The sequence below is a fragment of the Paenibacillus sp. 32352 genome (assembly GCF_002042965.1).
GTDB lineage: Bacteria > Bacillota > Bacilli > Paenibacillales > NBRC-103111 > Paenibacillus_S > Paenibacillus_S vulneris.
In genome coordinates this window covers 230,686-324,502 of sequence record NZ_MZNT01000011.1, presented here as the reverse complement: position 1 = coordinate 324,502, position 93,817 = coordinate 230,686, and the positions used below count along the sequence as shown (strand labels likewise).

Here is a 93,817-nt window from a genome sequence, read left to right as displayed (position 1 = left end):
GACTTGCATGTATTAGGCACGCCGCCAGCGTTCGTCCTGAGCCAGGATCAAACTCTCCATTAAAGTGATCACCGAAGCGATCTATAATAGAGCTTGTCTTAAGCTCAAAATTCAATGCTAGCGAGAATTTTCATTCTCTGTTCAAACATTCACTCGTTGTTCAGTTTTCAAAGGACAATATTGCATGCGCCTTTTGTTTCGTTAGGCGGATATTTAATTTAACATACATCTAATCACTTTGCAAGAACAATTATTTCCATGCTTGTTGTCACCTGCAAGCATTGAACTGTTCTTCCATTCTTGCCCTAGTATTGATAAGGACAATGGAAGAGATAATATATCACGGATACTTTTTCAAAAGCAAGAACAGTTTTTTCCACACTTGGATAACCCCAAGCGCAGACTCGCTCTCTCACTCTCATCTTTCCCCAGGTCATCCGTGCTGACCGTCGGGATAAGTAATATATCATAGTCACTATTTTGAAAACAAGTACAATTTTTTCCATGCCAGAATAAAACCGCCTCATAGCCGCGTTACCCAAACCAATGTCTACCCGCCTAGTGCACCCCTGTGTCCCAACGAGTTCCGCCTGTGCGTCGCCAGCCCTGGTCGGCTGACGGGTGCTTGCCGTCCAGCCGGTCCGGTGCAGCTTATAAGCTGACTTCTACCAGAGAAGTATAAGTCGCAACTATTGTACACGCAAATCATGCGATACGAGCCCCACCGCCGTTTTGGCCTTATGCGTTTAAGAAGAAGCACTTGTCCTGCTTTCAATTATTTAATGTTTTGTTTTTCATTTCTGCACTTAAAAATAGCATCCCCGGTTGATTATGCAACCGGGGATGCCTTTGAGCTGAATGAACCATACTAAGATACAGTCGTTACCTTTTAACTTAAGCACGGCCTCCATCAAATAGTAGTCTCATTCTTTTTAGTGGTCCGTAACAATGTGTTTCCCTATGACTTCTTCTAGTTTGATTATTGATGGTGAGGAACTGTAACAGTTGCGGAAGCAATAGATGAATTGCCTGCATAATCGGTGACCTTGTAGGTGATCGAGTATACGCGGCCATTACCGCTGCCCGATCTCTCGGCCCGAAGGTCGAATGTGGTATCTTCTGTACCGAGCTCGGCATTTTGAATATCATCTGGTGAGCTGCCGTCTCCTCTTCCGTCATCCTTTTCGCTGCTTGTGATAGAAGTAAGCACAATGGAGGCAATTCCGGACATTGGATCGTTTGAAGCGATCGTGGCGTTCACCGTAATCATCTTGTGATTTGCCGGCCAAAGGGTCGTTTTGTCCAGCTTCACATCGATAACCGGAGGTGTTTTGTCGATTCTCAGGTTAACCGATCGGACCTGCTCCTCATTTCCCGCATAATCCAAGCTGCGAAATTCCAGGTCGTAAATCCCTTCAGAGAAAGTGAGCGGTTCCCGATACGTTGTCCATTCCCCACCATTGACCCGCACTTTCGTGTCGGCCAAGCCGGATTGCCCGTCCGAAGCCGATAGCGTTACCGTCACATCGGAATGGTACCAGCCATTCACTCCGTCAGGATTCTGCGGATTGAGCGTCGCTACCGTCACAGGAGGAGCGACATCCTCCGGCGGATACATGACAATGAATCTTCCATCGTCAGCCGTTACACTGTCCGCATCGGCTTCCAATTGCTTCGTACCCGAGTTTAAGGTGATGAATTTGTTATTCGCCATTGCCTTAATCGTAAACAGACCGTTCGTCTGCTCATCGATCTCGAACAGCTGCTCGTTCCCCGCACTGGAACGGTCAGCCTGCAGCGGACTTGCTCCGCCATTGCCGGCAGACACATAGCTGCCATTCGCCATCGATTTCAGCGTATACTTCTTGTTCCCCTGAAACGCAAGCTCAAATGTCTCCTCCGGCCCAATATTCAATGAGCCGTCAGCCTTATACCGGTCACGATCGGCTGTCAGCGGATTTGCACCTGACTGTCCGGCAGAGATGTATTTATTGATGGTGTTCCTGGGGATTAAGGCGATTTTGGGCAGCAGCGACGATGTTCTTTGTTCCTTCGCATGCAGGAGGCCTCCGTAGGACGGGTGGTCGATATGGAAGCTTTCAAGCTTGACCCTATCGATAACTTGTTTCGTATATTGGATCTCGGAATCCGGGACCCCGATCCGATTCTTATAGAAGCTATAGATTTGCTCATACATGGGGCGGAATTCCCCGCGGTTTGCCGACGAAACATTCCGTTCATACCGGATTTCGCCATTGACATCCGGCAGCGTCGTCCAGGAAACGGAATAGCCCAGGTTGTACCTTGCAGTGTACTCAATGCCTTTAAGCAGTTTAAAGGCATTGTTCGGATAAGCATATAGGTCGGCTCCGTTTGCATTCGCTGTTCGTTGGTTATACCCGACCTCCGCGGCCAATGATAGAAGTCCTAATCCCAATTGGGCATGAGCCTGATCCCGGCCGCTCTCCTGGGTTTGGCCGTCCTCCGTCTGGACGTAATGCTCGATGGAGCCGTTGCCTGGGCCGGTTTTCATGAAATGAACAGCATCGTTGTAAGCGGTATCATCATTGTTCCATATGCCATAGCACATATTAAAAAGTATGGCGGCTGCGTCCCAGTTCCCGTTAGCCCACGCTCCGGTCCGGGTGATGAAGGCGTAGTTTTTCGTCTGCGAATAAAAAACATTGGTCATCATGGAGGAAAACTTCTCGATATCGGGTTGTCCCCAGCCTGCATTGGAATAACGGATAAGCTCGGCTGCATTCAATAATTTGTAGCCGATTAAGCTGGCTCCCAGGATCGCATCGTTGCCTTGAAGCCCAGTCAATTGATGGGACCAGCGGTTTAATATGTCTATTGCTTTATTTGCATAAGCCGGGTCTCCCGTAATATGCCACCCCAACGCATTAAAGTAAGCTGCCGTCGCGCTGTCGGCTAATGCGCCTTTGCCCGTATCCTTCATGAGAGGGTCGTTCAAATATACCGTACTGTACACGGTAGCCGTAAATTTGGGAGAAGCCAGCTTATTGACCCTAACCTTATCCCATTCCGGCGCCCACGGACTTTCTCCCGCGGCTGTCTTTGCCTTCATCAGATCCAAATCCGCTTGGGTATGAAGCATACCGGGGTGTACGAACGCGGGCGATGCAGACGCCTTACCCGGCTCAGACAGTGTCAGCGCTGCGACAGATGTCACCATGCTTATTAGCAGGGCCAAAGCAATATACACGATTCCTCTGGCTTGTAACAATAGAACTGCCTCCTTTTATCGTTTGGTACCCAAATCATAAGGGGAATGTCCCCGGAGTGAAACGATAAAAAGTAACGATTCCTTCGTTTTTTAAACACCTTGCGTCATTGGATCATGAATATCAGCAAAAAAACACATCGTTAAACACGATAACCGAACAGGCAATCCTATAACAGCGAGACCACGTGGATAACCAATTTCCTATTCGGCAACCATTAACGGCGGCTATGCGTTTGTAGTCAGCAGAAAGAGGCGTCTTCAGCTATGCTGCAGATCGCCTCTTTTCAGTATGGCTATGTTAAATTCTAATGTCGATAATAAACTATAAGAAAACCACCTTGCTGAAAAGGCGGTTCATTGAGCTATCGTGCCCTTTAGTTTAAAGTCGCAATCTTAAAATCATTAAGTCTTCATCGAAATACTGTTCACTAAACTTTAATGCATGTGGTTCTACACCGTAAACTTCAAACCCTAGCGAGACATATAAGCGTTTTGCTGATTTGTTATCAGACACAACCGTCAAATGAATCTGTTCCAACCCTTCACATTCTTTTGTTGCTCTTTCAATCAAGGCTATTAGAAGGGCTTTACCTAACCCCCGTCCTCGAAATTTAGGCTCTACGTACATGCCGTAAATATTTCCTTTATGTGCCGTTTTAAGTCTGTTTTCACGTGAAAAATTGACAATGCCAACTAATGTGTTATTGTCGTCAAAACATCCCAATGCAAATTGATCTTTTGTACGGTGTAACCTTTTAATAAAGTGCCCCAGAGGTTTAGTTTCTTCTTGCTCGTACGTTGATCCAAATGCATCAGGATCATTTTTCAATGCACGCAACCTTACTTCTTTGTACTCTTGGGCATCAGAGTCATTCAACAGACGAATGTTCATTAGTCACTTCCGTTCATTTATCTAATTGTTCTAAATAAAACTTGCGGATTGAAGTAAAACTTTTAACCTCTCCAGTACGTGTTTTTACAACGTAGTTTCCAAATCGCACGACAGAATGGTTTTTACAATTCTGTCAAATAAGCCCATTTTTATGCTCTTGAATTTCATCAATCACTCAAACTGGAACCGCAACTCCCTGGGTAAATCATCTCTGAACAGTGATATTAAAAATATCTACCGTTACGTTTTCGGTTCCAGCTTCGACTTGTACTCCTGAGGCAGCTTCCCGTAATGCTTCTTGAACATGTCGCTGAATTGACGGGCATTGTTATAGCCGACCTTATCGGCAATCTCATAAATCATCAAATCCGTATTCAACAGCAGCTTGACGGCCTGCTTCATTCGAACCTCCGTTACATACTGCTTGAAATTCATCTGGGTATGCTTTTTGAAAAAGCTGCTGAAATAATAAGGATTCATGTACACTTTGGACGCCACCCCTTCCAGGGTGAGGTTCTCCATATAATGGCTCTCGATAAATTCCTTTGCTATCAAGAGTTGCTGTGCCTCTTTACCGAGCCCTCCTCTTGTAAGCCGCTCCAGCAATCCTAACACGACTTCACGGATATATTCGGCTAATTCTCCAAAACGATTAAAGCCTTGCATAACGACAAGATGCCCCTGCAGCTCGGCTCCTGTTGCTTCCAGTGTGATGCCGACATCCTCCAAGCCTTCCCCGCATTCGGTAATCGTAGTGTAACAGGCCATCACCGCCTTCTCCCTGCTGCCGCCGGAATATTGGACAACAAGCTCCAGCAGATTCTCCAGCTTCCCGCTCAAACGCTCGGAATCTTTGGCTAATAACGCCTGGAGCAAATCGTATCTGGCTTCACCTAGCTCCCGTTCGGAAACTCGGCTCTCTTGCTCCTCCGCCTTCCTGGAGATAGCACATACGCTTTCTGCAAAATAGGCCTGCTCAAGAGCCTCGGATGCAGCCCGATAGGATATTTTGATCTCCTGAAGCTTAGAAACCCGTCCGCCAATCCCAATGGATAAGTTCATCTTCAAGTAAGCAACCGCATTGGAAATGATTTCCTCAGCCAGTGCCTCCATTGAAGCGTCCTCTTTATGGTTCACGACGGCACAGAGCAGATCGCCTTTGCGTAAAAGAATGCCCATCGAATTACGCCTCACCAGCTCCTCCGCCATATTTCCAATCGCGAATAACAGAAGCCGCTTCTCGTGCTCCCCCCATCTGCTGACACCTACCGGCTGTACTGTTTCCAGCAGCATGACGGTATAATGATCATAGACATAGCCCGCATCCAGAATCCGCAGCTTCTCCTCGGCTTCCTCCTGGCGGATATCGCCGTCCAGCAGGCGGTCAAACACTTCCTCCAGCTGAGTTTTTTTATCCTTGTGCTCATAGTGGGCCAGTTTGCTCTTAAACTGCTGCTCCTCCGATTCTTCCCTTACCTCCGCTATGGCCCTCTGGACGGCTTCGAGAAGAGTCCCCTTTTCGACCGGTTTGACCAGGTAATCCACGGCCCCCAGAGCCAGAGCGTCCTTGGCATACGAAAATTCCTGATAAGCGCTGATAAAAATAACCTTAGTCCGCAATCCCGCTTGATTGATCTCTTTAATGACGTCGATCCCGGAACCGCCTGGCATACTAATATCGGTGATTACAAGCGAAGGGTGCTCCTTTTCGATCAGCTCCATTAATCCCTGACCGGTCCAAGCCTCTCCAGCGATCCGAATGCCGAGTTCCTCCCACGGAAGCAGCTTTTTCAAGCCTTTAATAATCATCGGTTCATCGTCGGCCAGGACCACTGTGATCATGCATCTTTCACCTCTTTCTGATAGGGAAGTAGTAACCGGACGGAAGTGCCTATATGCAGCGTGCTGTTGATTTCGATGCCGTATTCAGGCCCGTATAATCTTGTCATTCGGTCGTGTACGTTCTTGACTCCGATTCCACCGCTGCCTCCTTGCTCGGATGGCACGGCACCCGCCAGCTTCCCCCTCAGCTGTCCGAGCTTTGTCTCGTCCATACCGATCCCGTCATCATCGACGGTAACGACCAGCCGGTGCTCCTCTTTCTGAGCCGTAATCCGGATGGTACCTTTACCAGACTTAGGAATGATCCCGTGATATATTGCATTTTCTACCAAGGGTTGAATAGATAGCTTTGGCAGCATGCAGCCAAGAAGCTCCCGGTCAATCCTAAGATCCATCGCCAGCCGATGCTCCCCATACCGCAGCGCCATTAAGCGGTAATACTGCTCGATATTCATTTTCTCTTCCAGGAGGGTGACGGTTTCATGTCCGTAATCGAGTACATATTTCAATTGATGGGACAAGGAAAGGATCATATCCGCTACTTCCTCATCATCATTGCTCACCGCACTCATCCGGATCACCTCTAAGGTATTGTATAAATAATGAGGGCGAATCTGATTCTTGAGCGCAGTCAGCTCGGCCTGCTTCTGTTTAATCTGAGCCACGTACACCTCATCGATATAGCTCTCCAAACGATAGACCATCTTGTTAAACCCGTTTGCCAGCATGCCGATCTCATCTGTGCTCCGAACGGGTACCTGCTGATTGAAGTTGCCGGATTCCACGCGAGACATGTGTCTGATAATGCTTCGGATGGGGGTGGACAGGTTGTTCGAGAACCATACTGCCACGATGATGAGAGACACGATGCACATGCCAATGACGACGGCGATGGTGCTCTTGATTTGGTTGATCTTGCTGAACAATTCGTTTTTGTTCACTTCCCCATATACGATCCACCCCGAGTTCGGCATCCCTTGCTGCACATAATGATACTCCTCCGATTGGGAGAGCTGGAGAGGATGGCCGATCTGCTCCCGCTTGTTGCTATATAGAATGAGGCCTGCCGGGTTCGTTACGTACATACCGTCCTCAGGGTTGATATTCAGTTGTTGGAAAATCTCATCGAACGCACTTAGCGAAATATCCATATACATGCTGCCGACGATAGTTTCATTCAGCAGCGGGCTGCCTAACACGTCAATCAAATTGCGGGAGAACGTGAGCACCTGTTCATTGGAATTCGGATAGTAGTCTTGGGCATGAGTAGGGAATACCGTCAGCTGCTTCGGGTTTTCCGAAACCACCTTTTGCCATTGCGGAGGCGGGAATATAGACCGGAAGTCAATCCGGCTCCCTTCCCGGCTGAGATCCTGGTAGCTGCCGGAGGAAAATACGAATGCGGCGCTTCGGATATGAACATCGGTTGCCACTACGGTCTTAAGAAAATCATCTACAGTAGCGGAAACCCGGAGATTCCCTTCCGCCGACGCACTCGCTATCGCCTCTCCCAGCTGGCCGTAATGGCCCTGCTGTCCATAAGAATACATCAATTTGGAAATATTATTGTATTTCGTATAGAGATCATCGACGTTCTTGCCCGCATACATCACCATTTGCTCGAAATTATTGATGGTGTATTTTTCCATGTAATTTCCGAAGGTATTTAAGGCAAAAAAGCTTAATATAAGGAGCGGAATCAAGCCCACAATGATAAACGAAAAAGCGAATTTAACGAAAATACTTTGGCGCAGCCGAAAGAGCCGAAACATGTATTCAGGGGCTCCTTTCCTTGGTATGGACAGGGTTTTACTTGTATCATAGCAGTTTTTGCCTTTTGTCCCAACCGGAACCTGCAGGAAAAAAGCTGTTGGCCCGCCTCTCAGTTTGAAGCGATTATTCCGTAAAAGAAAGTTCTTGCGCAAACTCGTTAACCTCGATATGTCCTTGCTCCGGGTTCAAAATCAGCTCTCCATTAATTTGAAGTCCTTGGAAGCGAATCCCGGTTACGGGACGGTCGGCATCATATCCGAAGATTTGACTGGCCATCCGATTTGCCCCGTTATAGGTGATGTTCTCGAATCGGATATTCTCTATCCGGTTTCCCGGTACCGGGTTGTAATCCTTGTTCCATACCACACGGAGATCGATCAACCGGCCCAGCTCGAAATCCTCCACCCGGATATCCCGGTAGGTTACATTCTTGACGGAATTTCGATCGCCGGCATTGATGGCCATAGCTCCCATATAGCCTGGCTGCGGCTCATGATGCTCCAAAATATCGATATTCTCGAATAAAATATCCTCAATAAGATCCCCATTGCGGTGATGGTCACCATGCGTTCCGATAATTAACGGATGTGCTACATCTGCCCATAATATGACGTTACGAACGGTAATATGGCGGGAATCCCCATAGAAATCCCAGCGTGAGCCGTAGATCGCAATGCAATCGTCGGACGTACGGAGGAACACGTCTTCAATCTCAATATGCGAGCACGACATCATATCGATTCCGTCCGACCACCCCCGGGTGCTGAAGGTCTTGAAATTGGTTATGCTCACATGCCGCGACTGGCCCAGATAGATACTGTAATGAGGCGGATCCACAGTTATGATTCCTTCAACGGTAACACGCTCCGAGAAGACAATGCGGACCCCGCGGAAAGCGGAAAACCGATGAAAATCGGATAAGACGAGCATTCCTCTCCCCCGGATAGCAACATCCTGAACATGCTCGCAGATCAGGGAACCAACTACAATCGCCCCTCCGGCTAAGTACACGGTCGTTCCCGATGGTATTCGAAGCACTGTCTCTTCCAAGTAGTGGATTCCCGGTGCAAAATAAATCGTATCCGGCGTTATGCCATCCGCCGTCTTGGGAGTCCGCGCCATACGATATATATCCTCCGTTCGATGAATGGCCGGCTTGAGAGACAGTACGTTATTCGCCTCCGGACTAGGAGCATCGTGCTCCATAGGATTGGCAAATAAATGAAGATTGGAGAAACGATCCCCGTTAATCTCAATCGATAGCTTTTGAGGGCGTTCCAGTGTAAACAGGACAGCCCTTTCGTCATGGTTGTAATTCATCTTAGCGGAAAGCGGCCGGATCGCAGCGCTTCGAATCATCTGATGCTTGCTTTCCACACGGACCTCCACGGTACCCTCCATATCAAAATAGACCATCGATCCGCGACGAACATGGTGCATATCCACTTTGATCTCATAAACGAATACTTCCTGCCATTCCCCATCCAGAGTACGTACACTTACCCTAAAATCATCATTAGAGGCCGCTCCTTGGGGGGCTTCATACACCAATACCCGGTTCATATTATCGGACAACCTTTCGATCGAAATTGTACAATAAGATAACCCCACAAAGTGGGGCCTTGGCTTCGAAGCTGATTCAGGTACTTTGCGGGGAGCCCCGAAATTATAAAGTCTATTATGGTAAAAAATGCCGCCCCTGTAGGAACCAGAAGCGGCTTTAAGGGCATCACCCTTTGGTTGCGCCTGCAGCAATGCCTTTCACGAAATACTTTTGAAGCGCGATAAAGGCAATCAGTACAGGGACGATAGACATGGTCGTGCCGGCGAACACCATATCCCACTGCGAAGCCAGCTCGCCTACAAATTTGAATAGTTCCACGATCATCGTTCTCTTGGACGATTGGAGCACCAGACTTGGCATCAGGAAGTCGTTCCAGATACCGAGCCCTTGCAGCACAACCATGCTGGCCGTACAAGGTCCCAGCAGCGGGAACACGATCTGCCAAAATATCCGGACTTTGGAGCAGCCGTCAATCGCCGCCGCTTCCTCGATTTCAACCGGAATGCCCCGGATGAAGCTGGTGAACAGCAGCACGCCCATGCCGACCGAGCCGGATATATAAATGAGAATGGGAGCGGTTAATGTTCCGTATAGCCCCAAGGTTTTCATTTCTTTGAACAGGGGAATCATGTAGACCTGAAACGGAACCATCATTCCTGCCAAATAGTAAACATATACGGCACGGGTCCACTTTTTCCCCGTTCTCTCGATCGCATAGGCGGCCATCGGGATGAGCAGAATCATGAATGCGACGGAGGTCACTGTCAGGATCAGGCTGTTTAACATCGCGGATGGGAATCGGGTCTTCGTCAGCAAATATTGGAAGCTGTCCAAATACAAGCTGCTTGGCATCGCTATGGCGTCCCGCAATATCTCCCCGTTGGTTTTGAACGCAGATATCAGGCTGAAATACACCGGGAAAAAGAACAGAACCGCTAGCACTGCCGTGATGGCAAACAAGATCAGATCGACATACCTTTTTGACTTGAACATCTACATCTGCACCTCCCGTTTCCTCAGCAGCTTGATCTGGATCAAGGAGACCATGAGAATCAGAATGAACAACACAAGGGAAAGTGCCGTTCCATAGCCTTGGCGAAGCTCCCCGAAGCCTACTTTATACACAATGTAGGTTAACGTTTCCGTGGCGAAGCCCGGGCCTCCATCGGTCATGACCGCAATTTGGTCAAAGATTTTGAGAGCACCGATCATCGAGAGCATTACGCTGACGGTCATTGCCCCCGCTAAGAGCGGGAATGTAATATGCCGGAATTGCTGCCATCGGCCCGCTCCGTCAATGGCCGCCGCTTCATGAAGCTCCGCTGGAATCCCTTGCAGACCTGCTAAATAAATGATCATATAGTACCCGGAGCCCTTCCAGACGGTAGTGATGACTATCGCGATCATTGCAAAGTCAGGATTGCCCAGCCAGTCGATCTTAAGCGCACCGAGTCCTATCTTGTCAAGCAACTGCGAAACGACTCCAAAGTTATAGTTGAAAATAATAGCCCAAACAAAGCCCATGACAATACCGCTGAGCAAAACGGGAAAATAAAAAATGCTGCGAAATAAATTTTTGAACCAGCGAACCTGGTCCACCAGCATGGCCAGCAGAAGCGCAGCCGCATTCTCGAGAACAACGAGAGATACGGACAAGATCAGCGTATTTTTCAAAGCGTTGTAGAACCGGTCGCTGCTGAACATTTCTTTGAAGTTGTCCAGCCCGATGTAATGGATCTCGCTGCTTACGCCGTCCCAGTTCGTAAAGCTTAGATTAAAGCTGTTTAACGTTGGATAAATGACAAATAGCGTATAAAGCAAGAAAGAAGGAAGAATAAACCAAAAGGAATAGGTCAACCACTTTTTCTTTTTGGGTACTGAATGTATACCGGTCATCGCCCGTATAGGCTCCGAATTCGCCATGCTCTCACTCTCCTAGATGACCGCTTTTTTAGCGAAATTGTGCCTCTGCCGCAGCAGAGGCATGTTTTACCATAATAGAATTTATAAAACTCCGAGGTCATCGAATGTGAAAATTCTATTTGGCGATAAAACCTACCTTTAAACGCGGTCGCACGTCTCTGAAAGGCCTCGATAGAGGTTTTCTCATCTTTTCAAGCTGCCGTTTATTTGCCGGCCGCATTCGCTTTCACGTTAGCGTCCCATTCGGCATCGGCCTTTTTCATATAATCTGCACTGAAATCGCCCTTGGTCAGCCAATCCTGGATCAGCTTGTAATACCAATTCCGCCATTGCGGAGGCATTTGATTCTCGCCCCAAAACGAGTTGATCTGAAGCGTCTTAATCGTGTTCGGATCGCTCATGACCTCGAGCACACGCTTCATTTGCGGAGCCGAATCGTAAGTGATAGGTTCCTTGGTTGTCGGCAAGCCGTTGACCGCCTTCAGGAATTTGGAATATTGCTCCTTGGAGAAGAAGAACTTGATAAATTCCGAAATCGCCGCTTTTTTATCGGCATCCTGATTGGCCTTGGTCGAAATAGACCAGCCCTGCAGGCTGTTAAGGCCATTGACCACGATACGGCCTTTCCGGTCAGGTACCGGATACCAGCCAAAATCGAATTTCGGATCGGCTTGTGCGATCTGTGCAAACATCCACGGGCCAGAGAACAGCTGCGCTGCTTTTCCTGTAACGAGCATCGACGCGGTTTGATTGTCGGCCGTGCTCAGGTAGCCTTTATCCACATACCCTTTGGTAAACAGTTCATTAAAATCCTTCATCGCCTGCATCGGGCCCGCATCGGTGAAGCTGACCTGCCCTTTGGTTCGCTTGGAGTTCCAGTTCGGGTCATCCGCTAACACATCATCCATGAGGAATTTGTTCACCCAGAAGCCCCAGTGGAAAATATCCTTGCCCCCGAAGGTCAGCGGTGTGATCCCTTTCGCTTTCAGCTTCTCCTGGATGGCCAGGAACTCGTCATAGGTTTTCGGTTCGGTAGTGATTCCTGCGTCTGCATAAGCTTTTTTGCTGTAGATGATCCCTTGCGGAGCTGTTCCGACAATCGGAGCGGTCCAGATTTTACCGTTCAGCTTTGGCGCGTCTGCAAACAATCCAACCCATTCCGCAGGGAGCTCAGCGATTTTGCCGGCTTCGGAGAAGAGCTGGGTATCTCTCATTTCGACTAAGTCCGGGAATTCGCCTACTGCATCCTTCGTCTTCAACCAATCCAGATAGGAGGCCATGCCGCCTTCAGACAGGTCGTTGATCTTGATGTTCGGATTGGCCTTCGTGAACGCCGCAATGGAATCCGCCATCGCTTGCTTCGTTGCCGGGTCGCCGGTAGCATACCCGATAGTGAACGTGACGGTTTTTTTGGATGCTGAAGCACCTGCTCCTGTACTTGAGGCCCCTGTGTCCGTGCCGGAATTCGAGGGACCGCCGCAGGCGGTTAATGCAACCGATAAGGCAATTGCACTTGCGAATGCCGCTGTCATTTTTCTAGTCTTAACCATTTCTAGTTACCCTCCCCTTTATTGAACCCTTCTAGCCTCAGAAACCGGTAGATGGCTGCTTTCCCGTTTCTGATTTCGTGATTTAAGACTATCACACGCCGAAAATGGTTAGTATGCTGTTTTTTAACTTCGAAGTGATGAAATTTAAGATGTTTAACGCCTTGTTCTCGAAAAACGGTATTGTAGCGGAGTGGCTCCGACGACTCTCTTGAAAAGCTGGATAAAATACGAATGGTTGTCAAAGCCAACCTCATATCCGATTTGCTCTACCGGGCGATTCGTCGTCTCCAGTAGGCGGCATGCCTGCTTGATACGCCGGGCCGTCAAATAATCCTTGATCCCGCTGCCCGTCTCCTGCCGGAACACTCTGGAAATATAATTCGGCGACAGGTGGAGCTCCTCGGCCAGAAGCTCGAGGCTAACCTCCTCGTGATAATGCTCTTCTATCCAGCGCATGATCGTTTCCGAGTAGCGGCCTGCTCCGCCGTTCTTAAGCATCGGCTGCTTGCCGTCATTTGGCACATCGGACAGCGGAAGCAGGTTTATTATTTGCAAAAATAGCAATGTAATTTCTTCCAGCTCCTCTCCTCTGCCGCAGCGATATGCCTGGTCATATTGCTCGAAAATCCGTTCCATTTCCTGCGCCTTGTCTTTTAGATCAAACCCAAGTGATGGAGCCGCGCCTTTCCATAAGTCTGTAAACCTTGTCTGACGCCTTGGAAAAGAACTTAGCTGCTTCTCTATCAATAAGGGGTCTGCATAAAAAATAGACCGCAAATAAGGATGACTCACAGAGACATCCGCGTAAACCTGATGAAGCTGATAGGGCGGAAAAAAGAAAAACATCCCGCGCTTTATATCGTAGGCTTGCTGATTGACCACAATGGTTCCCTGCCCCTCATGCACCAGCACGAATTCGCATATTTGATGCCAATGATAATATCCTTTATAGCCATGCTCAATGCGGATCCGGTAATCCCAGAATAAGGATGATTGATCCAAATAAACGGGTTCAAACAGCTTGTTCATGCTTCCTCCCCAGTTGGATAAAAATCTAACATTTTCTCGTAGTTTATCATAACTTTAGACATAATCGGAGCGGTATAATGGGGGAAATATTGTTATTTTAACATCTTCATGAGAGAGGGATTATTATGGAACAAATCGCAAACGGAATTTGGCGGCTTCGTTTCGGCCAGCCGGAAGCACACACTCCCGTGCAGCTTCGTGAAACGAAAATGCAAACAGAGCAGCTCAGCAAGCTGGAATGCCCGGGTATTCCGCCCATGGCGGCACAAGAAATCAGCATTAAACAGACGGCAAGAGGTATTCATATCGAGCTGCCGCTTTCGGCTGAAGAGCATATTTACGGTTTCGGCCTGCAGCTGCACCGCCTCGATCATACCGGCAGGAAGAAGGTCATCCGGGTGAACAGCGATCCAGTGGCAGATACCGGCGACAGCCATGCACCGGTTCCTTTTTATGTTTCCACCGCGGGCTACGGCGTCTATGTGGATACGGCACGGTATGCGACGTTCTATTGTGGAACGAATCTTCGCAAAGGCGATTCCGAGCACAAGAAGCATGTGGCAAAAACGGTTGGCACTTCGGAGATTGAATTGTACGGTTATCAGGTGTCGGAGGGAAATCGGACGGTTGTCGTGGATGTCCCGGCTGCCAGGGGAATGGATGTGTATGTATTTGAAGGCCCTGAATTGGCGACGGCCGTTCAGCGCTACAATCTGTTCTCCGGCGGCGGCTGTCTGCCTCCGGCTTGGGGGCTCGGCATGTGGTACCGCGCGTACAGTGCCGCCAAGAAGGAGGATGTGATGAGGCTGGCTCATACCTTCCGGGAAGATCGCATGCCCGTGGATGTGTTTGGCTTCGAGCCCGGATGGCAAACCAAAGCCTACTCCTGCTCGTTTGTTTGGGATGAAGGACGCTTCCCCGAACATGAGAACATGCTGGATGAATTGTATGACCTGAATTACCGGGTCAATCTGTGGGAGCATCTCTTCGTGCACCCTACATCCCCTATATATTCTGCATTAAAGCCCCATTCCGGGGATTACGAGGTTTGGGAAGGGCTGGTTCCTGATTTATCGATTCCGGAGGCGAGGGAAATTTTTGCGAAGCATCATGAGAAAGAGTTTGTGAGCAAAGGGATTGCTGGCTTCAAGCTGGACGAGTGCGACAGCTCGGACTTCGTTCATTCCAACTGGTCGTTCCCGGATACTTCTTTGTTTCCTTCAGGTATGGACGGAGAGCAAATGCACAATATGCTGGGAACGCTCTATCAGGAGACCCTGCTGGCTCCTTTCGAACAAGCGGGCAGACGAACATTATCCCAGGTTCGCGCCTCCGGCGCATTGGCATCGCCATATCCTTTTGTCCTTTACAGTGACTTGTATAATCATAAAGTGTTCATCCGCGGCGTCGCCAATTGCGGGTTCTCGGGACTGCTATGGTCACCGGAGGTGCGCCAAGCCGAATCGCCGGAGGACTTGATTCGCAGAATCCAGACCGCTGTCTTCTCGCCGCTGGCGCTTCTGAATTGCTGGAGAATCCCGAATCCGCCTTGGATGCAAGTGGATCGGGACAAGAACATCCAAGGCGAGTTCTTGGACAATTATGAGCAAATCCGGGATATTTGCCGCACGCTCTTTGAAACCCGCATGGCTCTGATCCCTTATCTGTACACCGCTTATGCCAGGTACAGCATGGAAGGCAGGCCTCCGTTCCGCGCTCTCGTGATGGATTATCCGGATGATTGGAATACGTACGGGATCGATGATGCCTATATGATGGGGGAATCGATGCTGGTGGCACCACTTATCGCGGGAACTTCAGAGCGAAGCGTCTATCTCCCTCAAGGAACCTGGCACTGCTTCTGGACGAACGAAACCTATGAAGGCGGACAGTCCTATACCATGGCTCCGGGGCTTGAACGGATTCCGGTATTCGTTAAGGATGGCACACTCCTTCCTCTCGCTGAACCTGTGCCTTATGTGGGTGACGACACCGTGTTCGACGTTAGCTTTCAAGCCTATGGGGCAAGTGCAGTTAGCTGTACTTTATATGAGGACGACGGGAGCTCGTTTGCATACCGTGATGGACAGTACAATTGGGTTACGGTTACATTAAACCCTGATGGCAGCCTTCATGCAGAGCGGAGCGGGGACTTCGATGGCAGGCGGTATAACGTGTAACGATCGATGGCTGGCTGGGTGCACCATGTAAAGCGCCTGAATCAGCTTCGAAGCCGTGGCATCGATAACCACGCAGCTTCCGCTTTCCGAAAAAACAAACTGCAGGGAGCCTAGGCTCCCTGCAGTTTGTTGAAAAACCTATATCATACAGAAAAATGTGAAGGGTGATAGGTGGGGTGTCCCCTGGAAGAGCGATAGCGTTCGCCTTTGTTCTCGGGAAATCACCGCTATAGCAAATATGATCAACATTTCCCGAGAACAACAGCGACTGGAAGGGGACACCCCACCGGGGTACCAGAGTAATTTTTCAGATTCTCAGGTTTATTAACAATCTCGGGAGCCTACGGCTCCCTGTAAATCAATGCATAGAACTCATCGCCGCGCGGCTGACGACGACACGCCGGATAAAGAACGCTGCAGCCAGACCGATGATTGTGACAACCATCGCAAAAAAGAACACATTCTGCGAGCCGAAGGTCATCGCGTTTGCCATCTCGATCGGCTCACTAGGCGCAGGGGATTCATGCAAATACTTTTCCGTGCCGTTGGTCAGGATGCTAATAGCTACGGCTGTACCGATTGCGCCAGCAACCTGCTGCAGTGTATTCATGACGGCGGTGCCGTGCGGATACAGCTCCGGAGGCAGCTGATTCAGACCGTTGGTCTGAGCAGGCATCCAGACCATAGAGATGCCGACCATTAGACCGATATGCAGGGCAACGATCAATGCGACCGAAGAAGCCAGCGTAATGCCGGAGAAGAACCACAGCATAGCTGCTACAATAATGAGGCCGGGAATGACCAGCCACTTTGGACCATACTTGTCAAACAAGCGTCCCATACGGGGCGAGAGGATACCATTTAGCGCGCTGCCGGGCAGCAACATTAGTCCGGCAGTAAATGCGGACAGCTTCATGCCGCTTTGCAGATACATCGGCAGAATGATCATGCTGGATAGGATAATCATCATACAGGACAAGACCATCAGCAGCCCTACTATGAACATAGGGTACTTGAATACACGCAAGTTCATAATCGGCTCGCGCATAAATATTTGACGCAGCACGAATAACAAAAGCGCAATCATCCCAATAACGATGGATGCGACCACAATCGGGCTGCTCCACCCTTCTTCCCCTTCACCGGCCTTACTGAAGCCGAATACGACGCCACCGAAGCCGATCGTGGATAATAGTATGGACAATAGATCGATGTGAGGCTTCGTAGGTTCGGTTACATTTTCCAAATATTTGAGCCCCACCAACAGACCAACTACCAAAAACGGCAGAGACAGCCAGAAGATGTAGTGCCACGATAAATATTCAATCAGGAGACCCGCCACTGTGGGACCGGTCGCCGGCGCAAACATAATGACGAGACCGACAAAGCCCATTGCAGCCCCGCGCTTCTCTGGCGGATAAACGACGAGGATCGTGTTGAACATGAGCGGAATTAACAAGCCCATACCAATGGCTTGCAAGACTCGGGCGACCATTAACAATTCGAAATTATATGCCAGCGCCGCGATGAGTGTGCCCATAATTGAACTCACAAGGGAGACGATAAACAATTGCCTTGTTGTAAACCACTGCAGCAGCAGCCCCGTCATCGGCATTAATATGCCGAGCGTCAACAGAAAGCCTGTTGTTAGCCATTGCGCTGTCGCGGCCGTTATGTGAAACACGTTCATTAAATTACTTATCGCGATGTTGAGCGCCGTTTCACTGAACATGCCGACGAAACCGCAGATAAGCAACGACGCCATGATGGCTCGCGTATTATATTGCTTCATTGTAGACTCCACTTCCTTCTCCTATAAAATCTCTATTTTTATAAGCGATACGGTAATCGCTCGCTAACTGTTACAATAATGGTAACAGTTCTATATGTCAATACCAGAAACGTATTTTATTTGTAAATATAAAATGACTGGTAATATTTTCATTTCCTGCTGCACGGCTACAGCTTGATGGCCCGTTACTTATATCGCTGTATTAGTACTAATACATACAAAATATATACCAGTATATAAACCAAATCGGTTTCTGACAATGGAAAGTTTTCTTCTAAATTATTTCTTATTGATTTCCGACGGTGCCCACAGTATCCCTTATTTTTTTCGTAGTTATCCCTTAGAAAATAAAGCGGTCCAGTGGAAGAATATCAACTAATTTAATTTCCGCAATCTCATAATTGTTAATTCATAAAGTTCGTTAACTCTTACAAAGAATATCATTCCATAACTGCCGTTCATCAAGTATACTGCGAACGGAGTTCCCTCTTACCACAAGACAGCTCCCGGCACAAAGATGGGCTTGTTTGACCGCATTGCAAAACGCATTCTGTCGTTCGTTATGGGAAGTACGCCGAAAAACACGTGCTGGGAAGGTTAAACGTCAACGTTACCGTTGTAAATCCTGACGCCAAACCTTTAATGACCTTACAAACAAACTGCTTCAACGAACGAGAAGACCTCATATGAGGGTTCGTTGTTGGTCAAATCGTGCCTGTTTACTGTCACACGACACGAACACAAAGCTTCGGCTTACTGCTTATAGGCAGGTTTGGGATTAGCAATCCATAAGAAACAATCCAAGTTGAATTATGCTAAAATGAAGTTAATATATGAGTAGTTATCCCTCATGAACAAAGGAGTAGTAAAAATGAGAAAACTCGTTCTATTTTTGCACGCATCGCTTGACGGTTTTGTAGAAGGGCCGAATGGTGAAATGGACATTGGCTGGATTTCCTACGATGCTGATTTGGAGAAACATGCGAAAAATATTCTGAGTACTGCCGACACTGTCATTTGGGGGCGTAAGACTTATCAGATGATGCATAATTACTGGCCATCTGTGCCTTCGAACCCATCAGCTTCGCAGCATGAACGAGATCATGCCGAGTGGATCGAAAAGACAGCCAAAATCGTTTTTTCCACGACGCTGGAGAAAGTCGAATGGAATAATTCCAGACTCGTGAAAGAAGATATCGAGGAAGAGATCAATAACCTCAAACAGCAGCCAGGCAAGGATATGGTCATTCTAGGCAGTCCTAGGTTCGCGCACCACCTTATGCAGCTTGATTTAATTGATGAGTATAAAATTACGGTGTCTCCCGTCCTGATCGGTAAGGGATTGCCGCTATTCCAAGGTCTCAAGGAGAAGATCAATCTTAAGCTAATCGAGAACAAGACCTTTGATTCTGGAGCCATAGGTCTCGTTTACCAGACCGTAAGATGACCTTGTCACTTAAGGTGATTACACTGACGAGGGACGATAACTCAATTTACCGCCTTTTCACAAGGCGGTTTTCTTATGGTCACAAATCAACATTAGAATTTAACATAGCCTTTTACTTATTGTGCGAAAGCTTTCGTGTGAATCTTAATGACGTAATGTTAGTCCCAATTATAGAACGCATGTTCTTATTTGTCAAATATCAACAACATGGGTCAAACATAGCCTAATACAAAAAAAGAGAGCGCAGCCCGCAATGGCGAGCCACTCTCTCTCCTCTCCCTTAAATCTCGATTAATTCGTTGTAGTCTCGTTAGAATCAACCTTGCCGCTCTGAGCATCCTTGGCAGGAATGTCAAACGGTTTAGTATGCTTGGACTCGACAAACTGCTTCAAGGAATCTGTCAAGCCATCCTTAATTTTGCTGATCAGATCGTCTTCGCTAATGCCTTTGGCTGCTGCTATCTCGGCTATGGATTTGCCGGCATCAAGCTCCGTGCGGAGTTCATCTTGGGTAAGGCCGAGAATATTCGTCAGCAATTCGGAATTGCCCATCAGACCCATATGCATATCACCGCGTCCGCCGGGGCCATTCGGGCCTTTGCCGCCTTGACCTTGCGGTCTGGTGTTCTCAATTTGCTGCTTCAAACGGTCGGACAGGCCGGATACGATCTTATCCGCTTGCTCCTGGGTGAGGGTTCCAGCCGTGACTTGTGCGGCAATTGCCGTTTTCTCGGATTCTACGAGCTTGTCCAGGAATGTATCCTCAGATGTACCGGCTGCAGCTGCAATCTCCGCTAATGTTTTGCCTGCTTTCACCGACTCTTGAATCGAGCTCTCATCAGCGCCGAGAACCGCCGCGGCTTCCTTCACGATATTGTTGCCGCGGAACCCATGTCCCGGTCCCTTCTGCTGTGTAGTTGCGGTGATATCTGTCGAGCCGCCTGTCGTTTCAGCAAAAGCCTGATTCTGGGAGACGCCGAGATAGCCTAAACCGCCGAGTAAGAAGGAAGCTGCGATTGTACCTGTGATTACTTTTTTGCTAATGTTTTTCATGGTTATTCCACCTCTACGTTAGTTTTGTTTTAAGAAAGTTGTATGTTCTTACTGCTTACAAGACCAAGTATAGGCTTCTTTCCTGAATCTCCCCCTGAGCTTCCACTTAACAAGCACTGAGAATTCCCTTTATATTTGCTGAAAAAAACGCCTGCATGCCAAAAACACTTGAAGGCCGCGGACAGGCTTCGGCAGCTTTCAAGTGCTTCTACGCTAATCTATGATACCCTTCAGTACGGTTACACCCTCTGGTGCTTCAATCTCTGAGTGTATCGTACCATCCGCTTTTTTACTATGCTTCAATCTGACGATGCCATGAGGTGTCGGAAAGGTACCCTCCGCCCACTCCAGATCTCCCAGCTGCGGAATAACGCGAATCGTACGGCATCCCGGCTCTGCTACACGAACGCCCAGCACATATTCACTCAGCCATGCCGTCGGACCGGAAGCCCAGCCATGGCATAGACTATGCCGGTAGCCCTGATAGCAGTAGCCTCCATACGTACCGTGCACGTCGATCTTGCCCTCCGGCGTCAGCTCATCGATTCGTGCCGCATTGTCCAGCCAGTTGATGTCGAAATCTTCCCAGAACGTAGTTGCTCCAAGCGACAGCATGCCGCCCCAGTAAGCCTTAATACTGTCCAGGCTGCCCTGGATATCTCCCGCTTCCCCGCGTGCCTTAAGAATATAGTAGCCGTAGAAAGTCGAATAGCCCTTGGGCGAATCCAGTGCGATGACCTCTTCGTTGGCCTTTAGCGGATCGAGCAGTCCGACAAGCGCCAACAAGGAAGCCGCCTGCTTGCTATTATTATGATCCGGCGTTACCTCCCGAAGCTTGGCCTCGGTCCGGCGGCAAAACTCGGCTGTTTCTTCATCAGACATAAATTTGCAAAGCTTCTCCCCTGCTTCCATACACCATATAAACAAGGCATGGGCTCCGGCCCTGACACCTTCGGGATTTGTTGAGGACGGCCAGTCCAGGAACGGATTGGGGATGTCTACAGTACCGTCATCTCGAACGCGAGCCCCAAGCTGACGGAGCAGTCCTGTCATGTAAAGCTTTTGCTTCAGCAGGTAATCTAGGTCTCCGTTATGCATGAACCAGTCATGATGGACCAGAATCCACCAGATGGAATAGGTGGGAAACGTTGTCATCCAGCCCGGAAGCGGACTCTCATCCCGAATGAAATCCAGACTCCGCGGAACCACGTCATGATATCCAAACACGGCCTGAAGGGTTGAGGTCTCCGGGTGCATATCGCCTGTCCATACAAGCCGGTCCCTCTTGATCCCATCCCACAAATAATCCTGCATATTGAGATGCACAGTGTATGCCCCAGTGTCCCAAATCCGGTTCAGCAGTTCGTCGCTGCAGCGGAAGCTGCCCTTATACTCCACATCATGCATCACTGCCACAGCACGGACGCTAAGCAGCTGCACGAAATGACCTTCGTCCAAAAAATCGATCCGGACGAAGCGGAATCCGGTATTCCCGATCTCTTCCGCCCCCATATAGCTGACCTCGAACACGCCGTCTCTCACAGCATGGTTATTCGTAGCATTCGTGCTTCCGCCGAGTTCGCTCATCGCTTCCATGGCCGATTCTCCGAACCGGACACGCAGCCTCGCCGTTCTCCGGTCTTTGTTGCTGCCTCCTGCTATGCAGATTTGCACTCCTCCATGCAGCTCTGTTCCGAAATCCAGCAAAAATCCAGGGGCTGTACCGGCATGACGCAGAATGCAAGCCTTATCCATAGGTGAGCTCAACACGGATTGACCGTCCCGACCGGCTAGAAGCAGCTCCGGACGCTCAAGAATCGACTCCTCCGATTTCCAGACGATCCGAACCGGATCTATGTAATACCGGGTTCGAGGCTCCTTGTTCAGCTTTACATTTTTCCAAGAAGGTATCATAGCTGCGCTTCCTTTCTTCCTTAGGGTTATGCAGGAACGAAACGATATCGAAACTTTACCGCCAATCATCAGGTTGGCTGTTAGTAACTTTGCTGTCCATCTTTACATTACTCGGACCCTTAGCATTAATCAATCATTTCCTGGGAAGAATGGCTGCTGATAAGCTCTCACCTATCGGACTTGAATATGAACAGACCTACCGGAATAGAAAAATCAGCCTCCCGTCCAGTGAAGAGGCTGATTGTTTTCCGCTTTTTCGCGAGCCAGCTTATGCCGCCCGCTTATTTCTTATTGGCTTCAAATGCCTTACGCTTCTCATCCATTACCTCTTGGCCGCCGATTTTCATATAATCGTTCACCTCGGCATCATAAACCTTATCGAAGTCGGCTGGCTTTGCCGTAATGACTTTAACGAAGATTTCATCGTTCTTCGCTTTAAGTGTCGCGGCATACTTGATTTCCGATTGAATCGGCGTGTTCACGTTAGGCTTGATGACTCCGTCTGTACTGCCCAGCTTGATGCTTGAGATGGTAAAATCCTTATATTTGGGGTCGGACGCATTCGCGGCAATATTCAGATTCTCATCCGTAGTACTTACAAACTTGCCGTTGAGAATAATGTTATAATCCGGATAGTTATACAGCGTCTGCTTGGCTTCCTCGTTGTCCAGCGTCTGTGGAATACCGTCCTTCATTTCGTAGGTTTTTCCTTCGGTTCCGTTCTGGAGCGCGATGATATTTTTCGGCTGCGCCATCCAGTCCAAATATTTCACTACAGCTTCTGCATTTTTACTCGTACTAGGCACGAACATATACATGCCGTTCGGCGAATATAAGGCTTTCGGACGCTTGCCTTTTGGCGTGGTGAACGGATCAATCGGAATAAGCTTCGCCTTAGGATCCGCCTTGGAAATTTCCGCCAAATATCCCTGATAGACCGGTTCGTTCGTATTTGCCGTACCGGCTCCGGCTACACCGCTGATCAGATCCTTCTGAAATTTCTGAAAATCCTTGTTCATCGTGAGCGGGAAATCCCGGTCGATGAGCCCTTCGTTGTACAGCTTATTCAGAAAGCGATGGCCTTCCTTGTTGCCTGGAAGAAGCCATTCCGGCATTGCAAACAGGTCCGAGTCGGATATTTTGTCCCACTCCCAGAACGAATATTGAAGAGGCTTCATATGAAAAGGATCAATATTGGAGTACGGGATGATTTTATCGCCGGATTTGCCGGGCTTTTTCTCTTTAAACGCTTTCAAGGTATTGTAGAACTCTTCCGTTGTCTTAGGTACCGGCAGGCCCACTTCTTCCAGCCAGTCCTGCCGTATTAGCGTCGTACTCTGCGGGAGCAGCATCCGGCGTGCCGGAATAGCGTACTGCTTGCCTTCAAACACCCCGTAGCTCAATACGTCGTTGCCTAACACCTTTTTCAGGTTTTGGCCATATTTTTCGATCAGCGGCCCCAGATCGGTCAACCCCCCATCCTTCACATACTTCTGAACGGTAGGAGTATCATAGGTGTATACGAGATCCGGGGCTTGACCGGCTGCCATGAGAACATTCAGCTTCTCAACTTCTTGGGTACGGGGTACCGTTTCGAACTGGACCTTGATGTTGTTCGGGTCACCGAAATTCTCCTGAATATACTTCGTCATAAAATTGTTCGTAATAGGCGGCGCGCCCGCCGGCGTATTATTCCGATCGAACAGCTCGATGCGCAGTGTTATTGGCGCTTGCTTTTTCTCCGTACTGCTTCCGGAATTGTTATCTCCGCAGCCTGCCAAAAGGGTCGTTGTGGAAACGACGGCGACCAGGCTTTTTGACCATCTGCTTGTCATCACTTTCATTTGACCTACTCCTTTTTAGTAAAATATCTTCCATAAGTCTTGAGAACACGTTATCCCTTGACGGCGCCGATCATCATGCCGGAAACAAAGTAACGCTGCAGCCAGGGGTATACCAACAAAATCGGGAGAGTAGCGAACATAATGGACGCCGCTTTGAGGCTTTCAGGTACGGGAGGTGTCGTGCTAAGTCCCTCTGCCATATCGCTGATCTGGCTGTTCATGACCATCTCGTACAATCGCAGCTGCAGCGGATAAAGGTTGGAATTCGTGATGTAAAGGAGTGCGTCCATAAATCCGTTCCAGCGGCCCACTGCATAGAAGAGGCTTAAGGTCGCCAGTACAGGCAGAGACAACGGAAGGATGACGCTAAGCAAAATACGGAATTGGCTCGCACCGTCCATTCGCGCGGATTCCTCAAGCTCCGCCGGTATCGAAGAAAAAAATGTTTTAATGATGAGTAAGTAAAAGGCATTAATGGCGCCCGGCAGAATCAACGCCCAGATGGAATCCAGCAGATTCAGATTTTTGATAAGCAGATACTCCGGAATCATTCCGCCGCTGAAGAACATCGTTACAACGATCACAAATAAGAAGAAGTTGCGCCCTTTCAGATGTTTTTTGGTCAGCGGATAGGCGGCCATAATGGTCATGACCATGGAGATTACCGTAAACAGCGCCACTAGAAGAATCGTGAATAAAAGGGAACGAATCATCTGGGCGTTGCCAAACACGGATTTGTAAGCCGTCAGATTGATCTCCATCGGGATAATCGTGATCTTACCGGCCAAGATGGCGCTGTTCCCGCTTAGGGATAGGGCCAGGATGTGAAGCATGGGGATCAGACAGAGCACACTGGCAATTCCAATCAATCCAATGATGATCCCGTCCAACAGCTTAGCGCCGCTATCTGCAGTTTTTGTTGCCATACCTTGGCTGTTCATGAAACGTTCCTCCTCACCAGATGCCTTGGTCATTGACCTTGCGGGATACATAATCGGCAGTCAACAGGAAGATCAGGCCGACGACCGCCTGGAATAATCCGATTGCCGTAGCGATGGTATAGCGAGCCGATTGGATACCGATCTTATACACGTAAGTACTAATGACCTCAGACACATCTGTCACGAGCGGATTGCTGAGCACGAACGGCCGGTCGAAGCCTATGCTTGCCATATGGCCGATATTAATAATGAGCAGGATGATAATGGTAGGCTTGATCCCGGGCAGCGTAATGTGCCAAATTTTCTGAATGCGGCTGGCCCCGTCAACATCTGCAGCCTCGTACAGCTCCTTATTGATGCCCGTCAGGGCGGCCAGGTAGATGATGGTCCCCCATCCCGCGCTTTGCCAGATGCCGATTCCAAGATAGGTAAAGACCCAATACACCGGCTCCGTCAGGAAGGGGATCGCTTCCAGGTTCAAGGATTTCAATACACTGTTCACGATACCGGTATTTGTAGCGAGCAGTTGAACCGCCATGCCGCCAATGATGACCCATGAAATAAAATGCGGCAGGTAAAGGACCATCTGTGCCCCCTTCTTGAACCATTGAATACGCAGCTCGTTGAGAAGAATGGCTAACAGGATAGGAATTGGAAAGCTGACGAGCAAATCGAGCAGATTCAGCGTGAACGTATTCCGCAATGCGAGATAGAACCCTTGCATTTTGAATACTTCCCGAAAGGTTTCAAGGCCCACCCATGAGCTCCCCAGAATTCCCTTGAAGATGTTATAGTCCTTAAATGCAATGATAACGCCGAGCATAGGGACATACTTAAATATTAGAAAATACGTCATTGGGAGCACGAGCAGGATGTAAAGCTGCCAGTCGCGGACAAGGGCTTTTATCTGCCAACGTGATGCTTCCCGGATCCTCGGCTTTGTTGTTATCGCCATAAGTCTCCCCTCTATTCAAATAATTTGCCAAACACCCCATGCATGGTTGGGCTGGTCTCACAGGTCATACTGTATCATCCGGACGGTCATGTTGAACATATACAATAATTTGAGGCTTAGCTTCCGTTTTGTGGAAAGAGTTTTAGGCTGCTTTACCTTTTTTTGAGACTTAACTTCTTTTTGAGGATAAAAAGAAAAGCTCCTGTTCGGAGCTTGGGACTGTTGAAAAACTCTGTTAAGCTTGAACTATTGCCAATATACTCCAGTGGGGTATACCCCTCCAGCCGCTGTTGAAACCCGTGAAAGGTGATTGTATTTTATTGGTACTTTCACGGGTTTCAAAGGCGGACGTAAACTCCTCCGAGGCATACCCCACCTCCTTATGTGGCATAGTAACGCAAAACCAGGTCCCAACAACCTGAAGCTCCTGTTCGGAGCTTTACAGGCAGAGGACTAGATACTCTATCGATGCGTTCGATAGATCGCCCGGTACTCGCCAGGTGGAAACCCGAACACTTTCTTAAAGGCACGATGAAAGGAAAGTACATGGGAATATCCGACTTTTTCCGCAATGGACTGAATCGGATCATCCGTTTCTACCAGCATGCCGCGCGCATGCTCGAGTCGAACCTTTAATACATAATCAATAAACTTCTCGCCGATCTCCTTCTTGAAAAGCAGACTAGCGTTGCTGACAGGCATATCGAATACCTCGCTGACCCCCACTAAGGACAGCTCTGAATCCGTGTAGTTTGCATCGATATATGCTTTCATGCGCATGGCAATTGATTTGCTGCTGGAAGTTTCCAGCATCTTCCCTATGTCCATCGCCAGATCGCTCATGACGACTTCCAGGTCCCGATGCAGCTCTCCCAATGTTTCCGTTTTTTCTGCAAGAGCATCAAATCGGTCGCTATAGGACTCATGCCAGGCTACTGTCAATTCAACCGGCATGGAGGTCAGTTCTTTCTCAATATACTGGGCCAGACTAGTCGTGAAAGAGGCTAATTCCGCTCTGCCCAGCCTTCTGCTTTGCAGTTCTCCCATGATTTGGGACAGCTTATTTCGCCATTGACTGTCACCCTTCCGGAGCAGATGAACCATTTCCGGCATGGTGCTGAATAGAGCATAGGAGTCGTTATCCGGTTTAGATTCGGCCAGCCGGTTGTCGATAACGGAGTTGGTCCCAAATACGGCCTTGTAGGATACGTTGATGCACGCATGGCGGTATGACTGTGCGATGGCCTCCATTCCGTTCGACACGGTGCCGATACCAACGGATACGGTTAATTGCAGATTTGCATGAATCCAGCCCCTGTATTCCTCACACATACGATAAATCGTCTCTGGATAAGGGCTGTGAGGCTCCTTCAGGAACAATATAAATGAGGCCTGCTGCGGTTCCGTCCAAACGCAACACTGCTGTACACCGCGGTCATTAGCTAACTCGATAAAGGCGCTCTCCAGAATGTATTTCAGAAGATGCTGGTCACCCTGCTTATAGGATTCCGTAAAAACGCTGTACCGGTCAATTTCGACGGCGACGACACAGATTCTATCGTAATCCGCCGGCAGTCCTAATGATACGGCGTCTTCCTTCCATTTTAAATCGCTTAGCTTCCGATGGCCGACGGTCAATTCTTGCAGCAGGATCCGCTTGCGATGCAGTGCCTCGGCCTCTTGCAGAGTGTTGTAATCGATCGCTTTGGCAAGCAGACTGTCAATAGCCGATTCGATGATTTTGAATTCGTTGAGATGTGTTCTGACGCCCCGTGTGCCGCTTTTTCTGACCGTGATTGCATTGATCTTGTCGACCAGATTTTGAATTGGCCTGTAGTGGATGTGAGTGATGAAAGTAAACCAGATAAGCGCCAGTACAATGATGACAAGGATCGTGATGATCCACACGTTGGATAATAAAGATAGCGCAGAATAGCCCGCGGCATTGATGGTGTCGGTGTAATAGGTCCATCCCGTATAATCCGAGGCCACCCGCAGACGGGATGATATTGAATGCTCCGCCGCCGGCGTCTGGAACTGTTGACCGTCGGTATCCAGAATATGAATCGTTCCCCGATACTCCTGGCTGTACTTATTCAGAAATTCCATGAGCGAGCTGACGTAAATATTAATGACTATGGTTCCTTTTTGGAGGGTGGAGTAGGAGTAGGTTTTCACGATCGAAACGACCTTCTGTTTGTTGTTATCGATTGTCGATAAGGTATAGTCCCGCGGCTCGGTCCAGCCTGATCTGGTTGATTGCCGTGAAGCATCTATCAAAAACGACCGGTCGGCAAAAGTGTCTAAATCGTAAATGTTGGAATCGGAAAGAATGCGTTTATTTGCCTCATCATACAGATAAATGGAGCTGGGGAACGGAAAAGTAGACTTCAAAGCGATCAGATTCTGCTGGATGACATAATAATCATAGATGGCCATTTGCTGCTCGAAAAAAAATTGTTCTATCTTTCGGTCGGTAATTAAAGCGCTTACCGCATTTCGCTCAATAAGCTTCAAATCAGCCTCCAAATTCTGCATCATCTGTTCCACGATCGCCTTGTTCGTCTCAATGTACCGGTTCTCCGAGGCATGATTCAAGGTGGTAAAGAAGATAAAAATGACGGAAGAGATGACTAAGAAAAAAATCGGCGTATAAGATAACATCATACGGTAGTACCAGCTCATCCTCATTTCAGACAGCCTCCTATGATCTCTCGGTATTTATCATTTTCCCCCTGTTGAATGCGATTTCAGATAAAAGATCTGGAAGCAGCCCGCTTCCCCGTCAGCAGGGCCGTAGGGGCTGCTTTTATTAAGAAGGACGAACTCTATGACCAGGTTATATTGTGTTCGGTTAACAGCTGCTTTAAGGCTTTGGCTGCAACAACGAATAACTCCGGCTTATCAAAGCCCTGCCATTTCCCTTCCGCTTTCAAATGCGGCTCCAAAGACAAAAATCCTGAATATCCACGCTCATTCAGCTTATGGATAAGCTGGCGCAGCTGTCCGTCTCCCTCTCCGGCAGGTACTACCTTACCGTTCTCCATCAATGCGTCCTTAATATGGATATAGGAAATATATTCGCTCAGCAGCGGGTATGCTTCCGTTATAGGTTCCACCTTGCATTGTACGAAGTTTGCCGGGTCAAAAGCGGCACCCAAATGTGCGGAAGCATTGGCTTGCAATATATCCAAACACCGCTCACCCGTGTCACCATATATATGGCTTTCATTCTCGTGCAGCAGGATTACCCCTTCGCTCTCCGCCAAACGGGTCAGCCGTTCCATGCGCCCTAATACTTCTGCCCGATAGTCAGCCGGGTTTCCGTCCGGGATATAAAAGGAAAAAATACGGACATACTGTGCAGCAAAGAACTTGGCAAGCTGAATGGCGTGTTTGGCCTCTTCCAAATGAGGTTCAAAAGCATCGGTTATTTTTATTTTGCCTATCGGTGAACCGATCGAGGAAACACGAAATCCCCGTTGATCCAGCCGTTCTTTCACCTTCACCGTTTCCTCGTTCGAAAGCTTCAACACGTTTTTTCCCCATACGCTGCGAAGCTCAAGATGATAAATACCTTCCGATTCAAGCACGTCCAGTTGTTCCTCTAAATCAGATGATATCTCATCCGCGAATCCGGTTAACGTAATCACAGAAAACCTCTCCTTTAATAGGCGTAATGATCTGTCCACATTATAAAGTTGGGCTATGACAAATTCTATAGAATAACTAAATATTATTTGTAATTATTAAAGAATTAGGCTGAAATGCTTCAAATCATTTTGCGATATCCAATGGGTCGCACATGTTTTTTAGTCAAAAGGGGAAAAAAGCAAAAAAAATCACCCCTCCACCACTGCTCAGCAGCAATGAAAGGGTGAGCTATTCATTCCCCTTCTACCCTCCGGTGTAAAAGAAAGCAAGCTCCCGCAGGCTCGGCTCCCCATCATACTCGAGTATTTCCACTATCACACGGGAAGCCTTAACCGCGGGAAGGCGAATTATGGCCTTATGCCCGATGTTCTGGCCTTCGTAGAGACTGACGACCCGATGAGATTTGGCGGTCACGACCGATATCTTGAAGCGGTGGATGCATTCGCCCCCGGTCAGATCCTCCTGGATCACAATATGGTCCAGCAAATGAGCTTCTGCCGGCTCGTAGACCCAGGTCTGACCGTCCTTCGAGCATTGGGCAATCGTGGCCAACGGGTTCCCGAAGCACCTGCGGACTTCCGCCCCGAACTCGAGAAGCCGCTCCGTATCCTTAGCGGGCAGCTTCCCTTCCCGATCGGGCCCAATGTTCAGCAGCAGGTTCGTTCCGCGGCCAACCGAATAATAATACAGCCCCATGAGCTCATCCAGGCTCTTCATGGTAGGTTCGTCGCTGTCGCTGTAGAACCAATTGGCACGCATCTGAACGTCACACTCTGCCGGAAGCCAGAGGGTATCGGGCAGCTCCTCTTTATCCTCCGTCAAAATCGAAACGGACGTTGAACTGACCGCGTTCCAGCAAGGAACAGGTGCTATGCCGTCTTCGTTACCGACCCATCGGAAATCGGGATCCCCCATATTGAATATCAAAATATTAGGCTGCAGCCGGCGTATTTCGCCAATGATCCGCGGCCAATCATACGTATGATTTTCGGAGCCGCAGCCGTCGAACCAGAGAATATCGATATCACCATAGTTCGTCAGAAGCTCTGTGATTTGATTGACAAAGTAATCGTCATACGCTTGCGCATCCTGCGTATAGAAGTCGGCCGAGCCGTCGTAAGGGGAATAATAAAGCCCCGGCTTCACCTCATATTTGCGGCACGCATCAACGAACTCGCGGATCACATCCCCCTGGCCTCCTCTCCAAGGAGAAGCAGCAACCGTAAAGGAGCTGTAAGAAGTCGGCCAATTGGAGAAGCCGTCGTGATGCTTGGCCGTTAATACCGCATACTGCATACCCGCTTCCTTTGCCGTACGAATCCACTGATCGCAATCCAGATCGACAGGATGGAAAGCGGCTGGGTCCATTGGCCTGGAATCAAAATCGACATAGCCTTCATAGAAGGTACGTAAGCCGAAATGAATGAATAAGCCGAATTCCCAATCCTGGTAGGCAAGCTGTCTGGCGGTAGGCACTGGTTTTGTAGTCATAGCCAACATCCCCTCATCTCTACATCATCTTTTGCTTCTCACCCTAAATCAGGCGTATCCGCCAGTTCAATCGTTGTCTTCTCCGTATGGTGCAGCTCAAGAACAACAATCTCATTGCGGCCTGCGCGCAGCAGCGGAGCCGGCACATATAACGTACGCGTCGGTCCCTGATTCCAGTAACGGCCCAGATTAAAGCCGTTGATCCATACGACGCCCTTGGTCCAACCCTCCGTACGAATGAACGTATCTCCCCGTTCCTCAACCTCAAGCTCTCCTCTGTAAAAAACAGGCCGATCCTTCCTTTCGGCAGCTTCTTCTGCAGTCTTCTCAAACGGTATAGAAGCCAAGCTCTCAAGGGGAAGCGGATATATCGTCCAATCGAACAGAAATTGGTTGTTCAGCCGAACACCATGAGTGATTCCTTTATAATCCTTCAGCTTAGGTCCGTAGTTCACCCGGCCCATATTCTCAACGATAATGTCCAATCTGGCTCCCGGCTTGGGAACCGTCAGCTCGATCGGCTGGGGATTCCAGCGTTCAACGGTGCCCTGGTACACGCCATCCAAGAACACCTGCGCCCGGTCGTGAACCTCATCCAGATGCAGCAGCTCGCCCGTACGCGGTCCCGAGATTTGAGTCGAGTATACGATGAATCCGTAGCTTTGGCCGAGCAGCTCCATCGGCTCGGGACAAGTTCGCTGGACAGGCTCAGACAGCAGCGGCAAATGGGCCAGAACATCGGCTTGTTCATTTAACGCTATGCGGCCATAGCTTTTTTTAATGGTCGGTTGAGGCATGGGAGGAAAGCTCTCCAAAGGAACCCCCTGATATTTGGAAATGACCCGGCGCACAGCATGGAACTTCTCCGTCTCATCTCCGCACTCGGACAAAGGCGAATCGTAATCGTAGCTGGTAACCGTAGCTTCATACTTCTCTTGGAAGTTCGCCCCGTTGTAGAAGCCGAAATTAGTTCCACCGTGGAACATATAGAAATTGACGGAAGCGCCTGCCTGAAGCATACGTTCGAAAACATCCGCCACGTCGTCTGCCTCTCTCGTATGATGCGGCTTCAACCAATGATCGAACCAGCCGTTCCAGTATTCCATACACATCAAAGGCTCATCAGGCCGGTATTCACGGAATTTCTCAAATGCCTCCTCAGGCTTCGAACCAAAATTGACGGTAGCTAATACATCAGGCAGCGTCCCGCCTTGCAGCATTCCATCCGTCGGGCCATCGGAGGTAAACAGCAGCACGTCCACTCCGCGTCGGATAAGCCCGTCCCGCAAATAAGCCAGATATGCCTTATCATTGCCGTAGCTGCCGTATTCGTTCTCGATCTGCACCGCCAGAATCGGTCCGCCGTTCGTACTTAACAGCGGGACGAGGCGGGGGATCAGCTCATCATAATAACGATCGACCTTCTCCAAATACGTTCGATCCATACATCTAAGCCTGATGTATGAATAGCGCAGGAGCCAAGCCGGCAGACCGCCGAATTCCCATTCCGCACAAATATACGGGCTAGGCCTCACAATGACGTGCAGCCCTAAATCACCGGCGAGGCGAATAAAGCCCTCGACATCGGCAAGTCCTTCAAAGCAAAAGGTATTTTCCTTCGGCTCATGCAGGTTCCATGGAAGGTAGGTTTCCACCGTATTGAATCCGCACGACTTAAGCTTGAGCAGGCGGTCCTCCCAATACTCCGGCACGACGCGAAAATAATGGATGGCTCCGGATATGATTTGAAACGGTTCCCCATCCAAAAGAAACTGACGATTTTTTGCTTGCAAAATAGGCATTACGTGTCCCCCTCCTCAAGAGAATGAAAATGGCTGATGGGATCGCCTTTACGGCTGCTCCCCTTTTCTGAACTGCCCGGGAGTAATCCCCTCGTATCGTTTAAACACTCGAATAAACGTATTGCTATTTGAGAATCCGACCTTTTGCGTAATGTCCGTAATCGTCTCCTCGGATTCCTGCAGAAGCTTCTTGCTCCATTGTACACGCTGCTTATTCACATAGTCGATGAACGTTTCTCCTGTTTGTTCCTTGAAAAACCTAGATAAATATGGCCCGTTCACATTAAAATGATGAGAAGTCGACGTCAGACTCAAATCGATATCGGACAAATTGTCCTCAATATAGGTAAGCACTTGCTCCTTCAGATTCGTATTATGGCTCTTTTTTTTGGAATCGACGTAATCGCACACGGTCTTCAAAAATTGATATATTTCATCCTCAATCTCCGTAAACGATTCGCACTGGGTCAACTGTTTAATGAGCTCCTGCTTCTCCGCAGCCAGCTCGTTCGTCCCGTGATCCATATGCTCAATGGCTTTCAGAATCGTTCCGATCAATTCAAACATGAGAAGCTTGCCGAGCTGCAGGGACAGCGTACCATCCGATACGTTCGTAGCTATCAATTCGCCGACGGTTTCCATAGCCTCTTCATATTGTCCCGTTCGAATATGATTAATCAGCTGCCGCTCCATATCCAGCGGATAATACAGCTCATTCTTGGGCCGCTTGATCCGGTCAAACGGAATGATCTGGCTTGGCCCGATGACGAATTTATATTCCAATGCTTCGAGGGCTTCATCGAATCCATGCGGGATTCCACTCAGAGAGGAATGAATTCCGCTGATCCCAATCGTCACCTGGATATAAAAATTATCCTGAATGACCTTCTGCGCCTCATGGGCGATTTCGATCAATTCCTGCTTAGCGCGTGCCTCATCATCGCCATAAATATTGACAAGGAAAGCCATCATGCCATCCACTTCCGTCGAATGTACGGCGTGCCTGCGCTTAATGAGCTCCTCCGTAATGTTCGTTACGATGAAATAAACATACTGCAGCTTCGATTCAGCATCGCGCAAATCATTATCCTTGAACAAGGCCGAATAATCGCCGATATGCATGAACAATACGGCAAACCGATTCGTCTCAAAACGCAGATCGAACGATTCCAGCGATTGGATCAGCGCTGAGCCGCTTTCCACCCTGCCTTTCAGAAGCCGTGCGAGAAAATGGCTTTTTAACGCATTTTGCTGCTTCTGGATCGTTTGGTTGGCCAAATCCTGCATAGCCGCATTCTCTGTCATGAAGGACTGCAGCAGCGAGAACTCATCTCCGATGCCTTCCAGATTGGATCTCACCTTCGGAGATACGCTGTCCACCATGCGGCGGATCGGCATATAATGCCGCCTTGTGATCCAGATGGATAACGGTCCGCCTACGAATAAGCAGAGCAGCAAGGCCACATAGATCCAGCTGCGCAGCTGACTTACCTTGGCGGAATATACTTTGGCCGGAATGATGGACACATACTTCCAATCCGTTTCTACAGAGGTAATATAGGATACCGTCACTTCCTCCTTGCCCAGCTGCTGGTTAAAGGAGCCCTCCGAAGACTGGATTTGGCTAAAATCGAGTTGACTAGCGGTATCCGGGTCTCCAGTAAACAGAATCGGATGATTCTCCTTATCGAGAATGGTTACGGTGCCGGCTTGGGCAATTTGAATATTCGAGATCTCATTTTTGAGACGCTCTTCATTCAGCAGAACGACCAGAGTAGCCGGCGGGTTATCGCCAATCTGAAGAGGTAAGGATTGCAAGTAAACCAGACTGCCGGGGGCTAAAGAGAGAAAGCTTCCGAAGTACGGCTGCTCCATACGTTCTCTCCATTGCTGCAGCGTGATGCCTTCGTTCCCGTGATGCAGCTGAAAGAGCAGCGGCTCCTCGTTCATCGTCGACGTCGTAACGCCAAAATGCTGCTTTTTCAAATAGACATACATTTCACTGATGTTCCCGTTGGAGGCTGAATAAGAATTAAGCGAAGGTATTAAGGCTAACGTATCCAGCCTGGTTTGCACATCACTGTAATCCGCTTTATCCACATAACTGACAACCTTAGGGTCCAGCGACAACTGCATGCCCATCTGCTTAATATCTTTAAACTGGTTGTCAAGAGATTGCTTGATCTGATTGAGCAGTGCCCTGTTCGAGCGAATTACCTCTGTACTCAACAAATGCTGGGACTGAAAAAGGACAAGCATCGTAATGATGATAGGAATACATAGAATGGTTAAGTTGGAGATTAGCCAAAATAAATATATGCTGCGTTTCACTAGAAGAAGCCCCCCATACTTGTTAAATCTCATTTTGTTTTCCTATCAGCGATTTTTGCTCCTACCCTTTAATAGCCCCAACCATAACGCCTTTTACAAAGTATTTTTGCAAAAAAGGATATACGATCAAGATGGGCAGCGTCGCTACCATGATCGTCGCGTACTTGATACTCTCCCCGATCGCCATCGTATCGTTCGCATTCCCCGTACCGGTAGTCATTGAATCCGTGCTGTTCTGTACAAGAATTTCTCTTAGAATGAGCTGCAGCGGAAACAATTCCCGGTTCTGAAGAAACAGCATCGCCTGAAACCAGGAATTCCAATGAGACACGCCATAGTATAACACCATTACGGCTATAACGGGCATAGAAAGAGGGACAACAATTTGAAATAAGATGCGGTATTCCCCTGCGCCGTCCATTTTGGCCGACTCCAGCAGACCCTCCGGGATCGCTTCAAAGGAGGTTCGCATAATAATCAGGTTCCACGTGCTGATCGCTACCGGAACGATAAGCGCAAGCAGGCTGTTACCCAGATGAAGGGTATTATTAATTAATAGATAAGTAGGAATTAATCCGCCGCTAAAGTACATGGTAAATACGATGGCCATCATGATACATTTCCGCAGCATAAACTTTCTGGAAAGAGCGTACGCTCCAAGGGTAGTGAACAACAAATTGATAGCCGTTCCTGCAACCAGAACAATAAGGGTATTTCTATAGCCTGAAAAAATATTCGGGTTCTTCAGCACCATTTGGAACGCTTCCAGATTAAAGCCTACCGGCTTCAGCAGCAATCCGGTATGACGGATAAGCAAATTGGAATCGCTGATGGAAGCCATCAGGACATAGTAAAACGGATATAGCGTGCAAACCATAATAATCGTCATGATCAGTATATTGATGACATCGAACGTACGCTCAGATGCGCTTGTTTTCATATGCAGGAAACCCTCCCCAAGCTGTAACTACCATAACTGGTTCCCCGTCAATCTGCGGGAGAAGCTGTTAGCGCCAATCAGCAGCACAAAGTTCAGCACCGACTGGAACAAGCCTACAGCCGTTGTATAACTGTAATCATTGCCTTGAGCCAGGCCTTCACGGTAAACAAAGGACGAGATGACATCTGCGGTTTCATAAGTATTAGGGTTGTACAGCAGGACGATCTTCTCAAATCCGACCTCCATAAGACCGCCGACTCTAAGAATTAGCAATATCATAATCGTAGGAACAATACCCGGCAGCGTCACGCTCCATATTTGCCGGATTCTGCCCGCCCCATCCACACGAGCGGCTTCGTACAGCTCCGGGTTGATGCCGCTTAATGCAGCCAAATAAATAATGGACGACCAGCCAAGCTCCTGCCAAACCCCTGTGCTGACGAAAATCGTACGGAAGTTACTTGGATCGTTCAATAGCGTGGAGCTTTCCCCTCCAAAGAAGGTAATCACGGAATTTACGATGCCGTCACGATTCGTAAAGTCAATAATGAGGCCGGCAATGACGACAATGGAGACGAAATGCGGCAAATAAGAAACCGTTTGCACAATCGATTTAAACCATTTTTGACGAAGCTCGTTCAGCAGCAAAGCTAAAAGGATCGGCGCCGGGAAACCAAATATTAAGCTGTAAAAGCTGATCAAAAACGTATTCTTCAGCACGCGGACGAAATAATAGCTTTTGAAAAATGCGGTGAAATGATCCAATCCGACCCATTCGCTGCCCCAAATCCCTCTCGCCGGGCTAAAATCCTTGAAAGCAATGACAGCGCCGTACATCGGCAAATATTTAAAAATAAAGAAATACAGGACAACCGGAAGTACCATCAGGTAGATGGCGCGATTCTTCCTAATATCATCCGTTAGCAACCTAATGGACTTCGCCATATTTTCCATTCCTCTCCAGCGTATGAAAGAGGGGAAACAGATAGGCTCCCCCTCGATTCATCTGTCTATTAACGCTTGTTGTAGCGATCCAATGCCGCCTGGTTAATTTCAATTGCGCGATCGATATTCATTTTCTTGATTTGCTCAATGGTTTTATCATAATCTTCAACCTTTACGGAGCCCATGATGATTTTGGTTACTTGCTCCTTCAACAGCGTCTCCACATCGTTCTTAATCTTAGACATTTCCTTGGCTTCCTCAGGTGTAGGCACGATCGGAGGAAGTGCATATTTATACGTATTATTCGAGTACTTCGAGTAGATTTTCACAGCTTCCTTTTGCTCAGGCAGCAGGTAGTATTGATCGTTATAGCGGTCATCGTCCAAACCGGTAAAGCTGTAGTTCGCGATAAAATATTTACCCATCGCAGTAGCAATCGGCAATTTATCCGGATTGTTCAAAATCAGGTCCGTATATTTCGGCTGACCGTTCTCCATTTTGTACGTTTGACCTTCAATACCGAAGTTTTTCAGCATAGCCCCTTCATCGCTGTACAGATAATCCATAGCCTTCACAATGTCGGCAGCGTGCTTGCTCTTGCTTGAAATGACTGTACCTACATTGTCATATTCCCATGACGCTTGCGTGAATTTAGGCTCCTCGCCTTTCTTCATCACCGGAAATTGCGCGGCTGCGAGCTTGGCTTTCGGATTTTCTTTTACTAAAGCGGGCGTGTACACTCCCATGCTTCCGCCGATATAACCGAAGAATGCCCCCGCTTTACCGGAAGTCACCTTCGCATCCATCGTTTTGGAGTCGTTAGACGCAAAGTCCGGATCAATCAGGCCTTCTTTGTACCAGCGCTGCATTAACGCCAAATACTCCTTATATTCCGGTGCAAGCGGCCCGTATTTGACCTTGCCGTTATCCACATAAAAATTCATGCCCGGAAGCCCGAAAGCGCCTGCAAAATCATAATTGGAGATCACATAGTTCTTCTGAGAGGTGAAAGGGATCGCGCCTTTTTTCTCTTTGAACGCTTTCAGTACCTGTTCCCACTCGTCCATCGTCTCCGGCATCTTCAAGCCCAGCTCATCGAGCCAGTCTTGGCGGAGCATCAATCCAGAGAAGGTTTTATATTGTCCATGCTGCCCTACTCTCAAATGAGGCAAAACATAGATATCGCCGTTGTCTGCCTTGACCTGCTTGGCAATTTGCGGATTGTCATTCAAAATTTTCTTCAAATTCGGCGCATATTTATCGATCAGATCGTTCAGCTTCATGATGGTTCCATCTTGAAACATCTTGGTTGTACCGCCGGTTATGTTGCTCCAGTTCCACAACATCGAGTCCGGCAAATTGTTGGAGGCTACCATGACGCCATATTGCTGCTGCTGATCTTGCGTGCTCGTTCCTGATGGATGCTGGAACTCAAAGGTCACATTCGTCTTTTTGGCCCATTCCTGCATCATGGGCAGCTCGCTCATACTCTTGACTGCAGCTGCAGCGTTAGGATTGAGCGGTGTCCACATGGTTACTTTCACTGGAGCCCCGGAAGCTCCGTTATCAGCCGATGCTCCGTTTCCTTTCGCGTTATCCTGCCCCGTGCTGCCGCAGGCTGCCGTCAGCGACAATGCAAGAATAGAAGCCGCTACCGGCAATGCTTTCGAACGTATCTTACTTTTCATAAAACACTCCCCTTTATCGTATTAGGTTCGGCACCGGCACCATATCGTGGAGTAGCCTTAAGCCTATGAATGCAAGAATACATTCGATTCGTCATGAAGTATATCTTCAATAATTCTACTATATCGATTTCTTATGAAATTGCTATCGCTTCTATTTGCCTCGATCTACAATTTATGACAAAGCCTTGTGCTATAAGGCTTTTTGGGGCTCTCGACTGTTTTTTTCGATTACCTGACTCACACAGCGGGGCCTTGTTTTCGAAGTTGATTTTGATATTGAAGGAACCCCGAATTTATAAAAAAAAGCCGCGAATCTCTCTTTCTCGAGAGCTCGAGGCTTTTCGCATGATACTTCTTTTACTAAAACAGTTGCTTGCATTACTAGTAAGGTTCGATCGTTTGTATCGTCCCGTCCTCGTTATAATGCAGCTCAGCATATTTCACGCAGCGCTTATGATCCACTCCATCAGAAAGGGAGCAGTCATGATAAAACAAATACCATTTGTCCTCGAACTGGACGATGGAATGATGGGTAGTCCAGCCGATGACCGGGGTTAGGATAGTCCCTTTAAAGGTGTACGGCCCTTCCGGATTCCGGCTGATCGCATAGACCAGCTTGTGGGTCGTGCCTGTAGAGTAAGACAAGTAGTACCAACCCTTATATTTATGCACCCAGGGTCCTTCGAAATAACGGCGTTCCTCATCACCTGCCAATAGGGGGTTGCCGACTTCGTCTACTATCGAAATCTCCACAGGCTTGCTTTGAAAGGACAGCATGTCTTCGCTTAGCAGCGCAACGTAAGGACCAAGCGCCGGATCGCCGGGAGCGGGCCCTTCAGCATTCGGATTGAATACGCCCGTCTGCCATTTCTCCAGCTGCCCTCCCCATAGTCCGCCAAAATACATATAGGCTTGACTATCATCATCGACGAGAACGGCGGGGTCAATGCTGAAGCTGCCCTCGATATATTGCGGCTGCGGGAGAAAAGGACCCGCCGGCGACGTGCTCGTTGCAACGCCGATTCTAAAGACCCCTTCATGATCCCGTGCAGGGAAGAACAGGTAGTAGGTGTTATTTTTGTACGCAGCGTCCGGGGCCCAAAGCTGTTTGGAAGCCCATGGGATATCGTTCAGGTGAAGGACCTGGCCGTGATCGACAACAGGCGATTCAAAGTTATCCAGAGACAAGACATGATAATCTTCCATCGCATATTGGTCGCCATTATCATTCGTAGGCCCATCGTGATCAATATCGTGAGAAGGGTAAATGTAGAGCTTCCCTTCGAACACATGTGAAGATGGATCGGCAGAGTACATATGCGTAACCAGCGGTTGTTTGGGTATTGGCAGATTTTGCATTTCGATTGCTCCTTTCATCCTTTAACCGAACCGGCTGCAATCCCTTCTACTATGCGATTGCTTAGCAGCACGAACGCCAGTAATATCGGCAGAATACTGATCATGAGAGTAGCCCCGATGGCTCCCCAATCCGTCGTATATTGGCCGATGAAGTTTTGTATGCCGACCGTTAATGTTTTATACTTATCCGAGCTGATGAACGTGTTGACGAAAATAAACTCATTCCAGTTATAAATCATATTGATAATAACCGCTGTCGAAAGGACTGATACAGTCATCGGCAGGATAATACTGAAGAAGATACGGTTCACGGAGCATCCGTCCATGACTGCCGCTTCTTCCACCTCGCGGGGCAGCGTATAATAAAATCCAAGCATAATCATAATCGTAATCGGCAGGTTAAAGGCGATATACGTCAGGATGATCGACAGCGGATGATTGGTCAAATGGGTTTGCGTAAACAAGCTGAACAGCGGAATAAGCGTCGAATGCACGGGAATCATCAATCCGACCATGAAAATGCCGAGAACGAGCGACTGCAGCTTCCATTTCATCCGCGTCAACGCGAAGGTGACGAGGCTTGCCAGCAATACGGTAACCGCAACAGAAACGACGGTCATCCACACACTGTTGAAAAAGTAGGCACTAATATGCCCTTGTGTCCATACTTTCTCGTAATTTTCCCAGCGAAGCCGTTCCGGGAATGCGAAAGGAGCCAAATTGAATATTTCTTCATTATTTTTCAAGGAGAACAGCATCAGCCAAAGCAGCGGAACAATCTGAATCACGGCGACGGCGGTTAAAACTATGTACAGACCGACATATCCGATCTGTGCGAAAAGCTTGCTGTTCACGGCGGCCGTTTGCGTTTTACGCTCTATCGTTTGGATATTCACCGGGTTCTCCTTTCATCATGAATATTGGATGTTGTCCTTGGATGCTGTCAGCTTGCGTATCAGCCACGTCATCACCAGGCAAATCAACAGCAGGAAGAAGCCGATTGCACTGGCGTAACCGAAATCGTATTCTTTGAACGCCTTCTTGTACATGTAGGAGGCCACGACTTCACTGGCTCCGTTCGGGCCACCGCCCGTCATGACATAGATGAGATCAAAATATTTGAGCGAGCCGACAACGGCAAGCACGACGGTCACTTTCAATACTTCGGAGATTAACGGAATACGGATCGACCAAGCCATCCGCCACGGGCTTGCGCCGTCAATCCGGGCCGATTCGATGAGAGAGGCAGGCACATTTTTTAGCGCGGCATAATAAATCAAAATATAAAACCCCGCATACTGCCACAATATCGGAATAAAGATCGCATACAGGGCAATCGAAGGATCCGAGAGCCATTCGGGTGTAGATTTAACTCCCAGTGAAGATAACAAATGGTTTAGTACGCCATTCGTCGGATGAAATATTTTCAGCCACAGCTGGGCGATTGCTACGGACGACAGCAGCATGGGAATCAAGTACACTTTGCGGAAGAGGTTGGCACCGCGAATTTGCGAGGACAAGACCAGCGCAACCAGCAAATAGACCAGCAAGCTCAGCGTCGAAAACAGCGCAAGAAGAAAAGAATGCTTGGCGCTGTTCCAGAACAATTCATCGTGAAGCAGCGTGGTATAGTTATGCAAACCGATGATACTCATCTTGCCGACGCCGTCCCACTTCATTAATCCATAATAGCCCGTCAACACGATCGGCAAATAGATTAAGGCCAACACTAAAAGCAGCGAGGGAATGACATACAGCGCAATGATAGATTTGCTGGACATGACTTTATTCAATCTGGCACTCCCCTTTCCTGGCGATAGAGAGATAGGACATATCCAGATATGCTGAGACTTTCGAGAAACCTCCAAAGATCCAGATCTGTACGTGGTACACCGGTGGGGTATCCCCTTCCAGCCGCTGTTGTTATCGGGAAATTTATTTTTATAGTTTAACAGCGGTATATTCCCAATAACAAAGGCGGACGCTACCGCTCCTACAGGGGATGCCCCACCTCCACCCATCTGCCTTATTCTGAATAGTTGAGTTTCTCGAAAATCTAGACCTATCCAGAAATATGCTCTTTCTCTCTATGCTTTATTCTACTAGACTACTATTTGCCTTCCTTAGCCAGAGCCTCTTCATGCTTTTTGGCGAACTCTTCAGGCGTCGCCGCTTTACCGAATAACGCTTGAATCATGTTCAAGTGCACTTCGGCCGAGGAAGGCTTCATCTGAACGTCCGCAAACAAGGTGATGTTGCTCGCTTTATTCAGCTCGTTCAACAGATCAATATACATTTGAGGAAGCTTTACCTTGGAGGTGTCCACCTTGGTTGCCGGAATGACACCGGCTTCCGAGATCGCATGCTCTCCCCATTTTTGAACGAAGAAGCTTACGAATTTCTTGGATTCTTCCTTCACCTTGGAGTTATTGGCCACGAACAAGCCGACCCCCGGCCCGCCAACCCAGCTATCGAGGTTCCCCTTGCCGCCATCAACCGTCGGGAATTTGAAGAAGCCGATTTGGTCTTTGAACGATTGCGGAACATCCTTGTTCGTCGTATAGTTCGGAAGCTCCCATGTCCCCATCATGTACATAGCCGCCTTGCTGTTCATGAATTCCGCCTTGCCTTCATCGTTGGACAAGCCGTTGAAGCCCTTGTTGAATGCGTTCATATCTACAAGCTGTCTAATTTCGGAAGCGGCGCGGATCAGATTCGGATCTTCGAACGAACCTGTACGGTCAATCGCCTTTTTCAACGTTTCCGGTCCGCCCAGCCGATCGGCCAAATACATGTACCAGAGTGAACCCGTCCAGCGGTCTTTGTTACCCAGCGCGATCGGGGCTACGCCGTTTGAGCTTAGCGTGTTCACGATAGTCTTAAAATCGTCGTAGGTTTTAGGCGGCTGCAGATTGTACTTGGCAAATATCGCTTTATTGTAGTAAACCGGCACAATGTTCAGCTCCACAGGAAGGCCGTAGGTTTTTCCGCTGAAGGCGTAAGCGTTCGTCGTTCCGCTGACAAACTTATCTTTCAGATCGCCCTGAAGCAAATCATCCAGAGGAGCAAACATGTCGCCTTTTACATAAGGGTCCATGTACCCCGCCGCCCACGTGAAGCCCACGTCCGGAAGATTGTTGGCGGTGGACAGCACTTTCATTTTGTTTTTATACTGCTCATTCTCCAGAATCTCTTGTTCTACCGTAACGTTGGGATTTGCGGTCTGATACTCTTTAATGATATCGTTTACAATTTTGTTCTGTGTAGCCGAGCTCCCTGCCGGCCAAAGGTGCATCATTTTAATCGTAACTTTCTTAGCTGATTCGGTTGTGTTTGTGCCGCCGCCTTTCGCCGGTTCCTGCGAGTTCTGGCTTGTTCCTCCGTTCGAGCTGGAGCAGCCTGACAGTACCATACCTAGGCTTAGCATTGTGGTCAACGTCCAAGTAAGCGCTTTATTCGCCATGCTTCATTTCCCCCTCAACCATATATTGACTACGAGATTGATTGTAACGCTTTTATTTCCGTTGCAGGAGGTAACGGCCATCGGGAATTATTCCACTTTTTTTAGGTCTCTACGTTTTCAACCATGCTTCCGGCTTCGTTCGCTTGTTTACGGTACTGATTCGGACTAATCCCTTCGTAATCTTTAAACAGCTTGATAAAATACTTTGGCGTCTGGTAGCCGATCTGTTCCGAAATATCCGTAATCGAAAGCCTGGTTTGCAGCAGCAGCTCCTTCGCCTTCTGCAGCCTGCTTCTCGTTATGTATTCGCTAAAGGTAAAGCCCGTCTGTTCCTTGAACAGCGCACTGAAATAGCTCGGATTCAGGTGAATCTGGTTTGCTACCTCGCGCATGCCGAGCGGCTCCTGCAAATGCTGCTCCACATAGCTGATCGCTTGCTGGACCGGCAGACTATATTGCTTGGCAGCGGTCTTGGCCTGCATGAGCCGCGTATCGACCAATTTCTCCAGTACTTCAACGCGTCCGCGCTCTTCTTCGATTCGCAGCGCCTGCTCCACGGCCTCAACCAGCTTGCTCTTCTGAATCGGCTTCAGCAAATAATTGACGACACCTAATTGAATCGCCGATTGGGCGTATTGAAAATCCGGATGTCCGGAAATGATGATAACTACGGGTTTATGACCGGTACGCTGCATGGTTTCCACCAGCTGCAGGCCGTTTACCTCCGGCATTCGGATGTCTGTGATCAGCAGATGGACCTGACGGCTGGATAGCACCTCAAGGGCTTCCGCCGCATTGCTGCCGCTCCATATTTGATGCTGCCCGGCCGACCATATCTCCAAGGTTTTGCGAATGCCCTCTCTGGTTAACGGTTCATCATCCACAATAAGAATGGTTTTCCCGGATTGAATCATCGGCTGCCTCCTTATGAATCGGAATCTCAAAGCTAACACGGGTCCCTTGCCCGGGGTTGCTGATAATCGATAATCCTCTGCCGCCCTCGGCGGAAGCCGGGTAATAGAGCCGAATGCGTCGCTGTACATTCAAAATGCCCGTCCCGGTTCCCTTCCCTTTCGTTGGAGGAACACCTCCCGCCTTCAGGGTACTCATGATGGCATGAAGCTCTCGCTCGTTCATACCTGGGCCGTCGTCACTTACCATAATCCGCACCTCCGATGCCTGTACAGGTGACGGCTCCACCCGGATGGTGATGAGGCCTGATCCTGTTTTCCCTTCCAGTCCGTACAAAATCGCGTTCTCCACCAGCGGCTGAATCAGCAGCTTAGGAACATGAACGTGATGATAAACGTCGGGAGCGCTAATGTCCCAAACCAGGCGGCTGCCAAACCTAACGCTCATAATACGCAGGTAGCGTTTGATATGCTCAAGCTCCTCACCGATGGTAACCCATTCGTCTTTATTCGGGCTGTCTATGACATAGCGGAACAAATCCGACATCGCCACGACCAGGTCGGCGAGCTCTTCCTCCTCCTTCTCCTGCAAGGACCAGTACAGCGCTTCCAAAGTATTATACAGAAAATGGGGATTGATTTGAGCCTGTAGCGCTTTCAATTCGGTGCGGCTTTGGAGAGCTTCTTTTTCATACACCAGCTTAATGAGACGGTTGATGTTATCCACCATCTGGTTGTAGGTCATATTCAAATCATTCAGCTCAGTCGTATAGGATTTCGTAAGGTTAGGCGTCAGAACGCCTTGCCGGGTATTGCGCATCGCCCTCATGAGCCGAAGGATAGGTCTGGTAATCATCATCGAGAGCACGAAGGACAAAAGAATAAATAAAATCGAACCGATCGCCCCGGATACAAGAATGGCCCATCGCAGTACGGAAATTCCTTCAGTGATGTCGCTGACCGGGTACAAAATCATGAGCGTCCAGCCGGTCGTTTCGGAAGGCTGCTTGACGAGAATGTAGCGCTGCTGCCCGATCGTAACCTTCTGTGCATCGGTGACCATCAGTTCGCTCACATCGGAGAGTGCCGCTCCGTCCGCCACAATCGGTTTTCCCGCGCTATCGGCAAGCAGCAGCAGCTCGCGATGTCCGCTGTCCGGCAGCCCGGGCTGGAATTCAAAATAGCTTCGGTTGATGCGTACCAGCAAATACCCGCCGTTCGAAAACCAGCGGTCAACCAGATTAATCCTGCGAATTGCCAAGACCGATTCGGAATCCTTCGGGTCGTTCCCGACCCAGACCAGCTTTCCCTTCTCTCTGTCGGCCTGTTCGATCCAGCTTGTAGTAACCCGATGCGTAAGGCTCTCCTCGTCTAGCGGAAATACCCTTACATAATCCGGAGTATACAATTCAACGTTGGTTACGCCACCGCTGTACCCCTGGATATGATTGGAAATTTTCATCAGAGCCTGGCGGTCGCTGAAGCTGGCTTTATCCCCGTTAACCATCGACAGAAAAAGCTGCTGCAGGTACGCGTCGTTGACCGCCTGCAAGGTTAAGGTGTCAATCTGCTTAATAACCGCTTCCAATCTGCCATCGGCTTGACTGGCGATTTGCTTCATCTGAGTCTCCGCTTTGGAATTGAGGAGCCCGGAAACTGAGTTGTACGTTATGATGCCGGCACAAATCAGAACGATGATCATGACGGAAACAAATCCAGCCAGCATCTGATTGCGCAGCGTATTCCAATGAGCCACCTTCTGCCACAAAGTAGGGTCCTCCCTTATCTTAGTTGCGTCATGTCCTGACCAAATCATACTACAGCCCCTATTCATTTGGCTATTACTTCCATCCCGCCAACGGCAGAGCGCCTGCAAGTCATTAAGATACGGTTTGACGCCCCAAAATAAAATCAAGAATGACCGCCATTCCAGGCAGGCCATTCTTGATGTACATCATCGTCGTATTTCCCTATACAACACGAAATAACGGCTTTTCCCTAATAAAATGTACGGGAAGACCAGGGAATTGCTCCCGCAGCCGCTCCGATAGTTCCTTCATGCCGTACTCCTCGCTCTCCGCATGGCCTAAAGCGATGAATGCCTTGTTCCTTCCTTGATGAACAGCGTCCCGAACATACTCCGGCGTTTCCCATTCCGGCCCTTCTCCGGCGATAACCAGATCGAGATGGTAATCCTTCATTAATGGAAGTGCCAGGGCTCCCCCTCCCCGGTAGCCTGCCAATAACCCTATGCGGGTACAGGGCATCTCCGGTTTCCCTATTACACGCACGAATGGAATTTGCAGCTTTTCCTTCAAATACTGCGCTGTACGTTCAAGGGACATGCCAGGAATTTGCACAATCGTTGCGGCAGGCAGATGCTCTTCAACGTAAGGCGTCCAGTCCAGCGCGTTGAGCAAACCGGTCATAATCCCGTCTATTTCCCAACGATGAATATGATCATGGTAGCGATATATGGCAATACCGGTGCGATCAAGCAAATTGTTTTTCTCCATAATAACCGGATCATCCTGCCCTATCATCCCATCCTCCTGATGGCGGTAAAACGTACCCTCGTGTGAAATGATCAAGTTGGCTCCCAAAGCCGCGGCCTGCTCAATCACTGCCTGGGTAGCGACAAAAACAACGACTATCCCCGTTACTACCGTCTGAGGCGATCCGTATCTTAATGTATCAACAGTAGATTCGTTTTGCGGACCCTTCTCCAACAACCGCTCAATAACCTGTCCTATGGTGATCGTCAACTGCATCATTCCTTTATCCTAGTGTTTCCGCTGCTCAACGGCGGGACCTGCGTCTACCTGTTGATCCTGTCTTGGAGCCTTCGCTTGTATATTTATTCTAAAGGAAAGAGCCTGTTTATTACATAGAACAATTCAACAAAAATTGTAATTTTTAAATATCTTTTCCCGCTTCAAACAGGAAATTGTATAGTCCAGAACAAAATAAACGGGGTTTTGAAAAATCATAAAAATAAGCGAAGAATTACATTTATTGATCTGTTAATGTAAACGTATTCAAAGCAAAATATGAACCGAGGAGGGATTACAGACAAGGCAGGAATTGCCTCGTTCTATCGGGACAATCATGATTTCTAAAAAAAATTTAAAGGGGGGTGAGTATAATGTAAGCGTTCTATTGCTGGGGATCCTGGTCTGGATTGCCAAAAGCTCGACTCAACATTCATAAGGGAGTTGATTTTATTGAAAAAGACTGGCAGATTACTAAAGCGCAGCTTGAATTTAATCGTTGCTTCTACCCTCATCACTACTTCATTATTTTTCCCCATCTACTCGGCAGACGCAGCAATCGGGCCAAGGCAAATGGAAAACCTGGGCCGGGGTGTAGTAGCTGTTCGAAATGGCTCCAATGTTTTTATCAGCTGGCGTTTACTGGCGCTGGATTCGTCAGGAATTGGTTTTAATATATACCGATCTGCAGGAGGCGGCACCGCAGTCAAGCTAAACAGCTCGGTTTTGACCGGAGGCACCAATTTTACGGACACGACTGCCGATCTTACCAAGTCTAATAGTTATTACGTGAAACCGGTAATCAGCGGTGCGGAACAAGCGGCAAGCGCTTCATTTACCCTTACGGCTAACCATGCAGATGAACCTGTCGTCACGGTTCCGCTGCGCAGCGGCTCAGCCATTAAAAACGTATGGGTCGGAGATTTTGATGGGGATCATGAATACGATTTTCTCGTGGACCGTACCGAAACAACTCCTCAGAGACTGGAAGCCTACAAACGCGATGGCACTTTTCTATGGTCGGTCAATCTCGGGCCCAACAGCAGCAATCAAAACAACATTTCACCCGGTTCTTCAACGATTAGTGTCGGAATGTGGGATGGCGTTACGGTTTATGATTTGAATGGAGACGGCAAAGCCGAAGTCGTACTCAAAATCGCGAATGGTGTTACTTTTGGCGATGGTACTGTTTGGAATAACAGCAGTGATACGAAACAATGGCTTGCTGTACTTGACGGTATGACGGGAGCGCTCAAAAATTACTCTCCCCTTCCGGACGATTATAGCTCTGTTGGCCCTCTAGCCACTCAATTGGGCATTGGTTATCTCAATGGAACGACTCCAAGCATCGTTGTTTTTGCGAAAAACCGTAATTCAGACGGCTCCTTTAATTGTGTTGTTTCTGCTTATCGTTGGAGCGGCTCTAACCTTACAAGGGATTGGAAATGGTTACGCGGTTCACAAAACGCCCCGGACGGCCATCAAATGCGGATTGCGGACCTGGATGGCGACGGTAAAGACGAGATAGCGGAAATTGGCTTCGTCCTTAATGGCGACGGTACATTACGTTACTCTTTGGCGGGCAGCAATGTTGTACATGGCGACCGCTTCTATATCGGCAAGCTGGATCCCAACAGGTCGGGACTTCAAGGCTATGGTATTCAACAGGACAATCCGTTTGGGCTGCTTGAGTACTATTACGATGCTACGACGGGCTCGATGCTTTGGCAGCATACTACTACACCTCCAGCGGGGGATGTTGGCCGTGGAGATGTTGGGGATATTGACCCCCGGTATTCCGGTTACGAAACGTGGTCTTTCTCAGGAATTTATAACGGCCCGACTAACAATCAGATAACAACGACGGCAGCACCATACCCTGCCTTCCGTTTGTGGTGGGACGGAGATCTCTTGAGTGAAAGCTTTAATGACGGAAAAATTGAGAAATGGAACTATAGCTCAAGCTCTGTTTCCAGATTGGTAACTACCTGGAATTACCATACAGCCACTCGCAGTGAACGTGGTGCTCCTATGTTCTACGGTGATATTTTCGGTGACTGGCGTGAAGAAGTTATTTTAACAAGCAGTGATTTTTCAAAGCTCGTCATCTTTACTACTCCCCTACCAACCAATACACGACTCTACACTCTTGCTCAAAACCCTTTATACCGGAACAGTATGACTATTAAAGGATACAAGCAGTCTCATTTAACGGATTATTACCTTGGAAGCGGAATGTCTACACCGCCCAAACCGAATATTTATTTAACGCCATAATGATGCCTTTGCATATAACCTATCTTGTCCAAAAATGCGGGATTTACCGAGCGAATACGTAAGATATGCGGGGAATTTCCCCAGAGAGTTTGTTAGTCTATGATCAATAATTCGTTATCCCAAATATTGAAAGGAGTTGATATGTAATTACTTAAATGGTATATAAAGTTAAAATATGGGGGTGTGGCAATCTAACTTTCACAGTCAATGGCAGTTGTTTTTTGAGCCAGCAGGGATGAGTTTCGATTATTAAGGGGGAAATACAAAGTGAATCGTAAAAAAACTGGCAGTACGATGCTCACCTTCACTATCGCTGCTGCGCTGGCAACGGGGTGCAGCAACAGCGAAAAGACCGGTCAGGAATCTAACGTGAGCTTGTCTGAAGAGGATAGCAAACCTGTGGAATTGGTGATTCATTCCGATAGCGGCGATTCTGTGGAGAGCTTCGATGAACGGTTCGGCAATGCGATCCGCAGTAAATTCCCTAATTACACCATCACCTATATCAAGACTGGCAAGGGAACAAGCAAAAGCGAGCTGTTCGCTGCAAACCAACCGATCGATATGAATTTCGATTCCATCGGCTATTTCATGAATTCCATGGTGAAAAATGACCTGCAATACGATATGAGCGAGTTGATCAAAAAAGAAAATATCGATTTAAATCAGCTTGATCCGGTGGCTGTGAATGGGATGAAGCAGCTTTCCGGCGGCGGCCTATGGGGAATACCAGTCACGAACTTGAATGTGGTCTTGTTCTATAACAAGGATTTGTTTGATAAGTTCGGCGTACCTTATCCCAAAGACGGGTTAACCTGGGATGAGGCGGCTGAGCTCAGCAAGCAGCTGACAAGAAACGAGAACGGACAGCAAATCGTGGGTCTATATGGGGAGACCGGGCATGTTCTCAGAACGAATCAATACTCCCTTGGGACCGTGGATCCCAAAACGCTCAAAGCCACCTTCAGCACCAACGAATTATGGAATAAGCTTCTTGAGGCAATCTATGTGAAGCCGGCTTCAAATGCAGGGTACAAAGAGTTCATGATGAACGTACGATCGGGGAATCTTCCTACCAAGGACAATTTCGTGAAGGATCGCAATCTGGCCATGTATGTCGGATTGACCAGTACTGTGTTTACAAGCGCCAGTGCCATGGAAGGGATGAATTGGGATATCGCAACTTTGCCGGTGTTCAAGGATATGCCTGGAACCGGAAGCCAGCCTTATCCGGTCTATTTCAGCGTCACAAAAACAAGTAAAAACAAAGAAGCGGCAATAAAAGTCATCAAATATTTGGTTTCCGAAGAGTTTCAATTGGCCATCTCCAAAAAAGGTGAGGTTCCTGTCCTGACAAGCGATACCGTAAAGAAAGCTTTTGCCCAGGGAAGTCCCTTTAAGGATAAAAACTGGTCTGCTGTATTCGCCCATAAACCGGCAGCTATTCCCATGAAGTCACCATACGACGGCACTCCGGAAAACGAGGTCAAAGCATTGCTGCCAAAGGTTGTTCTAGGGGAAACCGATATGAATACGGCACTTCGTACGATCGATGAAAATTCGAACAAGAAAATCGAAGCCGAGCAAGCCAAATGATAACAAAGCGTGGAGCGGTTTCAACAAAGTATCAATAAGCCGATGAGGTATAAAATGGAACAATCCTGTATTGTATGCGCTGTCAGTTTTGCAGGGGGGGGCCGTATGAGACCGATCAGCCATTTCTCTACATCACACCCCCTACCCATTTACATAACAGAATTGTAATTCTTCCCATGAGAGGATAGATCCGAATAACAGCCAAGGAAGGGAGATTTTTTAGTGAAAAAAGTAGTTGGCCTATCTTTAATACTTTCTTTATGCACGACTATGTACAGCTCGGTATTAGCTGCAAACGCAAATGAAACCGGTGGTCCAATCGTAAATGAGGCGGAAACAGCCTCTGTCACAACCAGCGTTTATACTACTTTGGAACAATCCCCGGGCCAGTCAGCCCCGACGAATGGTGATTTGTTAAGACGCATGGAAGATCTGGGCCGTGGAGTCGTTGCAGTCCGCAGTGGCTCCAATGTATTTATCAGTTGGCGGTTGCTCGCATTGGATCCTTCAGGGATTGGTTTTGATGTTTATCGTTCCACAGCAGGCGGTCAAGCCGTTAAGCTAAATGGTTCCGTTCTGACAAAGGGCACTAATTATACAGACACTACGGCTGATCTGACGAAGGATAATGTTTATTTTGTGAAGCCGGTGATTGGCGGTCAAGAACAAAAAGCCAGTGCTTCGTTTACCCTTCCAGCCAATCCTGTGGATGCACCTTACTTCACCGTTCCAATACGTGATGGCGGCAGCATCAATCATATATGGGTTGGAGATCTTGACGGTGATGGTGAATATGATTATCTCGTGGCTCGCGATGCCCAGAAGCCTCAGATCATTGAAGCGTACAAACGCGACGGAACCTTTCTGTGGGAAGTAAATCTTGGTCCTAACAGCATGAATCAGGACAATATTTCCCCTGGTTCAGCTACAGTTAGTGTTGGACATTGGGATGGGCTTACTGTTTATGATATGGATGGAGACGGGAAGGCAGAAGTCCTTCTCAAGATCGCCAATGGCGTGAAGTTTGGGGATGGCGAGGTATGGACCGATCAAAACGATACGAAACAATGGCTGGCAGTACTTAACGGCATGACAGGAAAACTTCAAAGCACCAGCGAGCTTCCAGATGATTATATTTCCATCGGTCCGTTGGCCGCTCAGCTTGGCATCGGATATCTTAACGGCACAACGCCGAGTGTTGTCGTTAATGCCAAAAATCGTAGAGCTGACGGCGGCTTTAATATGCTTATTGCTGCTTATCATTTGGAGGGTGACAATCTCGTAAGAGACTGGAAATGGCTGCGCGGTTCTGAGGACCTCGCTGACGGTCACCAAATCCGTATCGCGGACATAGATGGGGACGGGAAAGATGAGGTTGCCCAAATCGGCTTCGTATTGGATCATGACGGCACGCTGCTCTATTCTTTGACGGACAGTAACATCGTGCACGGGGATCGCTTCTACATCGGCAAGATGGATCCGAACCGGCCTGGGCTTCAGGGATACGGAATTCAGCAGCGTAACCCTTATGGTTTACTTGAGTACTATTACGATGCCACTACAGGTCAGATGATTTGGCAGCATAGTACTACACCTCCTGCATGGGATGTAGGTCGTGGCGACGTTGGGGATATTGACCCTCGTTATCCCGGTTATGAAGTCTTTTCATTTGAAGGAATATACCACGGCCCGAGCAACACACAGATCACCACAAAGGATAATAAAGGGAATCCGTGGCCAACAATGCGTATGTTCTGGGACGGGGATTTATTGAGTGAAAGCTATAATAACGGGAAAATCGAAAAATGGAATTATCAAACAACCTCCGTGTCTCGTTTGGTAACGACTACGAATTATGAAAATGCGGTTAGCAGCTGGCGCGGGGTTCCCAAGTTCCTCGGCGATATTATGGGCGACTGGCGTGAAGAGGCTATATTAACCAATAAGGATTACAATAAGCTCATCATTTTCACAACACCGATTCCAACAGATCACCGAATCTATACGCTCCCTCACAATCCGCTGTACCGTAATGGGATGACGATTAAAGGGTATGTCCAATCTCATTTAACCGATTATTACCTTGGAGATGGCATGGCTGCTCCTCCTACTCCGAATATTTATTACGCAGGCAAACTAATAGACGCAGACGTGGAAGCCCAGCCGAAAACATTAAATTTGAAAAGTAATGGAAAATACATCACAGCAACCATTAAACTCGCCTCGAAGGATGTCTCGCTTGTAAACGCTGCTTCCATAAGGATGAATATCAATGGCGTGACCATCTATGCCCAATCCGCTCCGATGGAAGCGGGAGATCTTGATCGGGACGCCAACGGGAAATTAACGGTCAAGTTTGACAGGCAGCAAGTCATCAACGCGTTAGCCGGGCTGAATGGCAGCATTCCGTTTAGTATCACCGGTTATCTGCGGGACGGAAGGACCTTCACCGGCAAGGATTCATTCAAAGTAATTCATTAAAAGCTGCTTGCTGGCCAAAACAAGGAGCAGTATGGAAAGGGTATGGGGCTCACCCCATACCCTTCTTCCGTCCATGACAGGCACTTACGCAGCATAAGGCAAAGCTACTTCCTCAGCCCATCCGGACCCTCGAGTTCAAACAACCTCTCATAACTGAAGGGATGTTAGATATGGTTTTGTCTTTTAAATTCGAAAATCTCATCGACAACTTGATGATACCCGCCAGACTTTCGAAAGGATTCCTTCATTATTGATAAATACTATAATGACTATGTCAAGGGGAAAATTCCGGATGCGAATACAGCTTTAAGGCACCTGGAGGCTCAAAAAATAAGCTGACGCCATAAATAGCGCCAGCTTCCTGTCTCCCTTGATTACCCGGATGCCGTCCGGTCTATTTGTCCCGAACCGAGCGTTCTTATTGCACATGCGGCTGCCAGCAGCGCGACTCCGGTCAGGAGGAATACGAACGGTATGCTGATCCATCCACCGATAAATCCTCCCAGCAGGGGGCCAACGACGATGCCGAACTGGTTGGCGGATTGGCTTAAGCTGACCGCCCGGCCGCGAAATTCATTGTCCGCATAACGGATAATGAGTGCATTCAAGGCCGGATAAACGGCCGCGAAAAATAACCCGTAACCGAAGCGCAATAGGCCGAAACCAAGCAAATGAGTGACTCCGAGCTGAAGCAGATTGCCGATCCCCCCGCCGAGCAGGCCGATCAGCAACGTTTTGTGATAACCAATCCGTCCGCCGATCCTTCCCCACCGGGGGCCCATAATGACCGTAGCGATCCCGACCGCAGAGAATACGACGCCCGAGCTGAGCGAAGCCTTGTCCGCACTTCCGCCGATCTGCACGACATAGATGGTAATCAGCGGTTCCAAAATCATGACGGATGTCGATACAAGGAAAATTAACCAGTAAATCCTCATCAACCGGGGGTTCTGCCCCGCTTGCTTCAAGTCGTCTATCATGGAAGGCCGCGGTCCTTCCTGCTTTTTGTGAATCTCTACAACCCCTGCAAGAACAAGGATGGCGGATAGGAATGTGATTATGGCGGAAGCTATGAAGCATTCCCGTAATCCGACCCAATGGATCAACAGTCCTCCCGCCAGCGGCCCTAGAATCCCTCCAGCTGCAGTCGCCGTCGATATAACGCCCAGAGCGTAACCGACATGCTTTTCCGGCGTGTTCGTGCCGACCAACGCGACCGACGCAGGGCTGAAGCCGGCCATTAACCCTTGGAATATGCGGACCGCGATGAACGTATACGGGTCGTAAACGAAATAGTTAGCAAGGTGAGCCGCACCAAGCCCAATCCCCGAACGAACCAGCATCAATTTCCTGCCATATTTATCAGCAAGAGATCCCCAGAAGGGCGCACATAAACCGCTAATGAGGAAGCTGATCGAAATCGACACTCCCGACCAGGCTTCGACGCCTTTACTGATCCCCAGCTCCGTCTGTAGAAAAAGCGGAAAAAAGGGCACCGACAACGTATAAGCTATATGGTTGAGAAATAAACCGAGCCATAATATGCTAAGATTTCGTCTCCAATGAAGCTCCATCCCGCCCTCCTTTTCGTTCGCTTGCTCATCAAGATATAACTATCCTACGACTTTGCGCTATAAGCGTACGAACTGCCTGAATATAAGATGGATTCGAGAATTTTATTCGCTTCATCCGCATCCGTGCCTTCTATGATCAATTGGATCTCCTCGGTTCTTGGGAATTGGGAGAAGAACAGTACCATACCCAGGACCCCCTTAGAATTCAATAAATAACCGTCAGATGCAAACGAGACTTGGCTCTTGAATTGATTTGCCGCACTGACGAATTTGAGGATCTGCCTCAACGAAAATCCGTTTGGAAATTGGTAGTTTCGTAAAATCTTCAAATGGAGTCCCTCCCTGTGGAAAATAAAAAGGAGATTCAAACCTATGAAATAGGCGAATCTCCAGTTGTCTGGTTGACTAATAATTCCTATTGGAATACTATGTAATAACCTGATTATAACTCACTGCGCTTTGTTAGTCAATGGCATCTCCTGCTATGTGTGTCTGTGGTGATGAAGCTTTGATATTTCTTGATCAACTCTAATCGGGCTGAACCCCAAAAAGGCCGAATTAAGAGCAAGACTAGGCTCCAATCCGACCTTTCCTTCAATTCATTCAATGAACCTGTACGCCCAGGCCCCGGAAAAATTCCCGCATATTCCTAAGGTAAGAATCGTTTACAGCAGTCGTTTCCTTAAGGAGATCCTGCATACTGTTCATAAAGGCGGAGGCTGATGTCGTATCGGCTTTTTCAAACCGGTTTGTTAGCTCCACGTTATTCAATACCGCCTCAGTCTGCTTCGTATGCTCCTTATATCTCTCTATCCAACCGGGGTTTTGGGGAATCTTTCGTACAAAGTCCAGCAAATGGCTCAGCCCATTCCCCCCATTTTTTATGTCATTTTCGAACGCGGCATATTGCTGGGGAGCTACCAGCTTCATCAGTTCCGATGGTTTGATGTAGTCCTCAGGGGCACCTACCGGGCGATCTGGAGGAGTCGTGTAGCTAATATCCCCGGTCCCTGGGTCAATGGATCGTGTCGTAGCAATCGCGGCGATCCTGTCCATCGTTTCTAGGAATTGTTTGGCCTTACCGCCTTCCATATAATGCTCTGCAATATACCTGGATTGGGATAGTCCCATCTCCAGCAGCACAGCTCGCTGACTATCATCCGTTACTGTTCCGTCAACGATAAAATTGGACTCGATCATCCTGTACACTGCATTGGATACTTCTTCTGGCTGTCCTTCCAAAACCCGGCTTAACGAATCGTTGATCTGGGTTGTACCGAAATACTTCATAGGCTGTGACTTAAGATCGCCTTCTGCCAGTTGTCTGCCGGTTTCGCTAATCTCTACGGAGTCTCGAACGACGAATCCAGAAAGTACTTTTTCTTGGAGCTGCGGCGGTGCGGATTGTTTGGCTGTCGGATCGATCCGTAGGCTGTCAGAGTTAATAAGAGCAGCCTGCTGGCCTCTAAGCGGCTCAAAATTCATCCTGTTTCCTCCTGTCCTCTCTGTAACTAAGGGGTATGTCTATCTATTATATCGGACAAAACTTATACAAAGTGAAGGAAACACATCCATAAATTGGGCTGCTAATGCTAGTTGATAGGAATCCTCCGCTTCCTCTCCATTCGAGTGCGGATTACTTCTTCAACGCATCGATCTGCTTTGTCGCTTCTTCCTGCGCTTCCCTCAGCGCCGTATTGATATCTTTGCCAGCCATTACGTCTTTGAATTTTGCTTCTAGGGGCGGACGCGCTTTACCGGAATACAATGATTGGGCAACGAAGGGTGCCGGTTTGCTCTTAAAAATCCCCTCAATATGCTTCCCCTTCAATAGAGGCAGATCCTCGCCAAAATGTTTGTTCATCTCCGGATTTTTCAGCGCCGACAGCAAAGCGGTCGATTTTGTGTACGCAAGCTGCACTTCGTCCGAAGTCATCACTTGAAGCGCCTGCATCGCCTGCTCGCGATGTTTACTTGTCGTCGTGATACAGAGGCTGTATGCCTTAACCATGCCGTACACATTAGGTTTATCTGCGAAGCTCGGGTATTGGGCTATATCCCAATTTACATCCGATTGCGCGAGGCCGCTTATCACGCCATGGGATGCGTACATTGCGACATTTTTGTCCTTGGCGAAGCGGTTAACCGTTCCCGCATGATTCGATATCGTATTCTGGTTACCTGGGATACTATATATTTGCTTCAAGGTTTCGAATACTCTTTTCCACCCTTCGGTATCCAGTGTGGCCTTCTGCGTTTTCGGGTCGACAAACGGCAGGGACAGCGAATTGCCGAGCTTTTCCGGCCCTTCAGGATCGAGCCCCTTATACTGGATTCCTCCATCTTCACGAGTCATCTTCTTAGCCAGCTCAATCGTATCTTCCCAAGTCATCCCATCCTGCGGATAAGCTACACCGAACTTATCAAACAAATCTTTGTTATAAAACAAAGCATAAAAATCTTGCGCGAACGGCAGACCGTACAAAATCTCTTTCTTGTCCCCATCCCGCATCCCGTCTAACACTTGTTCGTCGAATCGACCAAGGTCCATTCCCGCTTTCTTGATGTCGGCTGTCATATCGCCGATCAGCTTTAAATCCTGAAACTGGACTAACACGTCGTTCCAGGCCATAATGATATCCACTTCATTGTCGCCGCTGGCTACAAGGTTCTCTGGCTGCATGCCCGGTCCACGCACTATCTGCTGCAGGGTTATGTTCGGGTATTTTTTCTTGACAGGCTCAGCAATCAGCTTCTGAAACGCATCTTCCTGGAAAATCGCATCCCACATGTAAATTTTCAGTGTGACCGGTTGCGCCTCGACTGTTGGTTCCTTAGGCGGGCTGACCGCGTTGCTGCATGAAGCAGATATGGCAGCTAGTGTAAAGATGACCGCTGTTTTCTTCATAAATGGAAGAACCATTGGACCCTACCTCCCTTTTCGTTCTAAAGCTCTGGCATGACATCGTATGTGTTAACTTGTAAACCCTTACATTTTGTTATGGTATCAGACGTTTATTTGGTTTAAAATAGACATAATGGACAATTTTGTAATCCAAATGTCCTAATTGTACAATTCAGGGAGAAGTGTGAGATGGACATTCAATTTCGCCGGGATTACGACGAGCTGGACTTACGGATTCAGATGGGACATTTGCAAATTAACGTATGGTATATCCGATTCGTTCCTGCCTCCCAACGGGCTAATAGGAACCATGCGCACGGTGGCTACGAGCTGCATTTCATACCATACGGGTACGGCCGGCTCATCGCCGAGGGAGATCATTACACACTGAAGCCCAATACGTTTTATCTGACCGGCCCGATGATCTATCATGAGCAAACGACCTTTGCTGATAACCCTCTTGCGGAATGCTGTATTACCTTTGATATTACTGTTTTGAAGAAAAGAAAGCAGGACAACGAGTATCTCCGCATCGAAGCCGACCTGATGATCGAAACGCTAACTTCTACGCGATTCTGGTTCGGAGAGGACGAGTACGGCAGCATGGAGCTGTTCCAGAAAATTATGAACGAATTAGATAACCGGCTGATCGGCTACTACCATAACATCCGAAGTTACGTGTCCCAGATTATCGTCAACGCGGTTCGCAGCTACCGCGGCCAGAATAAGGCTGATTACACGCTGCCCCGCAAAACCTTAAACGAAAAAAGAGAGCATCTGCTTGATGCGCTTATGAACGCAGAAACACCGGGTATGTCGCTGGAGCAAATGGCGAGCGAGCTAAAGGTCAGCAAGCGCCATTTGCATAGGCTTATGAAAAAACAATTTCATATGACCTTCAAGCAGAAGCTATCGAACGAAAAGCTGGAAATTGCCAAGAAGCTGCTGACCGGGACAAAGCTCACCATAGACGAGGTAGCGCGTTCGGCCGAATATTCATCGAGCAGCTATTTCTGCAAAAAGTTCAAAGAGCACACGGGGATGTCACCCACCCAGTATAGAAAGTCTTCAAGCAGGGGCGGGAAGTTCTGATATCCCTTTTTCCCAATGCCTACGGAGAGATATTCGGGAATCCAATTTCCTCCGCTGGACCCAGATCTACCGAATTTTCCCATCAGAAAATACTCCTTTGGCCGACGAGGAAAGACAGTAACGACAAAAAGCCGCAGGGCACCGGCTTGACCGCCAGTAATCTGCGACTGTTTTTTCGGGACACTTTATTTGATGCCGGAGCCGGTGAGGGTTCTATCTCCTAGTAGATCTCCTCTGATGCAGTGCCCACTTGTTTATATTGAATCTTTATATTATCTGAATGTATGGATTCACTGCTTTCATCACAGATAAACGAAACCTCGGCTAACGATGCGCATTCATCCTGATATGGGGCGCGGGTTGATCTGAAACCGTTATCTCTTATCCAATAAAATACGTCCTCGGCTCCGAAGCCCTCCATTAATTTAAGCCGAAGCTTCCGGAGCATCATACTGCTATCGAAGTATACTCTTTTTAAGTCGAACGATGCCGAGAACTCTCCGGATGCAGCATGAATCCATTCATTGCCGTCCAGCGAAGCGTATACTTCATATCTTCTTACGGCCCCTTCCGCATCCCTATGATTTTGTCTGGGCATCACATGGATTCCCCGTACCGAGACGGGCCGGTCCACCTCAAATTCCAGAACAAAAGGATACTTCCCGCCGTAGGGTCCGCCTGCAAGCCAATACGTGTTAGGGTCGCCGTCTAGTATACGGTCAATTGAAGTGTCGGGTGCTGTCAAATCCACCTTAATATCCCTGCTATCACTTGCTTCCTCTTCAACGAGCTTCACTGTTGTATTCAATCTTTTCATGACCGCCGTATCAAATAGAAATGATTGAAGCTGCTTCTTGGTCACTTTGACTTTAGGTTGAAAGTCAGTGCTGTCCATATATTTTAGAATGGAGTAAAGGAGCTGTCTTGCTGCCGGTCTTTGATCAAGATCCTTTACAAGATTGGCGGAACATACCACCAGCTTGCCGTTATAAAGATTGCATTCGAACGCCAAAGCGAGCTTATAATTACGGTTCCAATCGTCTATAGGCCAGATGAAAGGCTCTACTTCATCAGGTAATGCTTCGATATTGATGCCGCGGGCATTATCAACGATCTCAGCCCATTGCCATTCCATACCGCAGGAGGTGGGAAATTCCGCGAGTGCCGGGTGCGCCGTATCGCACCAAAGCCCGAGACTTCTTGACCATTTCGGACCCATCTGCGTATTCCAAAACGGCGGCAATATCGAGAGCGGCGGACAATGATAATCCAGACTTTCCGCTGCCGGCAAGAATAAAACCTTTTCGCCGTTTTTTAATAAACGCACAGCCTCGCTAAAGCTTTTTGTAACATGGACACTATCGAAGGTTGAAAAATCGCTCTTCGCCGGGTAGACCCAGAACTTCCAGTCATTTTCAATAGCTGTATTCTCGACGCCAATGACGAGTTTATAAGCTGAAGGTGCTGGAAGGCCGCCTAAATCGGTCTCTATTGTCCCGATGAAAGAATTTTTTCCCGTTCTAATCTCTTGCTTGTCAAAACTGCCGTTGATATACACCTTGCCGCTTTCATCTATAATTTTCCAATATATGGATAACTCGAGTAAATCCTCCTCGGCGAAGCATGCGATTTCGAGGTCCGCGCACAAAGTATCACTCGCTGTATATACCAATTTGTTTATTCTTGCAAGCGGAACGACCGGAGCACAAAAACGTCTGAACTGCTCCGGATTAATGTAAGGCTTTGGCTCCCAAAAGGCATCCAGCAAACCGACAAGGGCGCTTCCTTGGCCAAGATAATCATGCAGATCCAGTAGTGAAAAACCGGAATAGCCGAACGTACGAAGATTGGCTTCCACTTCCTCCTTATAAGCCGCTGCTTGAAGTATTCCTGATGCCTGCACAAAGTCCGCATTCTTATGGAGCATCTTATGTCTTTCCAGAGAATGCTTGAATATTTCATAGTTTCCGGCACGCAAATAACCTGTGAACTTAGGGATGATTGAAAAATCAGGATAGGCGCAATATTGGCCTACTTCATGAGACAGGAAAGGAACTTCCATATCTTCGAGGTATTTGGAATAATCACGGCCAAACCAGCCGTGTATACCTCTCATTCTTCCTTCCCCACGGCTGCACGTGTAATAATAATCCGTTCCGTCAACAGGTTCACCGTCCCTGGGCCAAAACCAGCCTGACTGGGCGCAGTAGAGACGTCTGTTGTCCAGCTTCCTGTACTTTGCAACCCAGCTTCTCACACAAGGTTTATAATTCCCATGCGGCTCATTGCCTGATGACAATAGAAGAAAGGATGCATGGTTGCCGTACGCTTTGATAATTCTATCTGTCTCAACATGCAGCTGCTGTTCAATAACGGCTCCCGGAATAAAATAATTCCACATGCCGGTTTCTATCTGAAGGTATATGCCTGCCTCATCAGCTGCAACAAATGCCGCTTCAGGCGGGCACCAGGAATGATAGCGGATATGATTCATGCCCCATTGTTTACATATAGACATGATTCTTCTCCACTCCTCTACATCCGTTGAAGGGGAGCCTGTCAAAGGAAAGCAGCCTGCATCATGGGTTCCTCTAAAGCTAATATTTCTTCCGTTGAGTACGAAATTTCTCCCTTGAGTTGTAATATTTCTAAGACCAAATGTTACGGATTTCGTATCAACGATCTCACCGCTTTGCCGATCTGTCAGGGTAATATCCAATTGATGCAGAGCGGGATTAAATTCATCCCACAGGGAGGCGTTCTCCCCAAGCTGCACGGTATACTCTATAATCCCACCTTCGTGGTCAATATCGGCATGAAAGGTCTCGTTATCGCTACTCGTCGGGTATTTGTCATTGTCTGAACAATTAAGGTTTATCGTCTTTTTTATGACAATAGCACCACGATGCCGGCTTCCGCTTCGATTGGTAATATGGATTTTAACAAGCGCGCTCTTGGTTGAATAATCCGGGTAAACGGAAATATCGTCGAGCCCTGTGAGAGACTTGGGAACAAGCTCCATTGTGCCGACGATCCCATTCCATGTGTTTCCCACGGAATCCGACACAGCATGGGCATCAGGGCGATAGGGATAAATCATACTGTTATCTACCCTAATGGTTAATACATGGTTCCCCTTTCGTAATATACCAAGATCGTAGATGTGTTCAGCGCAAAGACTATCGTAATCGCCAAAGCTCTGATCATCAATCCAAACCGATGTTTTCCATCGTGCGCGTTCAAGATGAAGCTCCACACGCTTATTTTCCCATTCCGGAGGAATATCGATGTCGGTCTGGTACCAGGCTGCCCCAATATAATGCCTAACCGGTTGTGATAAAAAAGGAACCTTGGTATGATCCTTTTCGGTAAATTCCTTGTATTCCTCTCGCAAAAACCATAAGCGGTCGTGCAAGCCGTCAACGAATGGCGTATCGGCCGATATTTTGTGACCAAAGCCTTGAGCCTGTAATGTGCCCGGCAGCAGGATCGTATGGTCTAAGCTATGCCGGTTATACCATGTTTCCTGGATACCAACATTATTCTCATCAAGCTGAAAACGCCAAACTCCGTGAAGCGATATAGGCTGCGGTAATGATCCAATCATCCAATTGTTCTCCTTATCCTTACTTCTTCGCATCCGCGATATTGCATCCCCATCTCTATCTCGCAAAGAAACCGTTTCCATAATTCTTTATTTATAACGATTAGGTTTTTTTCTGCTATTTCTGGGTTGCCTTTTTCTCCTGTATTCTCTTCTCGGCAGCTTCATTCGCTTCCCTTAATGCCGTATTAATATCTTTTGCTCCCGACTCCACGTTTTTGAACGCCGCATTAAACTCGCCCGAAGCGATGGAATCGTATTTGCTCATCGTATACTTGGGGGCCGGCCTCGATTTCAGGATGGCATCCAGATGCTTCCCTTTGAACACGCCAATGCTTTCACCGAATCGCTTATTCAGCTCCGGATCGGCAGAGGAAGATAACAGCCCGCTCTTAACGAGCTCCATCTGCGGTTCTTGAGACAACAGGTACATGATCACCTGGAAAGCCGCTTCTTTGTTCTTACTTGTATTCGTCACGTGGAGATTGTGAGAATCCGCCTGCCAGGCAACTCCCGGCGAATCCTGAAAGCTCGGCATTTGTGCCATATCCCAGTTAAACGGGTCACCGTTTAATTCCAGATCATTGATCAAGGTCGGAACGTCCGCGTACATCGGCCACATGGCCAGATTTTTATCTTTTAAAAATGCATCCTTGGCGGGTTTCCGGATTTCATTGCCTGGAATCTTATACAGCTTCATCATCGTTTCGTAAACCTTCTTAAATCCTTCTGTTTCCAGCAACGGTTTGTCTGTCTGGGCATCCACGTAAGGAAGCGATAGCTGGCTGTAAAAATCATTCAACGAATGGATATCAAGCCCTCGGTAAGCGACTCCGCCTTCATTTCTTGTCAGACTCTTAGATAGCTCAATCGCCTCGTCCCAGGTCATCCCGTCTTTCGGATACGGTACGCCGAAACGGTCGAAAATATCTTTGTTATAGTACAGAGCGGAGAAATTTACCCAGAACGGAAGCCCGTAAAGCTCGCCCTTGTCCCCCCACTGCTTGATGGCATCCAGAGCAGGCTGGTTCAGACTGTTTAAGTCGAAATGATGCTTCTTAATGAGCTCCCTCATGTCATAGAGCAGATTCAAATCTTTGTACTGCGTTAATCGAGGCGTGCTGTTGTACAAAATATCCGGAAATGTCCCCGCAATGACAAGCTCGTCCGGGTTGGTTCCTTTTTGCTTCCGAACCACTTCCAAGGTGATATTAGGAAATTTCTTTCTAACCGGGGCTATGATAAACCTTTCAAACCACTCGTCGGTCATGCCCAAATCGGTGTATATGCTGAGCTGTGCTGACAAATTAGGATCGAAATTCATTGTACCGGCTTTTTCGTTCTCCCCGGCTTTATTTGCCGTGTTCCCGTCCGCCTGACTGCCCGCTTGCGGGCTGCAACCCGAGAGTGCCGAGATGAAGCACAAACTGCTCAGCGCCAAGATCGATGCGTTACGGATTCTGACCATTTGGAGCGTTACCTCCCTCCTAATTGGGCCTAATGCAAAGACCGTTTACATAATTATAGTCTTGAGTTTAAGTGCTGTCTTTGTTTCATGTACCGTTTATTTGTCCTTTTTTCCAATAACTTGTTGGCCGAACAACAAATAGAGGCAGTCTAGTTGTCCTAGGCGGCCTCTGAGTCTGTCGAAAAACCTGTAAAGCTTAAAAAATAGCATAGGTACCCCGGTGGGGTATCCCCCTCCAGCCACTGTTGTTCCCAGAAAAATTTTGATTATATCGCTTTACAGCGGGTATTTTCCGGGAATAATGGCGGACGCTATCGCTCCTACGAGGGATACCCCACCTACCACCTTTTGTATGTTTCTAAATGTTTCACTTGCCTGATAACTTCATGGGGAGTCCCGGTTGTACTATGAAATTATTGTTGGTCAAAATAATCTTCCGGCAAATTCAATTCTTTCAAACAGCCTATAAATTGGTCCCTGAAATTAGGATTGTGTTTATATTCCGGCCATGCAGCCTTATAATACGGCAATAGCTTAGCATGAGGGACAATACCCCAAAATAAAATGGAGTTTTTCATAACCTCCCTGCCGCCACCTTTGAACATCTGTTCAATGATCTCCCAGCCTTCCGATTTGTCGTTGCAGCTGCGTGTCGCATAGATTGCGGCGGCTTGCATATTCGAGTCAGCATGGCACAAAAAAGGGGCAAAATTTTGAAGTGTAATCGCGCCTGAGGATTCCAAAACATACCCCGCGTGACGTAACGTTTCTTGATCCCGAACTCTGTCAAGACTTTGCAATATGACTTTTATAAATGCCGTTATATCTGTAGATTTACCGTAGGAGTTTAGAATCATTAAAGCTTGTAAAAAATCCTCATCCTTTTCCGAATGCAGAAGCTCCAGAAGATGGTCTTTTCCCGCTTCTACAGAGGTTTTGCAGATTAGCTGTATGGCTGTGGTGCGGCCTTTTTGTTTTTGCCCGGCAACGTGTTTTAAAAAATCTATGGTTGACTGCGAAACGTTCTTAAACTTGAACATTCCATCGAGCGCTTTTAATTGGATCTCTTCGTCAGTGGCGTTTTGATATACCTGTACCAACGCATTTTCATCACCAGGCATTTTGCTGCCAAACCACGTAATATCGTAATCCAATATAATTTCATCCAACCAGCGCTCATACCAGTCCAGAAAGCTGTCTTCATAGACGAAGAAAAAGGGATGATCAGGATAAAAATCGGAAGTGTATACGATTTTCCCCCTGTGTTCTCCTTCTAGGACGAGATACATATCGTATTCGCAGCCTTGTGTGCCAATGCACAACATGCCTCCCATCACTCTGTTACGGGCTGCGTCGTATTCCGGATCGGAGATGTCCTCATCGCTGATCAAGGGATCAACCAGATGATTCCACTCTTCCTTGGTCATTCCGGGGTGCAGAACGCATTTTGCTGCGAGTGCATTGCTATCGGTATAGGAAGCTGCCTTTTCAATCGGATACATCCCGTAATACGGCCCTGCGCCTCCATTTCCAACTTTCATCAAAAACTGCGCATAAGGCTCTGGCAGTGTGACCCGATTTGCCGCGTGCCAGTCCTCAAGCTCTTTTGCCGTGAGCTTATTATAAACCCTGTATTTATGGGAGGACGCTCCAAAAACAGAAAAATTCGCATCTTTGTGAAGGGCCTTTTCGAGCTTGCTTTTTATTCGGTCTAGTTGTGTTTCTTTCTTCCAAAAAAACATAGGGAATCCCCCTTCTATAGCTGAGCTTCCTTGGTTTGCTTATCCAGCAATTTCAGCAGATGCGGAAACCGGTATTCTCCGTACATACTCTGTATATGTCTGGCAGCGGCTTCCAACTCTATGCCGACAGACGTGATATACAAAGGCTTTGAGCTGCTGCCTCGATAAATCTCCTTGACATTGACTTCATTGTCGTGAAAGGAGCTTTTTGCAACACCGATCACTGGAATTTCAGCTGAAAAATTGCTGTAAACATAATATCCGAGCCCGGGCTTTTTCTCATTGTTTAAGTACACGTAGCCGTCCACAACAATAGTATGGATTTGATTAATATTCGTAAGCTTCAGCAGCTCCTGTATGCAGGGGAGCTCTCTTTTATAGAAAGATCCCGCTTCGTATACGTGAGGGTTTTCCGTATAAGACGTGATGATTTTGAGTGGTTCGGGATCTTCCCAACGTTGAAAAATAACCCCGACTGCTTTCGCTCTATGCTCCTCATAATACACATCTACGGCGATGATCATGGATAGAGATTCCTTCCTTAAAGCACTTTTTAAGCTATGGATTTAACCCAATATATCACATTTTGCCGTGCCATTTCACCGTCAGCGGTCGACGGGAGGAAAGCTGAATTAAAAAGGAAGGCCCTCAATCCCTAAGGAGAGAGAGCATAATGGTTTGGCACGTCCAGCTTGATTCTACTTAGCCTAGTGCTTATGGAGATGCTAAGCCCTGTTGTGAAGGGTGAAGTCAAAACGATTACGGCTTAATGTGTATGCTATGTTAGGGCGAAGAGTGCCGCTCCGTGCGGCGGTACCTCTACGGCCAGCTCATGATCCAGTGAACCGATCTCTCGTCCGCTCCATAGCTCCTTCGCTTGTGCTGCTTCGCTTATGCCTAACCGGGCCAGCGGTACGGTTATAACAATAGGATCCTCGCCGGTGTTAAACAGCGCGGCGTAGCGCTCACCCTCTGGGCCTTCGGCCTTCCAGACGATGCCGGCACCTTCCCGCATGACCTGGCGGGCACCGAAGCTGGAGCGGTGCATATGAAGCACCTCGCGGTTTGTCAGCAGCGACAACGTCCAATCATCGTTATCACGAAGCTCTCCGCCGAACATGAGCGGCGAACGGAAGATAGTCCAAAGCGTCATCATCGTCAGCTGCTCGTCCCGTGTGAAACGCGTCCATCTGTCAGTCCCTCCGCCGTCTACGGAGCGGATGCCGATATGCCCAAGCGGCAGCATGTCGCAATCAGGCCAGCAGCCGGGCTTCGGACTTCCTTCCCATTTCTCGCAGCGATCAAACATGTCGTACAGCATCGGCCACTGATCCCAGAAATCGTCGGTCATCCGCCACATGTTGGCGTTCGCCTCGAAGCGGTCGGAGTGTTCGACAGGCGCCGGCCCAGGGGAAAGACTCAGTACCATAGGCCGTCCGCAGCGGTCCATCGCCTTCCGGATCATTTCGATCTCTGCCAGATGGGTGCCATATAGTCTTGACGCGGCAATATCATCGACCTTGACGAAATCGACGCCCCACTCAGCGTACAGCTCGAACAATGAATCATAATAGGCTTGAGCGCCCTCCTTGTTGACGTCAACGCCGTACATATCCGTGTTCCACGGACAGATTGAATTCGGATGTGCAATCTCGCGTGCCGTAGCGGCTGTGCCTTTGATCGGCATGTTGTCATGAACTGCCTGACGTGGAATGCCGCGCATGATATGGATGCCGAATTTCAGCCCGAGCCCGTGAATGTAGTCTGCCAAAGGCTTGAAGCCCACACCGCCCTCCGCAGAAGGAAAGCGGTTCACGGCCGGCATAAGACGCGAGTACTCGTCAAGCTCCAGCCGGACGAAAGGCCGGTATTGTGACGAGACGGCGCCGGGCTCATACCATTGGATGTCTACGACGATGTATTCCCAGCCATAGTCCTTCAAATGTTGTGCCATATAATCCGCATTCCCGCGGATCTCGGCTTCCGTTACGGCCGCGCCGTAACAATCCCAGCTGTTCCACCCCATTGGGGGCGTTGGGGCAAGGAAGTGATGCTGCATGACGAACCTCCAGTATGATGTTGGAATGAATTGCTCTTATATCTACATCATACGATTCGGAGATACAGCTTTTCTACAGTAATCTTGATCATTCGATGGTAAAATATTGCGGTTCACGCCTCATCTCGTTAATCGAAGAACATGCGGTTGAATGTCAATTGCCCCTCACCGGAACGGAAGCTTCCCGGCGTCCGGCCCGTCACTTTTCGAAACACTTTGATAAAATAACTTCCGCTAGAGTACCCGACCCGTTCTGCGATCTCCTCGACGCTCCAATCCGTCTGGTGCAGCAGGCGCATCGCCTGCTCGATCCGCACGCGATTTAAATAGTCATTGGGCGAAATACCGACTGTGGCGGTGAATGTACGTAATAGATGATACTTGGACAGTCCCAGCTGTTCAGACAGCTGATCGAGGCTTATCATCCGGTCATAATGGGACTCCAGGAACGCTGCGGCTTCCTTTATTTTCACTGGCCACTTCTGTCCCTCTCCGTCCGGCGCGGACGCCAACCGGCACAATTCGGAAACGAATTGATACATATACGAGGATGCGGTATACGGTTCTGTGATCCTGCCAGCATTCGCCTCCTCCCAGATATGCTCCAGAAAACGAATAGGCCTGCTTGTCTGCTGCAGGTATGGCGTTTCGCCTAATCTGCGTATTGCTTCCTCCCAATTCGGCAGGATGAGCGATGGCCTTAAAAGCACAAAAATAAACGACCAACAGGAGCTGTCCTCCGGGAAATAGTAACGGTGATTACCGGGAATTTCCGCCATAAATGCCCGTCCCGCTTCGATTCGGTACGTGTTTCCGCCGTTTTCATAAATACCCTCGCCTTCCAACGTATATTGGAACAGCAGCAGCGGACCGTCCGTCCGTTCGAGACCGCCCCAGCAGTAAGATGTATCCCTTACTACGTCCCGCCCGACGGCAAACAACTCGCACATGGACAAATTCGTTGGGACTTTGAATCGGAAACCGAATGTGCCTGTCTCGGTACCTGATGCCATGCGATCTCCTCCTCGGTTTCGCTTGCTATGCTATATAAGATGATCATGACATTATGCTACCACATTTTTATCCCCGATAATGAAATATTTCAGGTACAGCACATCCCATTCATCTGTTTAAAAAATAGAGGCCTGCCATCTAGGCAGGGCCGAGTTTGTCGAGAAACCTATAAAAGCTTGAACTTTTGCTAATATACTCCGGTGCGGTATGCCCCTCCAGCCTCTGTTGAAACCCGTGAATAGGATTAGATTTAGCGGTATTTTCACGGGTTTCAAAGGAGGACGTAAACTCCTCCGAGGCATACCCCACCTCCATATGCAGCATAGTTCACGCAAACAGGGTTTCTCAACATCCTGAGGCCTGCCGTCTAGGCAGGCCAATATTTTTATCGCTTCGTCTGCATAGGAATCTCATTCTCTCCGGCCCGACCCACCCAAAAAACCCGGCGCGAGAATTCTCGCACCGGGTTCTTTCTTTAGAGTCTGCCTAAGGGATATATAAATCGGAAAGCTGTCTATCTGTCCGTGGATATCCCGGTTTATTGTGGGGAGTTACCGCTGCTTTGATCAGCTTGGTCGTGTGGCACAGTGACCGTTGCCGTTGCGACGGTTTGGTTGCCCGCTTTATCGGAAGCCGTGTACGTGATGGTATAGATACGTGATTTTTCCGCACGCAAGCTGAAGGAAGTCGCTGCTGTTCCGAACTCGGCCTGAATATCGTCTCGATCGGTATTCGGCTGATTGCTCGTGATCGACGTTAGAATCATTAAATCTACGCCGGATTCAGCATCGCTCGCATTCGGTAAGACACTGATCTTAACCATCTTGTGATTTGGCGGCCAAATCGTTGTTCTATCGAGCTGGATGGAGAACTTCGGAGCGGTCTTGTCGATATTGCTGACCGTGTAGCTCGACACATTCGAAACATTGCCTGCTGCATCCGTTCCTCTCGCGTACACCGTATCATTAGCAGATATAGCTATGGGCGTATGATAAGTTTTCCATTCCCCATTGACGCCTAACTTGTATTCTTTCACAACAGCATCATCCGGGTAACTAATCGTTAGGATCACGTCGCCATTGGTCGGAGCTGTAACGTCCGCAGTGAAGGTAGCATCGGCTGGAGCCGTCTTGTCAACGTCCCTATCGGCAAGGTAGCCCAAGCCATTTTTGTATAGAGGACTGGTAGGCACCGGGCGCATAAAAGTAACATCCGGCAAGCTGCCGTCCGGTTTTCTAGGTGCAGATAATTGGGTCATATCCAAACTTACAAAATCTTTATCTGTCAGCTTAAGCCCGCCATCCATGGTCCATGAGTTGTTAGTGACATGTTCCGGCGGATTATTATCATTGGCTATGGATGTGCCCATATAAGCAATGTTATTATGTAACACTTCTCTGTAACCGGGGATGTCGATATCCTCCGTTGGACTAACGCGCTCAAGCATATTGAAATTAGCATTCCTATTATTGTAAGCGGTGTTATTAATCCAATTAGCCGATTGACCCGGCTGATGATTAGCATAAAATCCATTTGCTCCGTTATTAACAGCTAAGGAATAAGTAACGGTATGAACCGGCACTGGATCAGGAATTCCGGTTGTTCTATGAGAATACCCGCCGACTTTAAACCCATTTTTGTCGCCTATCCCATTCTGATTCCCTCGATGATTGAAAGACCAGGAATGGTCATAAGTCACTGCCGCACTCGAGCTGATACTGTCAAACCCATCGTCGCTGTTATTCCATGCACGGGAGTTAATGAACGAAACGGGACCAGCATGTGCACCAAAACCATCTGTATTTCCCGCTGATGTATCCGTTGGTCCAATGTTATTGTAAGAATCACAATTTAGGACAATTCCTGTCCCTCTTGTTGTAAAGTAAAAGCCGTTAGCTTCATTATCATGTGCAGCTACATTCTCGAAATCGGCTTGACCGATTATTCTGAACACCTCGGATTGCTTTTGGTTGCCTACCTTAACCCCTATCGCATCAAATCCTTTGAATTTGACACCTGTTACTTTATCTGCCACACGAAAAGCAGCCACACGTAAATTGGTTGGCACATTTTTGAAATCAAAAACGGGCCTTTTATCCCCAGGATAAGCCTCGTAGGTAATCCCGCTCTTAGTAATGTCATGGACATAATTATAATTACTATCGGTATTGGCAATTTCAAAATCATCATAAACTCCTCCGCGAATATATACGGTATCCCCCGATGATGCTGCTGATTGCGCTTTCATAATGCTCTTGAACGGTGCGCTTTCCGTTCCTGAATTGCTGTCACTCCCCGTTGGAGAAATGTAGTAATTTGCGGCAAATGCTGAGGATGTTATTACAAATAATGCCGCTAAACTTAGCATGATCGTGGCTGCACAAATTTTGGAAAGCTGACCCATTGCAGTGAAAGTAGCTGTTATTGATTTTTCCATAGTTCTTCCTCCTTTTTCCTTGTTAATTCATTACCATTGCAACCCGAAAGCCAATGCCCGGAGTTTTAGCGTCCGTTCCGGACGCGTTACGGTAGGTTGAACGAACCATGGTGAAGTCGTCCCCCCAAGCCCCTCCGCGTAAAACACGAGAATCGCCAGAATTTGGACCTTGCGGGTCAGAAGCATTCCCTTGCGGATAAGGAGCTGCATACCAATCCTTGCACCACTCCTGAATGTTCCCATACATATCATACAGTCCCCATGCATTAGGCTTTTTCTGGCCTACCGGATGAGTCACCCCATCTGAATTTTCCTGGTACCAAGCATACTCGCCTAAAATCGATTCATTATCGCCGAATTCCCATCGGGTGCTTGTGCCTGCACGTGCTGCAAATTCCCATTGTGCTTCTGTAGGTAAAGCGAATTTACGTCCTGTCTTTTCTTGGAGTTTTTGTAAAAATAGTTGGGTGTCCTCCCAGCTGACGCTGTCGACAGGCCGTTTATCCCCTTTGAACTTACTTGGATTGTTCCCCATAAGCTCTTCCCATTGTTCCTGGGTCACCTCATATTTTCCCAGATAAAATGGTTTCGTAATCGTGACTTTGTGCTCTGGGGCTTCGTCCCCCTCTCCTACCTCCACAGAAGATCCCATTGTAAACGACCCTGGATGAATCAGAACAAACTCCATGTTGATGCCATGCCCTATATCCAGGATTTCTGTTTTTGGCAGATTCATTTCACCACCTGTTGGTCCAGACCTACTGAAATATAGTAGACCCGCATCTGCTATCCCTGTAACAACCAGAAATGTTAGTAGAGAAATCTTAAGTTTCATAGTCACCTTCCTAGAGCGATAATCCTAATCCCGCCTCCCCTCCTGACCTATTTCGCACTTGCGGATTGCAGGGCTTTGTTTGCTTCCTCCTCCGTCGTACGAAGCATGGTATTAATGTCCATTTCCCCATTGACTACCTTCATCGCGTTTGTCGTATATTTGCCTAATACTGCTGCTTTGCTTTCACTCACCGTCTTTTCTGCCATAGCCGGGAATTTGGTGAAGAACGCCGAAAAGTTTTTGTCCTTGTACGCCGTATTTTGCCCAAGTGTTTTCTGAATGGCTTCGTCCTTCAGTACGGTCATGATGCCGTTCTTAGAAGACTCCAGCTGGTACTCATCCGACGTCAGATATTTGATCACCTCCATAGCCGCATCTTTATTCTTTGACATCTTCGTCACGGAGATCACTCCGGGATACGCTTGCGCGCCGACGCCAGGCAATTCCTTGAATGCAGGGAAGGTGACAACATCCCAGTTCATCGACGACATATCCTGGGCAAAAACTACCGGGAGCAGAGGAGAAGCCGTGTACATAGCTAATGTTTTTTCCTTGACGAAGGTGTTAGAATCAGGAATCTTACCATTCGATTGCTCGATTTTTTTCTTGTACATATTATTTTGGGTAGGGCGGATCAGCATAGTATCGATGATTTTTTTCCAAGTGTCGTTATTGATCGTGGCTTTATTTGTAGAGCTGTCTACAAGCGGAAGAGAGTATGGATTGGAAACGAACACCTGGTTAAGGGAAGGCGAGAAGCCCGTATAGACAACACCGCTTTCTTCCCGGGTCATTTGGTTCGAAAGCTCAATGATTTCGTCCCAGGTCATTCCATCCTTAGGATAAGGTACGCCAAACTTATCAAATAGATCTTTGTTGTAATAGAGGGCCATTCGGTCGTTATATAGAGGCAAGCCACAAAGTCCCCCGCCGGACATCTTCTTCAATGAATCAATCATGCTCGGTTCAAAACGGTTCAAATCGAGATTATGCTGCTTAATCAAATCCGTCATATCGAACGCCGTTCCGCTGTCGAGCACGGAGCCTGTGAACGATGCAATGGAGTCCCACTGAATATCAATTTGTGCACCAGAGGTCAATAGCTGCTGTAAATCCGTACTGTTCGGTACACGCTGAATATATTTTATGGTATAGCTTGGGAATTTTTTGCGAATGGCGTTCCCGAATCGCTCATTAAAGTTTTCCTCGGAATCCTTGCTTACGGAATAAAATACAAGCTCAACCGGCTCTGCATTTTTGTTGGCCTCCTCCGCTTTCCCCTCGCTGGCTGCCCCGTTGCTGCATCCCCCCGCTATAAGGGATAAAGTCGTAAACATTATCAATCGAACGATCCAATTCTTCCTGGGTCTCATGGAAGTCCTCCTTTAGCGACTTGATTTTGAGATTTTAAAGAATCACATGTCTGTTCCTAAAATGCAACCGCATTCAAATACCGTTGTGATGTAATACTTGGGTAGTTGGGTTGAATTGCAAAGAATCTCTGACTTATCCGTTCCCCATCTCTTACGGTAATTTGGTTGTTTCCCGGTCCATGAATGTCAGAGGCAATTCCAATTCCCGAACCTCCCCCTCCTCCGTTTTTCCTTCGAGCTTGTTAATCAATTTTTGTATGACCGACCGAGCATGATCACGATAGGGAATATCCCAACTCGAGATTCCCGGATAGCTGTTCATCGCTATATAATCGTTATTAATTCCGATCAGCATCAAACGGTCAGGAATAGGAATGTGCAGCTTGTTCGCAGCAGACAACAGCTTTAGAGCAATATTATCGTCAAAGGCAATGATGCCGATCCGTCCTGAGTGCCGTTGTACCAAATCTGTCAAATAGCCTTCATAGTCCAGCTCTTGAATATCCGCCAGGTCATGAAGTAAACCGCTTCCATATTTCCGGAGCCCTTCCCCATATCCGATCCGCCTCTGTTCATCGATAATCTTCGAGCCTTTGTGTCCTACATAACAGAGCATGGTACACCCTCGCTCCGCAAGAACCTTGCAGGATTGCTCATTGGCCCCGGCAATTCCAAAATTAACAGAACCGATCGAAATTTCCTCAGGCCAGTTCCAGCCGTTGATCAGTACCAAAGGCGTTCCTTGATTCACAATGGACCTGGTAGCCTCCATCCCCATGGCCAAACCATGGCAAATAAGGCCGTCTACTCTTCGCTGCAGCAGCACTTCAAGATGCCTTCGTTCAATATCAGGGTCTAGTCCATTGGAGGAAAAAACCGTTAAGTGGTAGCCGGCATGATGTGCTTCGAGCTGCAAATGCTCCGCTAACGTCCCGTAGATGCTTTTAAAGCCTGGTATAATGAGGCCAATTTCAAAGGTTTTTTGTCTGCTTAGTCCCGCTGCCATGATGTTTCGCCGGTAGCCCAGTTCATTGGCCGCCGACTCGACCTTGCGAATCGTTTCTTTTGATGTACGAATTCCACCTCGGTTTAGGACATTGGAAACGGTTGCAATTGAGACGCCGGCGTGCTCCGCCACATCGACTATGGTGACTTGTTTGGGTTTGCTCATCAACAATTCATCTCCAATTTTTTAAACGTTTAACATACCTTTAGAGTAAGCTTAAACGTTTAACATGTCAAGAAAAAAATGGAAGTGTTGGGAAGAGGCAGACTGCCGCTTCAAATTAAAAAACGGATACATTGGCTGCATCCGTAATGTGTTATAGCTTATTAGTTTCTCTTTAAATAAATCATCTGGCCTTGTTCCTCGCTCACTACACCCCGGCGTAGGACATGAACCCGCCGTCTACCGGTATGGTGATCCCTGTAACGAAGCCGGACAAATTCTCATCGGCCAACCACAGCAGGGTTCCCAGCAGATCTTCCGGTTTACCAAACCTGCGCATCGGTGTATGAGTCAATATTTTGTTCGAGCGCTCCGTCAATGAGCCGTCCTCATTTGTTAAAAGCCTGCGGTTTTGTTCTGTCAAGAAGAAGCCTGGTGCAATAGCATTGACACGGATCCCCACATCCGCCATGTGCACCGCTAGCCATTGTGTAAAGTTCTCGATTGCCGCCTTAGCTGCGCTGTAAGCAGGCACCTTGGTCATCGGGCTCGGCGCACTCATGGATGACATGTTGATTACAATAGCGCCGGTTCTATTCACCATGCCGCGCGAGAACACCTGGGTAGGGATCAGGGAGCCTAAGAAGTTCAAGTTGAACACATACCCGAAACCTTCCTCTGTCAGATCATAAAAGGTCGTGATGTCCTTATTGAGCAAGTCCTCTGGCTTGAAAGTCTCGTTTGTCGTGCTGCCTTTTGGATGGTTGCCTCCCGCTCCATTGATCAAAATATCGCATACTCCTAATCTCTCGGTTACGACCTTCTCCGCGGCCTTGACGCTTTCCACATTCAACACATCGCAGGCTACTGCTATAGCCGTACCGCCTGCCGCTTGTATTTCGAGAGCGACCTGCTCGCCTTTCTCTAGAGTCCGGTTCAAAATAGCGACTTTGACGCCTTGCCTGCCCAGCTCTCTTGCCATTGCCGAGCACAAGACACCGCTGCCACCCGTAATGACAGCGACTTTCCCTTTTAAATTATCGTTTAGCGTAATCATGCTTTTGCCTCCTTGGCTAGATTTGCTAATGAATCCCACAAGCCCCACAAGTACATAATGCCAAGTGCGCGGTCATAAAGTCCGTAGCCGGCACGACATTGTTCATCCCATATATGTCTTCCGTGATCCGGTCTTGCATACCCGGTAAAGCCCGTATCGTAGTAAGCCTTCACAATGCCGCAAATATCTACGGTGCCGTCCTGGGCACGATGCGACGTCTCAATAAAATCACCGTTGTCATAGACTCGGACGTTACGGATATGGGCAAAAGGAATGCGCCCCGCAAACTCTCTAACCATAGCCGGGATGTCGTTATCCGGGTTGGCCCCCAGCGATCCGCTGCACAAGGTCACTCCGTTGTACGGACTATCGACCAGCTTGAGAAGTCTTCGGATATTAACCTGGCTCGTCATAATGCGCGGCAAACCGAAGATCGGCCAAGGCGGATCATCCGGATGAATAGCCATGCGGATGTCGTTCGCTTCGCACACAGGAATGATTTGTTCCAAAAAATATTGAAGATGATTCCATAAATCTTCTTCCGTGACCTGCTTGTAAGCCTCGAACAAAGAAGTAAGATGCTTGAGCCGCTCCGGCTCCCAGCCGGGCATTGTAAAATTAGGGTTTTCGTTGATTTTCTGAACAAGCTCCATCGGATCCATATTGGCCACCTTGGCCTTTTCATAAAAAAGTGCCGTCGAACCGTCTTCCAGCTCCTTGAACAGATCGGTGCGTATCCAATCAAAGACCGGCATAAAGTTATAACAAATAACCTTGGCTCCAACCTTGGCAAGCTTCTCAATGGTCCGCTTGTAATTCTCAATGTATCGGTCGCGGGAAGGCAATCCCAGTTTGATATCCTCATGTACGTTTACACTTTCCACAACCTCTAGATGAAATCCATAGGCATCGGCTTTGTTCTTATATTCCAGAATTTTATCCATCGGCCATTCTTCACCCGCCGGCACATCATGAAGTGCCCATACAATACCTTCCACGCCGGGGATTTGCTTTATTTGGGATAATGTGACGGTATCATTGCCTTCACCGTACCACCTAAAAACCATTTTCATCCTCGAGCCCTCCTTTTAATCACATACTAGTAATACTAGTATACATATTAATTGAAGGGATGCCAATAGCCTATCAGCTCCGAACCTTCGAAGATAAGAGATTTTGTCCGTACCGGTTTATGTACCTTCTTTTACAATTGGGGATGGCTATAGCGAACTATTTACTTTTTCATTGCTCAAAAGGAATAAAGGCGGTAAAATGACATATGAAACCTGTTTTTTTGTTGATATGTATTTGATTATCTGTTATTTATATTTATAACAAATAAAAACAAAAAGGAGCAACGACCATGCAAGAAGCCTTACATTCCGGATTGAAGAAAGTCATCAATCAACTGATGCATTTAAAAAGACCTGATAACGAAGGACATTTAAAGGAACTGACCGACGAGGGAAAAGCCCTGGGATACTTTCCGCGCGACTTTGGAATTGACGAATGGGACTGGCCGCAGGGGATCGGCTTATATGGCCTCAATAAACTCACTAATCAAGAAGGCTATGACGGAATCCAAAACTTCTTTGTAAAGTGGTCGAGAGAACAGATCGAACGCGGGCTCCCCCTAAAGAATGTGAATACGACCGCGCCGCTACTTACCCTGATGGACCTGCCGGACATTGAGAAACTCGTTTTGGAATGGATGCATTGGGTTGAAAATGAATGTCCCCGCACCAAGGAAAACGGGATTCAGCATGTAACCTCCGGTAATACTTCGAAATTTGAGTTAAACCTGCACGATCAGGAAATTTGGATTGACACTTTGTTTATGGTTGTGCTGTTCATCGCCAAGATGGGCAAAAAATATAATAATCTGTCATGGATGAACGAAGCGACATATCAGTTTGAGCTTCATATTAAACATATCTTTAATCCTGGCAATTCCTTGTTCTTCCATGGCTACGATTTCAAAAATGAAAACAATTTCAGTGAAGCTCACTGGTGCCGTGGGAACAGTTGGTTTACGCTGGCCGCTCCCGAGTTTCTAGAACTGATGCAGGATTCCTTATCCAAAGAGTCCCGTGACCATATTTTCAGCGTTTATAAGGCTCAAGTGGATAAATTGGTTGAACTGCAGGATGAAAACGGACTTTGGCACACCCTGCTTGACGATAAGGATAGCTATACGGAAGTATCCGGATCGGCTGCAATAACAGCCGGGATCCTCAAGGGAATTCGTCTGGGTCTCCTCGATTCCAGTTACCTGTCGTCGTGCCGTAAAGCGGTTGCGGCCGTATTGGAGAACATCTCGGAAGATGGTACAGTATTAAATGTCTCCGCCGGGACTCCCATCTGTGAACATAAGGAAGATTATAAAAAGATCGTCTTTGCGCCAACTGCTTATGGACAGGCTTTAGTTATCGTGTTGCTGGCCGAAGCTCTCTATCATACTGAGCTTTAAGCAGCTCCTAGATAAATGAATAAAGGCCTGCCATCCAGGCAGGCCCCTTCCCTTTACCGCTTCGCCTTATAAAACTCATGATACAGCTTCATTAGCGCTCTTTTTTCAATCCGTGACACATAGCTACGCGAAATTCCCAATTCCTTCGCAATTTCCCGCTGAGTCCGCTCTTCCCCGCCATGCTCGAGCCCGAATCGCCCAACGACGACTTCCTTCTCGCGGTCATCCAATATATCCAGGTTCTTATATATCTTTGACTTCTCGATCTTCAGCTGCACTTTATCTACGACATCGTCGGCTTCTGTGCCGAGGATATCGATGAGGGTAATCTCATTCCCCTCCTTGTCCGTACCGATGGGGTCGTGAAGGGATACATCCTTGCGCGTCTTCTTCAGCGAACGTAAGTGCATAAGGATCTCATTCTCGATACATCTCGCTGCGAAGGTCGCCAATTTCGTGCCCTTATCTGGTGAAAACGATTCGATCGCCTTAATCAGACCAATGGTGCCGATGGAGATCAGGTCCTCCAGATCTTCTCCGGTATTGTCGAATTTTTTGAGGTTGTGAACAAACTCCACTATTAATTGCATCTTGCGATAACTTATCGAAAATGCCGACTGATGTAATATCAATCTTTGTTCCACTTGTCGTATCGTCATCATCAGCACGATTTACTGTAACAATGATTTCCTCAAATAACATCTCCACGATATCACGTTTAGTCTCGAAAGGAACTTCAATGCCATTTTGAATTTGTTCGCGAAGCTTCTGCACCATAAACGTAATCTGTTCAGAGGTTAATTCCTCCATACGGTGAGCATCTATCTTAGCTTGACAATTACTTATTTCTCCTTCAAGAGAAGTTATTTCATTTTTATAATCTTTCCTTAGTTTATCAAGACGCCGTTCTTCAGAATCAGAGTCAGCCTCAAAATATGCTCGTTCAACTTTTTCAAGAGCATTCATCTTTTTCGCCAACTCTTTCTCAAATAAAATTTTTCTATTTCTTACATCACTAATTGCTTCATTTCCTTGACCTTGAAATCTGGAAATAAACTTCTCCGGATCAGTAATGATTTGCAGGACTTGGTTCCAGATGTATCCTTCAATTTGATCAGCATTAAGAGAAACAGCTACACACTTATTTATTTCTGGTCCGTATTTTCTGGGTACTGTGTTTGGGCAACGGTAATGGCGTATTTTATATTCTTCACCTGTATCACGGTTTTTTGACCCTGGATAAGTAGTAGCGTCAAATCTCCTTCCACAATGCCCGCATTTCAATAAAGACTTAAGTAGGTAATGATACTTGTTGTTACCAACATGTTTATTAGTACTATTATCTTTTCGTTGTTTCTGGGCTAGATTCCACATTTCAATATCAATGATCGGCTCGACTTCAATTTCAAGCCAGTCCTTTTCATCACGTATACTGTATGTCTTTTTTGGATTACCTTCCTTAGTTAATTGTCCTCTGACCTTTTCACTAGCTCGACGATTATAATAATACTTACCAATGTAGATTTCTGACGTTAAGATCCGACTTATACTTGTCGCATTCCAATTTGGACTCTCGTTGCGTTTAGGTCGAACCTTCCCGTGTAGTCGCTCTCCAATCTGTCGTAAAGTTAATCTCTCATGAACATACCACTCATAAATCATTTGGACCCATTGTTTTTCATCTTTATTGACAACCAGCTGACCATTTTCGTCCTTATCATATCCGAAAGGAGCTACTCTCATAGGCATGATTTTCTTATATTCCCTTACTTTTGTAAGCCTGCCACGAACTGTTCTCTTTCTTATTAGCGCCAGTTCATAGGAAGCGATGGCACCAATAATATCAGAGAATAGTTTACCTTCAGGTGAATTCGCAAAGTAAACATCAGTGTAGTGTAACTTAACTTTACACTTTTCAAACTCACGACATACAATTAATTTATCTGCCAGTTCCCTACTAAATCGGTCGGGATGTGCACAAATAACATCAGAAATAAGTCCATTTGCAACATCTTCTCTTAATTTCAGTAACTCAGGTCTGGTATCAATATCTTCACCACTACGTCCTCCATCAGAATAAACTTTAATATTAGAATCATAAGCATTTAATTCTTTTGCCTTAATCTTACATAGTCGAATCTGCTCATCGAGACTCGTGTTATCTAACTGTCCTACAGTTGAAACTCGAACATATATTCCAATAGCCATCATATCACCTTGTTCAAAAAGAATTTCTTTCATTATAAACAAAGTCCTAAATTGGGTAAAGCAAAAGCCCCCTCATATTGAAGGAGCTTCCTTTATCAGCAGATGATCAATAACATATTGAATCAATTGTTCTTCTTTTAATCGATACTCCTCAACTTGTTGAGGAGTATATTGCGTATGACTAGGAATATAATTGAAAATAAGTTCCTTTTTCTTAACAGGTTTTCTTCCTCGTTTTTTCATGCTGGTGACCACACTCCCGTCACCAATACCTATGCATTTGGAATTTTGTCCTATGTGTATGTTAACATCTTCAATCTTCAACATATTAGTTTCAACAGGCATATTTGTCACTCCGTGATTACTGTATTTGGAGTTTTACCTCCATGCCTGAAGGTCTGGTACCTCTTAACTTCAAAAAGCTCAACACCATAACGACAAACTCCAACTCCCCCAAACAACATTTCATATCATCCAACGATGTTCATGTCTTGAATTGAGTTAGTAAATATCCGAATACACTCAAGCTGCTACGAGTAGATGAAAAGAACACAAAAAAGAGGTGTCGGTTTTATCGACACCTCGAAGCGATGAATCCCGTAAGATTGAAACTGAGAAAGTTTTGCTGATTTGTTATAATGGAGCTATATTGATACTGTAATGAGCTACATACACCAGGCTCAGTCATAAGGAGAAATAAAATGTCCATACATATAAATCAACTGCTGCCGGAAGGGGTCAATATTGACGAGTTCAAAACCGGATCGGAGCTGCTCTTGGCTCACGAATTAGGGAAGTATACGAAGTTACTGTTAAAAGAAGGCTTGTCTGTCGATGGCATCATAATCGGTGAAGAACTTAAAAAGACAAAATACTTCAGCTTTGTTATGAAAAGCCGACTCGTTGAAAGCTTAGCCCCTTCCGATGAAAAACTGATGCCATATAACATTGGTGACTTTTTCTTACCAAGTCAAAATGTCAGTAGGGTTGACCTAAAGTTCGAAGAACATCATGTCTACTTCAACTTTAACTCCAATAAAAGAGCTAACAGCGCGTTATATGTCAAAAACCGTTCGGCTGCTTATGTGAGCCTAATCGCATTTGTCTTAGTAAAAAACAGCTTCGACCAAAAGCTGAATCGTAAATTGATCATTGACCATGAAGAATATGAGCAACGAGATGGTGAGTATACAGACCTAATCGAATTACAGAAATGCGGCATCCTTCCCGATACTATACTTGAGATCAAATATAAAACTCAGGGTGTAGTACAGCTGCCTTGGGAAACCGTTGTAAAGGACTACCAAAGTAAAGAGTTAATGAACAGGGAGTACTCCGCGATAGAGAAGTATGCGTTTCTGTTGGAGAATGGGCTAGAGATTGGGGATGTCGTACTAAGATACACTAGAACCATCAAGGTCAATGAGGGAGATACAATTGGGACTTTATTGTCTTGTTACCCAGCTGTTATTGAAGGTTATACCGATGAAATTTTTGTTTTGAAATACTACCCTAATGTTGAGACTAGACTGACACAGTTTGCAAGAATAAAGGGGCTAGTCGCTAAAGTTGAGGGTTTAGAAGACTTACTTACCCCCGATGACTTCATTCGCACTGACGTCAGGAAGGAAACTTTACCTCTATCCGAGGTGGGGATCGGAACGTGCATTCACTTGGAGGATACCTTCATCTTTGAACCCGTTGAATCGGATGGAACTGAGCAGTTATTTAATGATAAAAGCGGTGGGCTTATCTCGGTAAAGCTAAATACCTTGGATACTATTTTCGCTGTCTTTGAAGATCGCGGTGTGAACTATAATAAAGACAAATTCCTGCAGAAGTACTTCTACTCTAAAGGAAAACAACCGAAATATTATGATTATGTGTAAAGAGCCGATTTCTCGGCTCTTCTCTGTGTTCCTACTTTGCTCGTTTATCTTTTGGAATAAGCTCACGAAAACGACCAATATACTTGTCAGCTTCAAACTCTGGACTTATTCTCCAAGTTTGATTAGCTAGCTGTTCATCAATTGAAAATATATGATTATCTCGAATGGAGCCAAAGTTAATTACGTTTCCATCCTCGTCCTTCACTTTGACAAAAGTAATCGTTGGTGTGGGTAGCTTAATCCTGTTGTACCCTACAGGATTATCCTCACCTTCAAGCACCTTGAAATCCCCACTCTCATCGATGTAATCTAAAAACTCAGCTGTCTTGGTGGATAAACATACCGCTTTAAAGCCCTCAAAACTTACAAATGCCGCATACTCATCACGTAGCACTAAAAACATAAACTCATAATAAGAAAGGGCGAACTCTTCTCCGGCTTTAACCTTCCTATACTCGATGTCTCTTTCAATATCTACCCCTGTATCTTTGTCTAATTTAACGTCAATAACAGGAACATCATCTATATCAATATCAGACACTAAAAGAACTCCAACTGGCTTCATATCTGTGCCACCATTATTTCGGGTTACCTGGATAGATTCAAGCCCTAAAAGCTTTATAAAGTGTAGAGTGCTCCACTTACTCCCTAACGAATCTTGTTCTTCCTGTGACATAGCATATCTTAATTGCTTACCATATGCCTCGATATTTTTCTTTGTATCGGATTTTCCATACTGCTTCTGATTCTTTCTGTTCATGCTGCCACCTCGCTGAAAATATCACCAACCTCATCTAAGTATAATATCGGTCACTGCTAAACTCAAATTTAGCATCCATCTTGTTAAGCAGACCGATAAGCGGTTTTGCTTTAAAGAATAGGTACTGTTTTTATCTGTTCCTTCGGATTTTATAATAATGTCCGTAGTGTTATAAAACTGTTTCTAACGTTATAAAAAAAAAGATTCTGAGCTTTTATAAAAATTGTTTCTAAATATTACGCTCTGGTCGGGTGGTTGGGTGATATATCAAAAGAAAAAGATGCTGCGACTTAACCGCGGCACATAAGTTACCCCTCAGCAATGCAGGGCTTTGGACAAATCGCAGAACGTCCCAAGGCATTCAGCGTTACCGTCAAAGCTTCGGAAGAAAGTCACTTTATCAACGTGGTTGTTAATCCTGATTACACTTAACCCTGTGACAATGTTTAGATGTACCTCATTAATCGATGCAGGAAAGTCGCTATCCTTTATATATTGCTCCAGATCCGACTGCTTACAATCCGGGCAGGTTAAGGAATGCTGAATATACCGCAAATTAAGATGCTCACATTGCTTATGTTTCATAATTGCTGCTCCTCCCCCTAATAAGGTGATAGCTCGTATACGACTGTTGCTTCCTCAATACTGGTCAGGTCAAACTCGCCGTTAATGGCTCTGACCAAATCCTTTATCTGTTTCTGGCTAAACTGAAGCCGCTGCGCCCCCAGAATAGCATAGCCCAGGCATGCACTATTGCTCCACCGGCTTTCGGGAAGCTGTACATGCGGAGCTAATAGCTTAAGGCGACAATCGGCACAGAGCACCAATCGTTCGTCTCCTTTAAGGAAATCAATTACATCAATGCTTCCGTTACAGTTTTGGCAGATCATCGGCGCACCCCCATCGGATTAAGGATAATAAAACCCTCTTACGTTGGTTGTGTATGATAGAACGAAGGAGGGAACATTGCAAGTAATTTTAAGAGAAGGAACACTTGGGCAAATAGGGAGTTGGTTTTTAGCAGTGTTGTAACCTGACAAAACAAAAACGACACCTAAATAGGTGCCGCTAATTGTGTTCTATTGGTGAGCTTGTACATGACCTACCATTGTTTTTATCAACAACTCAATAGTTAAGTCTAGATTAGGCTGCCTGTATTCCCCAATATTATCTGGGTCAGCAATGATAAATGCGCATTTGTCATATAGATGCTCTTGAGCCATGTGCTTCATGAACAACTCGGCTCTTTCTTCATAATTTGCAGGTCGTCCTGTACGCTCAAACTTCGTGAACGCTTCTAAAGGAGGGAATAATAAGCCTTTGCGCTCTGTATTTCCTATGACCAGTTCAGTATCCTCTGACATCACATAAATATACCCGAGGAACGGACGAGTCACTCCAAAAGCGTCCTTCTCGTAAGCCTTCCAAAGATCGGCACTACTTCCGACTGCTTCTTCGACACGATTGTTAAGATTCTTACCAACAGACCCCTTCATTGACTTAAACTCCAAGACGCAAAGCAATCGTCGAGAGCCATCAGGTCGATTCTGAATAACGATCATGTCCCAATCTTTCGATAACCTATAGAAGCTTGGCAACTTCGCTTTCTTGCCAGTGATAATTTCAGTTTGAGATACACCACAACGATGTAAAACATTCTGCAGCATTTCGGCAAACCCATCCATAGTCTTGCCGCCTCTTACTCCTTTGTCACCTTGATGACGCAAACCCCAAAACGTTTCTAGGGCAACCTTAGTCATATTCTTTATTTCATTATCTGTTGGCATCCACATTACTACAAACCCGCCTCATTTCAACTACTGGACGAGTTCTTGGATTGTCCGAAGCTCGTCAGCAGACAAATTGTAAAGACGTGACACAATTCGATCAATTGCGTCATAATCTCCCAATTCATACATTCGCTTTAACTCTTCGCAATCCTCTTTTGTTACACTAACAGGAAGTCGAATTTTACGCAGGTATTGAGCTTGATATCTCAGGTAGTCTCCACGCATCTTAGTGGCATACGACCAGATGAAGAACTTTATTATCGAGCTTAACAGCAATGCCTGTAATGCCTTGATGTCCCAAGTCCCTGCAGTAATATAATACAAACTGTGTTCAGGGTAGTAGTTGCCCTCATCTAATACAATCAGATTTTTAAGTTTGATGTCTGGGATCAGTAACTTGGGTTCACTAAGGCGCTCAGGGAAAATACGATCTATCGTCTTATACCATTTGTTTGGATTATTCTTGGCTGTGCTCCGGGAGCGAAGTAGCTCTTCATGGCGCATGAAGTATGCCTTTAGCTTTGGGAACTGTTCCAAATCAACAAGTGAACCGTCATCGTTATAAGGATTGATCACATAATGCCCACTCCAAGAGATAAACCCCTGAGTGATGTCATCTTTTATCACTGTTGGCAAAAGCACTTCTGGCTCGATATCTACTTTCTCTGGTTTTATTACATAAACAGCCGTAGCACCTGTAGCCACACCAATGCCAATCGTTATGTTATGTGGTGGCTCCGAAATAAGTGGATGATTTGCCTCAACCTTTTTGAGTAACTCTTGGGCAAGCTCTCCGTTGAGAACCCAAGGATCGCTGCCGCGGAACCACTCCTTAATCGTGTGCGTTTCAACAAGATCATTTTCGATATCCTTACCCTTAATAAGATAATCTCTCGCCAATTGAAGATACTGTTCGGATACTTCATCCATTTTAAGCGTTCGAGCTACCCCTCTTGGCGCATTACGGAACGTAAAAATACATGGGTAAGCGGAGACTTCATCAATAAATGGCTGTGAGTTATGGATATCAAGGTAGTGCATAACTTGATACTGCTCACTGATTAATTTGCGGATATCCTTACCATAACGATTCTTCGTGAATCGGTCAGTGCAAATGAAACTAAGACGTCCATCTTTATTTAGCATCTCTAGGCTGTGTTCAATGAAGGCAACATAAATATCCGCTCGATCAAACAATGTCTTATAAGTTGATCTGTATTTTTTTGCTACCTTTTCTTCGATGTTTTCGATTCGAATGTACGGAGGGTTGCCTACTATAAAGTCGAAGTGCTGCTCAACTGGTTGGTTCCAGAATAGAAAGTCATTTTGAACAAGCCACTTGTCGAGTATACGTTTACTGAATTGAGCAGAAGCCCCTTTTCTAAGAAATAGTTCGGTAAGTGCTTCAAATAAATACTCATGCTTTTCCTCATTCAGTTCAATTGAACGAATCGCCTTATGAAGTAAGTTATACAACTTTTCTTCATCATTAAAGACGCTCTCTCCAAGATGATTAGTTAAAGATTCTAAGAGCCGTTCAACTGCCGGAATAAGAAATGCTCCATGCCCCGTTGAAGGCTCAAGTAATGACTTTTCAAATAATGGTGAATTAGAAGTATACCCCACAAGATCAAGGATTAATTCTACAATTTCAGGCTTCGTATAGAAAGATCCAGACTTCTTCTTCACTACATCATCAAGGGTATCGACGAAAGCAGGTTGGTTAAACTCGAATATATCTATCTGAGTAGGCTGACCCTGCTCTACTTCTAAACTGTTCATCATAAATTGCACCTTTCTTCGACAAAATCTAACTTCAATAATACCATACCACCCACAGCCGTAGTACTTTTTCCATGAAGAAGATTGGTGATACGGGGATTATAAAAATACCCTTCAAGGGTAACCCCTGAAAGGCAAACTTACTCTTTATTTCATCTTGCTTTGATTACCTCACTGAAGTTAACCCATTCGTGTTCTCCGACTCGGAAACGTCTCAGCTGTTGATCAACCTTCGTAACTACACCTCGAATTTCCTTATGCTCAAATGGATTAAACACATCAAAGGTCGCTTCTACTTCCTGATGGTAAGACTGAGCTACAACTGCCGCGATAACTTGGATCTCCTCTTCTGCTAGGGTCGGCTTCTCGCGGCGGTCTTGTTCTTTAGAATTTCTGATGATCCGACTTCGATGCTCAGGCAAGATCATACGTGATGATTCCCACAACCCATTATCTTCAAGTTTATACCCCAAGGCTTACACCTCCGCAACAGAACAAATGTTCCACTTTAAGTATATTGGATCGGACTTAAGACTGCAACAAAGATGTTCATAGCTTGTCTTTATGTCGTTGGCGATGCCACTTCAGGTATGGAACATGCCTGGATTCTAAGGTAATTACATCAGTGTCATTAATGTTTAAGAACTGTTTCGTTGTTTTATCTAGTGAAGGGGAGATCATTATCTTACCTGAGTCCTCGAATGATATTAACCCCTTATCAAATAAGGAGTCGTGGTTCGGACAGAATAGGAAGCCATTGTATGGATCGATCCGCTCGTCCGACAGATCACACTTACTCCAAGGCTTGATATGGCTTGCAATAAGGAACCGCTCATCTGAAACGCTGCATAGTCTGCATTTATCACTTAATTTTAACAGGTCCCGCTTGAACTTGCCTTGACCGATACGAGCCTTGATCAAATGCTCTTTTTCGGTAGCTGATAACGGCATGGACTCAACTTCTTTTGATACGTCTTCCATCTCTTTTACCGTATCCCGCTGCAACCATTGATTACTGTATGGGTAGGTGTCCAAGTGCTTCTGCGGAATTAACTCATAAATAAATCCCTTCTTTAACTCTGTATAAGCCACCACTTGCTGTCTGTCAGCCAATGCTTTCGGAATAAAGGTAAAGTAGCAATATTCAGGGAGGAACCCCTTATGCTCATGGTATGTTCTAACCAACAAGACATGGCTTACCTGCGACGGAAGATTCTGCGAAGCATTAACCGTTGATCCCTCAGTCGGTTTATCAACGCCTTCATAATGCCACCTAACCGTGATCTTTATTGATTCTTCATTATCGCCATGCACGTAGTGGGTTTGCTTATGATCATCCCAAGTCGTTTTTGCACCGCGATCCTTCAGCCACTGTTCTGCTCGTTCCCGCCCTAATTTATGTAGCCATGAGTTTACAACAGGATCTTTGCCCGTAGGAATGCTTGTAATTGTCATCGACTATTTCTCCATCTCATTTTTTTCTAAGGGCGCTTAATTGTTCTTCTAAAATCCGCTCTATGTTGGAAAAGTCCACGTAAGGGACTACGATCAAAGGTATACCCTTGTCCAGACAATAATCCGTCTTAATCGAATCGTTCCTGCTCCGTTCCTCATGCCCCGATAATCCACCAAATGCTTTGACTATCTCGTAATGCTGCCTACCGTGATACTCAATAAGACAGAGCAGTGTGTCTTCCACAAATACCGCAAAGTCAAACGGCAAGGGACGAGTATAGCGGCAATCGTCGAATCTATACTGGCGGACGAAACTAAGCTGCTGTTGCGTCAAGAAATCTGTTATTCGCTTCTCACCCTTCGATTCCCTACAATAAGGACATCTATTGCCACTTCTGAATTCATCTAATGTAGTCTTGAACTCAAAGCTGCAACTCACATGACGTATCATTAACTTTACTTTTGAATTAACATATTCCCCAAGGACTTCATAATTTGTGCCTTCTTGCTCAAAGACGTACTTCTTGAAATCCTCAGTCGTCCATTGCATATTACCTGCACATCTCGGACAACCATACCCCGCAAGGACATTATCAGGTGAAGCACTGTATTCGTGACCGCAGATAGTATGCCTTAGCTCAATCTTGGTGCGATTGTTCTTGTACTCTCCTAATACAAGATACTCTTCACCGTATTTGTCCCTGAGAGACTGTTTAAACTCTTCGGTGGTTTTTCTGAGATTACCATAGCAATGAGGGCATCGCTTACCTCCAAGGAAGTCATTAGCTGTAATAAAGTACTCCTTGCCACATACCTGATGGCGAACAGGAAGTTTAAAACGAGCTGCTTTATACTCCGCAAGAAATACATACTCTTGACCCACAAGATCATGTACCTGTTGTTTAAATTGTTCATCAGACTTCTTATGTGCTCCAAAGCATTTCGGACACCTAGTTCCGTTTAAAAAGTGTGCAGGTGTGACCATATAACTATGACCACATTTTTTATGTTGCATCTCTATTTTAGCGCCATTTGCAACATAATCACCGATGACTTTATACTCATCGGCAACAAGCTTATGAACCTCATCTTCAAATTGAACCTGAGTCCGTCTCCTACTTTCAATGAAGCACTTTCTACATCTTGTGCCATTGATAAACAAGTACGGTCTCATTGATATTTCCAAACCACACTTGTTATGTCTAAAGGTGATCTTGGCATTAGCGTTTGTATAAGTTCCAAGAACTGTGTACTCGTCTCCTACTAAATCAAAAACCTTAGCCTTATAGAGTTCTGTGGTCATTTTCATCATAGATCACCTGCATTAACAATCTCACTTCTAACACATTTTACCACATCGGTTGTTTTGTCGGTTACCAAGATGATAAGGATACAGACGAAGAACCTCTCCGTATTTGTTGGAGAGGTTCTTCGCTACGGAATACATACTGTTGGTCATTCATTTGCCTTAATTATTGAATCGCTTGAATTAATCTTTGATTGTTGTTGGACTTCACCTTGTACTTAATATCTTTTCTCGCCGCGCTACTCTTTAAATAGAATAATCTCAATAAGCCTGCTGCGGTGAGATACATAAAATCTGGCTATGGCGGTTCAGATACCGATAAATCCTCGATACAACTAAAATAAGGTGTCGATTTTCTCGACACCTTAGCTCAGCAAATTATACAACTTTGAAAAATCGGAAGCTGCCAAGTGATAACGACAACTTCGGAAACCTGCATAACGATGTATTACAATATGTCTTCGACTATCCTACACTTTCTACAGATTCCGCAACTGCCTTCTCAGGCTTGACGCCATTTCGAAAAGCGGAGTTACCTTCAAGCCGACTTAACAGGATTTTTCGAGCTAACTTGTACTCTTCTCCGACCATCCCGAGCCGAATCAAGAACAAGCGGAAAGTGAACTTTTCATTGTCGGTTACCTTCGATATAGACGATGCGTACTTCAACGTCTTTGCCGTCTGGTTCAGCAGAGCTACAAAATGCGTGTAGGCTTGAACCTTGTCAGCGTCCAGCTCACCAGTGAAAAACTTGAAAGTGAGCTTATTATTGTCGAAATCATAGGTGATACCTGGGCAGAGGTAGGCTACCTCTACGATCTTTTCCTTTACTTTCTCATTGGTGTAGGATATCAGCTCATGGATAGCGGCGATGAATGGCTCTTCGATAATGTTCCCGCTGTAGCCGAGAGCTTTGGCAATGAGTGCTTGGCGACTATAAATCAGATTCGCCAAATTCCGCAGGGTGGCTCCAGTGTGATCGTCCATATCAACCGTGACCTCAAGGTCGGTGAAAGGAAGTACGGACTGATCGGATGGAGCTGCCGGTTCTGCCGATGGTTTAGGAGCGGCGGGTTCTGCAGGTATGGCAGGAGCTGCAGACTCATCCGTAGCGTTAGGCTTAGTATGAACAGCATCGTCAGGTGGAGCAGGATCGGGAGAAGCGTCGGTATTTACTGAGCTATCCTGCGTGATTGGGTGGTCGGGTTCTGCAGGAGCTGCAGAATTGCCCGAAGCCACAGATTCGTTCGGTACTTCCGACTCAGAAGTGTCAGCAGGAGCGCCAGAATCGGCTGTATCGACAGGATTAGAAGGAACGGAGGGATCGGTTACCCCCTCGATAGGAGAGCCGCTTAACAGGGCTTTAAGCTCGATTTCTTTACCTTCTGGATCGGATACTTTACCCGTCTGATCAACCACGTAAATGCCGTTAGGAGTCTCAAATTCGTAAGTAAAACTTGGGGCTCCCAAGTACTTCGGCTTTACATCGAAATGTTTACCCAACGCTTTGACGATTTCTTTTCTGTCTTTTCTGTTCATAACAACCTCCAATTAGGATTGGCATTGTCAACGAATGGGCGGGAAACGCACTCATTGAGGTTGTTGTTTGTTCTAACGTACATTTGGGATAGACGCAAGTTAAATATGAGCCTACCCCACTAAGAAAAAATTCGACCTTGACGGATATGAAAGGCGAATGATACTATATAGCTACAAGCTAGTAGCTATTAGCTACTATGAGAATGCTGAACGAAAGGAGCAAATCAAATGAGAATCGATTCGAACACATCTCTTCAAGATCTCATGGATGTTGCAAAAAAGACTATCACTGAACTGGATCAAGGTGAGGAATTCCTCGTAAAAGACCTGTTTCGGGGATTCGAGTGGAACCGCATCGGTAAGGGTGATCGAACTAAGCTCGGCTCCATGTTCTACAACTACGTTTTGAACCATGCAAGTACTATTATTAACCCATTAGGCAAAACAGCACAGAACCAGCAAAGGTATGAAAAGCTGTAATTACAGCTTCAAAAAGAAACGGGGATGACGGATTCGACACCATCATCCCTATTTCCATTTTGCATAAAATAATATCAGAAATTTTTCACCATATCGGCATGGTAATCATTGTAGGTATGCCACCCCAAGACGTCAAAAACTACATGACGAGCTAAGTTTTTCGTTAGATCGTCTGGAATACCAAAGTCGGTGTGAAGGTGAGCAAAGCAATCTTTCACTCTCTGCTTCGGACTACCTTCTTCATAATGTGATGACTGGTTCCTTGCCTGAAGAATCACGTTGCCGAGCGACTCCGTGCTGCCGACAAGCCTTCCCTTCCCCCAACCTGTACTCCCGTAAACGGATGAAATACCTTGTTTTGCTGATTGAAGAATTAACCCGCAGAGCTGATTGATTCCACCTAGATGTTGCTCAATCTGTTGTAGTCTCTGCTGTGAATCTATACTTTCTTGTTGCGCCCTGTGCATCCACTCAAAACGGAGCCACACATCCCGCTGCGTGAAAATTTCATCAGGATCTAGATCTGCTGCCATGTACTCTAGTGAACGATCAGTTGCTCTGGCTTCGGCAAAACCAGCTGCCTTCATTGAAGCTACAAGTCGCTTTTGATACTCAAGAATGATATCAAACTGCTTCTCAATAGCAAAACGGTGAAATTCTAAGTACTGCCTGATGTCCATCTCAACAACTCCCTTACTTCAACCTCTACTTGCTTTTCTAACCCCTGGCTCGAAGTCGTTTCGACACCATCTGACAAACGTAGATGAATGACGAAGGTACGTCTTAGCCGCGCTTGGTTCGAGGATACCAGCTTTCAGTTTCTCCGTTACTTCTTGCTCGTATTGCTCATATAATAACTCCAACTGTTTGATAAAGTCCGGCGATGCTTTCAATAGGTTAGCCCCCTTGGGATAGGTATTAAACCCATTATACTGAACTGGAAGCATTTGCATAAGTAATTGAGATATGTGACTCCGCTGTTGTGTTTGAACTATGTGAGTGAATGATTGTGATTAAATATTAGCTTCATGCTGCATGACTTACAGTACTTATCCAAATTAACAGACATAGCTGCTGATTTCGCAGAAGCTTGCTGCCCCAAATATTGACCTTGTACTACGGTCCAAGCCCTTTTCAATAAAAAAGAGATGAGGTCTGATGCCCCCATCTCGGCATTGTTAAGAACCCACTTTGAACGTCTTGGTTTGAGTGCCGGCTCTGTACGTCAGGACTCCATCCGAAAACCCAAAGAAAGTTACTTGCTTGTCCTCAAAAAGAAGTGAGTCTTTCAAGCCTTCAAGCTGCACTGAATGAACGCGGCTTTTCCGGTTTTCGAAGCTGACCTTATAATCGAGGGCTTCTACATAGAACAAATAATTATTTGAGAATAAATAGTTACCGAAATCAATGTTTTTGGCAATGACTGTGTCAGAAGCTCCCTCTAGTGTTACACGATGAATATCAGTTCCACCGCTCCTGTAGTCGAGGTAGTAAATGTAGTCATTTGAAATAGACAGCAATAGTGCATCATCCAAGAGAACCTTATCTTCTCCAGTGCTCAACAACACTCGATGAATTGACGATTTGCTCGGGAGCTTATGTGCTGGGTCATACCATGTTGAATTGAAATATACGTAATCGCCGATAACTTTTTCAAAACCGTCCGTGCTTTTCGCAATGAACGTCTTATCTTTGCTGTCTAATGAAACTCGATATAACTCTATTTCCAAAGTCTGTTCTCCTGTAGGTCGTTCCACAGTAAAGTATAAATTGTTTCCAATAACAATCTCATTCAAAAAGCCGTGTACCTTTTCTTGCGAGAGTGTTCCACTGATGTCGTTACCGTCTTTATCCATAACAATAAGCTTTACAGTAAAATCTCCATTTGGTTTCTGGATAATAATTTTATCCTTAGTCTCAGCAATAGGAATTGTATTCAGACTCAATTGATCAAACTTTACCCCTGACTTAGGGTATTTATCTGTTTGGAACCGATGATCTCCAAGCATATTTTTGTCCGATGCCAAGAAATAGTATAAGTTCACATCTCCAAAAGGTGCAGGGGTTGTATCATTTGACTTAGTACGTTTCAAATCCCGATCATTCCAAGTAGAATCTACATGATAGTACTCTCCATTAAGCTTAACTAGAT

69 protein-coding genes, 1 rRNA gene and 2 pseudogenes (1 of these 72 cut by a window edge) are annotated in these 93,817 nt (G+C 47.0%); 10 read left to right on the top strand and 62 right to left on the bottom strand.

Annotation, left to right across the window (positions count from 1 at the left end):
- The 11 genes and pseudogenes from B1728_RS24850 to B1728_RS24805 all read right to left on the bottom strand — a co-directional run.
- A 16S ribosomal RNA gene (locus B1728_RS24850) occupies positions 1-63 on the bottom strand; the annotation flags it as partial.
- Between the two features lie 916 nt (positions 64-979).
- A complete protein-coding gene (locus tag B1728_RS24845) occupies positions 980-3,250 on the bottom strand; it encodes an OmpL47-type beta-barrel domain-containing protein (protein ID WP_079913118.1) in 2,271 nt (756 codons plus the stop codon).
- A 379-nt stretch (positions 3,251-3,629) separates the two neighbouring features.
- Positions 3,630-4,142 (bottom strand): GNAT family N-acetyltransferase, encoded by a 513-nt coding sequence (locus B1728_RS24840; RefSeq protein ID WP_079913117.1) that lies wholly within the window; start codon positions 4,140-4,142, stop codon positions 3,630-3,632.
- A 61-nt stretch (positions 4,143-4,203) separates the two neighbouring features.
- Positions 4,204-4,314, bottom strand: a pseudogene (locus B1728_RS36925) (IS1595 family transposase); the annotation flags it as partial.
- Between the two features lie 68 nt (positions 4,315-4,382).
- Complete coding sequence (locus B1728_RS24835; RefSeq protein WP_079913116.1) at positions 4,383-5,984, bottom strand: response regulator; 1,602 nt, start codon at positions 5,982-5,984, stop codon at positions 4,383-4,385.
- Entirely contained in the window at positions 5,981-7,756 is a 1,776-nt protein-coding gene (locus tag B1728_RS24830; RefSeq protein ID WP_079913115.1) for a cache domain-containing sensor histidine kinase, read from the bottom strand. The genes B1728_RS24835 and B1728_RS24830 overlap by 4 nt, the downstream gene beginning before the upstream one ends.
- A gap of 124 nt (positions 7,757-7,880) precedes the next feature.
- The gene (locus B1728_RS24825; RefSeq protein ID WP_079913114.1) at positions 7,881-9,320 is read right to left on the bottom strand and encodes a glycosyl hydrolase family 28 protein; all 1,440 of its coding nucleotides are present in this window, start codon (positions 9,318-9,320) and stop codon (positions 7,881-7,883) included.
- 166 nt (positions 9,321-9,486) lie between these two features.
- Positions 9,487-10,314: a carbohydrate ABC transporter permease gene (locus B1728_RS24820; protein WP_079913113.1), complete on the bottom strand. Its 828-nt coding sequence runs from the start codon at positions 10,312-10,314 to the stop codon at positions 9,487-9,489.
- Positions 10,315-11,244 (bottom strand): carbohydrate ABC transporter permease, encoded by a 930-nt coding sequence (locus B1728_RS24815; protein ID WP_079913112.1) that lies wholly within the window; start codon positions 11,242-11,244, stop codon positions 10,315-10,317.
- Positions 11,245-11,447: 203 nt separating this feature from the next.
- On the bottom strand, positions 11,448-12,794 hold the full coding sequence (locus B1728_RS24810; RefSeq protein ID WP_079913111.1) for an ABC transporter substrate-binding protein: 1,347 nt from the start codon (positions 12,792-12,794) through the stop codon (positions 11,448-11,450).
- Positions 12,795-12,947: 153 nt separating this feature from the next.
- Entirely contained in the window at positions 12,948-13,823 is an 876-nt protein-coding gene (locus B1728_RS24805) for an AraC family transcriptional regulator (protein ID WP_079913110.1), read from the bottom strand.
- Between the two features lie 125 nt (positions 13,824-13,948).
- Here B1728_RS24805 and B1728_RS24800 point away from each other — a divergent pair, with 125 nt between their 5' ends.
- Positions 13,949-16,003, top strand: a complete 2,055-nt coding sequence (locus B1728_RS24800; protein WP_079913109.1) for a glycoside hydrolase family 31 protein — start codon at positions 13,949-13,951, stop codon at positions 16,001-16,003.
- Positions 16,004-16,361: 358 nt separating this feature from the next.
- Here B1728_RS24800 and B1728_RS24795 read toward each other — a convergent pair whose 3' ends face one another.
- A complete protein-coding gene (locus B1728_RS24795) occupies positions 16,362-17,795 on the bottom strand; it encodes a DHA2 family efflux MFS transporter permease subunit (protein ID WP_079913108.1) in 1,434 nt (477 codons plus the stop codon).
- Between the two features lie 507 nt (positions 17,796-18,302).
- Between B1728_RS24795 and B1728_RS35885 the strand changes: the two are divergent.
- Together B1728_RS35885 and B1728_RS24790 are read left to right on the top strand one after the other, a co-directional pair.
- Positions 18,303-18,562 (top strand): annotated as a pseudogene (locus B1728_RS35885) (IS1595 family transposase); the annotation flags it as partial.
- A 104-nt stretch (positions 18,563-18,666) separates the two neighbouring features.
- Positions 18,667-19,242 (top strand): dihydrofolate reductase family protein, encoded by a 576-nt coding sequence (locus tag B1728_RS24790; protein WP_079913107.1) that lies wholly within the window; start codon positions 18,667-18,669, stop codon positions 19,240-19,242.
- A gap of 291 nt (positions 19,243-19,533) precedes the next feature.
- Here the strand turns inward: B1728_RS24790 and B1728_RS24785 are convergent, their stop codons facing one another.
- The 20 genes from B1728_RS24785 to B1728_RS24690 form a co-directional block, all read right to left on the bottom strand.
- Positions 19,534-20,295, bottom strand: a complete 762-nt coding sequence (locus tag B1728_RS24785) for a hypothetical protein (protein ID WP_079913106.1) — start codon at positions 20,293-20,295, stop codon at positions 19,534-19,536.
- Between the two features lie 213 nt (positions 20,296-20,508).
- On the bottom strand, positions 20,509-22,209 hold the full coding sequence (locus tag B1728_RS24780) for an alpha-L-rhamnosidase-related protein (RefSeq protein WP_079913105.1): 1,701 nt from the start codon (positions 22,207-22,209) through the stop codon (positions 20,509-20,511).
- 281 nt (positions 22,210-22,490) lie between these two features.
- Positions 22,491-24,053 carry an extracellular solute-binding protein gene (locus B1728_RS24775; protein ID WP_079913104.1) on the bottom strand — a complete coding sequence of 521 codons (1,563 nt, stop codon included), beginning with the start codon at positions 24,051-24,053 and terminating at the stop codon, positions 22,491-22,493.
- Positions 24,054-24,103: 50 nt separating this feature from the next.
- Positions 24,104-24,979, bottom strand: coding sequence for a carbohydrate ABC transporter permease (locus tag B1728_RS24770; RefSeq protein WP_079913129.1), 876 nt, complete (start codon positions 24,977-24,979; stop codon positions 24,104-24,106).
- A gap of 28 nt (positions 24,980-25,007) precedes the next feature.
- Positions 25,008-25,949 carry an ABC transporter permease gene (locus B1728_RS24765; protein WP_079913103.1) on the bottom strand — a complete coding sequence of 314 codons (942 nt, stop codon included), beginning with the start codon at positions 25,947-25,949 and terminating at the stop codon, positions 25,008-25,010.
- Between the two features lie 462 nt (positions 25,950-26,411).
- Positions 26,412-28,640, bottom strand: coding sequence for a helix-turn-helix domain-containing protein (locus B1728_RS24760; protein ID WP_079913102.1), 2,229 nt, complete (start codon positions 28,638-28,640; stop codon positions 26,412-26,414).
- A 137-nt stretch (positions 28,641-28,777) separates the two neighbouring features.
- Positions 28,778-29,602 (bottom strand): sugar phosphate isomerase/epimerase family protein, encoded by an 825-nt coding sequence (locus B1728_RS24755; protein WP_079913101.1) that lies wholly within the window; start codon positions 29,600-29,602, stop codon positions 28,778-28,780.
- Between the two features lie 244 nt (positions 29,603-29,846).
- A complete protein-coding gene (locus tag B1728_RS24750; protein WP_256865483.1) occupies positions 29,847-31,094 on the bottom strand; it encodes an alpha-L-fucosidase in 1,248 nt (415 codons plus the stop codon).
- 38 nt (positions 31,095-31,132) lie between these two features.
- A complete protein-coding gene (locus B1728_RS24745) occupies positions 31,133-32,896 on the bottom strand; it encodes a glycoside hydrolase family 35 protein (RefSeq protein WP_079913099.1) in 1,764 nt (587 codons plus the stop codon).
- Positions 32,897-32,944: 48 nt separating this feature from the next.
- Complete coding sequence (locus tag B1728_RS24740) at positions 32,945-35,227, bottom strand: helix-turn-helix domain-containing protein (protein WP_179136191.1); 2,283 nt, start codon at positions 35,225-35,227, stop codon at positions 32,945-32,947.
- Positions 35,228-35,288: 61 nt separating this feature from the next.
- Positions 35,289-36,167: a carbohydrate ABC transporter permease gene (locus tag B1728_RS24735; protein ID WP_079913097.1), complete on the bottom strand. Its 879-nt coding sequence runs from the start codon at positions 36,165-36,167 to the stop codon at positions 35,289-35,291.
- Positions 36,168-36,194: 27 nt separating this feature from the next.
- On the bottom strand, positions 36,195-37,112 hold the full coding sequence (locus tag B1728_RS24730) for an ABC transporter permease (protein ID WP_225947839.1): 918 nt from the start codon (positions 37,110-37,112) through the stop codon (positions 36,195-36,197).
- A gap of 68 nt (positions 37,113-37,180) precedes the next feature.
- On the bottom strand, positions 37,181-38,800 hold the full coding sequence (locus B1728_RS24725) for a type 2 periplasmic-binding domain-containing protein (protein ID WP_079913095.1): 1,620 nt from the start codon (positions 38,798-38,800) through the stop codon (positions 37,181-37,183).
- Positions 38,801-39,181: 381 nt separating this feature from the next.
- Complete coding sequence (locus tag B1728_RS24720; protein ID WP_079913094.1) at positions 39,182-40,159, bottom strand: glycoside hydrolase family 43 protein; 978 nt, start codon at positions 40,157-40,159, stop codon at positions 39,182-39,184.
- 14 nt (positions 40,160-40,173) lie between these two features.
- Entirely contained in the window at positions 40,174-41,040 is an 867-nt protein-coding gene (locus B1728_RS24715) for a carbohydrate ABC transporter permease (RefSeq protein WP_412973845.1), read from the bottom strand.
- Between the two features lie 30 nt (positions 41,041-41,070).
- Complete coding sequence (locus tag B1728_RS24710) at positions 41,071-41,952, bottom strand: carbohydrate ABC transporter permease (RefSeq protein WP_079913092.1); 882 nt, start codon at positions 41,950-41,952, stop codon at positions 41,071-41,073.
- A gap of 317 nt (positions 41,953-42,269) precedes the next feature.
- A complete protein-coding gene (locus tag B1728_RS24705) occupies positions 42,270-43,622 on the bottom strand; it encodes an extracellular solute-binding protein (protein ID WP_079913091.1) in 1,353 nt (450 codons plus the stop codon).
- 101 nt (positions 43,623-43,723) lie between these two features.
- A complete protein-coding gene (locus B1728_RS24700) occupies positions 43,724-44,536 on the bottom strand; it encodes a response regulator transcription factor (RefSeq protein WP_079913090.1) in 813 nt (270 codons plus the stop codon).
- Complete coding sequence (locus B1728_RS24695) at positions 44,499-46,301, bottom strand: sensor histidine kinase (RefSeq protein WP_306293547.1); 1,803 nt, start codon at positions 46,299-46,301, stop codon at positions 44,499-44,501. The genes B1728_RS24700 and B1728_RS24695 overlap by 38 nt, the downstream gene beginning before the upstream one ends.
- 202 nt (positions 46,302-46,503) lie before the next feature.
- Positions 46,504-47,298, bottom strand: coding sequence for a Nif3-like dinuclear metal center hexameric protein (locus B1728_RS24690; RefSeq protein WP_079913128.1), 795 nt, complete (start codon positions 47,296-47,298; stop codon positions 46,504-46,506).
- Positions 47,299-47,757: 459 nt separating this feature from the next.
- On the opposite strand from B1728_RS24690, the gene B1728_RS24685 reads away from it, so the two are divergent.
- The 3 genes from B1728_RS24685 to B1728_RS24675 all read left to right on the top strand — a co-directional run bounded on the left by B1728_RS24685 (position 47,758) and on the right by B1728_RS24675 (position 53,658).
- A complete protein-coding gene (locus B1728_RS24685; RefSeq protein ID WP_144027996.1) occupies positions 47,758-49,581 on the top strand; it encodes a rhamnogalacturonan lyase family protein in 1,824 nt (607 codons plus the stop codon).
- A 267-nt stretch (positions 49,582-49,848) separates the two neighbouring features.
- Positions 49,849-51,177, top strand: a complete 1,329-nt coding sequence (locus B1728_RS24680) for an ABC transporter substrate-binding protein (RefSeq protein ID WP_079913088.1) — start codon at positions 49,849-49,851, stop codon at positions 51,175-51,177.
- 222 nt (positions 51,178-51,399) lie between these two features.
- The gene (locus B1728_RS24675; protein ID WP_144027995.1) at positions 51,400-53,658 is read left to right on the top strand and encodes a rhamnogalacturonan lyase family protein; all 2,259 of its coding nucleotides are present in this window, start codon (positions 51,400-51,402) and stop codon (positions 53,656-53,658) included.
- Between the two features lie 374 nt (positions 53,659-54,032).
- Here the strand turns inward: B1728_RS24675 and B1728_RS24670 are convergent, their stop codons facing one another.
- From B1728_RS24670 to B1728_RS24655, 4 genes are all read right to left on the bottom strand, one after another.
- A complete protein-coding gene (locus tag B1728_RS24670; protein ID WP_079913086.1) occupies positions 54,033-55,232 on the bottom strand; it encodes an MFS transporter in 1,200 nt (399 codons plus the stop codon).
- Between the two features lie 44 nt (positions 55,233-55,276).
- Positions 55,277-55,561 (bottom strand): HPr family phosphocarrier protein, encoded by a 285-nt coding sequence (locus B1728_RS24665; RefSeq protein WP_179136190.1) that lies wholly within the window; start codon positions 55,559-55,561, stop codon positions 55,277-55,279.
- Positions 55,562-55,835: 274 nt separating this feature from the next.
- Positions 55,836-56,717, bottom strand: a complete 882-nt coding sequence (locus B1728_RS24660) for a hypothetical protein (protein ID WP_079913084.1) — start codon at positions 56,715-56,717, stop codon at positions 55,836-55,838.
- 151 nt (positions 56,718-56,868) lie between these two features.
- Complete coding sequence (locus tag B1728_RS24655; protein WP_079913083.1) at positions 56,869-58,155, bottom strand: ABC transporter substrate-binding protein; 1,287 nt, start codon at positions 58,153-58,155, stop codon at positions 56,869-56,871.
- A gap of 171 nt (positions 58,156-58,326) precedes the next feature.
- Here B1728_RS24655 and B1728_RS24650 point away from each other — a divergent pair, with 171 nt between their 5' ends.
- Complete coding sequence (locus B1728_RS24650) at positions 58,327-59,229, top strand: AraC family transcriptional regulator (protein ID WP_079913082.1); 903 nt, start codon at positions 58,327-58,329, stop codon at positions 59,227-59,229.
- A gap of 220 nt (positions 59,230-59,449) precedes the next feature.
- Here the strand turns inward: B1728_RS24650 and B1728_RS24645 are convergent, their stop codons facing one another.
- The 12 genes from B1728_RS24645 to uxuA form a co-directional block, all read right to left on the bottom strand.
- Positions 59,450-62,836 (bottom strand): discoidin domain-containing protein, encoded by a 3,387-nt coding sequence (locus B1728_RS24645; RefSeq protein ID WP_179136189.1) that lies wholly within the window; start codon positions 62,834-62,836, stop codon positions 59,450-59,452.
- 115 nt (positions 62,837-62,951) lie between these two features.
- Entirely contained in the window at positions 62,952-64,301 is a 1,350-nt protein-coding gene (locus B1728_RS24640; RefSeq protein WP_079913080.1) for an ABC transporter substrate-binding protein, read from the bottom strand.
- Positions 64,302-64,714: 413 nt separating this feature from the next.
- Entirely contained in the window at positions 64,715-66,043 is a 1,329-nt protein-coding gene (locus tag B1728_RS24635; protein ID WP_079913079.1) for an SMI1/KNR4 family protein, read from the bottom strand.
- Between the two features lie 14 nt (positions 66,044-66,057).
- The gene (locus B1728_RS24630) at positions 66,058-66,609 is read right to left on the bottom strand and encodes an endonuclease V (protein WP_256865486.1); all 552 of its coding nucleotides are present in this window, start codon (positions 66,607-66,609) and stop codon (positions 66,058-66,060) included.
- A 212-nt stretch (positions 66,610-66,821) separates the two neighbouring features.
- Positions 66,822-68,102: a glycoside hydrolase family 27 protein gene (locus B1728_RS24625; protein ID WP_079913077.1), complete on the bottom strand. Its 1,281-nt coding sequence runs from the start codon at positions 68,100-68,102 to the stop codon at positions 66,822-66,824.
- A gap of 128 nt (positions 68,103-68,230) precedes the next feature.
- Complete coding sequence (locus B1728_RS24620; protein WP_079913076.1) at positions 68,231-69,115, bottom strand: AraC family transcriptional regulator; 885 nt, start codon at positions 69,113-69,115, stop codon at positions 68,231-68,233.
- A 539-nt stretch (positions 69,116-69,654) separates the two neighbouring features.
- On the bottom strand, positions 69,655-71,553 hold the full coding sequence (locus tag B1728_RS24610; RefSeq protein WP_256865482.1) for a right-handed parallel beta-helix repeat-containing protein: 1,899 nt from the start codon (positions 71,551-71,553) through the stop codon (positions 69,655-69,657).
- Between the two features lie 22 nt (positions 71,554-71,575).
- Positions 71,576-72,388, bottom strand: a complete 813-nt coding sequence (locus B1728_RS24605; RefSeq protein ID WP_079913074.1) for a formylglycine-generating enzyme family protein — start codon at positions 72,386-72,388, stop codon at positions 71,576-71,578.
- Positions 72,389-72,435: 47 nt separating this feature from the next.
- Entirely contained in the window at positions 72,436-73,761 is a 1,326-nt protein-coding gene (locus B1728_RS24600) for an ABC transporter substrate-binding protein (RefSeq protein ID WP_079913073.1), read from the bottom strand.
- Positions 73,762-73,912: 151 nt separating this feature from the next.
- A complete protein-coding gene (locus B1728_RS24595; protein WP_079913072.1) occupies positions 73,913-74,932 on the bottom strand; it encodes a LacI family DNA-binding transcriptional regulator in 1,020 nt (339 codons plus the stop codon).
- Between the two features lie 205 nt (positions 74,933-75,137).
- Positions 75,138-75,986, bottom strand: coding sequence for an SDR family oxidoreductase (locus tag B1728_RS24590; protein ID WP_079913071.1), 849 nt, complete (start codon positions 75,984-75,986; stop codon positions 75,138-75,140).
- Positions 75,983-77,059 (bottom strand): mannonate dehydratase, encoded by a 1,077-nt coding sequence (gene uxuA, locus B1728_RS24585; protein ID WP_079913070.1) that lies wholly within the window; start codon positions 77,057-77,059, stop codon positions 75,983-75,985. The genes B1728_RS24590 and uxuA overlap by 4 nt, the downstream gene beginning before the upstream one ends.
- A 290-nt stretch (positions 77,060-77,349) precedes the next feature.
- On the opposite strand from uxuA, the gene B1728_RS24580 reads away from it, so the two are divergent.
- On the top strand, positions 77,350-78,456 hold the full coding sequence (locus tag B1728_RS24580) for a glycoside hydrolase family 88/105 protein (protein WP_079913069.1): 1,107 nt from the start codon (positions 77,350-77,352) through the stop codon (positions 78,454-78,456).
- A 53-nt stretch (positions 78,457-78,509) separates the two neighbouring features.
- On the opposite strand, the gene sigK is transcribed toward B1728_RS24580, so the two are convergent.
- Genes sigK through B1728_RS24565 form a run of 3 tightly spaced genes read right to left on the bottom strand, consistent with a single transcriptional unit; the run spans position 78,510 to position 81,009 of the window.
- The gene (gene sigK / locus B1728_RS24575; RefSeq protein ID WP_079913068.1) at positions 78,510-79,046 is read right to left on the bottom strand and encodes an RNA polymerase sporulation sigma factor SigK; all 537 of its coding nucleotides are present in this window, start codon (positions 79,044-79,046) and stop codon (positions 78,510-78,512) included.
- Positions 78,946-80,697 (bottom strand): recombinase family protein, encoded by a 1,752-nt coding sequence (locus tag B1728_RS24570; RefSeq protein WP_079913067.1) that lies wholly within the window; start codon positions 80,695-80,697, stop codon positions 78,946-78,948. Before B1728_RS24570 ends, sigK begins: the two co-directional genes overlap by 101 nt.
- A 39-nt stretch (positions 80,698-80,736) precedes the next feature.
- Entirely contained in the window at positions 80,737-81,009 is a 273-nt protein-coding gene (locus B1728_RS24565) for a hypothetical protein (RefSeq protein WP_079913066.1), read from the bottom strand.
- 356 nt (positions 81,010-81,365) lie between these two features.
- On the opposite strand from B1728_RS24565, the gene B1728_RS24560 reads away from it, so the two are divergent.
- Complete coding sequence (locus B1728_RS24560; RefSeq protein ID WP_079913065.1) at positions 81,366-82,553, top strand: hypothetical protein; 1,188 nt, start codon at positions 81,366-81,368, stop codon at positions 82,551-82,553.
- Between the two features lie 31 nt (positions 82,554-82,584).
- Here the strand turns inward: B1728_RS24560 and B1728_RS24555 are convergent, their stop codons facing one another.
- The 9 genes from B1728_RS24555 to B1728_RS24515 form a co-directional block, all read right to left on the bottom strand.
- Complete coding sequence (locus tag B1728_RS24555) at positions 82,585-83,313, bottom strand: hypothetical protein (protein WP_079913064.1); 729 nt, start codon at positions 83,311-83,313, stop codon at positions 82,585-82,587.
- A 315-nt stretch (positions 83,314-83,628) separates the two neighbouring features.
- A complete protein-coding gene (locus B1728_RS24550; protein WP_079913063.1) occupies positions 83,629-83,898 on the bottom strand; it encodes a hypothetical protein in 270 nt (89 codons plus the stop codon).
- Between the two features lie 17 nt (positions 83,899-83,915).
- Positions 83,916-84,203 carry a hypothetical protein gene (locus tag B1728_RS24545; RefSeq protein WP_079913062.1) on the bottom strand — a complete coding sequence of 96 codons (288 nt, stop codon included), beginning with the start codon at positions 84,201-84,203 and terminating at the stop codon, positions 83,916-83,918.
- Positions 84,204-84,392: 189 nt separating this feature from the next.
- Entirely contained in the window at positions 84,393-85,106 is a 714-nt protein-coding gene (locus tag B1728_RS24540; RefSeq protein WP_079913061.1) for a PaeR7I family type II restriction endonuclease, read from the bottom strand.
- Positions 85,107-85,130: 24 nt separating this feature from the next.
- A complete protein-coding gene (locus B1728_RS24535) occupies positions 85,131-86,888 on the bottom strand; it encodes an Eco57I restriction-modification methylase domain-containing protein (protein WP_079913060.1) in 1,758 nt (585 codons plus the stop codon).
- A gap of 149 nt (positions 86,889-87,037) precedes the next feature.
- Complete coding sequence (locus tag B1728_RS24530; protein ID WP_079913059.1) at positions 87,038-87,358, bottom strand: YolD-like family protein; 321 nt, start codon at positions 87,356-87,358, stop codon at positions 87,038-87,040.
- A 76-nt stretch (positions 87,359-87,434) separates the two neighbouring features.
- The gene (locus tag B1728_RS24525) at positions 87,435-88,340 is read right to left on the bottom strand and encodes an HNH endonuclease (RefSeq protein WP_079913058.1); all 906 of its coding nucleotides are present in this window, start codon (positions 88,338-88,340) and stop codon (positions 87,435-87,437) included.
- 16 nt (positions 88,341-88,356) lie between these two features.
- The gene (locus B1728_RS24520; protein ID WP_079913057.1) at positions 88,357-89,649 is read right to left on the bottom strand and encodes a zinc-ribbon domain-containing protein; all 1,293 of its coding nucleotides are present in this window, start codon (positions 89,647-89,649) and stop codon (positions 88,357-88,359) included.
- A gap of 462 nt (positions 89,650-90,111) precedes the next feature.
- Positions 90,112-91,185: a hypothetical protein gene (locus B1728_RS24515; protein WP_079913056.1), complete on the bottom strand. Its 1,074-nt coding sequence runs from the start codon at positions 91,183-91,185 to the stop codon at positions 90,112-90,114.
- Between the two features lie 228 nt (positions 91,186-91,413).
- On the opposite strand from B1728_RS24515, the gene B1728_RS24510 reads away from it, so the two are divergent.
- Positions 91,414-91,665, top strand: a complete 252-nt coding sequence (locus B1728_RS24510; protein ID WP_079913055.1) for a single-stranded DNA-binding protein — start codon at positions 91,414-91,416, stop codon at positions 91,663-91,665.
- Between the two features lie 74 nt (positions 91,666-91,739).
- On the opposite strand, the gene B1728_RS24505 is transcribed toward B1728_RS24510, so the two are convergent.
- Both B1728_RS24505 and B1728_RS24495 read right to left on the bottom strand, forming a co-directional pair.
- Entirely contained in the window at positions 91,740-92,345 is a 606-nt protein-coding gene (locus B1728_RS24505; RefSeq protein ID WP_079913054.1) for a hypothetical protein, read from the bottom strand.
- Positions 92,346-92,843: 498 nt separating this feature from the next.
- Positions 92,844-93,817: the 3' portion of a stalk domain-containing protein gene (locus B1728_RS24495; protein ID WP_179136188.1), read on the bottom strand. Its footprint extends 766 nt past the window's final position; only the last 974 of its 1,740 coding nucleotides appear in the window; its start codon lies beyond the right edge, outside the window — the gene reads right to left on this strand; the stop codon is at positions 92,844-92,846.

Coding starts and splice junctions, on each gene's coding strand:
- B1728_RS24605 (WP_079913074.1), bottom strand. CDS start 72,388: ATGAAACTTAAGATTTCTCTACTAACATTTCTGGTTGTTACAGGGATA.
- B1728_RS24805 (WP_079913110.1), bottom strand. CDS start 13,823: ATGAACAAGCTGTTTGAACCCGTTTATTTGGATCAATCATCCTTATTC.
- B1728_RS24830 (WP_079913115.1), bottom strand. CDS start 7,756: ATGTTTCGGCTCTTTCGGCTGCGCCAAAGTATTTTCGTTAAATTCGCT.
- B1728_RS24795 (WP_079913108.1), bottom strand. CDS start 17,795: ATGAAGCAATATAATACGCGAGCCATCATGGCGTCGTTGCTTATCTGC.
- B1728_RS24570 (WP_079913067.1), bottom strand. CDS start 80,697: ATGAAAGAAATTCTTTTTGAACAAGGTGATATGATGGCTATTGGAATA.
- B1728_RS24825 (WP_079913114.1), bottom strand. CDS start 9,320: ATGAACCGGGTATTGGTGTATGAAGCCCCCCAAGGAGCGGCCTCTAAT.
- B1728_RS24515 (WP_079913056.1), bottom strand. CDS start 91,185: ATGAACAGAAAAGACAGAAAAGAAATCGTCAAAGCGTTGGGTAAACAT.
- B1728_RS24520 (WP_079913057.1), bottom strand. CDS start 89,649: ATGAAAATGACCACAGAACTCTATAAGGCTAAGGTTTTTGATTTAGTA.
- B1728_RS24545 (WP_079913062.1), bottom strand. CDS start 84,203: ATGATCTGCCAAAACTGTAACGGAAGCATTGATGTAATTGATTTCCTT.
- B1728_RS24600 (WP_079913073.1), bottom strand. CDS start 73,761: ATGAGACCCAGGAAGAATTGGATCGTTCGATTGATAATGTTTACGACT.
- B1728_RS24640 (WP_079913080.1), bottom strand. CDS start 64,301: ATGGTCAGAATCCGTAACGCATCGATCTTGGCGCTGAGCAGTTTGTGC.
- B1728_RS24650 (WP_079913082.1), top strand. CDS start 58,327: ATGGACATTCAATTTCGCCGGGATTACGACGAGCTGGACTTACGGATT.
- B1728_RS24590 (WP_079913071.1), bottom strand. CDS start 75,986: ATGATTACGCTAAACGATAATTTAAAAGGGAAAGTCGCTGTCATTACG.
- B1728_RS24750 (WP_256865483.1), bottom strand. CDS start 31,094: ATGACTACAAAACCAGTGCCTACCGCCAGACAGCTTGCCTACCAGGAT.
- B1728_RS24800 (WP_079913109.1), top strand. CDS start 13,949: ATGGAACAAATCGCAAACGGAATTTGGCGGCTTCGTTTCGGCCAGCCG.
- uxuA (WP_079913070.1), bottom strand. CDS start 77,059: ATGAAAATGGTTTTTAGGTGGTACGGTGAAGGCAATGATACCGTCACA.
- B1728_RS24555 (WP_079913064.1), bottom strand. CDS start 83,313: ATGAACAGAAAGAATCAGAAGCAGTATGGAAAATCCGATACAAAGAAA.
- B1728_RS24720 (WP_079913094.1), bottom strand. CDS start 40,159: ATGCAAAATCTGCCAATACCCAAACAACCGCTGGTTACGCATATGTAC.
- B1728_RS24660 (WP_079913084.1), bottom strand. CDS start 56,717: ATGAATTTTGAGCCGCTTAGAGGCCAGCAGGCTGCTCTTATTAACTCT.
- B1728_RS24735 (WP_079913097.1), bottom strand. CDS start 36,167: ATGAAAACAAGCGCATCTGAGCGTACGTTCGATGTCATCAATATACTG.
- B1728_RS24635 (WP_079913079.1), bottom strand. CDS start 66,043: ATGTTTTTTTGGAAGAAAGAAACACAACTAGACCGAATAAAAAGCAAG.
- B1728_RS24725 (WP_079913095.1), bottom strand. CDS start 38,800: ATGAAAAGTAAGATACGTTCGAAAGCATTGCCGGTAGCGGCTTCTATT.
- B1728_RS24645 (WP_179136189.1), bottom strand. CDS start 62,836: ATGATTGGATCATTACCGCAGCCTATATCGCTTCACGGAGTTTGGCGT.
- B1728_RS24560 (WP_079913065.1), top strand. CDS start 81,366: ATGTCCATACATATAAATCAACTGCTGCCGGAAGGGGTCAATATTGAC.
- B1728_RS24540 (WP_079913061.1), bottom strand. CDS start 85,106: ATGTGGATGCCAACAGATAATGAAATAAAGAATATGACTAAGGTTGCC.
- B1728_RS24790 (WP_079913107.1), top strand. CDS start 18,667: ATGAGAAAACTCGTTCTATTTTTGCACGCATCGCTTGACGGTTTTGTA.
- B1728_RS24780 (WP_079913105.1), bottom strand. CDS start 22,209: ATGATACCTTCTTGGAAAAATGTAAAGCTGAACAAGGAGCCTCGAACC.
- B1728_RS24625 (WP_079913077.1), bottom strand. CDS start 68,102: ATGCAGCATCACTTCCTTGCCCCAACGCCCCCAATGGGGTGGAACAGC.
- B1728_RS24705 (WP_079913091.1), bottom strand. CDS start 43,622: ATGGCGAATAAAGCGCTTACTTGGACGTTGACCACAATGCTAAGCCTA.
- B1728_RS24835 (WP_079913116.1), bottom strand. CDS start 5,984: ATGATCACAGTGGTCCTGGCCGACGATGAACCGATGATTATTAAAGGC.
- B1728_RS24535 (WP_079913060.1), bottom strand. CDS start 86,888: ATGATGAACAGTTTAGAAGTAGAGCAGGGTCAGCCTACTCAGATAGAT.
- sigK (WP_079913068.1), bottom strand. CDS start 79,046: ATGCAATTAATAGTGGAGTTTGTTCACAACCTCAAAAAATTCGACAAT.
- B1728_RS24745 (WP_079913099.1), bottom strand. CDS start 32,896: ATGCCTATTTTGCAAGCAAAAAATCGTCAGTTTCTTTTGGATGGGGAA.
- B1728_RS24840 (WP_079913117.1), bottom strand. CDS start 4,142: ATGAACATTCGTCTGTTGAATGACTCTGATGCCCAAGAGTACAAAGAA.
- B1728_RS24765 (WP_079913103.1), bottom strand. CDS start 25,949: ATGGCGATAACAACAAAGCCGAGGATCCGGGAAGCATCACGTTGGCAG.
- B1728_RS24580 (WP_079913069.1), top strand. CDS start 77,350: ATGCAAGAAGCCTTACATTCCGGATTGAAGAAAGTCATCAATCAACTG.
- B1728_RS24760 (WP_079913102.1), bottom strand. CDS start 28,640: ATGAGGATGAGCTGGTACTACCGTATGATGTTATCTTATACGCCGATT.
- B1728_RS24775 (WP_079913104.1), bottom strand. CDS start 24,053: ATGAAAGTGATGACAAGCAGATGGTCAAAAAGCCTGGTCGCCGTCGTT.
- B1728_RS24510 (WP_079913055.1), top strand. CDS start 91,414: ATGAGAATCGATTCGAACACATCTCTTCAAGATCTCATGGATGTTGCA.
- B1728_RS24730 (WP_225947839.1), bottom strand. CDS start 37,112: ATGGCGAAGTCCATTAGGTTGCTAACGGATGATATTAGGAAGAATCGC.
- B1728_RS24770 (WP_079913129.1), bottom strand. CDS start 24,979: ATGGCAACAAAAACTGCAGATAGCGGCGCTAAGCTGTTGGACGGGATC.
- B1728_RS24700 (WP_079913090.1), bottom strand. CDS start 44,536: ATGATTCAATCCGGGAAAACCATTCTTATTGTGGATGATGAACCGTTA.
- B1728_RS24505 (WP_079913054.1), bottom strand. CDS start 92,345: ATGGACATCAGGCAGTACTTAGAATTTCACCGTTTTGCTATTGAGAAG.
- B1728_RS24820 (WP_079913113.1), bottom strand. CDS start 10,314: ATGTTCAAGTCAAAAAGGTATGTCGATCTGATCTTGTTTGCCATCACG.
- B1728_RS24670 (WP_079913086.1), bottom strand. CDS start 55,232: ATGGAGCTTCATTGGAGACGAAATCTTAGCATATTATGGCTCGGTTTA.
- B1728_RS24655 (WP_079913083.1), bottom strand. CDS start 58,155: ATGGTTCTTCCATTTATGAAGAAAACAGCGGTCATCTTTACACTAGCT.
- B1728_RS24815 (WP_079913112.1), bottom strand. CDS start 11,244: ATGGCGAATTCGGAGCCTATACGGGCGATGACCGGTATACATTCAGTA.
- B1728_RS24620 (WP_079913076.1), bottom strand. CDS start 69,115: ATGGCATCAGGTACCGAGACAGGCACATTCGGTTTCCGATTCAAAGTC.
- B1728_RS24610 (WP_256865482.1), bottom strand. CDS start 71,553: ATGGAAAAATCAATAACAGCTACTTTCACTGCAATGGGTCAGCTTTCC.
- B1728_RS24525 (WP_079913058.1), bottom strand. CDS start 88,340: ATGACAATTACAAGCATTCCTACGGGCAAAGATCCTGTTGTAAACTCA.
- B1728_RS24785 (WP_079913106.1), bottom strand. CDS start 20,295: ATGAAAAACATTAGCAAAAAAGTAATCACAGGTACAATCGCAGCTTCC.
- B1728_RS24550 (WP_079913063.1), bottom strand. CDS start 83,898: ATGAAACATAAGCAATGTGAGCATCTTAATTTGCGGTATATTCAGCAT.
- B1728_RS24595 (WP_079913072.1), bottom strand. CDS start 74,932: ATGAGCAAACCCAAACAAGTCACCATAGTCGATGTGGCGGAGCACGCC.
- B1728_RS24565 (WP_079913066.1), bottom strand. CDS start 81,009: ATGCCTGTTGAAACTAATATGTTGAAGATTGAAGATGTTAACATACAC.
- B1728_RS24810 (WP_079913111.1), bottom strand. CDS start 12,794: ATGGTTAAGACTAGAAAAATGACAGCGGCATTCGCAAGTGCAATTGCC.